Below are 85,927 nucleotides of genomic sequence, written 5' to 3' on the forward strand. Positions count from 1 at the left end.
GTCCTCGGGGTGGTCGACGTCGGCGCCTACTACCCGCACCGGGTCACCTACCACCCGACCTGCCACTCGCTGCGCCTGCTGCGGGTCGGCGACCGGCCGCTGCAGCTGCTGCGCGCCGTCCGCGGCCTGGACCTCGTCGAGCTGCCGGGCGCGGAGTCCTGCTGCGGCTTCGGCGGCACCTTCGCGGTCAAGAACGCCGACACCTCGACGGCGATGCTCACCGACAAGATGGCCAACGTGCTCTCCACGCACGCCGAGGTGTGCACCGCCGGCGACTCCTCCTGCCTGATGCACATCGGCGGCGGGCTGTCGCGGCTGCGCTCGGGCACGCGCACGGTCCACCTGGCCGAGATCCTCGCCTCGACGGAGGAGCACATGTCCCCCACCCAGACCACCGCCCCCGCGGTCCCGGCCTGAGGCGGCAGATATGGCCATTTCTGCCGCTTCCTCCGACCCGACGCCGCTGGCTCCGGGCGCGCCACGCTCCGGGACGACGTTCCTCGGCCTGCCGACCGCACCCCGGGGCGTGGGCCACCTGCGCGGCACGCAGTCCTTCCCCGACGCCGCCCGCACCGCGCTGCGCGACGGCCAGCTGCGCGCCAACCTCGGCCGCGCCACGACGACGATCCGCGGCAAGCGCGCCGCCGTCGTGGCCGAGGTGCCGCACTGGGAGCAGCTGCGCCAGGCCGGGAAGGCGCTCAAGGCCGCGACCATGGCCCGCCTCGACGAGCACCTCGAGGAGCTCGAGCGGCAGGTCACCGCGCGCGGCGGCACCGTGCACTGGGCGCGCGACGCCACCGAGGCCAACCGCATCGTCACCGGGCTGGTCCGGGCCACCGGCAGCGACGAGGTGGTCAAGGTCAAGTCGATGGCCACCCAGGAGATCGGCCTCAACGAGGCGCTCGAGGCGGCCGGCATCGAGGCGATCGAGACCGACCTCGCCGAGCTGATCGTCCAGCTGGGCGAGGACTCCCCCAGCCACATCCTCGTGCCGGCCATCCACAAGAACCGCTCGGAGATCCGCGAGATCTTCAGCCGCACGATTCCCGGCGTCGACCCGGGGCTCACCGACGAGCCGCGCCAGCTGGCGATGGCCGCCCGCACCCACCTGCGGGAGCGGTTCCTGTGCGCGCGGGTCGCCGTCAGCGGGGCCAACTTCGCCGTCGCCGAGACCGGCACGCTCGCCGTGGTCGAGAGCGAGGGCAACGGCCGGATGTGCCTGACGCTGCCCCAGACGCTCATCACGGTCATGGGCATCGAGAAGGTCGTGCCGCGCTGGGAGGACCTCGGCGTCTTCCTGCAGCTGCTCCCCCGCTCCTCCACCGGCGAGCGGATGAACCCCTACACCTCGCTGTGGGCCGGCGTGACCCCCGGCGACGGGCCGCAGGACTTCCACCTGGTGCTGCTCGACAACGGCCGGACGGCGGTGCTCGCCGACGAGGTGGGCCGCGAGGCGCTGCACTGCATCCGCTGCTCGGCCTGCCTCAACGTCTGCCCGGTGTACGAGCGCGCCGGCGGGCACGCCTACGGCTCGGTCTACCCCGGCCCGATCGGCGCGGTGCTGTCCCCGCAGCTCACCGGCGTCGAGGACAACGCCTCGCTGCCGTACGCGTCGTCGCTGTGCGGGGCCTGCTACGACGTCTGCCCGGTGGCCATCGACATCCCCTCGATCCTCGTGCACCTGCGCGCCGAGCACGTGGAGGCGCAGACGCGGCCCACCGCCGAGGCGGTCGCCTTCCGCGGACTGTCGCGGGTGATGAGCAACCCGCGGCTGTGGCACCTCGCCCAGCGCGCGGCCGGGCTCGGCCGGTTCCTCGCCCGCGGCAGGCCGACGCTCCCCGCCGCGCTGCCGCCGCCGGCCAGCGCCTGGACCCGCACCCGCGACCTGCCCACCCCGCCCGGGAGGTCGTTCGTGCAGCAGTGGACGGAGGAGCACCGGTCGTGAGTGCACGCGAGGAGGTGCTCGGCCGCATCCGCACGGCGCTCGGTGAGCACCGTCCGGTCGTGGACGTCCCGCCGGTCCCGGGGCCGCGCTCGCTCGCCCCCGCCGAGCTGCTCGACCTGCTCGCCGAGCGCGTCGAGGACTACCGCGCCACGGTGCTGCGCTGCGCGCCCGACGAGGTGCCCGCGAGCGTCGTCCGCGGCCTGGACCTGGCGCTGGGTGAGGGCTGGGCGCCCGCCGACGTCGTCGTCGCCCCCGGGGTGCCGGCCGCCTGGCGGCCGTCGGGGTCTCCGGAGGACGACGGCCGTCCCGCGGTGGAGCTCGCCGCCTTCGCCGCGACCCTGACCGGCGTGGCGACGGCGATCGCCGAGACCGGCACCCTCGTCCTCGACGGCTCGCCGCTGTCGGGCCGCCGGGCGCTGTCGCTGCTGCCGGACGTGCTGGTGTGCGTGGTCGAGGCCGCGCAGGTGGTCCCCGACGTGCCCGACGCGCTGGGCCGGCTCGACCCGGTCGCGCCGCTCACGATGGTCAGCGGCCCGTCGGCGACGTCGGACATCGAGCTGCAGCGCGTCGAGGGCGTGCACGGACCGCGGACCCTGGTCGTCGTCCTCGCCGGCTGACCGCCCGCCTCCTGTCGACCTGCGGTCGTCTCAGGTGCTCCGGAGACCGCCGCAGGTCGACACCCGGCGGCGGGTCACAGCGGCTCGGGGTACTGGGCGACCACCGCGGCCATGTCGAGCGCGCGGACGGTGGCGACCAGCAGGTCGACGGAGTCCTCCGGCAACCAGCCGGGCTCGGCGAACACCAGCACGCCGTCGCGGTAGACCATCAGCGTCGGCGTCGAGCGCACCCCGAGCTCGGCGGCCAGCGCCTGCTCCGCCTCGGCGTCGACGGCGGCGAACACCAGGTCCGGGTGCCGCGCCGCGACGGCGTCGAGCACCGCGCTGAACGCCCGGCTCGAGCCCGACAGCGAGGAGCGGACGTCGACCAGCACGATCCCCGGGACCGACACCGTCGCCCGGAAGCCGGCCGCGTCGAGCGTCCGCATGCGCACCTCCCCGTCCGCCGACCAGTGTGGCGCGGATGGGGGCGCACCGCGGGCCCCGGCCGGGTCGGCCGGGGCCCGCGGTGGGTGCTGCCCGTCAGGCGCGGGTGAGCGACTCCTCGCGCGCCGGCGGCACGGCCGCCTCCCCGAGCCGCGCCAGCGGCACGTGCGCGGTCTCGCGCGCGGTGAGGGCGCACAGCCCCGCCACGGTGGCCGCGCCGGCCGTCAGGATCGCGACCGGCACCCAGCCGCCGCTGCCGTCACCGGCGATCGCCGTGGCGATGGCCGGCGAGAAGCCGCCCAGCGCGAAGCCGACCTGCGTGCCGATGGCCATGCCCGAGTAGCGCACCCGCGTGCTGAACATCTCGCCGTAGAAGGACGGCCAGATGCCGTTGGCCGCCGAGTACACGATGCCGAACAGCACGATGCCGAAGACGACGACCAGCGGGCCGTTCCCCTGCTGCAGCGCCCAGAGGAACGGGAAGGCCAGCACGGCCGAGCCCAGCGCGCCGAACGCGAACACCGGACGGCGACCGATCCGGTCGGACAGCCGTGCCCAGAGCGGCAGCGCGCCGAGCGCGACGACGTTGGCGAGGATGACCATCCACAGCAGGGTCGAGCGCTCCATGCCGACCTCCTGCGTGCCGTGCGCCAGCGCCCAGGTGCTGACGATCGTGCTGATCACCGAGACCAGCGCGCACAGCACGACGCGGACCACCGCGGCCCAGTGGTCGCGGAACAGGACGGCCACCGGCAGCTTCGCGACGTCGTCGTGCTGCTCGACCCGCTCGAACTCCTCGGCCTCGGGCAGCGAGCGGCGCACCCAGTAGCCGACGGCGACGACGATCGCGGACAGGAAGAACGGGATCCGCCAGCCCCAGCTGAGCAACTGGTCCTCCGGCAGCAGCGCCACCAGCAGGAAGACGACGTTGGCGAGGATCAGGCCGGCCTGCGTGCCCGACAGCGTGAAGCTGGTGAAGAAGCCGCGCCGGCCCTCGGGGGCGTGCTCGAGCGTGAGGGAGTTGGCGCCGCTCTGCTCGCCGGCGGCCGACAGGCCCTGCAGCACGCGCAGCACCACCAGCAGGATCGGCGCGGCGACGCCGATCGAGGCGTAGGACGGCAGCGCGCCGATGAGGAACGTCGAGACGCCCATCAGCAGCAGGGTGAGCACCAGCATCTTCTTGCGCCCGACCCGGTCGCCGAAGTGGCCGATGACCACCGCGCCGATCGGACGGGCCACGTAGGCGACACCGAAGGTGGCCAGGGAGAGCAGCGTGCCGGTGGCGGCCTCGGTGTCGGGGAAGAAGACGTCCGGGAAGACGAGCCCGGCGGCCGCGCCGTAGATGAAGAAGTCGTAGTACTCGAGCATGCTCCCGACGAAGCTGGCCAGGGCGGCCTTGCGGGGCACGGGCTCGGTCGAGGGGCCACCGTGGGCGGTGGTCGTGGACATCGGCGTCTCCAGGGTGCGGGCGGCAGGGACCTCGTCGTGCCGGGGCTCGGCTGGGCGTCCCGACGGCGACCAGCGGCTTATGTACCAACTGGTTACGTACCAGATGGTGAGGTGATCGCCGTCACGCTGTCAAGCCGAGGGGTCAGGTGGGCGGGCGCCGCGTCAGTGCGCGGTGAGGAAGTCGACGACGAGGTCGCCGAGCAGCCGCCGCTGGTGGTCGCGGCGGGCGGGGTCGAGCATGTCGCGGCCGAAGATCGCGCCGAAGGTGTGCCGGTTGGCGGTGCGGAAGACGCAGAACGCGCTGATCACCTGGTGCACGTCGAGGGCGTCGACGTCCTCGCGGAACACCCCGGCGTCCCAGCCGCGCTCGAGGATCCGGCCCAGGACGTCCAGTGCCGGGTTGGCCAGCCGGGTCAGCACCTCGGAGCGGGCGATGTGCTCGGCCCGGTGGATGTTCTCGATGCTCACCAGCCGGATGAAGTCCGGGTGCGCCTCGTGGTGGTCGAAGGTCAGGCCCGCGAGCTCGCGGATGGCCTCGACGGGGTCGAGGTGCTCGACGTCGACCTGCTGCTCCAGGCCCCGGATGCGGCTGTAGGCCTGTTCCAGGACGGCGACGTAGAGCTGCTCCTTGCCGCCGAAGTAGTAGTAGATCATCCGCTTGGTGGTGCTCAGCTTGTCGGCGATCTCGTTGATCCGGGCGCCGGCGTAGCCGCGGTCGGCGAACTCCGCGGTGGCCACGCTGAGGATCTCGGCGCGCGTCCGGTCGGCGTCCCGCGTCCGTTCCGTCCCCCCGCCCACCGGGCCCCCCTCGCTCACCCCGGCAGCCTAGGTCGCCGCGCCGCACGGGGCCGCGGACGTGCACTCCGCGGTGGCGGCGGCGCGGTGTCCCGGCTCACCCTGAGGGCTGGCGGCCGGTCGCCGGATGTGGTCCCCTGAGGACAACTCACCGGTTGGTACATAGTTGGGGGCAGTCCATGGCGTCCGCCGAGCGGAGCTTCCTCGTCGGCCTGGTCGGCACGGGCATCGGCCCGTCGCTCACCCCGCCGATGCACGAACGGGAGGCCGGCGCCCTCGGCCTGCGCTACCTCTACCGCCGCCTCGACCTCGACCGGATGCACCGCCCGGCGACGGCGATCGGCGAGGTGCTGGCGGCGACCCGCCTGGCCGGGTTCGACGGGCTCAACGTCACGCACCCGTGCAAGCAGCTGGTCATCCCGCACCTCGACGAGCTCTCCCCCGACGCCGAGGCGCTCGGCGCCGTCAACACCGTCGTGCTGCGCGACGGCCGCGCGGTCGGGCACAACACCGACTGGTCCGGCTTCGCGCGGGCGTTCGACCGCGGCCTGCCCGAGGCCGGGCTCGACGACGTCGTCCTGCTGGGTGCCGGCGGTGCCGGCGCCGCCGTCGCGCACGCGCTGCTCACCCTCGGCGCCCGCCGGCTGACCGTCCTCGACGTCGACGGGCAGCGCGCGGCGGGGCTGGCGGGCGCGCTGCACGGGCGCTTCGGCGGCGACCGCGTCACCGGCGGCGGGCTGCCCGGGCTCGAGCAGGCGCTCGCAGGGGCCGACGGTCTGGTGCACGCCACCCCCACCGGCATGGCCGCCCACCCGGGGCTCCCCCTGCCGGCCGAGCTGCTGCGGCCGGAGCTGTGGGTGGCCGACATCGTCTACCGCCCGCTGGACACCGAACTGGTCCGCACCGCCCGCGCGCTGGGGTGCCGGGTCCTCGACGGCGGCGGCATGGCCGTGTTCCAGGCCGTCGACGCGTTCCGGCTGTTCACCGGCGTGGAGCCCGACGCCGAGCGGATGCTGGCCCACTTCGCCGAGCTCGTCGCCGACCCGGGGCCCGACGTCCGTGTCCGCTGAGCCGTTCCGACGGTCGGTCGCCACCGTCTGCCTGTCCGGGACGCTCGAGGACAAGCTGGCCGCCGCCTCGGCAGCCGGCTTCCACGGCATCGAGGTCTTCGAGCCCGACCTCGTCGCCTCGCCGTGGTCGCCGGCCGAGCTGGCCGCCCGTTGCGCCGACCTCGGCCTGTCGATCGACCTCTACCAGCCCTTCCGCGACCTCGACTCGACCGACCCCGCCCGGTTCGCCCGCAACCTGCGCCGCGCCGAGGCCAAGTTCGACGTCATGGCGGCACTCGGCACCGACACCGTCCTGGTCTGCTCGTCGGTCGCGCCCGACGCCGTCGACGACCCCGACCTGCTGGCCGAGCAGCTGGCCACCGCCGCGGCCCGCGCCGGCGAGCGCGGCCTGCGCATCGCCTACGAGGCGCTCGCCTGGGGCCGGCACGTCTCCACCTGGGAGGCGTCCTGGGACGCCGTCCGCCGCGCCGGCTCCCCCGCCCTGGGCCTGTGCCTCGACAGCTTCCACGTGCTCTCCCGCGGCGGGGACCCGGCGGGGTTTGCCGCCGTCCCCGGCGAGAAGCTGTTCTTCCTGCAGCTGGCCGACGCCCCGCGGCTGGAGATGGACGTCCTGCAGTGGAGCCGCCACCACCGGCTCTTCCCCGGCCAGGGCGCGTTCGACCTGCCGCGCTTCGTGGCCTGCGTGCTCGCCGCCGGCTACACCGGGCCGCTGTCGCTGGAGGTCTTCAACGACGTCTACCGGCAGGCCGACCCGGCGCGGACGGCGGTCGACGCCATGCGGTCGCTGCAGTGGCTCGAGGAGGCCCTCGCGCTGCGCCGCCCCGATGCCGGTCTCCCGCTGCCCCCGGCGGCGCCCGCACTGACCGGCTGGTCGTTCACCGAGCTCGCCGTCGACGGCGTCTCCGGACCCGTCCTGGGCGGCGTGCTGGACGCGCTCGGCTTCACACACACCGGCCAGCACCGGTCCAAGCCCGTGCAGCTGTGGGAACAGGGCCGCGCGCGGGTGCTGCTCAACGCGTCGGTGGTCCGGCCGACGGGACCGGGTGTGGCGTCGGTGGCCGCGCTCGGCCTGGAGAGCAGCGACCCGCCGGGCTCGGCCGCACGTGCCGAGGCGATGAGCGCGCCGGTCCTCCCCCGCACCCGCGGCACGGCCGAGGCGGAGCTGTCCGCCGTCGCCGCGCCCGACGGCACGCAGGTCTTCTTCACCCGCACCGGTCCCGACGGCTGGCCGGCCGACTTCCTCCCCACCGGCCGGACGGCCGGCCCCGGCGCCGGCATCACCGGCATCGACCACGTCGGACTCACCCAGCCCTTCGACGCCTTCGACGAGGCCGGGCTGTTCTACCGGGCGGTGCTCGGGCTCGACCCGCAGGAGGTGACCGAGCTGGCCGCGCCCTTCGGCCTCGTGCGCACCCGCGCGGTGACCGGGCCGGACCGCGCGGTGCGGCTGACGCTGTCGGTGTCGGCGCTGCGCCGCGGCGGGTGGGCGCCCGGCGTCCCCGAGCCGCAGTACGTGGCGCTGGCCACCGACCACCTGGTGGCCACCGCCCGCGCGCTGCGGGCGGCGGGGGCACCCCTGCTGCCGATCCCGGCCAACTACGCCGACGACCTCGAGGCCCGCCACGACCTGCCCGCCGACCTGCTGGCCGCGATCCGCGAGCACGGGCTCATGTACGAGGAGGACGCACGCGGCGGGTACCTGCACCTGGCCACCGACGTCCTCGGCGACCGCGTCTTCTTCGAGGTGGTGCAGCGCCTCGGCGGCAACGACGGTTACGGCACCACCGACGCGCCGGTGCGGATGGCCGCGCACCGACGCCGCCGCCAGGCACTCCCGGCCGCGGAGGGATGAGCGTGCACGCACCCAACCGGCTCGCGGTGCACCAGTCGCTGGTGCACCCGCGCGACGTCCTCGAGTTGACGGAGGCCCTGCCCGGGACGGGGTGGCACTCGGTCGGGCTGCACGTGGGCGGTGCCCAGGAGGTCGAGCCCTGGTGGCACGGCGGCGCCGGGGAGCGCAACCTCGCCCGGCTGGTGGCACTCCTGCTGGAGACCCGCGTGACCGTGCTCGACGTCGGGCGGGTGCACCTGGGCAGCGCCCTGCCGCGCGACGACGTCCACGCCGACCACGGGCGCGTGCTCGACCTGGGCGCGCGTTTCGGTGCCCGGTACGTGACCGCACGGCTGACCGCGTCCTCCCCCGCCGAGCGGGCCGACGTCTTCGGGCAGCTGGCCGAGCAGGCCCGCCCGTACCGGGTCCTGCCGCTGCTCGCGCCGGTCCCCGCCGACCGCCCCGACCTCGTCGACGACGCCGTCGCGGTGGTCGCGCCCAGCGGCGGGGGCGTCGTCCTCGACGTGCCGGTCGGGTCGTGCACGCCCGCCGGGGTCGAGGCGGTCGTCGACGCGCTCGGCGAGTTCCTCGGCTACGTCCGGCTCAGCGCCCGTCAGGTGGCCGCCGCCGGCGACGACGCCGCGGGCCTGCTCGCCACGCTGCCGCCACACGTCCCGGTGGCGCTCGGCGGGGACGACTCGGCCGGCTTCGTGACCGGTGACGTGCACGCCCGCCTGGGCGACCTGCACGGCCGCGTCGACGCGCTCCTCGAGCACCGCGGGCCCGCGCCCGGCGGCTGGCAGCCGGATGAGGCCGTTGGTGCACCCATCGTTGGGGCACCACGGATCTAGCATCGGGGCATGCAGTCCGTCGACGCCGCCCCGGCCCCTCTCGACCCGGACCCGCTCGCCCTCGAGCGCCAGGTGTGCTTCGCCCTGTCGGTCGCCGCGCGCAACGTGGTCGCCGTCTACCGGCGGTTCCTGGAGCCGATGGGGCTGACCCATCCCCAATACCTCGTGATGCTGGCGCTGTGGCAGTCCGGTCCGCTGGCGGTGAAGGACCTCTCCCGCCTGCTGCAGCTCGACCCCGGCACCCTCTCCCCGCTGGTCAAGCGGCTGGAGGCCGCCGGCCTGGTCCGCCGCGACCGGGACCCGCGGGACGAGCGGGCGCTGGCCATCGCGCTGACCGACCGCGGGCGCGCGCTGCGGGCGCGGGCCGAGGCGATCCCCTCCGGGATCGTGGCGGACCTCGGGATGCCGCTGGAGGAGCTGCAGGCGCTGCACGGCTCCCTGACGCGCGTGATCGCGGCCTCCCAGCGTGCCCTGGAGACCGATCCCACACCGTGATTGGTACACCAACCATTGGTGCACACAGCATCTGAGGCGTAGACAGGAGTCATGGAGCCGGACCAGGAAACTCCCCCGCGCGTGCGCCCCGGTCCGCTGTGGTGGCTCGCCTACGCGATGGGCACCGGGCTGCCCGAGCGGCACCGCACCTGGGTCCTGTACGACACGACGACGCGCACCTGGGTGTGGCGGCACGTGGCGCGCACGCTGGTCCAGCTGGCCGTGCCGATCGCGCTGGTCCTGCTGCTGGTGCCGGGCGCCTTCTGGATCCGCGGGCTGTCGGCCCTCGGTGGGCTGATCCTCGGGATGGCCTTCTCCCTCGCCTACATGACCGAGGCGGTGGAGAACCGGGTGAAGAAGGCCGGCTACGCCCCCGGGTCGGCGCAGGCCGTCCGCGACCGGGCCGGCCGGGTGCGGGACGCCCGGGACTCCGAACGACGGCGCGCCGCGGCCGCGAAGCGGGCCGCCCGCTACCGGGACCGCCGCGCCCGCTGACCCCCGCCGAGCCGCCGGTCGGCGGGTGAGCGCTGCCGTACGCTCCGTACCCGGCGCCCTGAGCGAGGGAGCCGGGACGGAGCCGGAGTGAGTCGACCCACGGGGGACGGGGCCGTCGACGTCGAGCGTGACCGCTACCGCTACCTCGCCGAGGTCACCGAGTCCCTGACGCAGAGCCTCGACACCGGTACCGCCGCCGACCAGCTCGCCCGCCTGGTGGTCCCGCGCCTGGCCGACTGGGCGACCGTCACCGTCCTCGCCGGCGACGGCGCACCGGGCGGCTCCGCCCGCGCCCACCGCGACCCCGAGCGCCTGGTCGACGTCGACACCTACCTCGCCGGCCGGATCACCGCGCCGCGCGACACCGAGGCCGTCGCGATGGTCCTGCACTCCGGCGAGCCGGTGCACCTGCGCGACGTCGAGCCGGACCTGGGGCCGGAGTCGCTGCCGGCGGGCCCGGTGCGCGGCGCGTGGGAGCGGCTGGACCCCCGGTCGAGCCTGTTCGTGCCGCTGCAGGCCCGCGGCACCGCCTTCGGCGTGCTGTCGCTGGTGCGCTGCGGGGACCGCCCGCCGGCCGGGCCGGACGACGTCGCGCTCGCCGTCGAGGTCGCCCGCCGCGGCGCGCTGGCCCTGGACAACGCCCGGCTCTACGGCCGCCAGCTGCGCGTCGCCGAGACGCTGCAGCACAGCCTGCTCACCCCGCCGTCGCAGCCCCCGGGCCTCGAGGTCGCCGTCCGCTACCGGCCCGCGGTCTCGCAGGACCTCGTCGGCGGCGACTGGTACGACGCCTTCGACCGACCCGACGGCGCGACCGTCCTGGTCATCGGGGACGTCGCCGGGCACGGGGTCGAGGCCGCCGCGGCGATGGCGCAGCTCCGCAGCGCCGTCCGCACGCTGGCCTACGACTCCCCCGACGGCCCGGCCGGGACGCTCGACCGGGTCGACCGGGTGCTCGCCGGCCTGCACGTGGGCACGCTGGCCACCGCGCTGGTCGCGCACCTGCTGCCCCGGGCCGACGGCGCACCGGGACACCGACTGCGCTGGTCGTCGGCCGGCCACCTGCCGCCGCTGGTGCTCGGCGCCGACGACCGGGTGCGGCTGCTGGAGACCCGCCCCGAGCGGCTCCTGGGCGCCGACGAGTTCGCGGTGCGCAGCGACCACGAGACGGTGCTCTGCCCCGGCGAGACGCTGGTGCTGGTCACCGACGGGCTGGTCGAGATCGGCCGCCGGGGCATCGACGAGGGCCTCGCGGCCGCCGCCGACGCGCTGTCCGGGCTCGCCGGGCTGTCCCCCGACGCGCTGTGCGACCGGCTCCTGACCCGGGTGCTCCCCGACCGCACCGACGACGACGTCGCGGTGCTCGCCGTCCGCGTCCTCGGCGGCTGAGGCCCGAACCGACGCCGGGTGTCGACCTGCGGCTGCCTCGGCGAGTGCGAGACGACCGCAGGTCGACAACGGGCGACTGGGCTCAGCCCCAGAACGCGCGGATCTCCTCCGCCACCCGCTCGCCCTGAGCGCGGCCGGCGCGGGCGCAGGGCTCGCGGGTGGCGGGGTCGAGCGGGTTGGTGCCGAAGGCCTGCACCGCGGTCTCGTCGGCGAGCACGAGGTGCGCCTTCCCGTCGCGGCCCAGCGTCGCCATCTCGTCGTCCAGCGAGGGCCCGAGCGGGCTGCCGGCGATCCCGGCCATCGGCGCGACGACGAGGACGGTCTCGCAGCCCGCAGCGAGGTCGGCGTTCGTGGCCGAGCGCATGCCGCCGTCCATGAACCGGCGCTCGCCGATGGTGATGGGCGGGTAGACGCCGGGCACCGCGCACGAGGCGGCGACGGCGTCGAGCAGCGGGAAGCCGGTGTCGCGGTCGACGGCGAGGAACTCCCCGTCGGCGGTGTCGACGACGGTCACCACGAGACGCCGGTCGGGCCACTCCGGCGTCCCGATCCGCCCACCGATGACCGCGCGCCGCTCCGACTCCGGCATGGTCTGCGCCCGCAGCGCCAGCGCGCCGATGCGGGCACGCGCCTCCTGCTGCTCCGTGGCGCCGGCCAGCGCCGCGGCGAAGGAGGCGAAGAACGCGGCGCCGTCGAACTGCACGGCCCGCTCGGTGGCCGGCACCGGACCGAGCTGCGCGGCGTAGAGCTCCTCGAGGTCGGCGCCGGTGCGCAGGAGCGTGCCCACGATCGAGCCGGCCGACGTGCCCACCACCAGGTCGGCGTCGCGGACGTCGACGCCGGAGGAAGCCAGCCCCGACAGCAGGCCGATCTCCCACGCGATCCCGGCGATGCCGCCGCCGCCGAGGACGAGTGCCCTGCTCCGGTCGGGAGAGCTCATCTCAGAACTCCGAGACGCCGGCGTCGACGGCCATCTCGTGCGCGGTGACGTAGCGGGACTCGTCGGAGGCGAGGAACAGGACGACGTCGGCGACGTCCTCGGGCTGGGTGACCTGGACGGGCAGCAGGTTGCTGAACATGGGCGCCAGTCTCGGGTCACCGGCCATGGCCGCGCCGAGGGTGGCCTGCATGTCGCCCTCGCCCATCGGCGTCGCGACGCCGGTCGGGTGCAGGCTGTTGACCCGGATCGAGTGCCTGGCCAGCTCGGTGGCGAAGGCCTTGGCCATCCCGCGCACGGCCCACTTGCTGGTCGTGTAGTGGACCATGAACGGCTGCACCTTCAGCCCGGCCGCGGAGCTGACCAGCACGATCGAGCCGCCGCCGGCGGAGGCCAGGTGCGGCGCGGTGGCCATGACGGTGTTCCACACGCCGGTCACGTTGATGTCCAGGGTGTTGGCGAAGACCTCGGGGGCGACCTGGTCCCAGGGGCGCGGGCTGCAGATGCCGGCGTTGGCCACGACGACGTCGAGCCGGCCGAGCTCGGCCACCCCCCGGTCGGCGGCCTCCCGCAGCCCGGCGAGGTCGCGGACGTCGACGACGGCCTTCACCGCGCGGCGGTCCTGCGCCTCGACCTGCCGCACCGTCTCGTCGAGGTCCTCCTCCGTCGCGGAGGGATAGGTGACGTCGGGCAACTGCCCGCAGACGTCGACCACCACGACGTCGGCGCCCTCGGCCGCCAGCCGGACGGCGTGCGCCCTCCCCTGGCCCCGCGCCGCGCCCGTGACCAGCGCGACCTTGCCCTCGACCCGTCCTGCCACCGCTGCCTCCGTCCCGGCCCCGTCCCGGGTCCCGCCGCGAGCGTGCGAGTGGCGGGGAGGACGGGGTCCTTACAGTGCCGCGCGTCACGCTAGGAGTGATTTGCACTCAGTGCAAGGCCCTAGGGTCCACGCCGTGGAGCAGGTGGCGCGGCAGTCCTCCCGGCTGGCCACGTGGCACGCGTTGCGCGAGGCGACGCTGCGCCTCGTGGCCGAGCGCGGGTTCGCGGCGGTGACCGTCGACGACGTCGCCGCGGCGGCCGGCACCTCGCGCCGGACGTTCTTCAACTACTTCCCGACCAAGGCCGCGGCGCTCTTCGACCCGGAGCCGGAGCTGGCCGGCCGGCTGCAGCGGCTGACCGAGGAGGCCCCGGTCACCGACGACGCCTGGGCGGACCTGTGCTGGATCTGCGCGTCGTTCGTCCGGTGGGGCCCGCCGGACACGCTGCACGTCTACCGGCAGGTGGCCGAGTCCGGCGAGCTCAGCGACTACCCGGTGCAGATCCACCGGCACCTGGAGGAGGCGCTGGAGGCCTGGGCGGCCCGGCGCTTCCCCGGCGACCCGCTGCACGCGCGGCAGCTGGCCGCGACGGCCGGTGCCGCCCTGGTCGCGGCGTTCCGCACGTGGGACCCGGCCACGCCGGCCGGGGAGTTCGTGCGCCTGGCCGACCGGGCACTGGCCGCGGTGACCGTGCGCCGCGCGGGGACGGAGGAGACGTGACGGGGATGCCACCCGGGATGGCCGACGAGGCGGCCGCCGCGCTCGGGGAGGACGAGGCCGACGCCTTCCTCGCACGGGCCGGCCTCGTCCTGCCCGACGTCGTCGCGGCGGTGGAGCGGCTCTACGGCGACCGGGCCGGCGACCTGCTCGGCCGGGCGCTGCGCACCTCCCTGCGGGCGGCCGCCGAGCGGCCCGCGGAGCTGCGCCGGCTCGACCGCCGCCGCGAGATCGACCCGGCCTGGTTCCAGTCGCCGCGGGTGCAGGGCTACGTCTGCTACGTCGACCGCTTCTGCGGCACGCTGCGCGAGCTGCCCGGGAAGCTCGACCACCTCGAGGCGCTGGGCACCACCTACCTGCACCTCATGCCGCTGCTGCGCCCGCGTGCGGGCGAGAACGACGGCGGCTACGCGGTGGCCGACTACCGCGAGGTCGACCCCCGGCTGGGCACGATGGCCGACCTCGAGGCGGTGGCCGCGGCGCTGCACGGACGCGGCATGAGCCTGTGCATCGACCTGGTGCTCAACCACACCGCCCGCGAGCACGCGTGGGCCCGGGGCTGGCTGGCCGGCGACCCGGCGTACGCGGGCTTCTACACGGCCTTCCCCGATCGCGAGCTGCCCGACGCCTACGACGCCACCATCCCCGAGGTCTTCCCCGACCGCGCGCCGGGCTCGTTCAGCTGGGTGCCCGAGGCGCTCGGCGGCGCCGGCGGCTGGGTGTGGACGACGTTCTGGCCGTACCAGTGGGACCTCGACTACACCAACCCCGAGGTGACGCTGGCCGTGCTCGGCGAGATCACCTGGCTGGCCAACCGCGGCGTCGACGTCTTCCGCATGGACGCCGTCCCGTTCATGTGGAAGCGGATCGGCACCAGCGGCCAGAACCTGCCCGAGGCGCACGTCCTGCTGCAGCTGCTGCACGCGCTGACCCGGCTGGCCGCTCCCGGGGTGGTGTTCAAGGCCGAGGCGATCGTCGCCCCGGACGACCTCGTGCAGTACCTGGGCGCCCACGAGCGCTACCGGCCCGAGTGCGAGCTGGCCTACCACAACCAGCTCATGGTGCTGCTGTGGAGCAGCCTGGCCACCGGCGACGCCCGCCTGGCCCGCCAGGCGCTGGGCCGGATGCGGCCGATCCCGCCCACGACCACCTGGTGCACCTACGTGCGCGGGCACGACGACATCGGCTGGGCGGTGACCGACACCGACGCCGCCGCCCTCGGCCTCGACGGGTTCGCCCACCGCCGGTTCCTCAACGACTTCTACTCCGGCCGCTTCCCCGGCTCCTCCGCCCGCGGCGCGCTGTTCCAGGAGAACGAGGCCACCGGCGACGCGCGGATCTCGGGGACGACGGCGTCGCTGTGCGGCATCGAGGACGCCCTCGACCGCGGCGACGAGGCGGCACTGGAGACGGGCCTGCGCCGGTTCGGGCTGCTGTACGCGGTGGCCTACGGCTTCGGCGGGATCCCGCTGCTCTACTCCGGCGACGAGCTGGCCCAGCGCAACGACGCCGGGTACCGCGCCGACCCCGCACTGGCCCCCGACAACCGGTGGATGCACCGCCCGCCGCTGGACTGGGCCGCCACCGAGCGCGCCGTCGACCCGCGGAGCCTCGAGGGCCGGGTGACGGCGCTGCTGCGCGGGCTGTCGGAGGCGCGGCGGGGGCAGCCCGCGCTCGCCGGCGGCACGGAGTCCGAGGTGGTCGACGCCGGCAGCGACGCCGTCCTGGTGTGGCGCCGCCGGCACCCCCGCAGCGGCACGTTCGTCGGGCTGGCCAACGTGAGCGCCCGGCCGCAGACCGTGGACGCCGACACCGTCACCGGCTTCGGCACCTACCCCTGCGTCGCCGGCAGCGACGGCCCCCTGCCGGTCGAGGACGGCCGGCTCCTCGTCCCCGGGCTCGGCTGGGCCTGGTACGCCGAACCCTGAATCCCTGAACCCCGGACACAGGAGGACACGTGGCACGGATGGACCTGCGGGTGCGGGCGCTCGGCCGGCTGCTCGGCCGGATGTCGATCTCGTCGATGGACGACGAGCGGCTGCGGAAGGCCCAGTCGCAGTCGGTCCCGCACAACCCCGCGACCGACCTGCTGCTCGGTGGCGTGGCCCGCGACGTGCGGCTCAGCGACGGGACGGCCCGCGGCGAGGTCGGCGACGTCCCGGTGCGCACCTACCGGCCCGACGGCGCGGGCGGACCGCTGCCGCTGGTCGTCAACTTCCACGGCGGCGGGTGGACGCTGGGCAACCTCGACTCCGCCGACTGGCTGTGCAGCAACGTGGCGGCCACCGTCGGCGCCGTCGTCGTGTCGGTCGACTACCGGCTGGCGCCGGGGCACCGCTGGCCGGCCGCGGCCGAGGACTGCTACGCCGCGCTGGTCGACGTCGTCGCCCGGGCGGAGGAGTTCGGCGCCGACGGCGGCCGGGTCGCGGTGATGGGCGACAGCGCCGGGGGCAACCTGGCCGCCGTCGTCTGCCTGCTGGCCCGCGACCGCTCCGGCCCGCGGATCGCGCACCAGGGGCTGGTCTACCCGTCGGTGGACCTGACGATGAGCAGCCCGTCGATCGACGAGAACGCCTCCGCGCCGATCCTCACGAAGGCCGACTGCCTCGCCTTCCGCGACCACTACCTCGGCGGCCAGGACCCGCACCACCCGCACGCCTCGCCGCTGTTCGCCGGCGACCACTCCGGCCTGCCCCCGGCGCTGGTGCAGGTGGCCGAGCACGACCCGATCCGCGACGACGGCGTCCGCTACGCCGGGGTCCTGCGCGAGGCCGGCGTGCCGGTGCGCTTCACCGAGTACGTCGGCATGCCGCACGGGTTCCTGGCCTTCCCGCGGCTGTGCCGGTCGGCGCCGCAGGCCCTCGCCGAGCTGTGCGCGCAGCAGACGGAGGCGCTCGCCGCCATCCGGTGAGGCGCCCTCTCCCCCCGACGGGTCATGTCCCCGGAGCCCCCGCGCGCCGATGGGGAACGGGACACCCCCGTCGGCGAGAGGAGCGCGACATGGCCCGGCCCCCTGCCGCGTCCACCCTGGGCGCGCTGCTCGTCGCCGCGTGCACGGTCGGGATGCTGGCCACCGCCGTCCTCCCGGCCGGCGCCGCGGCGCTGGTCTCCGACGTCACCCAGGCCCTGGCCGCCGGAGCCGCCGCCGCGGCCACCGCCCGGCACGCGGCGCGCTGCAGCGGCCGGCGGATGCGCGCGGCCTGGGCGCTGCTGTCGGCGGCGTGCGCCTCCTGGTTCGCCGGGCAGGCGTACTGGGCCGTCCTCTCCGTCCGCGGCGAGGCGCCCTTCCCGTCGCTGGCCGACCTCGGCTTCCTCGGGTTCTCCGTCCTCTCCGTGCTCGCCCTCGTCGTGCACCCGGCCGGCGGCGGGCGCACCGGCCGATGGCAGCGCTGCCTCGACGCGGTGATGACCGCCGGCGCCGTCGGCCTGGTCAGCTGGCAGACGGCGCTGGGCGCGGTGCTCCGCGAGGACACCGGTCACGACGTCGCCGTCCGCCTGCTCCTGGCCGCCTACCCGGTCGCCGACGTCGCCCTCGTGGTGCTCGCCGTCCTGCTCGTCACCCGCACCCCCGGCGACCGCCGGCCGCTCAACCTCGTCGCCGCCGGCGTCACCGCGATGGCGGTCGCCGACAGCGCCTTCACCTACCTCGCCGCCACCAGCGCCTACGACGGCGGCACCGTCGACGCCGGCTGGGCGCTCGCCTTCGTGCTGCTCGCCGCCGCGGGCCTGTGCCGTCCCGCCGACGCCACCGGCGCCGGCGCCACGAGCAGCGGCGCCCCGGTCCGGCGGACCAGCGCGGCGGCCTCCCTGCTGCCCTACGCGCCGGTCACCCTCGCCCTCGGCGTGGCCCTGGCCCGAACCCTCACCGGCGCGACCCTCGGCCGGGGCGAGGAGCTCGTCGTCGCCGTCGTCATCGCGGCGCTGCTGGCCCGCCAGTACGGGACGGTGCGCGAGAACGTCCGGCTCGCCGACGACCTCGCCGCCCGCGAGGCCCAGCTGCGGCACCTGGCCTTCTCCGACCCGCTCACGGGCCTGGCCAACCGGTCGCTGTTCCTCGACCGGCTCGAGCACGCCCTCGCGCTGCACGCCCGCGACATGCGGCCGGTGGCCGTCGTCTTCCTCGACCTCGACGACTTCAAGTCGGTCAACGACACCCTCGGCCACGCCGCGGGCGACGAGCTGCTGCTGCGGGTGGCCGAGCGGCTGACCGGGGCGCTGCGCGGCGGCGACACGGTGGCCCGGCTCGGCGGCGACGAGTTCGCCGCGCTGCTCGAGGACGGCGGGGACCCCGTCGAGGCCGCCGCCCGCATCACCGCCGCGATGGACGTGCCGTTCAGCGTCGCCGGCCGCAGCCGCGCGGTGGGCGCGAGCACCGGCGTGGTCGCCCTCACCGCCGGCGACGCCGCGGTGGGCGCCGACGAGCTCATGGCCCGCGCCGACGCGGCCATGTACAGCGCCAAGCGCGCCGGCAAGGGCCGCGTCGTCCACCACGGCGCCTCCGTCTGATCCCTCGCCGTCCTGGAGGGCGGGCGGGCCCGGTCGGTGCGAGGCTGGACCGGTGACCGACGTCGTGCGCCGGGACGGGCGTCGCACCCCCGCAGTCCGCAGCTACCAGGGGCACGGCATCCACGCCGCCCCGGGCGTGCACGAGTACGCCGCGGACCTGGCCCGGTCGGTGCTGCCCGACGGCGGCCGGGTGCTCGAGGTGGGCTCCGGCTGCGGCGCGCTGGCGCTGCGGCTGCGCGACGCCGGCCTCGACGTCGTCCCCACCGACCTCGACCCGCCGCACGAGTGGATCTCCCGCCTCGACCTCGACGACCCCGAGTGGACCGACGACACCCGCGGCCCGTTCGACCTCGTGGTGTGCGTGGAGACGCTCGAGCACGTGGAGAACCCGCGGCAGGTGCTGCGCTCGATCCGCGCGCTGCTGCGTCCCGGCGGCCGACTGCTGGTGAGCACGCCCAACGTCACGCACCCGCACTCGCGGCTGCTCACGCTGCTGCGCGGCGCGCCGTACGTGTTCGGCCCGCGGCTCTACCACTCCCCCGGCCACATCACGCTGCTGCCGGACTGGATGCTCACCGAGCACGTGCGGCTGGCCGGGTTCGACGACGTCGAGGTCACCACCGCCGGCGACACGTTCTACAGCGGGCCGATGCGGGCTGCCTACCGGGCGGAGATGGCCGCGCTGTGGCTGCTCGGCATCCGCCAGCGGGCCACCTCCGGCGACGGCGTCTGCACCTTCCTCACCGCCACCGCCGTCTGAGGCGGCCGACGGTGTGCGCCGAGGCGGGGTTCCGGCGTGGGGAACCCGGCGCCGGCGCACACCGTCGGCGCCGCGGTCAGATGGGGAACTCGACGCCCTGCGCGAGGGGCAGCTCGCCGGAGAAGTTGATCGTGTTGGTGGCCCGGCGCATGTAGCCCTTCCACGCGTCGGAGCCGGACTCCCGGCCGCCGCCGGTGTGCTTCTCGCCGCCGAACGCGCCGCCGATCTCCGCACCCGAGGTGCCGATGTTGACGTTGGCGATGCCGCAGTCGGAGCCGTCGGCGGCGAGGAACCGCTCGGCCTCGGCCTGGTCGGAGGTGAAGATGCTCGACGACAGCCCCTGGGGGACGTCGTTGTTGAGCGCCACGGCCTCCTCCAACGTGCGGTACGGCAGCACGTAGAGGATGGGCGCGAAGGTCTCCTGCCGGACGATGTCGGTCTGCCCCGGCATCCGGACCAGCGCCGGCTCGACGTACCAGGCGTCCGGCGCCTCCTCGGCCAGCCGCCGCCCACCGCCGGCGAGCACCTCGCCGCCCTGCTGGCGCGCCGCCTCGAGGGCGTCCTGCATCGCCTTGTACGCGGCGTCGTGGACCAGCGGGCCGACCAGCGTGCCGGCGTCCAGCGGCGAGCCGATCGGCAGCCGGCGGTAGGCGGCGGCGACCCGCTCGGTCACGGCGTCGACGACGTCGACGTGCGCGATGAGCCGGCGCATCGTGGTGCACCGCTGCCCGGCGGTGCCGGCGGCCGAGAACACGATGCCGCGGGTGGCCAGGTCGAGGTCGGCCGACGGCGTGACGATCGCGGCGTTGTTGCCGCCCAGTTCCAGCAGCGAGCGGCCGAAGCGGTCGGCGACCCGCGGCCCGACCAGCCGGCCCATGCGCGTGGAGCCGGTCGCGCTGAGCAGGGCCACGCCGGGCGAGGCGACCAGCGCCTCGCCCACGTCGGCGCCGCCGAGCACGACCTGGCTGAGCCCCTCGGGTGCGCCGGTCTCGCGGATCGCCCGGTCCAGCAGCGCGGCGGACGCCAGCGCCGACAGCGGCGCGAGCTCCGAGGGCTTCCAGATCACCGGGTCGCCGCAGACGAGGGCCAGCGCCGTGTTCCACGACCACACGGCGACCGGGAAGTTGAACGCGCTGATGACGCCGACGACGCCCAGCGGGTGCCAGGTCTCCATCAGCCGGTGCCCGGGCCGTTCGGAGCTGATCGTCCGGCCGTAGAGCTGACGCGAGAGCCCGACGGCGAACTCGCAGATGTCGATCATCTCCTGGACCTCGCCGGCCGCCTCGGAGGTGATCTTGCCGACCTCGATGCTCACCAGGGTGGCGAGGTCGGCCTTGTGCTCGCGCAGCAGCTCGCCGAGGCGGCGGACCAGCGCGCCGCGCACCGGCGCCGGGACCGTGCGCCAGGTCCGGAACGCCTCGCCGGCCCGCGCGACGGCGGCCTCGACGTCGGCCGCGGTGTCCCGGCGCACGGAGGCGACCCGGGCGCCGTTCACCGGCGAGGTCACCTGGTCGTCGCCCGCGACGGCGTCGAGGTCGACGCCGCAGCGGGTCGCGGCCTCCGCCGCCAGGCGGGCGAGGTCCTCGGCGGTGGGCAGGGTGGTCACAGACGGACTCCTCAGAGGTCGGATCAGACGACGTTGAGCTCGGGGCGTACTCCCGCACCCGAGAACCTACGGACGTCGAAGACGGACACGTCGACGAACGGCTCCACCCCGAGGTACAGGTCGCGCACGACCTCGCCGACGGCCGGTCCCATGAGGAACCCGTGGCCGGAGAAGCCGGTGGCGTAGAGGAAGCCCTCGACGTCGGCGGCGCGGCCGATGAGCGCGTTGTGGTCGGGCGTCATCTCGTAGAGCCCCGCCCAGCCGCTGGCCACGCCGACGCCGGCCAGCGCGGGGGCGCGCCGCTCGATCGCCGCGGCCAGACGGGGCAGCCACGCGTCGGAGCGGGTCAGCCGGAAGCCGGGCGTCTCGTCGGGGTCGGACATGCCCATGAGCAGGCCCCGCCCCTCGCGGTGGAAGTAGAACGAGGTGTCGAAGTCGATGGTGAACGGCGTGTGCGGGTCCAGGTCCGGGACCGGCTCGGTGACCAGCACCTGGCGGCGCAGCGGGCTCACCGGCAGGTCCACCCCGGCCCAGGCGCCGACCTCGGCCGACCAGGCGCCGGCGGCGCAGACCACCGTGTCGGTGCGGATCGTCCCGGCCGCCGTGTGCACCGCGGTGACCCGCCCGCTGTCGACGTCGATGCCGGTGGCCGCGCACTGCGGCAGCAGCGTGGCCCCGGCCCGCCGGGCGGCCGACGCGTAGCCGAGCACCACCGACTCCGGCGTGCAGTGCCCGTCGGTCGGCGAGAACGCGGCGGCGAGCAGCCCGTCGGCGTCGACCAGCGGGGAGAGCCGCAGTGCCTCGGCGACGTCGACCATCCGGCTGGGCACGCCGAGGGAGTTCTGCACCGCGACGGCGGCCTCGAAGTCGGCCACCGCCTGCGGCGTCGACAGCAGGAACAGGTAGCCCACCGGCGCGAAGTCGATCTCCTGCCCGAAGCGGGCGGGGAAGTCGCGGAAGCTCTCCAGGCTGCGCGCGCCCAGGGCGACGTTCACCGGGTCGGAGAACATCGCCCGCACCCCGCCGGCCGCCTTGCAGGTCGAGCCGGCGCCGAACGCGTCCCGGTCGAGCAGGACGACGTCGGGCACGCCGGCCCGCGCCAGTTCGTACGCGGTGGCCAGCCCCATCACCCCGCCGCCGATCACGACGACGGACGCCGAGGCGGGCACCTGGCGCGACGGTCCGGTCACCGGGACCTCCTGCACGGACGGGGACGGGCTCCCCATCCTGGGCCCTGCGGGGCCCGCGGCACCACGTCCGCGGGCCCACGCCACCGGATCAGGCCGGCTCGACGCCGAAGGTCTGCGCCAGGCGCTCGATCTTGCGGGCCCGGCCCAGCCGCGGCTTGTCGCTGCCGTCGCGGATGACCTGGCCGCGGGCCTCGAAGTCGGCGAGGAACGCCCGCGCCCACGCGACGTCGGACGGCGCGGGGCTGATCACCTCGTTGATGACCGGCGCCTGGTCGGGGTCGAGGCAGAGCTTGCCGGTGAGCCCGAGGGAGACGGTGACCGCCGACTGCTCACGCAGCACCGGGTGGCTGGTGCTTACCGTCGGGCCGTCGATCGGGCCGGGCAGGCCGCCGATCCGGCTGGCCACGACCAGGCGCGAGCGTGGGTAGGCCATCGCCAGGTCGTCGGCGCTGGTGCCGGTGTCGCGGCGGTAGTCGCCGCTGCCGAAGGCGAGCCGGAACGCGCCGCGCGCCCGGGCGACGTTGACCGCCTCCTCGATGCCGAGCGCCGACTCGACCAGCGCCAGCACCGGGGTCGACCCGCCGAGCCGGTCGAAGGTCTCGGTCACGTGCTCGCCGGCCTCGGTCTTGGCCAGCATCACGCCGGCGAGCCCGGGCAGGCCCGCGAGCGCGGCGACGTCGTCCTCCCACCACGTCGTCGAGCGGTCGTTGATCCGCACCCAGGCCGGGCGGTCGGCGTCCTTGAGCCAGGGAACGACGCCGTCGCGGGCCTCGTCCTTGTGCGCCGGGTCGACGGCGTCCTCGATGTCGAGGACCACCTGGTCGGCGCGCGAGGCGTACCGCTCGTCGAACAGGTCCGTGCGTGCACCGTTCACCAGCAGCCAGGAGCGCGCGTCCGCCGGCCCGACCCTGCGTCGTGTCGTCATGACGTCATCCTCGCCCGAGCCCGCCTGCGGCCCGCGGTCCGACTCCCGGCCAGCGGCATCTGTGAGCGATGGCACGCCGACCAGATCGGATGGTCTGCCGACCGGATCGGTCGGTCCGCCGTACCCTGGGCCCGTGGCGCGACCGTTCCGGCAGCAGATCGACGAGGGCATCCTCGACCGCGCCGCCGCCCTGTTCGCCCGCCGCGGCTTCGCCAAGACGTCGGTGCAGGACGTGGCCGACGCCGTCGGGCTGTCCAAGGCCGGCCTGCTGCACCACTACCCCAGCAAGGACGCCCTGCACGAGGCGGTGCTCGCCCAGGCGGAGACGCTCGGCAAGCGGGTCCTCGAGCAGGTCGAGCACCTGCCGCTGGGCGCGGCGCGCGACCGCCGGGCCGTCGAGGTCCTGGTCGACGTCGCCCTCGCCCACCCCGGCGTCGTCGCGCTGCTGCTGGCCCCGGCCACCCAGGGCGAGCCCGGTGCCGACGCCTCGCTGACCGACGGGGCCGGCGCCATGGCGCTGGCCGCCTTCGGCGTCGACCCGGAGACCACCGACCCCGAACGCTGCGTCCGGGTGGTCGGCGCCCTCGGCGCGCTCGCCGTCCTCACCCTCGCCGCCCGCCAGGCGGACCTGACCCTCGCGTGGCGGCCGTTCGTCGTCGGCACGTGCTTCGACGCGCTCGGCCACCGCCGTCCGCGCGCACCCCATCCCTCCCCCACCCAGTCAGAGGCCTGAAGAGTCCATGGCAGTCCTGTTGTCCCGTCTCGGGACGTTCTCCGCGCGGCACCGGTTCGCCGTCCTCGCCGCGTGGCTCCTGGTCCTCGTGGCCGGTGGCGCCGGCGCGGTGACGCTCTCCGGTGAGACGTCGACCAGCTTCTCCATCCCCGGCCAGGAGTCCACGACCGCGCTCGAGCGGATCGGCGAGGAGTTCGGCGAGGTCGCCGGCGGCGTGAGCGCGCGGGTCGTCGTCGCCGCGCCCGAGGGCGGCACGCTGACCACCCCGGAGAACGCGGCCGCGGTGACCGGGCTGGCCGGCACGCTGGCCGAGCTCCCCGGCGTCGTCTCGGCCACCGACCCCCTGGACCCGGCCGCGCCGTCGGTCAACCAGGACCTCACCACCGGCTACAGCACGGTCACCTACGACGCCGAGGCCGGCGGGGTGACGCCCGAGCAGCAGGACGCGCTGCTCGACGCCGTCGACGAGGCCCGCGACAGCGGCCTGACCGTCGAGGTCACCGGCCAGGCGATCGAGGAGGTGCCGGCCGTCGGCGGCCCGGCGGAGGCGATCGGCGTCGTCGTGGCGCTGGTCGTCCTGGCCGTCACCTACGGCGCCCTCGTCGTGGCCGGCATGAACCTGCTGACCGCGCTCGTCGGCGTGGGCGTCGGCGTCCTCGGCATCACCATCGCCACCGGCTTCACCGACCTGTCCTCGACGACGCCGATCCTCGCCGCGATGCTCGGCCTGGCCGTCGGCATCGACTACACGCTGTTCATCGTCACGCGGCACCGGCAGGAGCTGGCGCGCGGCGCCGAGGTCCGCCGGTCGATCGGGCTGGCCGTGGGCACCGCCGGGTCGGCCGTGGTCACCGCGGGCCTCACCGTCGTCATCGCGCTCGCCGGCCTGTTCGTCGCCGGCATCCCGTTCCTGACCCAGATGGGGCTGGCCGCGGCGGCCACGATCGTCGTCGCCGTCCTGGTCGCGCTCACGCTGGTCCCGGCGGTGCTCGCGCTGCTCGGGCACCGCGTCCTGCCCCGCAAGCGCCGCGCCGCGGCCGTCGCCGCCACCGCGGACGCTCCCGCACCGGCCCGCGGCCGGGGCTTCCTCGCCGGCTGGGCGACCACCGTCAGCCGGCACCGGGTGGTGTCGCTGCTGCTGGCGATCGTCGCCCTCGGCGTCGTGTCCATCCCGGTGGCCTCCATGCAGACGACGCTGATCCAGACGCCGGGCGAGGGCACCACGCAGGCCCGCGCCGACGCGCTGCTGGCCGAGGGCTTCGGCGAGGGCTTCAACGGCCCGATCACCGTGCTGTTCGAGGGCGACGGGGCCGTCGACGCCGCCGCGCAGGCCGCGGGCACCGTCAGCGGGCTCGACGACGTCGCGCTGGTGGCCCCGCCCACCCCGAACGCCGACGGCACCGCCGCGCTGCTCAACGTCATCCCGGAGTCGGGCCCGACCACCGAGGCCACCGAGCAGCTCGTCGCCGACCTGCGCGCGCAGCTGGGCGACCTCGACGGCGTCGAGGCCTCGGTGACCGGCCAGACGGCGGTGAGCGTCGACGTCGCGCAGAGCCTGGACGCGGCGCTGCCGGTCTACCTGCTGCTCGTCGTCGGCCTGGCGCTGGTCCTGCTGGTGCTGGTCTTCCGGTCGCTGCTGGTGCCGCTGGTCGGCGTCCTGGGCTTCCTGCTGACCATCGGCGCCTCGCTCGGCGCCACGGTGGCGGTGTTCCAGTGGGGCTGGCTGGCCGACGTCGTCAACCTCGACACCACCGGCCCGCTGCTGAGCCTCACGCCGATCCTGGTGATCGGCATCCTGTTCGGCCTGGCGATGGACTACCAGGTGTTCCTGGTGTCGCGGATGCACGAGGCGCACACCCACGGCGCCTCGCCGCTGGACTCGATCCGCACCGGGTTCCGGCAGGCCGCACCGGTCGTCGTCGCGGCCGCGCTGATCATGTTCTCGGTGTTCGCCGGGTTCGTGCCGGCCGGTGAGCCGACGATCAAGTCGATCGCCTTCGCGCTGGCCATCGGCATCCTGTTCGACGCCTTCGTCGTCCGGATGGTGCTCGTGCCCGCGGCGCTGGCGCTGCTCGGCGAGCGGGCCTGGTGGCTGCCGCGCTGGCTGCGCTGGCTCCCGGCGGTCGACGTCGAGGGCGCGGCGCTGGAGAAGGACCACGGCGCGGTCCGCGAGCCGGAGCTGGTCGGCGACCCGCGCTGACGTCCCGCACCGCCCACGGCCCGTCTCCCCTCCCGGGGAGGCGGGCCGTGGTGTCTCATGACGGGTCGGTGGAGGTCCCACACGGAGGAGGAACGGTGTCCGGTCCCGAGGTCCTGCGGTACGTCGCGTTCAGCGGCGACCCGTCCGGCGGCAACCCCGCCGGCGTCGTCCTGGACGCGACCGGCCTCACCGACGACGAGATGCTCGCCATCGCCGCCGACGTCGGGTTCTCCGAGACGGCCTTCCTCCTCCCCCGCCCCGACGGCCTGGACGCGCGCTACTTCAGCCCGCTGGCCGAGGTCAGCTTCTGCGGCCACGCCACGATCGCCACCGCCGTCGCGCACGCCGAGCGCTCCGGCGCAGGCACGCTGCACCTGCGCACCCGGGCCGGCGAGGTGCCGGTGCGCACCGAGCGGTCCGCCGACGGCGCGTGGACGGCGACCCTCACCAGCGTCCCGCCGCGGACGGTGCCGCTCGACGACGGCGACCTGCGCGAGCTCCTGGCGCTGCTGCGGCTCTCCCCGGACGACCTCGACCCCGCGCTGCCGCCCCGCGTCGCCTACGCCGGCGCCTGGCACCCGGTGCTGGCGCTGGCCTCGCGGGAGCGGCTGGCCGTCCTCGACTACGACATGGCCGGCCTCGGGCGGCTGATGGCCGACCGCGACTGGACGACCGTCGCCCTGGTCCACCGCGAGGACGCGACCACCTTCTCCGCCCGCAACCCGTTCCCTCCCGGCGGCGTGGTGGAGGACCCCGCCACCGGCGCCGCGGCGGCCGCGTTCGGCGGTTACCTGCGCGAGGGCGGGCACGTCGAGGTGCCGGCCCTGCTCACCGTGCTGCAGGGTGCCGACATGGCCGGCCGAGCACGCTGACGGTGTCGGTCCCGGCCGGCACCGGCGGCATCGAGGTCAGCGGCACCGCCGTCGCCGTCCCGGCCTGACCCCACCCACTCAGGAGGCGACGTGCGCGCGGTGCAGATCGACCGGACCGGCGGACCCGAGGTGCTCACCCTCCGGGACCTGCCCGACCCCGGGCCCGGCGACGGGCAGGTGCTGGTCGACGTCGAGGCCGCGGGCGTCAACTTCCGCGACGTCTACGAGCGCGAGGGCCGCCCGCCCTACGGCCCGTCGCTGCCGGCCGTGGTCGGCGCCGAGGGCGCGGGCCGCGTCGTCGGCACCGGCGAGCGGGTCGCGTGGGTGGACGCCCCCGGCAGCTACGCCACCCGGGTGGCGGTGTCGCGGGAGAAGCTGGTGCCGGTGCCCGACGGCGTGCCCACGGAGGTGGCCGCGGCGGTGATGCTGCAGGGCTGCACCGCGCACTACCTCACGGCCGAGTCCCACCCGGTGGCCGAGGGCGACTGGGTGGTGGTGCACAGCGCCGCCGGCGGGGTGGGCCTGCTGCTGACCCAGCTGGTGCGGATGCGCGGCGGGCACGTGCTGGCGACGACGTCCACGGAGGACAAGGCCGAGCTGGCCCGGGCCGCCGGTGCCGACGAGGTGGTCGTCGGCTACGACGGCTTCGCCGAGCGGGTGCGCGCCCTGTCCGGGACCGGCGCGGCCGCGGTCTACGACGGCGTGGGCCGGGCGACGTTCGACGAGGGGCTGACCGCGCTGCGGCCGACCGGGCGGATGGTCCTCTACGGCGCCTCCAGCGGGCAGCCGGAGCCGCTGCAGCTGCAGCGGCTGGCCTCGCACGGGTCGCTGTACGTGCAACGGCCCACGCTGGGCACCTACACGCGGACGCCGGAGCTGCTGCGCTCCCTGGCCGGCGCGGTGCTGGGCCTGGTGGCCGCGGGCCGCCTCGACGTCCGGATCGGCGGCCGGTACCCGCTGGCCCAGGCCGCACGCGCCCACGAGGACCTTGAGGGCCGGCGCACCACCGGCAAGCTGCTCCTGCTGCCCTGACCCGTTGCGCGACGCCCCCCGGCCGCGCGCGGAGGCGGCCCCGCCGCCCGCTGTCTGGAGCGACGAGGCCTGACCGCCGGGAGTCCCCCGGGAGACTCCGGCGGCTGCTCAGGAGTGTCGCGGCGGGTCCGACCCCGGGCGACCGGACGGCGGCCCCGGCCGGGGGTACCGGTTGTTCCGGCGGGGCGCGCCGACGGGCAGGGAGCCGGTGCGCACCAGTTCCTCGGCGATGTCACGGACCTTGCGGTTGGTGTGCATCGACGCCTGGGCCAGCATCTCGAACGCCTCGTCGGGGCGGAGCCGGTAGCGCTCGATCAGCACGCCCTTCGCCTGGTCGATCACCGCCCGGTTCTCCAGCGCTGCCTGCAGGTTGTCGGCCATCTCGCGGGCGCTGCGGTAGGCGTGCAGGTTGCCCACGGCGATCGACGCGTACGGCCCGAAGCGGGTGGCCGCCGCCCGGCTGTCGTCGTCGAAGGCGGAGGCCAGGCGGGCGTAGACGTTCAGCGCGCCGGCGACCTGCTCGTCGTCGATGGCCAGCGGGACCGACAGCGAGCTGAGCGCCCCGGCCTCCACCGCCCGGCTCGTGTAGTCCGGCCAGCGCCGGTCGGTGCGGGCGTCGGCGATCTCGGTCAGCTCGCCGGTGCGGGCGGCGTGCAGGCAGGGTCCGTGGCCGCGTTCGTACTGCCGCTCGTCGAGGTCGACGGCGAGCTGCCCCGTGGAGGCCGCGGTGGTGGGGGCGTCCCTGACCAGCAGGGAGACCGACGCCTCGGGGTCGCCGGGCATGACCGCCTTGGCGAGGTCTGCCACCGTCTGCAGCAGGCTCTCCATCGACAGGTCGCGCACCGACAGCCGCCCCAGACGCTCGAGCGCCTCGGCGGCCCTGCTGGGTCCCGGGTGCTGCGTGTCGGCCATGGGGCAGCCTCCGGTCTGGGGATGCACCGGGGGTGGGTGACCTCGGCCGCGGACGCCCGATCTGGGGTCCGTGCTGGCGCGGTGCGCCGCTGGTGGACGCACGGTGGGCGTCCGGTCGTCTCGGACACCCATCGCGAGCCTACGCGGGTCGACCGTCCACCGGGCCGCATCGCGGCTCTGCGCGTAGCGTTCTCGGGAGGTGGCCCGACGGGCCCCGGCGAGAACACGAGGGCCCGAGTCCAACATCCGGCTCGGACCGTGGAGGTCGGCCGATGACCGCGTCGTGGGCGCACCGAGCACCGCCGGTCAGGGACACGCAGTCCGCCCGCGTGGGGCGCTGGACCCCCGGGACGCTGGCCGAGCTGACCGTCTCCCGTCACGCGCTCAGCGCCGCCCTCCACGACGGCGCCCGGCCGGCCGCCGCCGCCGAGGGAGCGGTGCAGCGGCTGCTGCTGGCGTTCGAGGAGCTGACCTCCAACGCGCTGCGGCACGGCCGCCTCCCCGTCGAGGTGACGGTCACCCGGACCGGCCGGTCCTGGCTGCTCGAGGTCAGCGACGCCGCCGGCGACGACGCGCCGGCCCCGGCGGCCGACCGCGACCCCGCGCTCGGTGGCCTGGGCCTGCCCCTCGTCGCCCGGATCTCCGCCGCGCACGGCTGGACGGTGACCGCGGGCCGCAAGGTGGTGTGGGCCAGCGTGGACTTCACCCGTCCCGAGGCCTCCGACGCACCGCGGGACCCGCGACCCCGGGGCGGGCGCGGGCCGACGCGCTGACGGTCCGTTTCCCCTCGTGCGGCGCGGGTAGCCCCAGGGCTCAGTCCCTGACTCGGTGGCCCCGGACCCGGCGACCTCGGCGTCTCGTCCCGGAAGTGGGCCCATGCTCGGCGAACCCGTACCCGACACCGTCCCCGACGGCCCGGTGTCCGGCTGCCCCGTGCTGACCGGACGGCGATGGGAGTGGCGGTTCCCCAGCCTCCCGGGCTCGGTCCGCGGGATGCGACGGGACCTGCACGGCGTCCTCGACGACACGGCGCTGTCCGCCGACGTGGTCGACGACCTGGTCCTCGCCGCCAGCGAGGCGGCCAACAACGCCGTCGAGCACGCGCAGCGCCCCACACAGCCGTACTTCGACGTCTGCACCGAGCTCGACGACGAGGCGGTCACCGTCGTCGTCCGGGACCACGGGACGTGGCGGGCGCCCCGCCTCCCCTCGGTCCGGGGACGCGGCCTGGCGATGATGCACGCCCTGGGCGAGACCACCGTCCGGTCGGGCCTCGGCGGGACGACGGTGACCATCCGCTGCCGGCACGCCGGCCTCGAGGTGCGGCCGAAGCCCCGCTGAGCCGGATCCGGGGGCGTCCTATCCCACCCGTGCCGCGATCCCGTCGAGGACCCGGCGCAGTCCCCAGAGGTACTGGTCGGTCGAGATGAAACGGGCCATCGTCGGCGCCGCCGCCGAGCTGCGCGGGAACGCGTCGGCCGGTGTCGCCGCGAACGCGCGGTCCCGGGCGGCAACCCGCTCGGTCTCCGGGGGCAGCGGACCCGCCTCGTGCACGTCGGCGACCTCGAGGGCGATGGACCCGAACACGTAGACGATGAGCAGGTAGGAGGCCCGCGCGGCCTCGGTCGGCCCGAGGCCGGCATCGGCCAGCAGGTGCAGCAGGTGCTCGTTGAGCGCGAGCGCGTGGGGCCCGTCCATGGGACCACCGACCACCAGGCCGACCGCGCCGGGATGGGCCGACAGCCTCGAGCGCAGCTCCAGCGCCAGCGCCTCGACCCGTTCCCGCCAGGGCCGGCCGCGGTCGGTGAAGACGTCGTGGTCCACCTCGCCGAGCAGGCGCTCGACCAGCGCCCTGACCACGGCGGCCTTGTCGGGGAAGTAGGTGTAGACGGCGTTCGGGGCGACGCCGACCCGCGCGGCGATGCCCCGGACCGACGCCGCGTCCTGGCCGCCCTCGTCGAGCAGCCCCAGCGCGGCGTCGAGGATCTCGTCCTCCGTGAGGGCGCGCCGGGGACCGCGACGCCGTTCGGTCGGGACGGACATCGATGCGCTCTCCCCCTTGACGGGCCTCACCGTGCGGGAGGACCTTACCTGTACACCGTACAGAGTATGTACGCCGTACAGGAGGCCGCCATGCCATCCGAGCCCGCGAGCCCCGCGATCCGTCGGACGACCGGCGCACTGTTCCTCGTCGGCGCGCTCGCCTTCGCCGGTGCCGCGACGGCGCTGTCCTCGACGTTCGACTGGCCGGACGTCCTGCGCGAACCCGCGGACGTGGTGCTGCCGGCCTTCGCCGCCGGCGGGACGGGCCTGGTGTGGACGTGGTTCGCCACCGCGTGGACGTACGCGATCCTGCTCGTCCCCGTCCTGCTGCTCCCCGCGGCGCTCGGACGGCGCGGCGACCCGGTGCTCCGGGTGGCCACCTCCGTGGGCGTCATCTCGGTGCTGCTGTCGCTGGTCGGGTTCCTCCGCTGGGTGTTCGTCGTCCCGCCGCTGGCCGGCTCCCACGTCACCGGCGACGCCACCACCCGCGCCGCCGTGGAGGCGGCGTGGACCGCGCAGCACCAGTTCGGCGGGGCACTGCTCGGCGAGCACCTGGGCCAGCTGCTCGCCATCGGCTGGTCGGTCGCCGTCAGCGTGGTGGTCCTGCGCAGCCGGGTCCTGCCCCGCTGGCTGGGCGTCACCGGGCTCGTCGTCAGCGGCCTGTACCTGCTCAACCAGGGGGACGTGCTGGCCACCGCCGTCCCCGGCTTCCCCGTGTGGGAGCCGGCCGGCCTGCTCGGGAGCACCGGCTGGGGGCTGTGGGTCGCCGCCCTGGGCGTCGTCCTCCTCGCGCGCTCCGGCCACCCCCGCGAGACAGCACCGTCCGCCCCGCCGTCCGGCACCGTCCCCTCCCCGCGCGTGCCGGCCGACGCCGGCGTCAGGAGCTGAGCGCCATGACCACCTCCCCCGTGAGGACCCGGGCCGCCGGCTCCTCCGCCCTGCGGACCTGGGCGATCTGGACGCTCGGCTTCCTCGCCTTCCCCCTGGCCGGGCTGGCCGGCACCGCGGTGGTCGGTCGGGTCGACTCCCCGCTCGCCGCCCTCGTCGGCGGAACCGTCGCCGGCCTCGGCATCGGCCTCGGACAGGTGCTGGCGAGCCGGGGACGCCTCGACGTCCGCAGGTGGGTCCCGGCCACCGCCGCCGGGATGGGCCTGGGCCTGCTGCTCGGTGCGGCCGTCGTCGGCTACGGGACGTCGCTGCCGGACCTGGCCCTGATGGGGGCGCTCACCGGCCTCGTCCTCGGGCCCGCGCAGGCCCGGGCACTGCCGCGCGAGGCACGAGCACGGTGGGCGTGGGCTGCCGCCCTGCCCGCGCTCTGGGCGCTCGGCTGGACGACGACCACCCTCGGTGGGATCGCCGTCGACGAGCAGTTCACCGTGTTCGGCGCCTACGGCGCGATCACCTTCTCCGCCCTGTCCGGGCTCCTGCTGCAGGTCCTGCTGCCCGTCCCGGCAGCGACGGGCGCGGACTCCCCCCGCCCCTCGGCCGGGGCGAGGGTGTGACCGGCCGTGGCTGACCCCGACGTCGTCTGGCCCGTGGGCACGTCCGACCGGGACCCCGCCCTCGCCGACCGGCCGATGGTCTTCGACGCCACGGGCTTCCTCGTGGCCGTCCTCCCGGACGCGGACGAGGCCCGACGCGCAGCGGCGGCGCTGCGCACCGCCGGGTTCGCCGACCGCGAGCTGAGGGTCTTCACGGCCGAGGAGATCCTCGAGGACCGCGTCCGCTACACCGCGGCGCGGAACCTGCCCCGCCGCGTGGTCGCCGCCCTCACCGAGGACGAGGAGACGATCGCGCTCTACTACGGCCACGCCCGCGACGGCCGGGCCGCCCTGTGGGTCCACACCCCTGACGACGACGTGGCCGAGCGCGCCATCCGCGCGCTCTCGGGCTCCCCCACGCTGCACGTCCGGCACTTCGGCCACGACCGGCAGAGCGACTTCGTGCTGCAGCACCCCAGCTCCGACCGGCCGGAGGACAGGAAGGGGAGGTCCCGATGAGCACGGCGAGGCGCGGCACCCGAGGGGCGCCGCCGGCCGCGGACGCCGGCCGGCCGACGATGACCGCGATCGTCCAGGACCGCTACGGCTCCGCACCCGAGGACGTCCTGCGGCTCGACCGCATCGAGCGGCCTGCCGTTCCCGACGCCGGGGTGCTCGTCCGGGTGCACGCCTCCAGCGTCGACCGGGGCACCTGGCACGTCATGGCCGGCCTCCCGCTGGCCATCCGCCTCGCCGGCTTCGGAGTGCGCCGGCCGAGGTACGCCAACCCCGGCCGGACCCTCGCCGGGACGGTCGAGGCCGTCGGCGCGGACGTGCGCGGCTTCGCCCCGGGCGACGAGGTGTACGGGACGTCGACCAGCACGTTCGCCGAGTACGCGACCGCGCGACCGGCCCGGCTGGCGCGCAAGCCGGCCGGTCTCTCGTTCGAGCAGGCGGCCGCCGTCCCGGTCTCCGGCGGCACCGCCCTGCAGGCCGTCCGCGACCACGGACACGTCCGCGCCGGGGAGCAGGTGCTCGTCATCGGTGCCGCCGGCGGCGTGGGCAGCTTCGCGGTCCAGATCGCGAAGGCAGCGGGAGCCGTGGTCACCGGCGTGTGCAGCACCGGCGCGGTCGACCTCGTCCGCACCCTGGGCGCCGACGTCGTCGTCGACCGCACCCGCGAGGACCCCACCGCCGGCGGCCGCCGCTACGACCTGGTGGTCGACACCGGCGGCAACACCCCGCTGTCCCGCCTGCGCCGTGTCCTCACCGCTCGGGGACGCCTGGTCATCGTGGGCGGGGAGACCGGCGGCCGCCTGCTCGGCGGGGCCGACCGCGGGCTCCGGGCGACGCTACTGTCGCTGGTCGTCGGTCAGCGGATGGGCACCTTCGTGGCGTCGGAGCGGGCCGCCGACCTGCTCGCCCTGGCGGAGCTGGCCGAGTCCGGACGGCTCACCCCCGCGATCGACCGCACCTTCCCCCTCGGCGAGGCCGCCGCGGCCGTCCGCCACCTGCTCGACGGGCCGACCCGGGGCAAGACCGTCGTCTCCGTCCCGTAGGGCTCCGCACACCCACGGACCCGGCCCCGAGCTCCCGCCCCGGCTAGGCGCCCGCGTCCAGCGCGGCGGCGAGGTCGGCCCAGAGGTCCTCGACGTGCTCGCAGCCGACGCTGAGCCGGACCAGGCCCGCCGGGACGTGCTCCTGACCGGGGAGCTTCGCCCGCCGCTCGATGGTCGACTCCACTCCCCCGACGCTGGTGGCCGAGGCGATGACCCGCACGCCCGCGCAGACGGCGTCGGCGGTGGCGGCGTCCGCGACCTCGAAGGCGAGCACCGCCCCGGGCCCGCGCATCTGCCGGGCGGCGAGGGCGGCGTGCGGGTCGCCGGGCAGCCCGGGGTAGCGCACGCGGCCGACCGCCGGGTGCGCCGCCAGCCGGCGGGCGAGCTCGCCGGCCGACTCCTGGGCCTGGCGCAGCCGCACGGCGAGGGTGCGGGCGCCGCGCAGCGCGAGGAACGCCTCGAGCGCACCGGGCGTGGCACCGGCGACCTCGCGGCGGCGGACCAGCCGCGCACGGTCCTCGGGCCGGCGGCACACGACCACCCCGAGGAGCAGGTCGGAGTGCCCGCCGATGAACTTCGTCGCGCTGTGCACGGCGAAATCCGCGCCGAGCGCGAGCGGGTTCTGCAGCAGCGGGGTGGCGAAGGTGTTGTCCACGGCGACGAGCGCGCCGGCCGCGGCGGCGACCGCCGCGACGTCGACGACGTCGAGCAGCGGGTTGCTCGGCGTCTCCAGCCACACCAGGTCGGCGTCGGCGACGGCGGCGAGCGCCCCGGCGTCCGTCACGTCGACCGTGGTGACCGCCCAGCGACCCCCGGCCGCCGCACCGTCGGCGAGCAGCGCGCGCAGGCCGGTGTAGCTGTCCCGGGGCACGACCACGCGGGCGCCGACGGGCAGCAGCTCGAGGACCGCGGCGATCGCGGCCATGCCCGAGGAGAAGCACACCGCGGAGCCGCCCTCGAGGTCACCGACCAGCTCCTCGAGCGCCTCCCAGCCGGGCGTGCCGTCGTCGCGGGAGTACTCCCGCCCGGCCGTTCCGCCCGGAGCGGCCCGGAAGTTCGACGCCGGGACGATCGGGACGTTGAGCGGCTGCCCCGGACCGGTCGGACGGCCCAGCACCGCCAGCCGGGTCTCCACCCGCAGTCCTGTCGCGTCCGCCATGACCAGCCCTCCTCGATGCAGTATGTTGCACTTCGAAGAGCAGCGTACGGGGAGGAGGAGTGATGGCGGAGGCGCCCGCGGTCAACGAGCTGATCGGGACGCGTGTCCGGCAGCACCGGACCGCCCGCGGCTGGACCCTCGACGAGCTGGCCGACCGCTCCGGGGTCAGCCGCCGGATGCTGATCACGATCGAGCACGGCGAGGGCAACCCGAGCATCGCCACCCTGCTGCGGATCAGCGACGCCCTCGGCGTCGGGCTGCCGGTCCTGGTCGACGTCGAGCGTCCGCGGGCGGTCACCGTGACCCCGGCCGGTCAGGCCCCGGTGCTGTGGCGCGGCCCGCGCGGCGGGCAGGCGCTGCTGGTCGCGGGCACCGAGCCACCCGACGTCGTGGAGCTGTGGCACTGGACGCTGCAGCCCGGCGAGGCGCACACCAGCGAGGCGCACAGCGCCGGCACCCGTGAGCTGCTGCTGGTCCTGGAGGGCGCCGTGGACCTCCGCGTCGGTGACCGCACCGACCGGCTGCAGACCGGCGACTCTGCGGCGTTCACCGGCGACGTCGCCCACGGCTACGCCACCCCGGCCGACGCGGCCACACCCGCCCGCTTCGCCCTCACCGTGTTCCAGCCCCACCTCACCGGAGGCCGTCCGTGACCGATCCCCAGGCCTGGCTGTCCGCCGCCACCGTCGACGACGCCGTCCTCGCGCTGCGGCCGGACTACCGGGCCCTGCTGCTGACGGCCGACGGCCTGACCGGCGGCGAGAGCGACGAGGTGAGCGAGCGGGTCCTCGCCGCCGCCGAGGCCACCGCGCGGGAACGCCTCGACGGGCAGAAGCCGGAGGACCTGCCGCACCTCGCCTCCTGGCGGGAGGCCTACCGGGCCTTCGGCGCCAAGCCGCAGCGCACCCGCCCCAGCGTCGAGGCGCTGCTGCGGCGCCTCGAGCCGGACGGGCTGCCGCGCATCGACCGGATCACCGACGTCTACAACGCCGTCTCCATCGCGCACCTGCTGCCGCTGGGCGGGGAGGACCGCGCCGCCTACGCCGGGCCGGCGCGGCTGGTCCGCGCCGAGGGCACCGAGGCGTTCGACACCACCGCGGGCGGCGAGCCGGTCGTCGAGCACCCCGAGCCCGGCGAGGTCGTCTGGCGCGACGGGGACGGCGTCACCTGCCGCCGCTGGAACTGGCGCCAGGGCGTCCGCACCCGCATCACCACCGCCACCACCAGCGCGCTGTTCGTCCTCGACGTGCTGGACCCGATGACCGACGACGACGCGCACGCCGCGGCCGACGCGCTCACCGAGGGCCTGCTCGCGCTCGCCCCCGGCGCCGTCGTCCACCGGCGGCTGCTCGGCGGCCGGCGGGACTGAGCCTCAGGCGTCGACGGCCGCGTACAGCCCGGCGGACGCGCTCGCGCCGCCGACGACGAGGTCGGCCACCACACGGGAGGCGACCCAGGCCTGCACGTGGCCCGTGCCGTTGTAGCCGCCGAGCGCGAGCACCCGCCCGCCGGTGCCCGGCACCGGTCCGCACCGGGGCAGTGGGTCCTCGGCGAAGCCCACGACGCCCGCCCACCGGTGCGTCACCGGCGCGTCGACGCCGAGCTCGTCGGCCAGCCACCGGTCGAGGCGCGCCTGGACCGGCGCGGAGACCGCGGCGCGGTCGGTCCAGCTCGCGTCGCCGTCGAGGTCGGAGAAGCCGCCGAGGGCGATCCGGCCGTCCGCCGTCTGGTGCGCGTACTCGTACCCGTAGCGCGCGTAGACGGGGACCGGGAGGACCGTCTGGCGCAGCGGTGCCGTGGCCAGCATGTTGAGGCGCCGCGGGCGCACCGACCGCGCCGAGGGCACCAGCGCCGCGAGGTCGCCGTCGACCGCCACCACCGCCCGGTCGCAGCGCACCGCCCCGGCGTCGGTCCGCACGCGGACGCCGTCCCCCTCCACCACCGGCGGCCCGACCACCCGCGAGTGCTCGAACACCCGGGCCCCGCGCGCCTCCAGGGAGCCGGCGAGCGCCCGGAGCCAGCGGACCGGGTGCACCGACCCGTCGTGCGGGAAGAGCAGCCCGGCCCGGTCCGCGCCGGCGAGCGGGCCCGGCAGGTCGTCCCCGGCGACCAGGTGCCCCGGGAAGCCGTCCTCGGCCAGCGCCGCGGCGTTGGCCCGGACGTCGTCGGCCTCGGCCGCGTCGACGGCGAGCCGCAGGAGCCCGTCGACGCGGAAGTGCCGGCGGGCGCCGACGCCCTCGGCCACCTCCAGCATCTCCCGCTGGGCGGCCAGCGTCGCCGCGTGCACGGCCGCGGCCCGCTCGCGCCCCCAGAGGGCACGCGTCTCGTGGTACATCGGCGCGGCGCCGGCGATGAAGAAGCCGCCGTTGCGGCCGCTCGCGCCGGAGGCCACCTCGGCCCGGTCCAGCACGACCACCGAGAGGCCGGCGCCGAGCAGGCGCCGGGCGGTCGCCAGCCCGCCCACACCGGCGCCGACGACGCACACGTCCGCGCGCACCTCACCGTCCAGCGCCGGCCGCGGCCGGTACGGCTCGTCCTGCCACAGCGGGACCGGTGCGCTGGTCACGTGCGTCTCCCTCCTCCGTGGACTCCGGCGCCCACCGTGGCACGGCGGGGGCGCCGGAGCGGGAAACCCGGTTGCCCCGGGCGGGCCGATGCGGGCCACTGGGCGCATGGCCGACGTCCGGGGCTCCTACGACGAACTGTTCACCGCGGTGCCCACGGCGCTGGCCGGACTGCTGGACGACGGGGACGCCGGCGGCTCGGTCGCGGTCCTCGTGGACGGCGAGCCGGTGGTGGACGTCTGGGGCGGGTGGGCCGACGCGGACCGCACGACCCCGTGGCAACGGGACACGATCACCAACGTCTGGTCGGTCACCAAGACGATGACGGCGCTGTGCGCGCTGGTCCTCGCCGACCGCGGCGACCTCGACCTGGAGGCACCGGTCGGCCGGTACTGGCCCGCGTTCACCGCGCGCGGCAAGGAGGGAGTGCTGGTGCGGCACCTGCTCGCCCACACCGCGGGCCTCCCCGACTGGGACGGACCGGTCGAGGAGCTCTACGACTGGCCGGCGGCCACGGCCCGCCTGGCCGCGCAGGCGCCGCAGTGGGAGCCGGGCAGCGCCGCTGGCTACCACTCGCTCACCCAGGGGTTCCTCGTGGGCGAGGTGCTGCGCCGGATCACCGGCCGGAGCCCGGGCGAGTTCTTCGCCGAGGAGGTGGCTGGCCCGCTGGGTGCCGACTTCGCCATCGGACTGGCCGCCGAGCACGACGCCCGGGTGGCACCCACCGTCCCACCGCCGTCGCTGGACGAGGACGTCGTCGCGAGCGCGCCCGGCGGCAGCACACCCGCCGCGGGGACCCCCGTGCGGCTCCGCGACGGCAACAGCGTGGCCTGGCGGCGGGCGCAGATCCCGGCGGCGAGCGGGTTCGGCAACGCCCGCTCGGTCGCCCTCGTGCAGTCGGTGCCGGCCTGCGGCGGTGCGGTCCGCGGGGTGCGGCTGCTGTCGCAGGCCGGCTGCGACCGCGCCCGGGAGGAGCAGTTCAGCGGCGAGGACCGCGTCCTCGGCATGCCGGTCCGCTACGGGCTGGGCTACGGCCTGTTCGGGGACACCCTCGGGTGGGGCGGCTGGGGCGGCTCCCTCGTCGTGGTCGACCCCGGCAACCGGATGGCGGTCGCCTACGTGACCAACCAGATGCGCGGACCGGCGGAGGACACCCGGGGGCTGGAGCTCGTGATGGCCGCCTACGACGGTCTGCGATCGTGAGCCGCGGCACGGGTCGCCGACCCGACCGGGAGGACCGCCGATGACCACGGACCCGACGCTCGTCCGGATCGGCGAGGCGGTGCAGGCCAACCACCGGGGCGAGCGGGAGGCCGCCCGTGCGCTGTTCGCCGGCATCTGGGACGAGATCGGCGGCGAGCGCGGCGATCCCCTGTACGTCTGCACGCTCGCGCACTCGATGGCCGACGCCCAGGACGACGTCGGGCAGGAGCTGGTGTGGGACGAGCGGGCACTGGCGGCCGCCGGCTCCCTGACCGACGCACGGCTGGCGGAGGCCGGGGTGGCGATGCCCGTGGCCGCCCTGTACCCGTCGCTGCACCTGAACCTGAGCGAGTGCCACCGCAGGCTGGGCGACCTCGACCGCGCCCGCGAGCACCTCCGGGAGGCGGAGGCCACGATCGGCGCGCTGGGCGACGACCAGTACGGGGAGGTGATCCGGAAGGGCCTGCGGCAGGTGGCCGAGCGGGTGGGCCGACCTTCCGCTGAGGGTCCCTCGTCGCAGGCGTTGAGTTAGGGCAGGCTAACCTCGCCCGGTGTCGAAGAACGCGGGCCTGCTGCGCCCCTCCCGTCTCGCCGTCCCGCTCGCCGTCCTCGCCCTGTCCGGAGGGCTGACCGCGTGCGGCGGCTCGGAGGACGAGGGGTCCGCGTCCGCCGCGGAGACGTCGTCCTCGTCGTCGGGTTTCCCGGTGAGCATCGAGAACAGGTTCGGCACCACCGAGATCCCCGAGGAGCCGCAGCGCGTCGTCACCGTCGGGTTCAACGACCAGGACTTCGTGCTCGCCCTGGGCGTGACCCCGGTCGGTGAGCGCGAGCTCCTGGGCGACTACGACGCCACGACCCGGCCCTGGGCGCAGGAGCTGCTCCCGGCGGAGGACATCCCGACCGTCGGCGGCGAGGAGATCGACCTCGAGGCCGTCGCCGCCCTGGAGCCCGACCTGATCGTCGGCGTCTACTCGTTCATGGACGAGACGGTGTACGAGCAGCTGTCCGGCATCGCGCCGACGCTCGCGCAGACCGACGAGTACGCCGACGGCGCCACCCCGTGGCAGGAGCAGACCCTGCTCATCGGCCAGGCGCTCGGCCGCGAGGACGAGGCGCAGGAGCTCGTCGACGACGTCGAGGGGCGGTTCCATCAGGCCGTCGAGGACAACCCCGGGTTCGCCGACACCTCGATCGCCGTGGACCTGACCGGCGTCGGCTCGGGCCACTACCTGCTCGGCACGGACGACCTGCGCACCCAGTTCTTCAGCGACCTCGGCTTCGCCGTCCCCGAGACCAGCACCGACGTCAGCCAGGAGCGGCTGGACCTGCTGGACGCCGACGTGCTGGCGGTCAACGGTTACGACCAGGCGGCCGCCGACGCCGACACGCTGTTCTCCAGCCTCGACGTGGTGACCCAGGGTCGCACGGTCCTGCTCGGCACCTACTCCGGCGACGTGTCCGCCGCGCTCGGCTTCGGCAGCCCGCTGTCGCTGCCGTTCCTGCTGGACGAGGTCGTGCCGGCCCTGGCCGCCGCCGCCGACGGCGACCCGGCCACCGCCGTCCCCGCCCTGGGCTGAACTCCCGGTCGTACACGATCTCGCGGACCTCCAGGGCGCACCGGCAGCTGCGCGCGATCCGAACGGCCCGGTCCAGCGCCTCCGCCCGCGACGACACCTCGAGGATCGCGACCCCCGATGACGGCCTTCGTCTCGGGGACCGGGCCGTCGGTGACCGTCCCGTCGGTCCCCACGACGGCCGCCTGCTGCCGCGCGACGCCGCCGCCGAAGACCCAGACCCCGGCGTCCTCGGCCTCCTGGACCACCGCGTGCGTGCTCTCGTCCACCGCGGGCAGGTCCTCGTCCGGGATGTGGCCCATCGGGCCGTCGTCGAACGAGACGAGGTACCGCGGCATCGGGGAATCCTCCGTCCAGGGCGCCTGCACTGCCCGGCAGGCCGCGGCCAGGCCAGGTCCTGCACCCTCGCCACCGGACCGGGTCCCCGCAGTGGGTCATGGTCGTTGCAGGCGAGCCCGGTTCCGCATGGAGCGCCTCCGGGGATGGGCACCGGATCGTTGGACGGGTTCGGACTCAGTTGCTCACGGCTGGTGGAAAGGCCCAGGCGAGCAGGTCGGCGATCCGGTCCCGATCACCAGCGGCGAGCATGCCGGGGAGCGTGCTGAGCTGGCCCACGGTGTCCGGAGTGGTGAGCAGGACGCCCCCGGCGAACCCCAGGCCAGGCGGGCGCGCGGTGCCCACGAGGCAGAGCACTGCCCGTACAGGTGCGGTGATGCCGAACCGGCTCAGGGCCGCCCCGACCTCATCGGCCTGACGGCGCACCCCCTCGAGTAGCGCGGTGCGGTCGCGCCCGCCGATGCGCAGCTGATCACCGACGGTCGTCAGGGACCCTGCGAGGTTCTTGGCGTCGACGACGTAGACGGCGTCAGCAGCGACGACCAGGTGGTCGATGTTGGCGCGGGAGCCCTTCCGCAGGCGCCTGTCGTGCAGCACCGGCAGTCCGGTGCCGTCCAGCACGGCACCGACGACATGCTCGCCGCGCACGCCCTTGATCCAGCTGTCCTCGGCTCCGGCAACGCGGGTACGCCGACCTGCCATGGTCGGACGTCGCGGAGCTGGATCACTGCTGACGATGTCTCGCAGGTCTGCCTGCGACGGGGTCCGTGACGAGCTCCGTCGGAACACCCAACTGCGTGCCGCGGTGACCAGCAGGCCGATCACCGAGACCCAGAACAGCACGGCCGCGGGACCCCCGATCAGTACCGCCAGCATCTGCCCGGTGGGGCCGGCCGCCGACAGCGGGGAGGAGACGAGGACCACGACCAGACTCAGGACCAGCCGCCGGCCCCAACGCTGGGAGTCGGTGCCCACCGACACCGGTGGGCGAGGGCCAGCCGGGGGTGGGTGTCGCGGCCTCGTCAGGCGGGGCTCACCGGTCGGGTGGTCCGACAGCCGGCCTCCGTCGAGGACGGGCTCCTGGCGCATGCGGCGCATCGCCTCGAGTTCCGCCGACCGTCCGGGCCGACCGGTGACGAGCCGGCGCCCGCATGGCAGGCACGACCAGCGTTGGCCGTCCTCTGCGGCGGCGCCTTCCCACACGGGGTCGCCGGCGGCGAGCGGTGTCCGGCAGCGCTGACAAACGGAGGCGGCAGTCAGAGCCGTCGGCGTCAATGCGTCGTTCACGGTGACGTGCCGATACGACTGGGGTGTCAAGAACCCTGGAGCACCGGGACACTCTCCGACTCGGCAGCCCCGAGGGATGCGGCGGTCTGCTCGTCACCGCGACGCGGGGACGTGAAGGCGTGGAGCGCCACTCCCAGGACCAGCAAGCCGGCCAGAGCGGGAAGTCGCTCGTCGCCGGCCACGTCGTTCTGCTGCTCAGCGATGATGGTGAGGAGGTCCTTGGCGACCCATCCGTTGACGACCTGCTGCTGCGGAGCGCCCTGCGTGCGGGCCTCGTTGAGTGAGTACTCGGCCAACGCCTGGCTGATGTCACCGCTCCGGTCCTCGGGAGCCATGACGAACCACACGACGATCGTGGCGAGGGCGAGGACGACGGCTCCGACTCGGCGAGCGAGGATCACGCGGGCTCCTGGATGAGGGGGGCGCATCCCAGCGATACGCGACCGTTTGGGTCATCGGCAGAGCCGTAGCAGCCTCGCGTCGAGCCGCACCCCGTCCGGAGCGCCGGCGCGGTCGCCAGCCCGCGACTCGGCCCGACTCGCCAGGCTCCAGGCGCGCCCACTTCGGGACACCTTCGCTGTCAGCGAGACGATGTCCCGCGGGTCAGTCGACTCGACCTCGACCAGCCGGCCCGCCTCGAGCGGGTGGACCAACTGCTCCGCCGCTGGGCCGCGGGCAGCCGAGGGGACGCAAGCCCTCGACCGTGGCCTCAACCGCCCGAGCCCCACCCAGGACGTCTACCTGGGCCGCGGGGTGGCCAGCCCCGAGGCGGCCGCGGCGCTGCAGCGCCTGCGCTGGGCACCGGAACACACGCCTTTCGACCGCGGCTCGACACGGCCCTCGACGGGATCCGGAACTCCTGAGTTGTGCGTCGTATCTGCGTTGCAGCGACGCCCGCGGCGGACCTCAACGGCGCCTGACCTGCGGTTGTGCTCCCCCGCTTGGACTCGAACCCATGACCCTGCGAGTTGATCCTGTGCGGGTCGGCAGCTGATGGTCGGCGACGAACAAGCAGGTCAGCGACGGTTCACGTCATCGGCTCACATCGGTCATCATCGGGCGTCGAGGGTGGTCTATAGGTCGTGAGTTGGTCGCATCGCGCCGCAGCGGAGGCCGGCGTACACCGCCCACTGGCCTGGTGCCGGCCCGGCGCCGGGCGTACATGCGGGCCGCCCATCCCCGGACACCGTGCTTGCTCTGGAGAGGCCAGGTCGCATCCCCGCCCGGCGGGACGACCGAGTACGACCTGGGACTCACCCGCCGGATCGACGCGCTGCTCCTCGAGCGGCTCCGTGCCGGGTCGTTCGCCCCTGTCTGCGGCCGGTCGCACTTCGGCCGTGAACGGCCGGGCGGCGGGGGGGATCAGCGGCTCGACCAGCGCCCACAGCTCGTCACAGATCAGCCGCTGCGGGCGGGGATGGCGTCGGCGACGACATGAGCCGCAGCCTGGGCTGATCTCTCCATAGCCGGAAGGGGCCCGACGACCCACTTCCGCAACGTCTTCGACGGGGCAGAACGCACCTCGCCTTCGCTTCTGAGTGGCCGCCACAGCCGGAACGGCAGGGACGGTGCCCAGAGGCGATGGCGGCGGCGTCAACAGCCCGAAGCTCGGCACCCAGAGAAGTGGTCAGCAACGGTGGCGCAGCGGCGGAAGCCCTTATCGGCGGGCCTCACCCGGTGACGTTCCGGTGATGCCGTCGGCCGACGATGCTGATGCACCTCAGTCAAAGGGATGGCCTGCACATGGTGGTCAAGGTGGGCACGTTCAACGTCCTCAACCTCGCCCGGCCCGGCGAGCCCTACTACCCCGACGAGAAGCCCTACAGCGCCGCCGAGTACGAGAAGAAGGCGGCATGGATCGCCGGCCAGCTGGGCCGCATGAACGCCGACCTCGTCGGCTTCCAGGAGGTCTTCCACGAGGACGCGCTGCGCGACGTCTGCGCCCGATCGGAGGAGTTCGGCGACGGCACCGTCGTGGCGCCGGGCGCGGACGGGGACAGTGGTCCGCGGCTCGGGCTGGCCAGCCGGTTGCCCGTCGACGGACAGGTCACGACCGTCACCGACTTCCCGGCCGGACTGGACGTCGCCGTCGACGGGATCGCCCTGCCGGTCGGCACGTTCAGCCGCCCGGTCCTGCGTGCGCGCGTGGTCCTCGACCCGGAGTCCGGAACGACCGCGACGGTTTTCGTCGCCCACCTGAAGTCCAAGCGCCTCATCCGCGCTCCGCAGGCTCCCGAGCACGACCCGCGCGAGGAGGCTCTCGGCAAGGCCCGGGCGCTCATCCGCCGCGCCGCCGAGGCAGCCGCCCTGCGCTTCCTGGTGCTCGAGGAGGTCGTCGGCACCGCGCAGCCGACCATGGTCCTCGGAGATCTCAACGACGCCGCCCGCGCCGTCACCACCGACATCATCACGGGCGACTCCCCCTCGCGGTTCTGGCCGGGAGAGCCCGACGTCCGCAGGGCCTACTGGGATCGGCTGCTCTACTCGGCACACGAGCTCACCGCCCGCCGCACCGGGCGGGACGTCAGCTACACGCACATCTTCAACGGGCACTACGAGAACCTCGACCACGTCCTCGTGAGCCAGGAGTTCTACGAGCGCAACCCGCAACGCATCGGGGAGGTGCAGATCCTGCGGTACTTCAACGACCACCTCGTCGACAGCCAGCTCAGCGACGACCGTCGCGACCGGATCGTCTCCGACCACGCGCAACTGGTCGCCGAGATCCGCCTCCGGTGACCAGCGGCAGCGGGTCGTACCGGCGTTCCACGAGGGCGGCACGCGGCAGCGCGACCCGGCGGTTTTGATCTCACCTGACACCCGAGGGCCGCAGATGCCGACGAACGTCACCATCCACTACGACAACTCCCAGGCCTTCGCCGATCCGCACCTCTGGGTCTGGTACGACGGCTCCGACGTGTCCGACGACTTCGCGAAGACCGGCCAGGACGCGTCCGGCCCGGTGTTCACCGTCCAGGTCCGGCGACCGGAGTTCCGCTTCATGTTCAAGGACGGCCCCGGCGGCTTCCCGGCCGTCTGGGAGGACGAGGCCCTCCGTCGGCGCCACCGGACCACACCGGGGCGCGAGATCTGGTGTCGGGCGGACAAGGCGTTCGTCTACGACGTGCCGCCGCGCCGGCCCGAGCCCCGTTCCGCGGCCGAACGACTCGCGACGATCACTCCCGCCAAGGGCTGCCATCATCTACCCGACACCGACGGTCCGTCCGGGCTCGGCGCAACCGTGCTCGCCAACGGCGGCACACTCTTCGGCCTCTACCAGCCGAACGCCGCGCGGGTGTACGTCGTCGGCACCTTCAACGACTGGCAGCAGCCGGGTCACCCGGCTCCGGACCCGGACCGGTTCCACGAACTCGCGCTCCACCGCGGCTACTCCGGCATCCCCAACCTCTGGCTCGGCGAGGTCCTGGACGCGGCTCCCGGCCACGAGTACAAGTACTTCGTCCAGGGCGGGGTGCCGAGGGACGGCTCGGGCCGCTCCGCCCGGTGGTGCACCGACCCCTTCGCCCGCCAGCTCGGTCCCGACGTCGGCCGTGCCAACGCGGTGATCGTCGATCCGACCGCCTACGGGTGGAGAGACCGGGCCTTCCGGACGCCCGACAGAGCCGGACTGGTCCTCTACGAGCTCAGCGTCTACGGCTTCACCGAGGACGACGGCGACATCGTGCGACCAGGGACGTTCGCCGGCGTCACGCAGCGAATCCGAGAGGGCTACTTCGACGACCTCGGGGTCACCGCGCTCTCCCTGATGCCGCTCGCCGAGTTCTCCGGGGTGCAGGGGCCGACAGCGCTGGGCTACAGCACGTCCGTCTTCCCGGCGGTCGAGCGGGACTTCGGCGCCCCCGACGACCTGCGCGCGCTGGTGGACGCGGCACACCAGCGGGACCTGACCGTCCTGCTGGACCAGGTCTTCAACCACACCAGCAACAGCGAGAACCCGCTCTGGCAGGCGATCCTGGAGAGCCCCCCGGAGGAGGGCTCGAGCGGCGGGGGGCTCTACTTCAGCGGCAGCACCCCGTGGGGCAACCGCGTCGCGACCGAGAAGCGCGACGTGCAGAACCTCCTGATCGACACGTGCAAGATGTTCCTCACCGAGTACCACGTGGACGGTTTCCGCTTCGACGCCACGCACACCTCGTACATGGACCACGGCTTCCTGCTCCGGCTGGCCGACGAGCTCACCCGGTTCAGACCCGACGTGATCCTGGTGGCCGAGAACCTCCCCAACCAGGCCGACCTCAACCGCTCCGGCTACGACGGCTTCTCCCAGTGGGCGGACCCGTTCCACGACAAGATGAAGGCCATGCTGCGCGAGGGCGTCTTCGCGGACAGCCACTCCTTCAGCACGGACCGGCTAGGCGACGTCTGCTACTTCTCGCGCTCGGCCTACGCAGCGCACACCAACAACGCGGTCAACTACGTCGAGAGCCACGACGAGACCAGCGTGGCCTTCGAGGTCGGTACGAACCCGACGACGGACCACCCCGCCACCAAGGACCGCAAGGGGCGTCTGGGCCTGTTCGCCAGCATCGTCGCGCTCGGCCTCCCCATGATCTACATGGGCCAGGAGTTCAACGTCGAGCGGGATCGCAACATCGTCAGCTTCACCTGGCCACCGGACGGCCCGGACAGCAACGGCTTCTACCGCTGGGCCAGCCGACTCATCCGCCTGCGCCGGCGCTATCCCGCGCTGCGCATCGCCGGGAACGACCCGGCTCAGGACGGCCGCTTCACCTGGATCCTCGGACCCTGGCTCGACCCGGCGCACGGCGCGGAGCGCAAGGTCCTCGGCTGGCGGCTGCGCCCCGACGAGCTCGCCCACGAGGCGATGGTCGTACTGCTCAACTTCGAGCCCTTCCCGGTCGGCGTCGACCTCGAGCTCGGCCTCGCCGGCAGCTGGGTGAAGCTCGCCGATCTCGACGCCGTCGATGACATCCCGCCCCACGGCACCAACACGGCGACCGCTCCGACCGCCCTGCGCAGTGACGACGGCCGCTACAGCGGTTTCGAGCTGCCGAGTTCCAGCGGCTTCCTCTACAAGTGGGAGCTGATCCCAAGAAGCGCTTCACCACCGCTGAACCGACGCCTTGCCGTCCTGCACCGAGACCCAGCGCGCATTGATCGACGGGAACCCGACGTCGAAGCTCACAGCCGGCGAGCTGACCCGATGGATCCTCAACGGCGACAGCAGGTGGGACAGTTGCTGACCAGTGAAGGCAGTCGCACCCGCCGCCAGCACGTCGGTACGGGCAACGGCTGCGGGATACGCACAACACCAGCACCGACCTGCGCCGGGCCCTCGACCGCGCCGGCTTCGCCTGGGTCACCTCACACGTCTTCCGCACGACAGTGGCCACCCGGCTCGACGAGGCCGGGCTGTCTGCCCGGCAGATCGCCGACCACCTCGGCCACACCCGCCCGAGCCTCACCCAGGACGTCTACCTGGGGCACGGAGTGGCCAGCCCCGAGGCGGCCGCGGCGCTGCAGCGCCTGCGCTGACCACCGCGCCACGCGTCGTCCGATGACGGCTCGACACGGCCCTCGACGGGCCTGGTGCTGCTGAGTTTGTGCGTCGTATCTGCGTCGCAGCGACGCCCGCGGCGGACCTTACAGGCGCCTGACCTGCGGTTTTGCTCCCCCGATTGGACTCGAACCAATAACCCTGCGATTGGCCGGTCGCACCTCACCGCTACTGCCTCCCTTGGGCCGATACAACCCCTTGAGCAGGCACTTTGCTGGGTTGATCACGCCGTTGCAGACCCGTCCACACCCCTGTTCGCTCTTGATTGATGGGGGAAAAATGGGGCTAAGGTGGGGCGCCATGGGACGTCCGCCGCTGGGCCTGGGCACCGCCGGCGCCATCCGTTACTACAAGACTGCCACCGGCTACCGCGCCCGCGTGCTCGTCCGGGACTACGACGGCCACGTCCGGGCGCTGGAGCGGCGCGCGTTGAGCAAGACCGCCGCCGAGCGGGCACTCAAGCTGGCCCTGCGCGACCGCACCCCCGCCCAGGCCCGCGGCGAGCTCACCGCCGACAGCCGGGTAACGGTGCTGGCTGAGACCTGGTACGCCGGGCTCGACGGCCTGTCCCCCATCACGATGCAGGCCTACCGCGACCGCCTCGACCGCCAGCTCCTCCCCCGCCTCGGCCAGGTCCGGATCCGGGAGCTGAGCGTGGGCACCCTGGACCGGCACCTGCGCGCCATCACCGACACCCACGGCGTCGCCACCGCCCGGATGTGCCGCTCGGTGCTCTCGGGCATGTGCACGCTGGCCGCCCGCCACGACGTTCTGGCCCAGAACCCGGTCCGCGCTCTGGGCCCGGTCACCGGGCGAGCCAAGAAGGCGCCGCGCGCACTCACCGTGCCCCAGCTGCGCCAACTGCGCGCCGCCCTGTCCTACGACGAGCAGGCCATCGCCCGGGATGTGCCCGACCTGGTCGCCTTCCTGATGGCCACCGGGATGCGCATCGGCGAGGCCTGCGGCCTGACGTGGGACGCCGTGAATCTCGAGGCGGGCACGATCGAGGTGCGGGCCGCCGCGGTGCGGGTCCGCGGGCGGGGCCTGGTCGTCAAGGCCACCAAGACCGATACCGGCGCTCGCACCCTGATGCTCCCACGCTGGTGCGTGGCGATGCTGCGCGACCGAGCCGAACGCCTCGACCTGCCGGCGGCCAGCTGCAGTAGCCGGCCGGTGTTCCCCGCTCCCCTGGGCGGCTGGCGCGATCCCTCCAACACCCAGGCCGACCTGCGGGAGGCCTTCGTCGCCGCCGGCTTCGACTGGGTCACCTCCCACGTCTTCCGCAAGACCGTGGCAACCCTCATGGACCACGCCGGCCTGTCCTCGCGGGCCGCGGCCGACCAACTCGGCCATGCCAACACGTCCATGACCACCGATGTGTACTTCGGCCGCAAGGTCGCCGCCACCGGCGCCGCCGCCGTCCTGGAGACCCTCGCAACTTGAGACCTCGGCGTCCGCCTCATCCGGGGCGACCCGCCCACCACACCATGACCGCCGGCATTGCGCTTCTCGCCGCCGGCGTCCTGATCATCGGGTTGGGCGCGTACTGACGGGTGCCGCGTCCCAGGCCGGCCGCCCCGGCTGTGGCCTGCTGGAGTGCCGAACGGTGGGGCGCCCTACGCCCGGCACCCGGCACCCGGCACCCGGCACCCGGCACCCGGCACCCGGCACCCGGCACCCGGCACCCGGCACCCGGCATGGCGGATTGGAGCCCGCCGGCTGGTCGGACTACAGGTCGAAGCGGGCGAGAACGGGGCGGTGGTCCGACGGCGGCTCACCGGCCGCCCGCGGTGCCAGCTGGGGAGCCACGCCGACGCTGGGCACGTCGAGAGGTATCGCGGCGGCCTCGAGCACCCGCGGGGTCATCGTGTGGGAGATGAGGATGTGGTCGATCAGCTCCGGTCGGCCCTGGTTGATGCGCGACCAGTTGTCCGGCGGGGACATCCAGTAGCCGGTGGCCCACAGCCGCTGGCCGTCACCGCGGTCGGGGCGGTCGAATCCGCCGGTGCCGAACTGCGACCCGGGCGGGCCGAGGAGCAGCTGAGTGGTGGCGGCGTCCAGGGTGTCGTTCAGATCGCCGCAGATCAGCACCGGGCGGTCGGCCTCCTCACCGGCCAGCGTGCCGGTCGCCCACTCCCGCAGGGCGGCGGCCTCGGCCGCGCGCCGGTTGAGGGCGTAGACGCCGTAGCGGGCCCGCTCCCCCTCGTCGGTGGTGTCGAACCGGCCGCCGGGGAAACTGAGCAGCTTGGACTTCAGGTGCGCGGTCACCGCGCGGACCTCGGCGCCGGTCTCGGTGCTGCAGGTGACGGCCAGCCCGCCCCGGCCCAGCTGGGTGATCGCGGTGCCGTCGTCATCGACGGTTACCGGTGACAGCCGCACCGGCAGGTCGACCACCTCAGCCACATCGGTCAGCGGCCGCGGGGACAGCCAGGCCACGCGGATCGGGTGCCGGGCCTCGAAGTGGTTCGACACGACGCTGCTCCAGTCCGCGCCGAGACGGGTCCGCAGCGCCTCCAGAGCGGCGTCGTCGCCGACCTCCTGCAGGGCGACCGCATCCGGGTGCGCGGCGGCGATGACCGCGGCCAGCGCGTCGAGCTTGGCGCTGAAATCCGCCTGTCCGGCCGGGCCGGGCGTGAACAGGTTCTCCACATTCCAACTCAGCACGGTGAACATGGCGGCCCCTCCCGCGGTCAGGCCAACAACCGGGCCCACCGCCGTGCCCCGAGAGTAGGTGAGGCGGGGCGGCACTCGGCTCGGCCGACCGGCCGCAGTTCGCCGCCGGTCGGCCGCCGGTGTCATCTCGGTGAGCCCTGCGCCACTGCTTCCGTCGTGTGCTCGCAGCTCCAGGCGCGCGGGGGCGCTCCATGGCGTCGCGGACCTGCGGTGTCCGCGCGACCGCCGGTCCCGCGCGGGAGGTCCTGACCAGCGGTCAGGCGGTGACGGTGTCAGTTGCCGGCGGCTCGGTACTGCTCGACGACGCCGGCCTTGATCCGGCCGTGCGGGGAAACCTCGATGCCCCGCCCGGCAGCCCACGCGCGGACAGCGGCCGGGTCATAACCCGAATAGGCGGGCTTCGCCGGCTGAACGGAGCGACGACCTCGGCTCGGCGGAACCTTCCGGGCGGCCTTGACGTAGCGGGACAGCTCCTCGCGCATCGCCGCGGCGTTCTCGTCAGTCAGGTCGATCTCGTACTCTGCGTCTTCGAGAGCAAACTTCACGGTCGCGCTGGCTGGCGTCTCGCCATCCAGGTCATCAACCAGTAGGACCTCGGTTCTAGTAGCCACGAACCCCGAGGATTCAGAGCTGTTATTAAGAAGTCAAGACGAGCGGCCACATTCAGTGAGCCGTCGGCTCGAATACGGAAACGATGAATGACCGCACGCGGTGAGTATGAAGCGGAGCATAGGACGCCTGTGGCGCCGCGCTCCCCAGTCATAAGCTGCAGGTCTGTCGCCGGACGCTGATTTGCCGTTTGCGCACGTGAATGACCCGCGTTGTCCGCCGCCGTCCGCCTCGGTGCGCCGCAAACCGGAGCGCGTCGCTGTACCGGTTGCTGTAGTCCTCCCCTGCGCGTGGGCGTGTCATCAAGCACCTCGCGTGTCCGGGTCTGGCTCTCACATGCCGGCGGATGCTCACGCGCGTTCGCTTCGAGGCACCATGGTCCGTCGCACGGGTCGTGCACATAGACCTGACGTCGCGGCCGGGTCACGGGCGGAAGACTCCTGCGACGATCCGCCGGGTGACTGACCGGGGAAGCCGCGACATCGTCGCGGTCATCACCCGGTTCAGACCGCCGGGCAGGTGCACCACCCGACCCTTGCGCCAAGCCCGCAGTCCGGCCGCCGCGACCTGATCGGGAGTCATGAGGCCCGGAGCGCCGTCGAGCAGGCCCTCCATGCCCGCGACCTGACCGAACTCCGACGACGTCGGCCCAGGACACAGAGCCAACGCCCGCACACCGGTACCCCGCAGCTCAGTTGCCAGCGCCTCGGTGAACGACAGCAGGAACGCCTTCGTGCCGCCGTAGACCGCGAGGTTGGGGGTCGAGTAGTGCGCTCCGGCGGAGGTGACGACGATCAGGCCGCCTCGCCGCCTGGCGAGCATGGTGGGGAGCAGACGGTGGATCAGGTCCACCGGGAACGTGACGTTGAGTTGGATGACGTCTCGCGCATCCTGGCCGTCCAGTTCTCCGAACGGGCCGAAGACCCCTCGACCTGCGTTGCTGATGAGCAGATCCGCTCCGCCGAGGTCGTCGGCACGCTGCGCCACGACCCGGGCCGCATCCGGCTGTCGAAGGTCTTGCTGCAGCCCGATGACGCGACCCTGGGTTCTGACTTCGAGGGCCGTCAGCCGGTCGATGCGCCGTGCGACGGCGAGCACGCGGAATCCCTGGTGGCTCAACTGGTGGCTGAAGGCCTCACCGATCCCCGATGAAGCCCCCGTCACCACAGCCAGCGGAGCGGCCATACACCGCCTCCTTCGGGGGAACAAGCCGACCGCCCTGCTCGGGGACCGGCGCCGGTCAGGCTTACCGACCGAAGGTGCGCTCGTCGAGCGCGCCGCTCACGAGGCATGCGTTGCACGGAGACGAGTCACCCCGCGGCATTCCGACACTGCGGACCGTGAGATCGGCTCGTCGTCCGGCCTGGAGCTCGGTGCAAGGAGGGTGAACCCCAACCGCCGCCGCACGCGCACGGCCAGCCTGGCAGGCGCCAGCCTGCTCGTCTCGCCGTCGACGACTCGCGGGGCCGGCCGCGGACACCGACCGACCGCCAGTCGCGACGCCGCCGAAAACCCCCCGTCACATTCGGGACGTTCGCCCCAGTTCGCCGCCGCCCTGTTTCCGCAGGTCCGCGGCTTGCGACGTCCGCGGGCGGCCGCCCAGCTTCGCCTTCGTTCCAGGCGCGTTGCTGTACCGGTTGCTGTAGGACGGCCCCGCGGTCGGGCGTGTCGTCGGTATGGACGCTGAAGAGGCTTAGAAGCAGAGTTACCACCCGGAGTCGCCGCCGTCCCTGAAGTCCCGTTGGCCCCTGCCGGGGAGCGCCGTTCCGGGCCGAAAATGGTGTGCGGTCACCCGTTGACGTCGTAGTCGCCTGGTCGTCGAGGCCGTTCTGAAGTCGGGCGCCGGGAGCTGTGCTGTGAGCCGTTTCGTGTGCTTCGAGCACGAGGATCAGATTTGCCGTTCCCTGCAGCTCCTACGGGTGGCCGCCCCAGGTTCCGTCTGACGTGTGCGGAGGCGAGGGCGATGCAGGTCGACAAGGACGAGCCCGAGGTCATCGAGCGAGTCGCTGCATTGGATATCGGCAAGGCCGAGGTGGTGTGCTGCGCGCGGGTGCCCGGCCCGGGTGCGCAGCGGATGCAGGAGGTCCGCACCACTTCCACGATGACGTCCGCGCTGCTGGCGCTGGGCGACTGGCTGGCCGAGCTCGGGGTGACCCGGGTGGTGATGGAGGCGACCAGCGACTACTGGCGGGCGCCGTTCTATCTGCTGGAGGACCGCTTCGAGACGTGGCTGGTCAACGCCCACGACGTCAAGCACCTGCCCGGCCGGCCCAAGACCGACCGGCTGGATGCGGTATGGCTGTGCAAGGTCGCCGAACGACAGATGCTGCGCCCGTCCTTCGTGCCGCCGCCGGCGATTCGGGAGCTGCGAGATCTGACCCGCTACCGAGTGGATCTGCTCGCGGTGCGCACCGCTCAAAAGCAGCGGGTGGAGAAGCTGCTCGAGGACGCGCTGATCAAGCTCACGGCCGTGGTCAGCGACCCGTTCGGCGTCTCCGGTCGGGCGATGATGGCCGCGTTGATCGCCGGCGAACGCGATCCGGTGGTGCTTGCTGAGCTGGCCCGCGGCAGCCTGCGCTCGAAGACCGCCCGGCTCACCGAGGCCTTGACCGGCCGGTTCAGCGAGCACCACGCCTTCCTGCTCATGCAGATGCTGCAGCGAGTCGATGCGGCCACCGCCGACATCGCCGCCGTGCAGGCGCGAATCGACGCCCGGATCGGTGAGCTGGCGCCGGCGGTCGCTCGCCTGGATGCCATTCCTGGGATCGGTCCGGTGGCCGCGCAGATGATCCTCGCCGAGATCGGCACCGACATGAGCCGGTTCCCCACACCGGCGCACCTGACCTCCTGGGCGCGCTTCGCGCCCGGGGTGAGCGAGTCCGCCGGCCGCCCGAAGGGCAACGCCCGCACCGGCAAGGGCAATCGCTACCTCGCACGAGTGGTCGGCGAGGCCGCCGTCAGCGCCGCCCGCACCGACACCTTCCTCGGCGAGCGCTACCGACGCATCGCCCGCCGCCGCGGCAAGAAGCGCGCGATCGTCGCGGTCGGCCGCTCCATCCTCGTCATCATCTGGGCGCTGCTCTCCGATGACGAGGCGCTTTTCGTTGATCTTGGTCCCGACTACTACGCCTCCCGCAGCAACCCCGAACGCAAAGTGCGCCAGCACCTCCGCGAACTACAGGCCCTCGGCTACACCGTCACCCTCAACCCCGCGGCCTGACCGAGGGGCACGGGATTTTCGGATCAGGCGGCTTCAGGGACAGGCCCCAGGAGCGTCGAGCGCCTCACCCGTCATGACCACGGTGCCGGCGACGACCACGTGATCCGCAACTTCCGCGGGTAGCCGTGGTTGCCGTCGCGGCGCCCATCACCCCATCGGCCGAGTAGCGGGTAGTCCGAACCCGGGAACGTGCCGAGGTCCAACCTCCCAGCGATCACGTCGTCGACAACCTCCCGGACCACGTCGAGAAATGGCCGCGGAGGACCAGTGTTCACATCGATCGGCGTTGTCAGCTCGATCGGTGGGCTACCGCCGACGAAGATGTCGACCCGGCCGGACAGCTCGTAGACGTGGAACACAAGATCGGCTGCCCCTGCGACGCGGGGAACGATTCGCACCTCGCGGTGCTCGGGCAGTCTCGGGTGCGGCTGCCCCTGCACGAGTGCCTCAGTGATCTCCGCTGCGCCGGCGGGCATCGCCGCCAGCGCCTCCCTGATCAAGGTCCTGATGCCCTCCACGTCCACGGGTCCGTCCGTCGAAGGTGCCGCTCGCCAGCCTTCCCCGCGTCGCCACCGACGGCGGAACATCCACCCCTCGCTATCAGCAGGCAACGGCCACTGAGCGCGCTGCGTCTGCGAAGTGTCCCTGAGTGGGCCGCTCAGGGCGAGTGTCAGCGCCCGTCCCGGCTGGCCGGCACGACAGGAGCATCGCTGTTCAGCAGCTAGTGAGCAGGCTGCCCAGCGCGCCCTCTGCTCACGACGGCTTCCGGAGGGGACGCGGGCAGACGCAGGCTCATCCGGAGCGAACGAGCGGAGTGCGCCACCCTGCGCGCGTCCTCCCGCCGCGCGGGGAGCGCAGTACTAGCTTGCCTAGTCGAGAGGCGGCTCGGGTCGAGTCGGCACGGGACGCGTGGGAGCCACATGAGGGTCATAGAGCGCAACACCTGGCCGCGGACGGGCAGGCGTCGTTGATGGACGGGCTCACCGGCGTCCGCTCACGCATCGCCGAGATCGAGACACGGCTTCTCGCGTTCCAGCGCCCGGCGACCACCACCACCACCACGACGGCGACGACCACCACGACGGCGTGGGCCACCGCCGCGGCGGCCGCCGGACTGGCGTCGGCGGGCACCCCGGCCCCGGCGGCACCGTCGGGCGCACCCAGCGTGGCCGCACCGCTCGGCACGACGGCCGTCCAGGCCACCTCGCGGACCGCCTCCGCATCCGCGAGCGCGGTCGTCGCACAGGCACGCGAGTACCTCGGCGTGCCCTACCTGTGGGGCGGGACCGACCCGAGCCGCGGCCTGGACTGCTCCGGCTTCACCCAGCGCGTCTTCGCCGGCCAGGGCATCGACCTGCCGCGCGTCTCCTCGCAGCAGGCGACCGCCGGGAGGCCAGTCGCGTCACTGTCCGAGGCACAGCCGGGTGACCTGCTGTTCTTCGACTACTCCCCGTCCCGGCCGGGCATCGACCACGTCGGCATCTACATCGGCGACGGGCAGATGATCGCCGCCCCGCAGCCCGGAGACGTCGTGAAGGTCCAGTCGGCCGGTCAGCCGACGGTCATCCGCCGCGTGCTGCCCCAGGACGCCACCTGACCCGACCCGGTCGCCCGTCGCCGCCGGACCGCGCCCCGCCGCCGGACGCAGCCGCCCGGGTGGGCCTCAGCTCGCCAGCGCGGCGGCCAGCCACCCCTCGGCCGCCACGTCCAGCCCGGGCCCGGGGCCGGGGCGGGCGCCAGGGCCACGGCCGCAGGGACGTGCAGCACCGCGAGGGACGCGCGGCTCCACGGCCCGGCGACGTGGCCGCCACCGCTCCTCCGGCCACCGCTCCCGGACCGGCTCCTGCCCGGACGGCGGAGCTCAGGGCGCCGGCTCGAAGAGCGCGCGTCCCCACCAGTCGTCGTCGTCCGCGACCCCGGGCGGACATGCGAAGACCGCTGAGGAGGTGTGCTCGGTGAACCGGTTGAGTGCGTCGCCCGCCAGGTTGCGCTGCACCTGGGTGAACCCGGACTCCGGACTCCGCTGGTAGGCGATGAAGAACAGCCCGGCGGCCAGGCGACCGTCGCGGTCGGTCCCGTCCACGAAGCTGTAGCCGCGCCGGAGCATGGCCGTGCCGGCGTTGCTGGGGTGGGACAGGAAGACGTGCGAGTTCCGCGGGATGGCCGGCCGGCCGTCCCGGGCCGCGGTGAAGTCGGTGGGGTCGAACTCCGCGCGCTGGCCGAGCGGAGCTCCCGTGTCCTTGGCCCGTCCGATGACGGCTTCCTGCTCCCCCCTCGGGACGCCGTCCCACTCCTCGAGCAGCATCCGGATCCGGCGGGTGACGAGATAGGAGCCACCCACCAGCCAGTCGGCGTCGTCCTGGCCGACCCAGACGAAACGGTCTAGGGCTCGCCCGTTCTCCGCCTTCAGGTTCGCGGTGCCGTCCTTGAAGCCGAGGAGGTTGCGCGGCGTCGCCTGCGCCGAGCTCGTCGACGACGTCCGGCCGAAGCCCTGCTGCGTCCACCGCACCCGCACGACGCCGGAGCCGAGGCGGACGAGGTTGCGGACGGCGTGCACCAGGACCTGCGGGTCGTTGGCGCACGCCTGGATGCACAGGTCTCCGCCGCTGAGGGCGGGGTCGAGCCGGTCGCCGGGAAACGCGGGCAGCTCGGCCAGCGGGCCCGGTCGGCGCGCGGCCAGCCCGAAGCGGTCCCGGCCGTCGGCTGCGGTGAACAGCGTCGGGCCGAAGCCGACCGTGAGGGTCAGCCCGGACGCGGGCAGGCCGGCGGCCTCGCCGGTGTCATCCGGCCCCGTCGCCTCTCCGGCGGTCAGCCGCCGCGCGGCCGCCGTCCAGGCATGGAGCAGACCGACGAGCTCGTCCCGGCTGTCGGTGACCACGTCGAAGGCGACGAAGTGCAGCCGGTCCTGGGCCGGTGTGACGATGCCCGCCTGATGGGCGCCGGTGAACCCGACGGCCGCGGTGGGGTCCGGCGCCGGGGTCGGCGGAACCGCCGGCGCCGAAGCGTCGGCCGTCGCCCGGCCGACCGCTCCCCCGACGGCTCCGGACGCGAGGACGCCGGCCACGCCGAGCCCCGACCACCTCAGCAACCGCCGCCGCGACAGGCCCGGCTCGGCGCCCTCGCGGGACGGACGCTCGGCCTGCCGGTCGTCAGCCACCACGGCTCTCGTCCTGGGATGTCCGCTGCCGTTCCTGCCGCACCGAGACCAGACTACTAGCCGCCATAGGACGGTGACGCGCGGTCAGTACTCGACCGCGCCTGCGCGCGCCGTCAGCGCCGACGGCTGGCCCGGACGAGGTCGTGGAGGGTGGCGTACTTCACCGACGGCCGGCCGGAGGCCCGGCCGCGGGCCCGTTCGGCGCGCAGGATGCGGTCCAGGCCGGCGGCGTCGACCACGTCCGGATGGGACCGGCGGACGGCGCGCCGGAAGGTGCGCGCGGTGCCGGCCGGGCTCGGCAGCCGGCCGGCAACCGCGTCGTCGAACAGCGTGCGGACGGTCTCGGCGGCGTCGACACGGTTGTGGCCGATCCCCCCGGTGGAGCCCCGCTTGCACCAGCCGACGGCGTACGCCCCGGGGACGCCGTCGATGCGACCCGCCTCGTTGGGCACCGTGCCGGTCACGGGGTCGGAGGGCAGGCCGGGGATCGCCGTCCCGACATAGCCGATGGCACTGATGAGGGGCGCGGCGAGCACGTCGGTCCCGTCGAGGAGTCGGACGCCGCGGACCGCGTCCTCCCCGAGGACCCGGTCCACCGTGCTGTGGAACCGCAGGACGATGCGCCGGCCAGGCCCCGGCGCGGCGGTGTAGTCCAGGACGGCCCGGCGGACGCCGCGCAGCAGGGCGGCGTGCTCGCCTGCCGGCGCGTCGTCGATGGCCGCTCCCGCCCGGCCGTCGGGGTCGTCGACCACCAACTCGACGCCGTCGAGGGCGCGCAGGCCGAGCAGCTCCGGGGCGGAGTAGGCGGCCTGCGCCGGGCCGCGGCGGCCGAGCAGGACGACCTCGCGCAGCGGCGAGCGCTGCAGGGTGGCGAGCGCGTGGTCGGCGATGTCGGTGCCGGCCAGCTGGGCGGGGTCCCCGGCGAGGATCCGGGCGATGTCCAGGGCGACGTTGCCGGTGCCGACGACGACCGCCCGCTCGGAGGGCAGCCGGACCGCCCCGACCGGCTGGTCGGGATGCGCGTTGTACCAGCCCACGAACTCGGGCGCGGTGTGGTTGCCGGGCAGCGCGTCGCCGGGCACGCCCAGCGTCCTCCCGGACGAGGCGCCCACGGCGTAGACGATGGCGTCGAAGGATCGGGTCAGCTCCTCCACCGCCACGTCGGTACCGACGTCGACACCGAGCAGCAGGCGCACGCGCGGATGCGAGTACAGCCGGCCGAAGGCGTGCCCGATGCGCTTGGTGCCGGGATGGTCGGGCGCGACGCCGTGCCGGATGAGTCCCCCGGCCACGGGCAGCCGGTCGATCAGGGTCACCGTCGACCGGCTGTGCAGCAGGAGCAGCTCGGCCGCGTAGAGGCCGGCCGGGCCGGTGCCCACGACGGCCACGTCGAGCCCGGCGAAGTGGCTGGGCAGCGACCAGTCGAAGACGGGCGGTTCACAGCTGCGGAACAGTGGACCCGCAGTCCCGGTCTGACCCGACGTCGTCTCCGGCTGCGCGGGGGCGTGGTGCTGCGTCGGGGTGTAGTGCTGGGCGTTCACGTCGACGTAGACGCGCTCGACGCCGCTGAGCGTGTCGGCGGGAACGGCGGCGCCGACCGGGCAGGCGTCGGCGCAGGCGCCGCAGCTGATGCAGACGCCCGGATCGATGTAGAGCATCGGCGCGGCGGCGAAGCCTGCCTCCGTCGGCGCGGGGTGGATGCAGTTGACCGGGCACACCGACACGCACGACGCGTCCTTGCAGCAGTTCTGCGTGATGACGTAGGTCATGCGGTGGCCCGCCGTCCTCGCCCCGACCGCGACCTGCGGTCGTCCCCCGGCCCGCGACCGTGGCCGGTCACAGCAGGTTGGCGCGCGTGTAGATGGCCACGGCCGGCGGGGTCAGTAACCCCGCGTGGTGCAGGAAGTCCATGAGCCCCCGGCAGCTGGACCGCAGCAACGCCTTGTAGTGCTCGTTGCCGGCCGCTTCCCGCTTGGCCCGGGCGACGTCCAGACCCGCCTCGGCGTAGACCCGCCCGCTGACCATGCTGGTGACGATCATGTGGGCGGCGGATGCCACCAGCACGGCGCTGGCGTGCCGGCGCACCGGCCCGACCACCGCCATGCGCTGCAGGACCTCGTCGCGCGCGAACTTCATGTGCCGCGACTCCTCCACGACGTGGATGTTGTTGATCGTGCGGACGAAGGGTGCGACCCGGTCGTCGCGCATCCAGTCGCGCTGCATGACGTCGAGGACCTCCTCGGCCACGAGGATCGCGGCGTAGGCCGCCTCGCCCCACGCCACCGTCTTGAACAGCCGCCCGAGTTCCAGCACGTGCCGGGCGGGCAGGTACGCCGGCGCGTTGAGCTTCGCCGCGCCCCGGGCGAACATGATCGAGTGCCGGCACTCGTCGGCGATCTCGGTGAGCGCCCACTGGAACTCCGCCGACGTCCGGTCCCGGGCGTAGATGTCGCGCAGCACCATCTGCTGCAGGATCAGCTCGAACCAGATGCCGGTGCACGCCACCGACGCCGACTCCTGTCGTGTCAGCTCCGCCCGCTGGCGCTCGTCGAGCTCGTTCCAGTAGGGCGTTCCGTACAGCGTCGACCACTCGGGACTGGCCCCGTGGTGACCGGGGTCGAGGGGCGCATCCCAGTCGACCTCCGTGCGGGGGTCGTAGGAGAGCTGCTCACTCGACGCCAGCAGGCGCCGGGCCACCGAGTCGTGGTCTTCGGCCGGAGCGGTGCGGGGATCAGACGTCGCGCTACCGACGACAGCGGTCATCAGGGACGTCCCTCCTTGCCTGGGTGTCGGATGGGTCCGAAGGCCTGGCCTGGGCAGACAGGCCAGCCATGACCATGACATCAGACAACGAGACATCAGGCAATGTCACGTCGGAGGGGATCGGGGGCGCGACTGGCCGGGGGCGGCCGGGGCCCCCGCGCCGGCCACGCGCACGCGCCCGCCTGACGGACGCCGTCCGCGCAGCGTCCGCGGTGGTGGAGCAGGCCCTCCGCTCCCCCACTCACCCAGCTCACCCGGCCCGCTCACCCGGCCCGGCTCACCCAGCCCCGCTCATCTCGTGCCGCTCGCCCGGCGCTCGAGCATCCGCGCAGCGCCGCGCGCACGCGGCCCTGACACACGCGGCCCTGACAGAGGGCGGCCCACTCCCCGCGGTCGGCGGTGCCCCTGACAGCGGGGGCACCGCCTACCGGCGGAGGGGCCCACGGGTGCGGCCCACCCGAGGACCGCCCACGGATCACCGACCGGTGTGCGAACTCCTCCGCCGGAGGAACCACAGGCCTCCGGCGAGCGCCGCCGCGGCCACGGCCGCCAGCGCGACGACGGCGCCGGTCGAGAGCCCGCCGTCGTCCGCGGCAGCCGCCTCCGGCGCCGCGGACCGGCTCGGGGAGGACTCGGTGGCCGCGGTCGACGGGGCGGCGGACTCCGTCGCGGGAGCCGGGGTCGTCACCGGGGCGGCCGCGGGAGCGACCGCGATGCTCGGTGCGGGGTTCTCCGGCTCGGGATTGCCCTCGAACGGAACCTCGATCCAGGCGTCCTCCACGCCGTCGGAGTAGCGCAGCAGCGTCTTGAACGGGAGCTCGGCGGGCGCCTCCTGCGGCAGCCGGTCGATGACCACGCTGTACTCGAGGTCGACGCCTGCACCGATGTCGGGTCCGGCCACCTCGTAGCCGTCGGCGGTGGGCGTCATGGCCCAGCCGGCCGGCGCGCTCGCCAGCGTCGCCGACGCGGGGGGCAGCCCCTCCGGCAGCTGCACCTGGGCGCCCACGATGCCCGCGGTCGACGACTCCGCCTCGGCGAGGAAGGACACTGTCAGCGGCCCGGCACCGGCCTGGGCACCCTCGGCACTGGCCTCGACGTGCGCGCCGGCCGGCCCGGCACCGACCACCACCACCCCGAGGGAGAGGACGAGCACGGAGGCGGAACGGCGGACACGGCGGCAGAGGGAACTCATCACGCCGTCTTGGTCGTCCGGATCCCGCGGATGGTTCCCGTGTGCATCGATCTGCGCCCGGGTCGGGGCGGACGTCACCCGCAGGCCCCGCCCAGGGTGATGCCCCGGGCGGCCAGCCAGGGAGCGGGGTCGACACGGTTGGCGTAGAGACCGCCGGTGTGCGTCTCGATGTGCAGGTGCGGTCCGGTGGACTGCCCGCGGTTGCCGACCTCGGCGATCCGCTGCCCGGCGCTGACCCGCTGCCCCGCGGTGACGAAGAACTGGTTGATGTGGCCGTAGACGGTGATCGTGCCGTCGGCGTGCTGGATGTAGACGGCGAGCCCGAAACCGCTGGCGGGGCCGGCCTGCAGGACGACGCCGTCGGCCGGGACGTAGATCGGTGTCCGCATCGTGGCCGCGATGTCGATGCCGTTGTGCTGGGTGCCGCCTCTGCTGCCGTAGCAGGACGTCACCCTCCCGGCCACGAGTGCGGCCGTCTCCGCGCGCTCCTGCGCGACCTCTGACCGCATTTGTGCGTCGTAGGCGTCGGCGGCCTCCTGCACCCCCCGGGCCGCGAGCAGCGCGATCTCCGCGTCGCGCAGCTGCCCCTGCAGAACCGCCTGCTGCTCGGCCACGGTGTCGTAGGACTGCTGCGCGGCGGCCAGCTGCGCCTGGGCGGCGGCGTCGGCCTGCGCCGCGGCGGCCGCCGCCTGCTCCTGCGCGGCCACCGCGGCGCGGGCGTCGCGGTCGGCGGCCTCCTGCCGGTCCCGCAGCTCCGCGAAGGCGGCGAGGCGGGCGGCCCGGTCGTCGCCCAGCAGGTCCATGGTGGCCGCGCGCTGCAGGAACTGGTCGGGCCCCGCGGCGTCGAGCAGGGCCGCGGCCTCCCCGATGGGGGCCGAGCCCATGAACGCCTCCCGGGCCAGGGCGGTCACGTTGCCCTGCGCCTGGGCCACCGCGGACCGGGCCGCCTCCAGCTCGGCGGCGGCGGCCGCTGCCGCCGACTGCGCGGCGGTGAGCCCGTCCTGGGCGGCGCGGGCCGCGTCGGCGGCGGCCTCGGCCTCCACGGTGAGCCGCTGCAGTTCCTGCTCGGCCGCCTCGACGAGGCCCGTGATGCGTTCCACCTCGGCGGTCAGTGCGTCGAAGGTGGACTGCGCGGTCGTTCCGGCGCCGTCGTCGCCGGGCGCGGCCGTGGCCGGGGGAAGGCCCGCGCCCAGGACGGCGGCCACCGCCGCGAGCACGAGAACGGCGCGGCGCGGCCGCGTGTGGGCGCCGTGGCGGGACGGGTGGGCCTCGCCGGTGGTCTCGACGGTGCGGACGCGGTTACTGCCTCGGCGCAGGACACCGAGCCGGTGGTGCAGGGTCGCCACGACGGCGGCTCTCCGTTCCTCCTGAGCGCCTACCGGGTTAGCTGACGGGTTCGGGCGGGGAGGCGCCCTACCTGGCGCGCGCAGCAGCGCGCGCAGGATTCACCCCGGTGTTGGTGGGTCCCCGGTCCATCCGCGCCGGAGGGCGCGGGTCGGTTCGGCGGGTCGGCGCGAGGCCCTCGGATCGAGGAACACGGCTCGGCCGGGCCGGGTCCAGAGAGTAGTACGAACCTCCTTAGTTTGTCACGGTCCGATCACGGAAGCTGACACTGGGTGCGCATCCCGTCGACGGGCCGCCGCTGCGCGGATCCGTCGCGAGGAGCGCCTGCCGGCCGCGACGGTGGCCGATCCTCGCGCTGCTCACGCGGTCGTCGGGGCTCCGCTCCTCCGCCATGACGCGCACCGGCCCCTCCTCGGACCTGCCGGGTCGCGCGGGCCGACCCTGCACGCTCCGTCCGGATCAGGTCGTGGACGCACCGGCCGACACCGCAGCAGAGACTCGGTCCCCATCGCCACGGAGGCCACGGCGCGGCGGAAGGCCCGACCGCCGAGGCGGCCGCCGATAACGATCCGTCGCCGGTCCGGACGTCATCGCCGGCCCGGACGCCCCGTCCGGACCGGTCCGGCACCTCGACGCCGGCGCTGCCGCGGGCCGGCGTCGTCGGTCACCGCGGCACAGGCCGATGTCCCCGGCCGCGCGCAGCCGGCGGCGACACCCGGTCGGGCGGCCCTGTCCCGGCCCCGGAGGAGTGCCGGGCACTCTCCGGACGACGGGGTGATCGTCACACCGGCGGCGGCTGAATCGGCTGTGGCGAATCGGCTGCGGCCGATGGACCGCGGAGCAGGCCGCTGCTCCAAGGCGGCTCTACGAATGTCAATAGTTGTGGCGCGTGTTGCCGGTGGTGCCGGCCGCCTCGGTGCGACGCTGCCCCTGCTCAAGACGACACCCCTCTCCCCAGGGAGTCCCCTCATGCCGAGCCGTTCCGGCCCGCGTCGTGCGACCTCGCTGCTCCTCCTGCGCGCGAGCGCGGTCGAACGCAGCTCGCCGGCGACCCGGCGGCGCCCGGGCCTGCGGGTCATGGTGGCCGGCGTGCTGACCGGCGCACTGCTGCTCGGCGGTACGGCTCCCGCGTCGGCTGCCCCACCTCCTCCACCGAACCCCAGCGACGCCGAGATCGGCGCCGCGCAGTCGGCGCAGGACGCCGCCGCCGCCGAGGTCGGCCGGATCGCGGCCCTGGTGGCCACCGCCGAGGCCGAACTCGAGCGCGCCAGCGTCCAGGCCGAGGCGGCAGGCATCGCCTACCTCGCCGCCGAGGAGGCACTGCAGGCCGCCCAGGCCACTGCCGCGGAGACCGCGTCCCGGCTGCAGGCGGCGACGGAGGCGATCGACGCGGCGACCTCGCGCCTGGGCACGTTCGCGCGCAACAACTACATGACCGGGAGCACGCTCGCCACGGCCGCGGCCCTGCTGGACTCCGCCGGCCCCGGAGAGCTGATCCAGCGCGCCGCGACGCTGGACTACGTCGGGGATCTGCAGGTCGACGCGCTCGCCGAGCTGCGGGTCGCTCGCGTGCAGCAGGCCAACGCCGACTCCGAGGCGCGCGCCGCTCGCGATGCGATGGCCGCCGCCGAGGCCGAGGCCGAGACCGCCCGCGCTGCCGCCGACGCCCAGCTGGCCACCCAGGAGGCCACCTACGCGCAGGTCTCGGCCCAGAAGGCCGACTACGAGCAGCAGCTGCAGTCCGCCGAGATCCAGCTGCTGGAGCTGCAGGGCGCCCGGGACGCCTACCAGCAGTGGCAGCAGCAGAAGGCAGCCGAGGAGGCGGCGGCCGCTGCGGCGGCCGCCCGCGCCGCAGAGGAAGCGGCCGCCGCGGCGGCGGCTGCGCGCGCCGCGGCCAGCAGCAGCCGCGCCGGCAGCACCGCGACGGCGCCCTCCGGCGGCGGCTCGGCCGGGTCGTCGGGCTACGTCAAGCCGACGTCGGGCCGGGTCACCAGCTGCTTCGGGCCCCGCTGGGGGACGATGACCTACGGCGTGGACATCGCCGCCCCCATCGGCACACCGATCTACGCGGCCACCTCCGGCGTGGTCAAGCGCGCCGGCTCCGCGACGGGCTTCGGGCTGGCCGTCTACATCCTCGGCGACGACGGTGCGGTGACCGTCTACGGCCACATCAACCGCTACTTCGTCCAGGCCGGGGACCGCGTGATCGCCGGGGAGCAGATCGCCGAGGTCGGCAACAAGGGCCAGTCCACCGGGCCGCACCTGCACTTCGAGGTGCACCCGAACGGTGCCATGTACAGCGGGGCCGTCGACCCGGTGCCGTGGCTGCGCGCCCGGGGGGTCGACATCAGCGGCTGCTGATCCTCTCGGTGGCGCACCCGCGGAACACCGCCGGCCCGGGACCGCCCGACGCCGACCCCCGGATCCCGGACGCGGGACGGGGACTCCCGCCCGCATCCGGGCGACGAGCACGCGCCCGCCGCCTCGCCGCGCCGGGGCACACGAGGCCCCGCGCATCGGCCGTGGGCCGCCGAGGCCGGTGACGAGAGCGGCTCACCGGCGGCCGGTGGATTCCCGGCCCCGGCGTCGGGGCCCGCGCCCCGTGGGGGGTCAGCAGCCGAGGTCGACACCCCGGGCGGCCAGCCAGGGCGCCGGGTCGACGCGGTTGGCGTAGAGACCGCCGGTGTGCGTCTCGATGTGCAGGTGCGGGCCGGTCGACTGCCCGCGGTTGCCGACCTCGGCGATCTGCTGACCCGCGGTCACCGTCTGACCGGCGCTGACGAAGAACTGGTTGATGTGGCCGTAGACGGTGATCGTGCCGTCCGGGTGCTGCAGGTAGACGGCCAGGCCGAACCCGTTGGCCGGACCCGCCTGCAGCACCACACCTCCCTCCGGGGCGAAGATCGGCGTGCCGATGGGCGCGGCGATGTCGATGCCGTTGTGGTTGGTGCCCCACCGGCTGCCGTAGCAGGAGGTGACCTGTCCGGTCACCAGCGCACCGGAACCGGCGCCGGTCACGGCCAGCTCGGCGCTCTGCTGCTGCTCCCAGGCGGCAGCCGGATCGGTGGCGCCGCGGGCGGCCAGCAGCTGCGTCTCGGCGTCGCGCAGCTGCTGCTCGAGGTCGGCCTTCTGCGCGGCGGCCGCGTCGTAGGACTGCTGGGACGCCGCGAGCTGCGCCTGCGCCGCCGCGTCGGCCTCGGCCGCGGCCCGTGCCGCGGCGTCGCGCTCGGCCACCGCGTCCCGCGCCGCGCGGTCGGCCTGCTCCTGGCGCTGCCGGACGTCCTCGAAGGCCTCCAGCCGCGCGGCGCGGTCCTCTCCGAGCAGGTCCATGGTCGCGGCGCGCTGCAGCACCTCCTCCGGGCCCGCGGCGTCGAGCAGCGCGGTGGCGCCGCCGAGGGGGTCGGCGCCCATGAACGCCTCCCGTCCGAGCGCGGCGACGTCGTCTCGCGCCGCGTCCACGGCGGCTCGGGCGGCCTCCAGCTCGGCGGCCGCGGCCGCCGCCTGGGACTGCGCCACGGCGAGCGCGGCCTGCGCGGCGCGGGAGGCGTCGGCGGCGGCCTCCGCCTCGACGGTCGCCCGCTGCAGCTGCTCCTCGGCCGCGGCCAGGTCTTGGTCGAGGCGCGCGATCTCGGCGGCGAGGTCGTCGGAGGCCGACTGCCCCTGCGCGGTCGGGAGCGGCGCGGCGAGCGCCGTCGGGGCGACTGCCCCGGCCAGCAGGCCCGAGACGAGCCCGACGGGCACGAGGAGGCGGTGCAGCCGCCGACCCGGGCCGCGACGCGGCCGGGTCGGCGCCGAAGCGGAGGGGAGACGTGGGCGGGCGGCGCGGTGGTGCAGGGTCGCCACGACGGCGGCTCTCCGTTCTTCCTGACCGCCTACCGGGTTAGCTGACGGGTTCGGGCGGGAAGGCGCCCTACCTGGCGCGCGCAGCAGCGCGCGCAGGACTCACCCCAGGTGTTCGGTGGGTTCCCGGTCCCCCCGGCCGGTCGGCACGGGCGGTTCGGCGGGGTCGGCGCGAGGTCCTCGGATCGAGGAGCACGGCTCGGCCGGACCGGAGGGGACTGTAGTACGAAGCTGCTTAGTTGTCACGGTCGGGTAACGACTCGTCCCATCGGCGCGTGTCCCGCGCGCCTGTCAGGCACAGATGGTGCACGCGCCGAGGAGGACCGACGCCCGGCGGTGTCCCCGCGTCCGGTGCCGGGATCCCCGTCGGCGCCCCGTCCCCGGGCCTCAGTGACGCGGGAACGGCGCCGGACAGGCCGCCGCTGACGCCGTCCGGGTTCCGCTGCGCCGAGGGCGGCGCGGCCCGTCCCCTCGAGGGCGCGGACGCCTCAGGAGACGCCGCCGTAGGAGTGCAGGCCGGTCGAGACCAGGTTCACGAACAGGAGGTTGAACACCAGGCTGGCGAAGGCCACCAGGTTGATCCAGGCCGCCGGCCGGCCGCGCCAGCCCGCGGTGCTGCGCGCGTGCAGGTAGGCCGCGTACAGGGCCCAGGAGATGAAGGCCCAGGTCTCCTTCGGGTCCCATCCCCAGAACCGCCCCCAGGCACTCTCCGCCCAGATCGCGCCGGCGATGACCGCGAAGGTCCAGATCGGGAACCCGAAGACGGCCGTGCGGTGGGCGACCCGGTCCAGCGCCTCGATCGACGGCAGACCGCTCCAGACACCTCCGGAGCGCACCGCTCCGCCCGCGCCGAGCCGTCCCCGGCGCGCGGCGACGAGGTACAGCGCGCTGGCCACGGCGCTGACGATGAAGATGCCGAAGGAGAGGATGGCCGCCGAGACGTGCACGGCCAGCCAGTTGGAGCGCAGCGCGGCGACCAGCGGCCCGGACTCGGCGTAGAGGTACAGCCCGATGAGCACCAGGCCGAGCACCACCGGGCCGAGTACGAACAGGCCCAGGCCGCGCAGCACGGGCACGCGCACCGCGAACACGAGGAAGGCGAGCACGCCGGCCAGCACGGCGGCCGTGCCGAACTCGTACATGTTGCCCCACGGGACCCGCCCGGTCGCCAGGCTGCGGGTGAGGAGGACCCCGGCCTGGGCGAGCGCACCCGCCGCGGTCAGGGCCAGGCCCACCAGTCCCCAGCGACGCCCCGGGGTCCCCTCCCCGGCGGCGTCGGCACGGGAGGGCGGCTCGGCACCGGCCCCGCCGGCTCCCACGCCGCCGGCTCCGACCGCGACGGCCCGCGGCGCCGGGCGCCGCCCGAAGGCGAGGTCGGCGGCGAACGCGACCACCGCGACGGCGTAGATCACCACCGTGACGGTGAAGAGACTGTCGGAGAGCGCCGAGAGCCGGTCGGGGGTCATCGAGAGCCTTCCACGGGGGGACGGGGTTCGGTGCGGCGACGGAACGAGCGGACGGGGCCGGAGCGCCGGGCGAGGACGGCGCCCAGGACGGCGGCCAGTCCGACGCCGGCCAGGGCCCACTCGGGGACGGCGCCGAGCCGGGTGGCCACGGTGATCCCCTGGCGCTGGGCGATCGGTTCGACGAAGACGTCCGGCGTGAACAGCTCCGACCGCTCGACCACGGTGCCGTCGGGGGCCACCACGGCCGAGATCCCGCTGGTCGCGGCGACGAGGACGCTGCGGCCGTGCTCGATGGCCCGCAGCCGGCTCATGGCCAGCTGCTGCTCGCTCTCGGCGGTGTACCCGAACGTCGCGTTGTTCGTCTGCACCACCAGCACGGACGCGCCGCCCTCGACGACGTCGGAGACCAGGCCGTCGTAGGCGACCTCGAAGCAGATGACGTCGCCGATCCGCACCCCACCGATGTCGAGGACGCCCGGCCGCTGGCCGGCGACGAAGTCGCGGCGCAGCAGGTCCACCTGGTCGCTGAAGAACCGGAAGAACGAGCGCAGCGGCATGTACTCCCCGAAGGGCACCGGATGCCGCTTGGCGTACCGGGCGCCGGGCCCGCTTTCGGGATCCCAGACGATGCCCGCGTTCGTGAGGTTCTCCCCCGGCCCGTCCAGGACGGCGCCGACCAGGATGGGGACGGCGATCGCCCGCGCGGCGGTGTCGATGGCCGCCGCGGCGTCCGCGTTTCGATACGGGTCGATGTCGGAGGAGTTCTCCGGCCAGACCACCAGGTCCGGCCGGGGGCTGGCGCCCGTCGCCACCCGCCCGGCCAGCGCGACCGTCTGCCGCGCGTGGTTGTCGAGCACCGCCCGGCGCCGCTCGTTGAAGCCCAGGCCCGCGGCGGGGACGTCACCCTGGATCACCGCGATCGTGGCCGGACGCCCACCGGCGGTCAGGCTGTCGCCGGGCAGCGGGAGCCAGAGCACCGTCCCGGCGGCCGGGACGAGCAGCGCCGCCACGACGGGCGGCGCGCCGGCCCGCAGCTGCAGCCGCACCGGTGCGCCGCGCCGGCGGGCCGCCCGGGCGATCCCCGCGGCCAGCAGCGTGCCGGTCAGGGCGACGGCGAAGGTCACCGACGCGACGCCGCCGTAGGCGGCCAGGGAGGCGAGGGGCCCGTCCGCCTGGCTGAAGCCGATCCGTCCCCACGGGAACCCGCCGAAGGGCACCCGGGACCGGGCTGCCTCCATCGCGACCCACAGCGCCGCGGCCCACAGCGGCGACCACCGCAGCCTGCTCGTCAGCGCCGTCGCCGCGCCCAGGACCGCGCAGAACCCCGCCTGCAGGACCGACAGCGCCAGCCACGGGAGGTCCCCGACGAAGGTGCCCGTCCACTGCAGCAGCGGAACCATGAACGCCAGGCCCAGGAGCAGGCCCAGCACGGCTCCCCGACCTGCGCTGCGGCCGCGGGTGGCGAGCGCGAGCGCCAGCGGACCTCCCGCGGCCAGGGCCCACACCCCGTACGGCGGGAACGCCAGCCACAGGCACAGCCCGCCGGCGACGCTCACCACGGCGGCGACCAGCGCGGAGCCCACCGCCCCGCCTGCGGCGGGCGCGCCCGCCGCAGGCGGGGCGGGCGAGGACGCCGCGGGCGGGTCTGCGGCGGCGAGGCAGTCCGGCGTGGTGACCACGGGGGTCAGCGGGCGGGGACCGGGGCCACCGGCCGCCTCCACCGCGAGGTCCGGCCGGAAGCCGGCCGACCACCGGGCCCGACCTCGCTGATGCCCACGGCCACGCTCCCGATCCCCCGTGGCGGTCGCGGACGACCACCGGCTCCTATCGACGATCGTAGAGGGCGCGCTCCGGGCCCGGGAGCCGACCGGACCGCCGGGCCCCCGCCGGCGTGTCGATCCGGTGTCCCCGACGCCTCGACCACCGCGGCCGCGGGGGCCGATCCGTGATCAGCCGCGGGAACCGGTTCCAGCGCTCGCGGCTCCACCGCCCGCCGGGCGTCCTCGGCGGCGGCGCGGGAGCCGGGTTCCGCCCCGGCCGTCGGACGACCCGACCCGGGGCACGGGACCCTCGGGAGCTGCGGTCGCCCGTGACCACCACACAGGTGGCGCTCGGCCGCCTCGGGGCGCCCCTCTTGTAGCCTTCTCCTAAGCCGTGTCGTAGCCGCAGGTGGCCCCTGCGCCGGAGGTCGCTGCGCCGGAGGTCGCCGCGCCGGAGGTTCCTGCGTCCGTCGCGCCGCCTCGGCAGTGCCGCCCGCCGGCCGACCGACGCACCAGGGAGAAGCGCGTGAGCACCAACCTGAAGATCTCGGCCGCCCTCGTGGCCGTGTTCGTCGTGGGCATCGCCGTGCTCCTCGGCGTCACCAGCGGTGGAGCGAGCGAGCCCGGCGGCACGTCCGGTGCCACCGTGGTCCGTGACGACAGCCACCGGCTGTCGACCGCCGAGGACGGGCGGGTGACCCTGGTGGAGTTCCTCGACTTCGAGTGCGAGAGCTGCCGGGCGGCCTATCCCTTCATCGAGCAGCTCCGCGAGGACTACGACGGGCGGGTCACCTTCGTCGCCCGCTACTTCCCAATGCCCGGTCACGCCAACGCCGAGAACGCCGCCGTAACCGTCGAGGCAGCGGCCCAGCAGGGCCGCTTCGAGGACATGTACCACCGGATGTACGAGACCCAGCCGGAGTGGGGTGAGGGCCAGGACTCCCAGGCCGCCCTGTTCCGGTCCTTCGCCGTGGACATGGGCCTGGACATGGCCGCCTACGACGCCGCGGTCGCCGACCCGGCCACGCTCGAGCGCGTCCTGCGCGACCGCGAGGACGGACTGGCCCTGGGCGTCGAGGGGACCCCGACCTTCTTGCTCAACGGGGAGAAGCTCGAGGTCAGCTCCACCGACGAGTTCATCGAGCGCATCGATGCCGCCCTCGCCGGCTGACACGGGGATCGCCCCCGGGCCGCGCACCGACCCCACGCTCCCCCCGCGCCGGGACGTCCGGGAGCGGCGCGCCCCGACCGACCGGGCGACGGGCTGGCTGCTGCTCGCCGGCGGCCTGCTCGGGCTCGCGGCGTCCTTCGTGCTCGCCGTGGAGAAGTACGCCCTGCTCGCCGACCCGGCCTACGTGCCGACCTGCAGCCTCAATCCCGTGCTCAGCTGCGGGTCGGTGATGACCAGCGCGCAGGCGGAGGTGTTCGGCTTCCCCAATCCGCTGCTGGGCGTCGCCAGCTTCCCGGTCCTCGTCGTGACCGGCGCGCTGCTGCTGGCCGGGGTGCGGCTCCCGGGCTGGTTCTGGGCGGGCCTGCAGCTCGGCGTCACCGCGGCCGTCGTGTTCGTGCACTGGCTGATCCTCAGCAGCCTCTACCGCATCGGCGCCCTGTGCCCGTACTGCATGCTCGTGTGGGCGGTGACGATTCCCGCCTTCTGGTACGTGACCGTGCGCAACCTCGCGGCCGTGCAGTCGCGGCTGCCCGCCCGGCTGGGTCGGCTGGCCGCCGCGCTCCGTGCCGGTCACGGGATCGTGCTGACCGCCTGGTTCCTGCTGATCACCGCCGCCATCGCCCAGCGATTCTGGCTGTACTGGAGCACCCTCGTTGCCTGACCTCGTGCGCCGTTCCTCCTCGATGCTGTGCGCGATCACCGCCGCGCTGCTCCTGCTGGGCTGCTCACCGGGCGGCGATCGCGGCGGCAGCGGCGGCACGGCGGACACCGGGACCTTCGACTTCGCCGGCAACACCCCGCTGGGACAGCTCGTCCCCGTCGACGCCCGCCAGTCCGCGCCTGCCTTCGCCGGCGAGCTCCTCGACGGCACGGCGTTCGAGTCCACCTCCCTGGCCGGGGACATCACCGTCGTCAACTTCTGGGGCTCGTGGTGCGCCCCCTGCCGCGTCGAGACCCCGGAGTTTCAGGCCGTGTACGCCGACGTGCGCGACCTCGGGGTCCGCTTCCTGGGTGTCGACGTGAAGGACCAGCGACAGCTGGCGCAGGCCTTCGTCGACGCCAACGGCGTGGGCTATCCCTCGCTGTTCGACCCCCGCGGCGAGGTGGCACTGGCCTTCCGGGGATTCCCGGCCAACGTGGTCCCCAGCACCATCCTGCTCGACCGCGCCGGGCGGGTCGCGGCCGTCTACGTCGCCGTGGTCCCCGAGGCGGACCTGCGGCGCGCGCTCGACCAGCTCCTGGCCGAGACCGCCGAGGACATCCCGCGGTGAGCGGTCTCGGGGAGTCCTTCGCCGCGGTCGTGAGCGACGGCTCGCTCCTGCTCGCCGGTGGCGTCGCCGCCCTGGTGGGGTTGATCAGCTTCGCCTCGCCCTGCGTGCTGCCGCTGGTCCCGGGCTACCTCGCCTACGTCGCCGGGCTGACCGGGGCGCAGGCCACGGCACCCACCGGGTCGGCACCCACCGGCCCGGCGCCCGGGGACGGCGCCGGACCGGGCAGCCGAACCTCAGCGACGGTCGCGACGGCGGCCCCGCCGCGACGCCGGGTGGTCGCCGGAGCGCTGCTGTTCGTGCTCGGCTTCACCGCCGTCTTCGTCTCCTTCGGCGCGCTCTTCGGCGGACTGGGACGCCTCATGCTCGAGTGGGCGCCGCTGCTGACCCGCCTGATGGGGATCGTCACGATCCTCATGGGCCTGACCTTCCTCGGCGGCCTGCACTGGCTGCAGCGGGAGCGCCGGATCACCCGGCGCCCGCCCGCCGGCCTCGCCGGCGCTCCGCTGCTGGGCGTCGTCTTCGGCCTCGGCTGGACCCCGTGCCTCGGGCCGACGCTGTCCGCGGTCAACACCCTGGCGTACTCCGAGGCCTCGGCGGCCCGGGGGGCCGCCCTGGGGCTGGCCTACTGCCTGGGCTTGGGCGTTCCTTTCCTCCTGGTGGCCCTGGGCGCGCGCCGGGCGCTGACCTTCTCCGCGTTCGCCCGGCGGCACGCCCGGACGGTGATGCGGGTCGGCGGCGTCCTGCTGGTCGTGCTCGGCGTCCTGCTGGTCACCGGCTGGTGGGACCAGGTGATGCTCTGGCTGCGTGCCTGGCTGGCCAGCAGCGGGCTCGGCTCCTCGGTCGTCTGACCCGTCGACACGCCCACTACTAAGCGCCTTAGGTATCGAGACGGTCACGGTGTGCTGTCATGGGTCGAACCCACGGGGCAACGGTGAGGACGGCAGTGACAGCACGGCAGGACCGGCCGGCCAGGTCCCGGATGCGCAGGCCCCCGCTGCTGCGCCAGCGGCCGCGCCTGCTGCTCAGCGCCGTCGTCGTGGGCGGCATGGCCAGCAGCCTGTGGGAGGGCAGCCTGGGCATGGGCTCCCCGATCGCGCACGCCCACGAGACGCCCGCGCAGTCGGTGTACCTGGGCTACGGGACCGAGGACGTCCTGGCCGAGCCCGATGCGCGCCCGCAGATCGCCGAGGCCGAACTCGCCACGCGCCTCGGTGAGCTCGCCGCCTCCCGTGCCGCGCGCGAGGAGGCGGCGCGCCCGGATGCGGTGATGCCGGTGGACGGTCGCATCACCAGCGGCTACGGCGCCCGCTGGGGCACCACCCACTACGGCCTGGACATCGCCGCACCCATGCTCACGCCGGAGTACGCGGCGGCCGACGGCGTGGTGCTGCGCGCCGGCGCGGCCAGCGGCTTCGGACTGGCGGTCTACATCCTGCACGACAACGGCGACGTGACCGTCTACGGCCACATGGAGGAGATCACCGTCGAGGCCGGCCAGCAGGTCCGCGCCGGGGACACCATCGCGCTGCTGGGCAACCGGGGACAGTCCACCGGCCCGCACCTGCACTTCGAGGTCTTCGCAGGCGGCCTCGACGGTCGCCGGATCGACCCGGCCGGCTGGCTGCGAGAGCGCGGCGTCGACATCTGAGCGACCCGGCCGGACGACACGGCCGGAAGACCCGGCCGAACGACCCGGCCGTCAGACACGGCCGACTGACGCGGCCGTCAGCCCCGCTGCTGGAGCACCGTCTCGTTCAGCTCGGCCAGATAGGCGTTGTAGGCCGCGAGCTCGGGGTCCCCGGAGGTGTCGATGCGCGGCCGCTGGTACAGCACGAGGGAGGAACTCGGCTCGTCCTCGTCGGGATGACGCTCGATCTCGATGCGCAGCATCCTCCAGTAGAAGAACAGCCCCATGACCCCGAACGTCGGCCACTGCAGGGCGTACGAGACGTGCTGCACGTTCCAGCCGCTCAACTCGGCACGTTCCCACTGCCACCCGGCGAACCGCAGACAGAGCAGGAACAGCGCCAGGACGACGACGTGCCCCACCAGCAGGCCCGGCCGCAGGAGCCGTGACCACAGGACCACCGGCACCGCCGTCGGGCCCGCTGTCTCTTCGGCGCCTGCACTCATCCCGTCATCCTCTCCTCGACCGCGCGCGGACTCCGCCCGCCCACCGGCGCCCCGCGCCGGCGCCCTAGACTACTAACGTGCTTAGTCGGACCCTCCTCGGGCGATCGCTGCCCGCGCTCACACTCCTGGCGATCGCCATCTCCCTGACGGGCTGCGGCGGCACGGACGACAGCGGGCACGGCGAGCACGGGGCCGAGGTCTCCGGCTCGGCCGCCGCGGAGGTCTCCAGCTCCGCCGGCGAGGGACCGTTCGCCGGCCGCGAACTGCCCGATCCCCGACCGCGGCCGGAGTTCGTGCTGACCTCCCAGGACGGAGCCGTCTTCGACTTCGCCGCGCAGACCGCCGGGCAGCCGACGCTGCTGTTCTTCGGCTACGCCAACTGCCCGGACGTCTGCCCGACGACGATGGCCGACGTGGCCATCGCGCTGCGCTCGGTCCCCGAAGACCTGGCGGCCCGCACCCGCGTCGTCTTCGTCACCACCGACCCCGCACGCGACACCCCGGAGTTCCTCGGCGAGTACCTGGCGCGCTTCGACGGGGACCTGCCCACCCGCTTCGTCGGGCTGACCGGGAGCCAGGCCGACGTGGAGGCGGCACAGACCGCGGCGGAGGTCCCGCTCGCGGAGGGCGAGGGCACCATGCACGCCACCAGCCTGCTGCTCTACGGGGCCGATGACACCGCGCAGGTGATGTTCTCGGCCGGGGGCACCGCGCAGGAGATCGCCGAGGACCTGCAGGTCGTCGCCCGGAGCTGACCACTCCCCGACCCCCCGCCACCCGAACGAGCGCCGAGGCGACGTCATGATGTGGATGCCGGAGCAGCCACCGACCCTGCTCCGCCTGCTCACCCCCCAGCTGGACGCGACGTCGGTGTTCCCGGCCGTCGCGCTGCTCACCCTCGCGGCCTACCTGGCGGGCGTGCGGTCCCTGCACGCCCGGCGCAGGCAATGGCCGTGGTACCGGACCGCGAGCTTCGTCACCGGCATCGCGACCGTGCTCCTGGTGACCGCCACCCAGGTGATGGGCTACGGGATGATGCTCTTCTCGGTGCACATGCTGCAGAAGCTGGTCCTGAGCGTCCTCTCGGCGATGCTGATCATGCTGGGCGCGCCGATCAGCCTGGCGGTGCGCACCCTGCCGCGCCGGGGCCTCGGCGCCGCCTGCCGGCGGCTGCTGCTGGGCCTGCTGCGCAGTCGCACCGCGAAGGTGGTGGCCCATCCGGCCGTCACGACGACGATCTTCATCGGCAGCCTCTACGGCATCTACTTCACCCCGCTGTTCGACGTGCTCATGCGCAGTGCCGCGGGGAACGTGGCGATGCTGACGCTGTTCCTGGGCACCGGCCTGCTGGCCTTCGGCGGCGCGCTCGGCGTCGGCCCGTGGCCGCACCGGGCCTCTCCCCCGGTCCGGCTCATCGAGCTGATGGCCCCCGGCCCGCTGCACGCCTTCTTCGCCGTCGCGGTGATGATGGCCAGCAGGCCCCTGGTGCAGACCTTCACGCACGCCCCGCAGGGCTGGGGCGTCGACGTCATGACCGACCAGCTGGCGGCCGGCAACATCGTCTGGGGATTCGGCGAGGTGCCGACCGTCGCCGCCGCGGTGATCATCTACGCCCAGTGGGTCAGCGCCACCCGGCGGACGGCCGGCGTGACCGACGCACGCGCGGACGCCGAGCTCGACGCCTACAACGCCCACCTCGAACGGCTGGCCGCCCAGGCCACGAACCGCCGGTGACCGGAGCGGCCACCGGACGGCGGCGACGGTCCCGGCATCCCCCCGCGACTCCTCCCGTTAGTACAGCTTGCGCTGAATTCAGCGCATGCTGTACAAAGGCGTCGTGATGCCCGTCGTCCACGCCGAGGTCCTGGCCCGCTTCGGTCACGCCCTGTCCGACCCCACCCGCTCGCGGCTGCTGCTGGCACTGCGGGAGGGGCCGGGCTATCCGGGTGAGCTCGCCGCACTGCTGGGGGTCACCCGGCAGAACCTCTCCAACCACCTGTCCTGCCTGCGCGGCTGCGGCCTGGTCGTCGCGGTGCCCGAGGGCCGCCGCTCGCGCTACGAGCTGGCCGATCCCCGTCTGGCGCACGCCCTGGAGGACCTGCTCGGCGTCGTGCTGACCGTCGACCCCGGCACCTGCGCCACCGCGACCGACGAGGAGTCCTGCAGATGAGCAGCCGCACCGTCCGCTCGACCGGGAGCGTGGGGTCATGACCGTCCTCGCCGCGCTCCTCTACCTGGTCGGCCTGGCCGTCATCTTCGGCGTGCGCACCTGGCTGCAGATCCGGCGGACCGGGAGCTCGGGCTTCCACGGCATCTCCGGGCGCCCCGGATCGCTGCGGTGGACGGCCGGCGTCCTCTTCGTGTTCGCGCTGGTCCTCGGGGCGGCAGCCGTGGTGCTGGCCGCCGTCGGCGCCGTTGCTCCGCCCTCCGGCGGCGGCGCCTCCGTGCTCGCCGGGGCCGGAGTGGCGGTCGCCGTCCTCGGCTTCGCCGGGGTCCTGGCGGCGCAGACCGCGATGGGCAGCTCGTGGCGGATCGGCGTCGACGAGTCCGAGCGCACCGCGCTGGTGACCGGGGGCGTCTTCGCCCTCGTGCGCAATCCCATCTTCACGGCCATAGTCACCGCCCAGGTCGGGGTGACGCTGATGGTCCCCACCTGGCTGTCGGCGACGGCGCTGGTGTGCCTGGTCGTCGCCGTGGAGCTGCAGGTCCGCCTCATCGAGGAGCCCTACCTGTTGCAGACACACGGACCGGCCTACGCCGATTACGCCGCAGCGACGGGCCGGTTCCTGCCCGGGATCGGCCGGTCCCGGGACGCGGGCCTGGTGGCGGCGCCGTGAGCGGGGACCACGCGCACGGACACGGACCGTCCAGCGCCGATCCGGGCCAGCACCGACGCCGGCTCGCGATCGTCCTGGCCCTCACCGCGACGGTCCTGCTCGTCGAGGTGGTCGGCGCCCTGATCTCCGGGAGCCTGGCGCTCCTGGCCGACGCGGGACACATGCTGACCGACTCGGCCGGGCTGGCGATCGCCCTGATCGCGGCGACCCTGGCGATGCGGCCGGCGACCGACCGGCGCACCTGGGGCTACCGCCGCGCCGAGGTCCTCGGCGCGACCCTGCAGGCGGCCGCGCTCCTGGCCGTCGGGGTCTACATCCTCATCGAGGGCATCCGTCGGCTGTTCGAACCGCCGGAGATCGCGTCGACGGCCGTCCTCGTCTTCGGCGTCGTGGGCCTGGTCGCCAACGCGATCGGGATCCTGATCCTGGTGCGCGGCGGGCGGAGCAGCAACGTCAACATGCGCGCCGCCTTCCTCGAGGTCCTCAACGACACCCTCGGCTCGGTCGCCGTCCTCGTCGCCGCGGCGGTCATCGCGCTCACCGGCTGGCAGCAGGCCGACGCCGTGGCATCGCTGTTCATCGCGGTCCTCATCGTCCCGCGCACGCTGAAACTGCTGCGGGAGACCGTCTCGGTCCTCCTGGAGAGCACCCCTCCCGGGCTCGACCTCGACGACGTCCGCCGGCACCTGCTCGCCCTGCCGCACGTGCGGGAGGTGCACGACCTGCACGCCTCGCAGATCACCAGCGAATTGCCGGTGCTGTCGGCGCACGTGGTGGTCGAGGACTCGTGCTTCTTCGACGGTCACGCGCCCCAGGTCCTCGACCAGCTGCAGGCATGCCTGGCCGAGCACTTCACCGTGAGCGTCGAGCACTCGACGTTCCAACTGGAGAGCCCGGCGCACACCTCGCACGAGCTCACCGCACACGACTAGGGCGTGTCCTGCGGATCTTGTGCGCCGCCATCCCTGTCCCTGCAGGCGGCCCAAGGGCGCCTTCCGGTTCACGTCCTTGCGGCTCCCCCGCATCCCATCAGGCGAGCGTGATGTCCTCGAGCTTCCAGGAGCGGTCGAAGTAGGGCTCAAGAGGACCGTATAACCGGAAGTAGGAGAACCAGTGTCGGCCCGGGACGGTCTGCACCCAGTTGGACTCCTTGCCCATCGGCGCGGTCGGCCCGAACCAGAGGTCGATCGAGCCGTCGTCGTTGTGGACCAGGTCGGCGTCGCGGGAGCCGCGGTCGCCGCGCTGCTGCTCGTTGTCGACGAGGCAGCGGGTCGAGGCGTCATAGACCGTCATCGACCAGAAGAGCTTCGCGGGCGGGTCGGCCGGGACGTGCAACGTGTACGTCCCCCCGCCATCGAGCCAGTCGCCGTTTGCGTCGGCGTAGGCGCCGAGGTATGCCTGGCCGGCGCCGGGAGTGTGGCTTCTCATCGCCTCCGAGAAGCTCACCGCCTCGTAGAACCAGGACGCCCGCTCGAGGAGCTCGTCGTGGTGCTCGCCGCGCTGTGCGGAGTTGTCGAGCACGATCGCACGGTCCCACTGCCGGTCCGGCCAGTAGCGTGATTCCGCGAAGCGCTTGGCGAAGGTGTTGGCCTGCGCCATCAGCTCGCCGGTTGCGCTGGCCGCGGTGAGGATCTCCGCGAGCCGTTCGTCGGGGTCGAATGGCTTTCCCTTCTCGATGCCGAGCTGTTTGAGCATGGCCAGGTAGAACCGGTCCCGCTCGTCGACGACCTCGCGCTGTTAGATGTCGTGCAGTCGCACCCAGTAGTCGAGTCCGTGCGGCTGATCGCCGGTCCAGGATCGTCCGTCTGGAGAGACGATCCTGGTCGGCTCGGGGTGGTCACGTTCGGCGTACGGGTAGATCCGCACGGCGTCCACGAGCAGCTGGGCGCGCTCCTGGTTCGGGTCGAGTGTGCGGAAACCGAACATGATGTTCAGGACGGTGGCGTGCTGGACATACCAACCGTCTCCCACCTCGGGTGCGGCCTCTCCCGGAGGCACGACGACGTGCTTGCCTCCTCGGCCGGCGTCCGGGCCCATCTCGCCGAGGACGGCGAACTCACGCTGCCAGAAGTCGGACATCCCGCCGGCCGTCGGGCCGGGTGGGAGTTCCACGACCAGCGGCCCGGTCTCGCTGAGGTCGAAGAAGTTGAGGATGTACGGCGTGGTCGCGTTCGCAGTGATCAGCCCGAGCCGGTCCTGATAGCTGAGGTAGTGCACCAGGTCGGAGCCGGTCGCCCCGAAGACGTCGTAGTGCTGGGTCTTCCATTGCGCGTAGGACACCAGTGGCAGCGCCCAGAGATAGGCCTGGCAGGCGAGCTGGTAATCCAGTTCGTCGAAGATCAGCGGCAGGTCCTCGCGTCGGGGGAGCTCACCGTCCATCCGTACGTTTTCGAGCCGTCTCGGGAAGGCGCCATCGACCATGACGGCAGCCTCGTCCAGCACTGCGGCCGACGACTCACCCGGAACGGGCGACTGCACTGGGCGCCGGAGACGAGGGGGGAGGCGGCCGCGAACCCCAACGGGGGTGGCCTCACGTCCGTGTCCCATAGTGAGCCGCTCAGGGACACCGGCAGCAGTCGCGCCGTACATGATCCGCAGAACTGGCCCGAGCGGCGACCACCCCGGACCCCAGCCGGGCCGGGCGGGACCCGGGAGTGCACGGGGCGGGCGCCGGTCACCGACACGACCGGCGGGAGAGCCGCACGGCCCGGGCGCCGGGTCAGGACTCCCGGACGGTCATCGTGCCGATCTGGCCGAGGGCGACGTGGAAGGAGCACTCGTACTGGTAGTCACCGGGCTGGTCCACCGCGAACTCGATGGTCTCGCTCCCCCCGGGGCCGAGGATCGGGATCTCCTCCTCGATCGTGGCGGGGCCCGCGCCCGGCGTGAACCGGATGTTGTGGGTCAGGGACTCGGCCTCGCTGGTCAGGGTCAGCCGGACCCGTCCCGTTCCGACCTCGAACGCGTCGGGGAGGAAGATGTAGTCGTCACGGACCAGCAGCGTGACCTCCTGGACGCCGTCCGCGCCCGTGGTCACCGTTCCCGCCGACTCCGCCGCATCCGAGCTCCCCGCGGAGTCGGACTCGCCGCCGCACGCCGACAGGGCCATCGCCCCGAGGCCGGCCAGGCCGCCGAGGAGGACCGCGCGCCGCGAGATCCCGGTGCCCTCGTCGGAGGCGCCGACGGGACGAGCAGTCACGCGCACTCCTCTCAGATGTTGCACAGGTCGCTGAGGGCGGCGCTCAGGGCCGGATAGCCCGCGAGGAACAGCGGTGCCGCCACGATCGCCAGCGCCGCGACGGCGCCGAGCCGATGCCGCCAGGCGGTCATCGGCGGTTCCGGCGCGAGCAGGCGGGTGACCCGCAGCGCCGCTCCGCCCTGCGCCATGGCGAGCGCGGCGGCCGGTGCCCGCATCTCGGCCAGGCTGACGATCGCCGAGGCGAGGCTGACCCGGTCGACCGCCTCGAGGGCGGCATCGTCGGCGAGCAGCTCGATCAGCTCGCGGGTCTGCACCGCGGCCACCGCGAACAGCGGGACCCGCGGAAAGGCCCGCAGCAGGATCTCCGACAGCGCCACGGCGAGGTTGTGCCGTCCGTTCAGGTGCGCCGCCTCGTGCGCCAGGACCCCGTCGAGCTCCCGTCGCGACAGGCGGTTCAGGGCCCCGCGCGAGACCACGATGTGGCTGGTGCGGCCGGGCACGCAGAACGCCGCCGGGGCAGCGGCCTCGAGGACCACCAGCCCGCCGCTGTCGGCACCGGGCTCGGCGACCAGGTCCAGCGAGCGGTGCAGGGCACGCCGGGCGCGCCAGCCACCGATCAGTACCCGGGCGGCGCAGACCAGCAGCCACACCGGCACCACACCGGCCAGCACGGTGCCCAGCAACCGGCCGGGCAGGAACTCCGGCGCGGCGTAGGCCGTGGCGATGCTGACCGCGCAGGCGTGCAGGATGGCACCCAGGTCGTCGGCCACCGCCGTGATGGGGATGAGCAGGGTGACGCCGGCCAGGACCACCGCGGCCACCGCGGCCACCGTCAGCGCCTGCCAGGTGAGGATCGCCAACCACGGCGCCTGCCGCGTCCACCGCGCGCCGGCCAGCCGCGGACCGACCACCACCAGGGCCAGCCCGATGGCGAGCAGGGCGAGGCTGGCGATCATCCGGCGTCACCGGGGGCGGAGTCGCCCTGCCGCCGCGCCGCCTCCACCGCGGACCTCAGCTGCGCCACGCTGGCGGAGTCGAGGTCGGCGACGAAGTGCATGAGGACCTCCTGCCGGTCGCCCGCCTCGTCCAGGACGTTCTGCAACAGCGCGGCCGCGTGCTCGGCCCTGCTCCGTACCGGTCGGTAGAGCCAGGCCCGGCCGCTCATCTCCCGGTCGAGCTGACCCTTGCGGTGCAGGTTGTCCATCACCGTCATCACGGTGGTGTAGGCCAACGTCCTCGACGTGCTCAGCGACGCGAGGACGTCCCGGACCGTCGCCGGCTCACCCCGGCTCCACAGCTCTTTCATGATGGCTGCTTCGAGCTCCCCGAACGGTCGCATGGACCCACCTCTCCCGCCGGCCGATACACGATCCCGCGACGACGAGCATCGCATCCGCCGATTCCCACGGCGGCGACCCGGGACGTTCGCCACCCTCACTACTACCCAGCCTAGAAGGTGGCCGCTCGGAACACCGAACCCCACACCGGCCGGCGTCTGCGCGGCTCCGGGACGGTGGGGCTCCCCGCCGGGCCCCGACCACCCCGCAATTCTTGATAACGGAGATCCGCTGCGGGACAGGACTCCGGCACCACACGGGCGGGCTCCCGGCTCGGCGCCGGCGAGTGACATACCGTGGACCGATGCCCACGCCACGGAGCGGGTACGTGACCGCCCGCCGCCTGTCGGCGGTGCTCCTGGCCGCCGTCGTCGTCGTGTTGACCAGTGCCACGCCGGCGGCTGCCCACACCGACCGGGGCGTCGCCGGCAGCGACTACGACGGCCGGGTGCTCGGCACCTCGGTGTCCATGCCCGGCGTGACCGTGCGCGTCACCGAGTTCGGCGACAGCCTGGAACTGCTCAACGGCTCCGCGTCCACGGTGACCGTCTACGGCTACTCCGACGAGGAGTACCTGCGCATCGGGCCCGACGGGGTCTGGCGCAACGCCAACAGCCCGGCCACCTACATCAACATCCGCCGCGACGGCGCCGTCAGCCTCCCGGCCCGGGCCGACGCCCGCGCGACCCCCGCGTGGGAGCAGGTCTCCACCCAGCCGGAGTACTCCTGGCACGACCACCGCACCCACTGGATGTCACCGAACCCGCCGCCGCAGGTGACCGCGGCACCGGAAGCGGAGCACACCATCTTCACGTGGGAGGTGCCGCTGGCCCTCGACGGCGCCCCCGTGCTGGTCACCGGCGAGCTGACGTGGTCCCCTCCGCCCCGGGGAGCCGTGTGGTGGCCGCTCTACGCGCTCATCGTGCTCGCCGGAGCGCTCGCCGGCTTCCGCGCCCGGACCCTCCGACCGCTGGCCGCCCTGCTCACCCTGTCCACGACGGCCGCGGTGTGGCACCTGGTCGCGACGCCGCAGTCCGGCCTGACGGCGCTCGACCGCGGACTCGCCCTGGGTCAGGCCTCCCTGCCGACGCTCCTGATCGCCGCGGTGACCGTCCTCGCGGTACGGGCGGCCTGGCGTGGCAACGGACTCCTGGCCGGGATCCTGGCGGCGCTGATCGGGTTCACGCACCTCGTGCAGGGCCTGCCGGACATGGACGTCCTGTGGAGCGCCAACGTGATCACCGGTGGGCCGACCGTGCTGGCGCGGCTCTCGGTCGCGCTGCTCATCCTCGGTGGGCTCGGCCTGATGGCCGGGGCGGCGGGAGCGGTACGCCGCTTCCCCCCGCAGCCGGAGGACGCCGTGGCGCCGGGCGATCGGCCGTCGACGGTCGCGGGGTAGCCCAACGACCCGGGCCGCGCCCCGGTGCGCGGGGACGTGCGGTCACCGACGCACCGGGCGGCATCCGGCGCGCACGAGCCGACCGGGCACGCTAGGACGCGGCACCGCCGGGTGAGGGCAGGTCATCGGCGTGCCGCTCCCGGTGGAAGGCGTCCCGCAGACCCACCACGCCCAGCATCTCGTCGAAGTAGGGGTTCTCCCCGCGGACCACGGCGGGTCGGTCGTCCCGTGAGACCGCCCGCGCCCAGCGCAGCAGCCCCCGGAACGCCGTCGCCTCGATGAAGGTCACCTGCGCCACGTCGACCGCGACGACTCCCAGCTCCGCGAGGTCTCCCGCGCGCTCGATCCGTCGGACCACCTCGGTGGTGACCTCGCCCCGCAGGTGCAGGACCGGGCCGTCCGGTCCGTCGTCGATCGCACTCGGCAGGAGGGGGTCCTCGTTGACCTGGCGGACGTGGTCGGGCAGCTTGGCCAACTCCGCATCGACGGTCCGCCACAGCATCTTCTCCAGCGACCTGCGCAGGAGGGCACGCACCAGCCTGCTGCCGCCGGTGGGTTCGTGGGTCACCGTCACCGCGACGTCGGTGGCGTCCCGGCCGGAGTCGGTCAGCTCGAAGACGGTGTGCCAGGTCTCGTGCGGACGCTCCAGCCGGGTGCCGATGCGGCGTCGGGCCTGGTAGTCGACGACCTGGCCCCGCACCGCACCGGGCGGCGGCGGAGCACCCTCGAGCCGACCGCCGACGCACACGAACCGCGTGCCCCGGCCGATGCGCTCGGCTCCGTCCTCCTCCACCGTCTCGGAGAAGACGTAGGAGACGTCGCACACCGGGCAGTAGGCCAGCGGCGCCGTCAGGGCCCGCCAGACCTCCTGCCGAGGGAACGGGATTCGTCGCGTACCCGAGGCGGTGGTCATCCTGTTCCTTGCGCTCGACGGTCCCGGGTGGACACACCCGCGTACTAGCGAGGCTAGTAGCTCCTCGTGCTGCTCCGTGCGCCGGTCACTCCCCCGGCCGCCCGGGACCCCGGGTGCCCTCGGGCGGCGGGTCCGGCCCCGACGGACCTCGTGGTCGGCCCGTGGTCGCACCTGCCGCGCTCCCCGCCGGGCAGGCACCTCCCGAGGACCCCGGGGAGGCGACCGGAGCGGGCTCCGCGGGCGGGCGAGGACACGCCGCGCCGACGCGCCACCCCCCGACGAGGGCCAGCCGGGATCCCCGCCCGGCGCGACGGGACCCCCTGGCGTCACCCGCGGGACGAGTCGCGCAGTGGCTGCGGTGGCTCCCGGCGCCGCACTCAGCCGCCGGCGCGGCTGGCCTCGCCGGCCACGAGGGGGGTACCGATGAACGTCGGGTTCTCGCAGGTCGCCCCGGGTTCGGGGGTGTTCTCCGGATTGAAGGTGAGGAAGTCGGCGGCCTGCCGCAGCCGCGGATCGGTGGCCGAGTCCACCGTCAGCTGGGTGTTCCACGACTGCAGGCTGATCGGGGCACCCAGCCCCGGGCGGGGGGAGAGCATCAGCCCGGACCGGCCGTCGACGAGGGTGCTCAGCGTGGCGATGTCGTCCTCCCTCACCCGCTCCGGGTCGTAGGTGATCCACACCCCGCCGTGCTCCAGGGAGTGGACGGCGTTCTCGTTGCGGATGTCGACGGAGTAGACGGTGCCGGTGCAGTCGGCCCACTCGGCGTCGTGGTCACCGCCCACCGGTGGCGACTCCTCGTACTCGACCGGGGTCGCCACGTGCCCCTGGCCGTTCGGGTAGTCATAGACCCGGGCTCCGGCGATCTGGTCCGTCGAGGTGACCTTGTCCGCGTTGGCCCTGTTGACCTGGACGACGGCATATCCGATCGCGGCGGTCGCGAAGACCACCACCGCGACGGCGGCCGCGATGAGCCCCCACGGCCGCTGCCGGGTGACGACCTGCGTCGGCGGCCGGATCCGCCGACCGTTGGTACCGCCCCTCCGCCCGGCCGGCCGCGGTCCCGCCGTGCTCGCGGGAGCCCGGCTCGGCCCGCGACGGGCTGCGCGGTCGTCGTCGGTCCTGGGATGGTCGGCCACGGATCTCCTCGATGGTGCGCGCGGATGTCGCTCGGGCGGGGACAACCGCCCTACTAAGCGCCGTAGTGTAGTTCCGCGACGTGCGCCGGCCCGGTTGCCGCGGCACGTCGACCCGCCCCGCGGGAGGGACGAACCCCGGTCGGGAGGCGCAGCACCGTGCGGCTGCCGCCGACGTGCGGACCGGGCAGCGACCCGCCGCCCCGCACCGTCAGCGGGCATTCGCCTGCCCGGCGGCCCGCCGGAGGTCAACGCCGGGTCGGCAGCGTGCCGGCCCGGCGCGCTGCGCAGGCCCCACGGGACCCCGCGGCGCTCTCCCCCGGCTCCGCCGGGGCGTCCGCGACCGCCGCACGACGACCCCGCCCGGCTTCTACTACGGCGCCTCGTACTCTCCTCAGGTGGCCACCGGCGCAGGGCGCCCACGTGAAGGAGTCGCCGTGAGCACGTCCTCGACGGTCCGGCCGTGTCCGGCCGTACCGGCCGCCGCCGCGTGGGCGCGGGGCGTGTCGTGACCGACGTGCGGGAACGCCCGGCCCCGCCGCCGGTCAGGCCGTCGCACCGTCCTCCGGTGCACCGGGCAGGACGGTGGCTGCTGCGCCGCTGGCGGTGGTTGACGAGCATGCGGACGGCGGTGGTGCTGCTCTTCCTGCTGGCCGTGGCGGCCATCCCCGGCTCGCTGTTCCCGCAGCGGTCGCTGACCCCCAGCGCGGTGACGCGGTACTTCCGGGAGAACCCCGAGCTCGCCCCCGTCCTCGACCGGCTCGGGATGTTCGACGTCTTCGCCAGCCCGTGGTTCTCGGCCGTCTACCTGCTGCTGTTCCTCTCCCTGATCGGCTGCCTGGTGCCGCGCTGCATCGAGCACCTCCGGGCCCTGCGCGCCGATCCGCCGCCCGTTCCCCGTCATCTGCACCGGCTCCCGGTCCACACCACCGCCGAGGTGCCGCTGCCCGCCGATGCGCTGGCCGCCCGGGTCGAGGCCGACCTGCGGTCCGCGCGGTTCCGGGTGTCCCGGCGCAGCACCGCAGCCGGCGTGGAGCTCTCCGCCGAGCGGGGCCGGGTGAAGGAGACCGGCAACCTCGTCTTCCACCTCTCGCTCCTGGCGCTGCTGGCCGCGCTGGCCGGCGGCAAGCTGTGGGGCTACGAGGGCAGCATCCTGGTCACCGAGGGGGACGGGTTCTGCAACTCCTTCCAGCAGTA

81 protein-coding genes and 2 riboswitches (1 of these 83 cut by a window edge) are annotated in these 85,927 nt (G+C 74.4%); of the genes, 47 read left to right on the forward strand and 34 right to left on the reverse strand.

The annotated features are described in order from the left end of the window. The 3 genes in view from FN207_RS19835 to FN207_RS19845 are tightly spaced (at most 10 nt apart) and all read left to right on the forward strand, a layout consistent with a single transcriptional unit that may run on beyond the window. Positions 1 to 417, forward strand: the 3' portion of a protein-coding gene (locus FN207_RS19835; protein WP_142460178.1) for a (Fe-S)-binding protein. The gene continues 357 nt to the left of window position 1, outside the view; only the last 417 of its 774 coding nucleotides appear in the window; its start codon lies beyond the left edge, outside the window; it ends in the stop codon at positions 415 to 417. 10 nt (positions 418 to 427) lie between these two features. After that, positions 428 to 1,945: a LutB/LldF family L-lactate oxidation iron-sulfur protein gene (locus FN207_RS19840; RefSeq protein WP_142460179.1), complete on the forward strand. Its 1,518-nt coding sequence runs from the start codon at positions 428 to 430 to the stop codon at positions 1,943 to 1,945. Further along, on the forward strand, positions 1,942 to 2,562 hold the full coding sequence (locus FN207_RS19845; protein ID WP_142460180.1) for a LutC/YkgG family protein: 621 nt from the start codon (positions 1,942 to 1,944) through the stop codon (positions 2,560 to 2,562). The genes FN207_RS19840 and FN207_RS19845 overlap by 4 nt, the downstream gene beginning before the upstream one ends. A 74-nt stretch (positions 2,563 to 2,636) precedes the next feature. On the opposite strand, the gene FN207_RS19850 is transcribed toward FN207_RS19845, so the two are convergent. From FN207_RS19850 to FN207_RS19860, 3 genes are all read right to left on the reverse strand, one after another. Then, entirely contained in the window at positions 2,637 to 2,990 is a 354-nt protein-coding gene (locus tag FN207_RS19850; RefSeq protein WP_142460181.1) for a thioredoxin family protein, read from the reverse strand. A 94-nt stretch (positions 2,991 to 3,084) separates the two neighbouring features. After that, positions 3,085 to 4,437: an MFS transporter gene (locus tag FN207_RS19855; RefSeq protein WP_142460182.1), complete on the reverse strand. Its 1,353-nt coding sequence runs from the start codon at positions 4,435 to 4,437 to the stop codon at positions 3,085 to 3,087. Between the two features lie 162 nt (positions 4,438 to 4,599). Further along, entirely contained in the window at positions 4,600 to 5,253 is a 654-nt protein-coding gene (locus FN207_RS19860; RefSeq protein WP_221888302.1) for a TetR/AcrR family transcriptional regulator, read from the reverse strand. A 158-nt stretch (positions 5,254 to 5,411) separates the two neighbouring features. Between FN207_RS19860 and FN207_RS19865 the strand changes: the two genes are divergently transcribed. The 6 genes from FN207_RS19865 (at position 5,412) to FN207_RS19890 (ending at position 11,360) form a co-directional block, all read left to right on the forward strand. After that, positions 5,412 to 6,302 (forward strand): shikimate dehydrogenase, encoded by an 891-nt coding sequence (locus tag FN207_RS19865; protein ID WP_142460183.1) that lies wholly within the window; start codon positions 5,412 to 5,414, stop codon positions 6,300 to 6,302. Beyond that, positions 6,292 to 8,154 (forward strand): bifunctional sugar phosphate isomerase/epimerase/4-hydroxyphenylpyruvate dioxygenase family protein, encoded by a 1,863-nt coding sequence (locus FN207_RS19870; RefSeq protein ID WP_142460184.1) that lies wholly within the window; start codon positions 6,292 to 6,294, stop codon positions 8,152 to 8,154. The genes FN207_RS19865 and FN207_RS19870 overlap by 11 nt, the downstream gene beginning before the upstream one ends. A 2-nt stretch (positions 8,155 to 8,156) precedes the next feature. After that, entirely contained in the window at positions 8,157 to 8,984 is an 828-nt protein-coding gene (locus FN207_RS19875; protein ID WP_142460185.1) for a hypothetical protein, read from the forward strand. A gap of 9 nt (positions 8,985 to 8,993) precedes the next feature. Beyond that, positions 8,994 to 9,479 carry a MarR family winged helix-turn-helix transcriptional regulator gene (locus tag FN207_RS19880; protein WP_142460186.1) on the forward strand — a complete coding sequence of 162 codons (486 nt, stop codon included), beginning with the start codon at positions 8,994 to 8,996 and terminating at the stop codon, positions 9,477 to 9,479. Between the two features lie 51 nt (positions 9,480 to 9,530). Beyond that, positions 9,531 to 9,974, forward strand: coding sequence for a DUF5313 family protein (locus FN207_RS19885; RefSeq protein WP_142460187.1), 444 nt, complete (start codon positions 9,531 to 9,533; stop codon positions 9,972 to 9,974). A gap of 87 nt (positions 9,975 to 10,061) precedes the next feature. Then, positions 10,062 to 11,360, forward strand: coding sequence for a PP2C family protein-serine/threonine phosphatase (locus tag FN207_RS19890; RefSeq protein WP_142460188.1), 1,299 nt, complete (start codon positions 10,062 to 10,064; stop codon positions 11,358 to 11,360). Between the two features lie 82 nt (positions 11,361 to 11,442). On the opposite strand, the gene FN207_RS19895 is transcribed toward FN207_RS19890, so the two are convergent. Both FN207_RS19895 and FN207_RS19900 read right to left on the reverse strand, forming a co-directional pair. Then, positions 11,443 to 12,300 carry a patatin-like phospholipase family protein gene (locus FN207_RS19895; protein ID WP_142460189.1) on the reverse strand — a complete coding sequence of 286 codons (858 nt, stop codon included), beginning with the start codon at positions 12,298 to 12,300 and terminating at the stop codon, positions 11,443 to 11,445. A gap of 1 nt (position 12,301) precedes the next feature. Then, positions 12,302 to 13,117: a mycofactocin-coupled SDR family oxidoreductase gene (locus FN207_RS19900; protein ID WP_142460190.1), complete on the reverse strand. Its 816-nt coding sequence runs from the start codon at positions 13,115 to 13,117 to the stop codon at positions 12,302 to 12,304. Positions 13,118 to 13,250: 133 nt separating this feature from the next. Between FN207_RS19900 and FN207_RS26725 the strand changes: the two genes are divergently transcribed. From FN207_RS26725 to FN207_RS19925, 5 genes are all read left to right on the forward strand, one after another. Further along, a complete protein-coding gene (locus tag FN207_RS26725; RefSeq protein ID WP_246066197.1) occupies positions 13,251 to 13,835 on the forward strand; it encodes a TetR family transcriptional regulator in 585 nt (194 codons plus the stop codon). Positions 13,836 to 13,840: 5 nt separating this feature from the next. Beyond that, positions 13,841 to 15,760: an alpha-amylase family protein gene (locus tag FN207_RS19910; RefSeq protein ID WP_142460191.1), complete on the forward strand. Its 1,920-nt coding sequence runs from the start codon at positions 13,841 to 13,843 to the stop codon at positions 15,758 to 15,760. Positions 15,761 to 15,798: 38 nt separating this feature from the next. Further along, positions 15,799 to 16,743 carry an alpha/beta hydrolase gene (locus tag FN207_RS19915; protein ID WP_246066215.1) on the forward strand — a complete coding sequence of 315 codons (945 nt, stop codon included), beginning with the start codon at positions 15,799 to 15,801 and terminating at the stop codon, positions 16,741 to 16,743. An 89-nt stretch (positions 16,744 to 16,832) separates the two neighbouring features. Further along, positions 16,833 to 18,338 (forward strand): GGDEF domain-containing protein, encoded by a 1,506-nt coding sequence (locus FN207_RS19920; RefSeq protein WP_142460193.1) that lies wholly within the window; start codon positions 16,833 to 16,835, stop codon positions 18,336 to 18,338. Positions 18,339 to 18,390: 52 nt separating this feature from the next. Beyond that, positions 18,391 to 19,098, forward strand: a complete 708-nt coding sequence (locus FN207_RS19925) for a class I SAM-dependent methyltransferase (RefSeq protein WP_142460194.1) — start codon at positions 18,391 to 18,393, stop codon at positions 19,096 to 19,098. A gap of 76 nt (positions 19,099 to 19,174) precedes the next feature. Here FN207_RS19925 and amaB read toward each other — a convergent pair whose 3' ends face one another. From amaB to FN207_RS19940, 3 genes are all read right to left on the reverse strand, one after another. Next, the gene (amaB, locus tag FN207_RS19930; RefSeq protein WP_142460195.1) at positions 19,175 to 20,704 is read right to left on the reverse strand and encodes an L-piperidine-6-carboxylate dehydrogenase; all 1,530 of its coding nucleotides are present in this window, start codon (positions 20,702 to 20,704) and stop codon (positions 19,175 to 19,177) included. A gap of 23 nt (positions 20,705 to 20,727) precedes the next feature. Beyond that, the gene (locus FN207_RS19935) at positions 20,728 to 21,894 is read right to left on the reverse strand and encodes an NAD(P)/FAD-dependent oxidoreductase (protein ID WP_221888303.1); all 1,167 of its coding nucleotides are present in this window, start codon (positions 21,892 to 21,894) and stop codon (positions 20,728 to 20,730) included. A gap of 88 nt (positions 21,895 to 21,982) precedes the next feature. Then, positions 21,983 to 22,819 (reverse strand): HpcH/HpaI aldolase/citrate lyase family protein, encoded by an 837-nt coding sequence (locus tag FN207_RS19940; protein WP_142460196.1) that lies wholly within the window; start codon positions 22,817 to 22,819, stop codon positions 21,983 to 21,985. A gap of 133 nt (positions 22,820 to 22,952) precedes the next feature. Here FN207_RS19940 and FN207_RS19945 point away from each other — a divergent pair, with 133 nt between their 5' ends. The 4 genes from FN207_RS19945 to FN207_RS19960 all read left to right on the forward strand — a co-directional run bounded on the left by FN207_RS19945 (position 22,953) and on the right by FN207_RS19960 (position 27,656). Further along, positions 22,953 to 23,552 carry a TetR/AcrR family transcriptional regulator gene (locus tag FN207_RS19945; protein WP_142460197.1) on the forward strand — a complete coding sequence of 200 codons (600 nt, stop codon included), beginning with the start codon at positions 22,953 to 22,955 and terminating at the stop codon, positions 23,550 to 23,552. 7 nt (positions 23,553 to 23,559) lie between these two features. Next, a complete protein-coding gene (locus FN207_RS19950) occupies positions 23,560 to 25,752 on the forward strand; it encodes an MMPL family transporter (RefSeq protein ID WP_142460198.1) in 2,193 nt (730 codons plus the stop codon). Between the two features lie 95 nt (positions 25,753 to 25,847). Next, positions 25,848 to 26,624 (forward strand): PhzF family phenazine biosynthesis protein, encoded by a 777-nt coding sequence (locus FN207_RS19955; protein ID WP_221888304.1) that lies wholly within the window; start codon positions 25,848 to 25,850, stop codon positions 26,622 to 26,624. A 90-nt stretch (positions 26,625 to 26,714) separates the two neighbouring features. Continuing rightward, complete coding sequence (locus FN207_RS19960) at positions 26,715 to 27,656, forward strand: quinone oxidoreductase family protein (protein WP_142460199.1); 942 nt, start codon at positions 26,715 to 26,717, stop codon at positions 27,654 to 27,656. Positions 27,657 to 27,764: 108 nt separating this feature from the next. On the opposite strand, the gene FN207_RS19965 is transcribed toward FN207_RS19960, so the two are convergent. Then, positions 27,765 to 28,568 carry a GAF and ANTAR domain-containing protein gene (locus tag FN207_RS19965; protein ID WP_142460200.1) on the reverse strand — a complete coding sequence of 268 codons (804 nt, stop codon included), beginning with the start codon at positions 28,566 to 28,568 and terminating at the stop codon, positions 27,765 to 27,767. Positions 28,569 to 28,840: 272 nt separating this feature from the next. On the opposite strand from FN207_RS19965, the gene FN207_RS19970 reads away from it, so the two are divergent. Both FN207_RS19970 and FN207_RS19975 read left to right on the forward strand, forming a co-directional pair. Then, on the forward strand, positions 28,841 to 29,341 hold the full coding sequence (locus FN207_RS19970; protein ID WP_142460201.1) for an ATP-binding protein: 501 nt from the start codon (positions 28,841 to 28,843) through the stop codon (positions 29,339 to 29,341). A 103-nt stretch (positions 29,342 to 29,444) separates the two neighbouring features. After that, positions 29,445 to 29,909 (forward strand): ATP-binding protein, encoded by a 465-nt coding sequence (locus FN207_RS19975; protein WP_142460202.1) that lies wholly within the window; start codon positions 29,445 to 29,447, stop codon positions 29,907 to 29,909. Positions 29,910 to 29,927: 18 nt separating this feature from the next. Here the strand turns inward: FN207_RS19975 and FN207_RS19980 are convergent, their stop codons facing one another. Further along, the gene (locus tag FN207_RS19980) at positions 29,928 to 30,611 is read right to left on the reverse strand and encodes a TetR/AcrR family transcriptional regulator (RefSeq protein WP_142460203.1); all 684 of its coding nucleotides are present in this window, start codon (positions 30,609 to 30,611) and stop codon (positions 29,928 to 29,930) included. A gap of 90 nt (positions 30,612 to 30,701) precedes the next feature. On the opposite strand from FN207_RS19980, the gene FN207_RS19985 reads away from it, so the two are divergent. Genes FN207_RS19985 through FN207_RS20000 form a run of 4 tightly spaced genes read left to right on the forward strand, consistent with a single transcriptional unit; the run spans position 30,702 to position 33,651 of the window. Then, complete coding sequence (locus tag FN207_RS19985; RefSeq protein WP_142460204.1) at positions 30,702 to 31,499, forward strand: DUF4386 domain-containing protein; 798 nt, start codon at positions 30,702 to 30,704, stop codon at positions 31,497 to 31,499. A 5-nt stretch (positions 31,500 to 31,504) separates the two neighbouring features. Continuing rightward, positions 31,505 to 32,113: a hypothetical protein gene (locus FN207_RS19990; RefSeq protein ID WP_142460205.1), complete on the forward strand. Its 609-nt coding sequence runs from the start codon at positions 31,505 to 31,507 to the stop codon at positions 32,111 to 32,113. Between the two features lie 6 nt (positions 32,114 to 32,119). Next, positions 32,120 to 32,611, forward strand: a complete 492-nt coding sequence (locus FN207_RS19995) for a hypothetical protein (RefSeq protein ID WP_142460206.1) — start codon at positions 32,120 to 32,122, stop codon at positions 32,609 to 32,611. Next, positions 32,608 to 33,651, forward strand: coding sequence for an NAD(P)-dependent alcohol dehydrogenase (locus FN207_RS20000; protein ID WP_246066198.1), 1,044 nt, complete (start codon positions 32,608 to 32,610; stop codon positions 33,649 to 33,651). Before FN207_RS19995 ends, FN207_RS20000 begins: the two co-directional genes overlap by 4 nt. Positions 33,652 to 33,694: 43 nt before the next feature. Here the strand turns inward: FN207_RS20000 and FN207_RS20005 are convergent, their stop codons facing one another. Continuing rightward, positions 33,695 to 34,810 carry a trans-sulfuration enzyme family protein gene (locus FN207_RS20005; RefSeq protein ID WP_142460207.1) on the reverse strand — a complete coding sequence of 372 codons (1,116 nt, stop codon included), beginning with the start codon at positions 34,808 to 34,810 and terminating at the stop codon, positions 33,695 to 33,697. 62 nt (positions 34,811 to 34,872) lie between these two features. On the opposite strand from FN207_RS20005, the gene FN207_RS20010 reads away from it, so the two are divergent. Continuing rightward, positions 34,873 to 35,463: a helix-turn-helix domain-containing protein gene (locus FN207_RS20010; protein WP_142460208.1), complete on the forward strand. Its 591-nt coding sequence runs from the start codon at positions 34,873 to 34,875 to the stop codon at positions 35,461 to 35,463. Next, positions 35,460 to 36,179: a B3/B4 domain-containing protein gene (locus tag FN207_RS20015; protein ID WP_142460209.1), complete on the forward strand. Its 720-nt coding sequence runs from the start codon at positions 35,460 to 35,462 to the stop codon at positions 36,177 to 36,179. Before FN207_RS20010 ends, FN207_RS20015 begins: the two co-directional genes overlap by 4 nt. Before the next feature lie 3 nt (positions 36,180 to 36,182). Here FN207_RS20015 and FN207_RS20020 read toward each other — a convergent pair whose 3' ends face one another. Next, positions 36,183 to 37,376: an NAD(P)/FAD-dependent oxidoreductase gene (locus FN207_RS20020; RefSeq protein ID WP_185938444.1), complete on the reverse strand. Its 1,194-nt coding sequence runs from the start codon at positions 37,374 to 37,376 to the stop codon at positions 36,183 to 36,185. Positions 37,377 to 37,482: 106 nt separating this feature from the next. On the opposite strand from FN207_RS20020, the gene FN207_RS20025 reads away from it, so the two are divergent. Genes FN207_RS20025 through FN207_RS20035 form a run of 3 tightly spaced genes read left to right on the forward strand, consistent with a single transcriptional unit; the run spans position 37,483 to position 40,154 of the window. Next, positions 37,483 to 38,577 carry a serine hydrolase domain-containing protein gene (locus FN207_RS20025; protein ID WP_142460211.1) on the forward strand — a complete coding sequence of 365 codons (1,095 nt, stop codon included), beginning with the start codon at positions 37,483 to 37,485 and terminating at the stop codon, positions 38,575 to 38,577. 40 nt (positions 38,578 to 38,617) lie between these two features. Further along, positions 38,618 to 39,109 (forward strand): hypothetical protein, encoded by a 492-nt coding sequence (locus FN207_RS20030; protein ID WP_142460212.1) that lies wholly within the window; start codon positions 38,618 to 38,620, stop codon positions 39,107 to 39,109. A 19-nt stretch (positions 39,110 to 39,128) separates the two neighbouring features. Beyond that, positions 39,129 to 40,154 carry an ABC transporter substrate-binding protein gene (locus FN207_RS20035; protein WP_221888305.1) on the forward strand — a complete coding sequence of 342 codons (1,026 nt, stop codon included), beginning with the start codon at positions 39,129 to 39,131 and terminating at the stop codon, positions 40,152 to 40,154. 510 nt (positions 40,155 to 40,664) lie between these two features. On the opposite strand, the gene FN207_RS20045 is transcribed toward FN207_RS20035, so the two are convergent. Beyond that, on the reverse strand, positions 40,665 to 41,462 hold the full coding sequence (locus tag FN207_RS20045) for an NERD domain-containing protein (protein WP_185938445.1): 798 nt from the start codon (positions 41,460 to 41,462) through the stop codon (positions 40,665 to 40,667). Positions 41,463 to 41,800: 338 nt separating this feature from the next. Continuing rightward, positions 41,801 to 42,175, reverse strand: coding sequence for a hypothetical protein (locus tag FN207_RS20050; protein WP_142460214.1), 375 nt, complete (start codon positions 42,173 to 42,175; stop codon positions 41,801 to 41,803). Between the two features lie 1,306 nt (positions 42,176 to 43,481). On the opposite strand from FN207_RS20050, the gene FN207_RS20060 reads away from it, so the two are divergent. The 3 genes from FN207_RS20060 to FN207_RS20070 all read left to right on the forward strand — a co-directional run bounded on the left by FN207_RS20060 (position 43,482) and on the right by FN207_RS20070 (position 48,756). Then, complete coding sequence (locus tag FN207_RS20060) at positions 43,482 to 44,513, forward strand: endonuclease/exonuclease/phosphatase family protein (protein WP_142460216.1); 1,032 nt, start codon at positions 43,482 to 43,484, stop codon at positions 44,511 to 44,513. Positions 44,514 to 44,607: 94 nt separating this feature from the next. Beyond that, positions 44,608 to 47,355, forward strand: coding sequence for an alpha-amylase family glycosyl hydrolase (locus tag FN207_RS27560; RefSeq protein WP_142460217.1), 2,748 nt, complete (start codon positions 44,608 to 44,610; stop codon positions 47,353 to 47,355). A 258-nt stretch (positions 47,356 to 47,613) separates the two neighbouring features. Then, entirely contained in the window at positions 47,614 to 48,756 is a 1,143-nt protein-coding gene (locus FN207_RS20070) for a tyrosine-type recombinase/integrase (protein ID WP_142460218.1), read from the forward strand. A gap of 285 nt (positions 48,757 to 49,041) precedes the next feature. Here FN207_RS20070 and FN207_RS20080 read toward each other — a convergent pair whose 3' ends face one another. From FN207_RS20080 to FN207_RS20090, 3 genes are all read right to left on the reverse strand, one after another. Further along, positions 49,042 to 49,986, reverse strand: a complete 945-nt coding sequence (locus FN207_RS20080) for an endonuclease/exonuclease/phosphatase family protein (protein ID WP_142460220.1) — start codon at positions 49,984 to 49,986, stop codon at positions 49,042 to 49,044. A 272-nt stretch (positions 49,987 to 50,258) separates the two neighbouring features. Next, positions 50,259 to 50,597 carry a histone-like nucleoid-structuring protein Lsr2 gene (locus tag FN207_RS20085; RefSeq protein ID WP_142460221.1) on the reverse strand — a complete coding sequence of 113 codons (339 nt, stop codon included), beginning with the start codon at positions 50,595 to 50,597 and terminating at the stop codon, positions 50,259 to 50,261. A gap of 421 nt (positions 50,598 to 51,018) precedes the next feature. Then, positions 51,019 to 51,780 carry an SDR family NAD(P)-dependent oxidoreductase gene (locus tag FN207_RS20090; RefSeq protein ID WP_142460222.1) on the reverse strand — a complete coding sequence of 254 codons (762 nt, stop codon included), beginning with the start codon at positions 51,778 to 51,780 and terminating at the stop codon, positions 51,019 to 51,021. 778 nt (positions 51,781 to 52,558) lie between these two features. On the opposite strand from FN207_RS20090, the gene FN207_RS20095 reads away from it, so the two are divergent. Then, the gene (locus tag FN207_RS20095; protein ID WP_142460223.1) at positions 52,559 to 53,815 is read left to right on the forward strand and encodes an IS110 family RNA-guided transposase; all 1,257 of its coding nucleotides are present in this window, start codon (positions 52,559 to 52,561) and stop codon (positions 53,813 to 53,815) included. Positions 53,816 to 53,886: 71 nt separating this feature from the next. On the opposite strand, the gene FN207_RS20100 is transcribed toward FN207_RS20095, so the two are convergent. Next, positions 53,887 to 54,339 carry a hypothetical protein gene (locus tag FN207_RS20100; protein WP_142460224.1) on the reverse strand — a complete coding sequence of 151 codons (453 nt, stop codon included), beginning with the start codon at positions 54,337 to 54,339 and terminating at the stop codon, positions 53,887 to 53,889. Between the two features lie 446 nt (positions 54,340 to 54,785). Between FN207_RS20100 and FN207_RS20105 the strand changes: the two genes are divergently transcribed. Continuing rightward, a complete protein-coding gene (locus tag FN207_RS20105; RefSeq protein WP_142460225.1) occupies positions 54,786 to 55,412 on the forward strand; it encodes a C40 family peptidase in 627 nt (208 codons plus the stop codon). Between the two features lie 264 nt (positions 55,413 to 55,676). Here the strand turns inward: FN207_RS20105 and efeB are convergent, their stop codons facing one another. The 5 genes from efeB to FN207_RS20130 form a co-directional block, all read right to left on the reverse strand. Then, positions 55,677 to 56,975: an iron uptake transporter deferrochelatase/peroxidase subunit gene (gene efeB, locus FN207_RS20110; protein ID WP_246066199.1), complete on the reverse strand. Its 1,299-nt coding sequence runs from the start codon at positions 56,973 to 56,975 to the stop codon at positions 55,677 to 55,679. Positions 56,976 to 57,085: 110 nt separating this feature from the next. Then, a complete protein-coding gene (locus FN207_RS20115; protein ID WP_142460226.1) occupies positions 57,086 to 58,741 on the reverse strand; it encodes an FAD-dependent oxidoreductase in 1,656 nt (551 codons plus the stop codon). Positions 58,742 to 58,808: 67 nt separating this feature from the next. Beyond that, positions 58,809 to 59,735, reverse strand: coding sequence for an AurF N-oxygenase family protein (locus FN207_RS20120; RefSeq protein ID WP_142460227.1), 927 nt, complete (start codon positions 59,733 to 59,735; stop codon positions 58,809 to 58,811). A 475-nt stretch (positions 59,736 to 60,210) separates the two neighbouring features. Further along, positions 60,211 to 60,888, reverse strand: coding sequence for a DUF1775 domain-containing protein (locus tag FN207_RS20125; protein WP_142460228.1), 678 nt, complete (start codon positions 60,886 to 60,888; stop codon positions 60,211 to 60,213). 113 nt (positions 60,889 to 61,001) lie between these two features. Beyond that, on the reverse strand, positions 61,002 to 62,273 hold the full coding sequence (locus FN207_RS20130; RefSeq protein WP_246066200.1) for a peptidoglycan DD-metalloendopeptidase family protein: 1,272 nt from the start codon (positions 62,271 to 62,273) through the stop codon (positions 61,002 to 61,004). 11 nt (positions 62,274 to 62,284) lie between these two features. Beyond that, a riboswitch (cyclic di-AMP (ydaO/yuaA leader) is annotated at positions 62,285 to 62,428 on the reverse strand. An 812-nt stretch (positions 62,429 to 63,240) separates the two neighbouring features. Here FN207_RS20130 and FN207_RS20135 point away from each other — a divergent pair. Continuing rightward, complete coding sequence (locus tag FN207_RS20135) at positions 63,241 to 64,632, forward strand: M23 family metallopeptidase (RefSeq protein WP_142460229.1); 1,392 nt, start codon at positions 63,241 to 63,243, stop codon at positions 64,630 to 64,632. Between the two features lie 249 nt (positions 64,633 to 64,881). On the opposite strand, the gene FN207_RS20140 is transcribed toward FN207_RS20135, so the two are convergent. From FN207_RS20140 to lnt, 3 genes are all read right to left on the reverse strand, one after another. After that, positions 64,882 to 66,012, reverse strand: coding sequence for a M23 family metallopeptidase (locus tag FN207_RS20140; RefSeq protein WP_246066201.1), 1,131 nt, complete (start codon positions 66,010 to 66,012; stop codon positions 64,882 to 64,884). Between the two features lie 113 nt (positions 66,013 to 66,125). After that, a riboswitch (cyclic di-AMP (ydaO/yuaA leader) is annotated at positions 66,126 to 66,270 on the reverse strand. Between the two features lie 329 nt (positions 66,271 to 66,599). Beyond that, positions 66,600 to 67,577 carry a c-type cytochrome biogenesis protein CcsB gene (gene ccsB, locus FN207_RS20145; RefSeq protein ID WP_142460230.1) on the reverse strand — a complete coding sequence of 326 codons (978 nt, stop codon included), beginning with the start codon at positions 67,575 to 67,577 and terminating at the stop codon, positions 66,600 to 66,602. Continuing rightward, positions 67,574 to 69,160, reverse strand: coding sequence for an apolipoprotein N-acyltransferase (lnt, locus tag FN207_RS20150; protein ID WP_142460231.1), 1,587 nt, complete (start codon positions 69,158 to 69,160; stop codon positions 67,574 to 67,576). Before lnt ends, ccsB begins: the two co-directional genes overlap by 4 nt. A 703-nt stretch (positions 69,161 to 69,863) precedes the next feature. On the opposite strand from lnt, the gene FN207_RS20155 reads away from it, so the two are divergent. The 5 genes from FN207_RS20155 to FN207_RS20175 all read left to right on the forward strand — a co-directional run bounded on the left by FN207_RS20155 (position 69,864) and on the right by FN207_RS20175 (position 73,427). Next, the gene (locus FN207_RS20155; RefSeq protein ID WP_142460232.1) at positions 69,864 to 70,508 is read left to right on the forward strand and encodes a DsbA family protein; all 645 of its coding nucleotides are present in this window, start codon (positions 69,864 to 69,866) and stop codon (positions 70,506 to 70,508) included. After that, positions 70,489 to 71,169 carry a vitamin K epoxide reductase family protein gene (locus FN207_RS20160; protein ID WP_142460233.1) on the forward strand — a complete coding sequence of 227 codons (681 nt, stop codon included), beginning with the start codon at positions 70,489 to 70,491 and terminating at the stop codon, positions 71,167 to 71,169. The genes FN207_RS20155 and FN207_RS20160 overlap by 20 nt, the downstream gene beginning before the upstream one ends. A gap of 4 nt (positions 71,170 to 71,173) precedes the next feature. Then, on the forward strand, positions 71,174 to 71,779 hold the full coding sequence (locus tag FN207_RS20165) for a TlpA family protein disulfide reductase (protein WP_246066202.1): 606 nt from the start codon (positions 71,174 to 71,176) through the stop codon (positions 71,777 to 71,779). Next, positions 71,776 to 72,627 carry a cytochrome c biogenesis CcdA family protein gene (locus tag FN207_RS20170; protein ID WP_142460234.1) on the forward strand — a complete coding sequence of 284 codons (852 nt, stop codon included), beginning with the start codon at positions 71,776 to 71,778 and terminating at the stop codon, positions 72,625 to 72,627. Before FN207_RS20165 ends, FN207_RS20170 begins: the two co-directional genes overlap by 4 nt. 131 nt (positions 72,628 to 72,758) lie before the next feature. After that, positions 72,759 to 73,427 (forward strand): M23 family metallopeptidase, encoded by a 669-nt coding sequence (locus FN207_RS20175; protein WP_246066203.1) that lies wholly within the window; start codon positions 72,759 to 72,761, stop codon positions 73,425 to 73,427. 77 nt (positions 73,428 to 73,504) lie between these two features. Here the strand turns inward: FN207_RS20175 and FN207_RS20180 are convergent, their stop codons facing one another. Then, on the reverse strand, positions 73,505 to 73,912 hold the full coding sequence (locus tag FN207_RS20180; RefSeq protein ID WP_246066205.1) for a metalloprotease: 408 nt from the start codon (positions 73,910 to 73,912) through the stop codon (positions 73,505 to 73,507). Positions 73,913 to 73,989: 77 nt separating this feature from the next. Here FN207_RS20180 and FN207_RS20185 point away from each other — a divergent pair, with 77 nt between their 5' ends. The 5 genes from FN207_RS20185 to FN207_RS20205 all read left to right on the forward strand — a co-directional run bounded on the left by FN207_RS20185 (position 73,990) and on the right by FN207_RS20205 (position 77,681). Further along, positions 73,990 to 74,667, forward strand: a complete 678-nt coding sequence (locus FN207_RS20185) for an SCO family protein (RefSeq protein ID WP_246066206.1) — start codon at positions 73,990 to 73,992, stop codon at positions 74,665 to 74,667. Between the two features lie 46 nt (positions 74,668 to 74,713). Next, a complete protein-coding gene (locus FN207_RS20190; RefSeq protein ID WP_142460236.1) occupies positions 74,714 to 75,646 on the forward strand; it encodes a cytochrome c oxidase assembly protein in 933 nt (310 codons plus the stop codon). A 106-nt stretch (positions 75,647 to 75,752) separates the two neighbouring features. Beyond that, positions 75,753 to 76,082: an ArsR/SmtB family transcription factor gene (locus FN207_RS20195; protein ID WP_142460263.1), complete on the forward strand. Its 330-nt coding sequence runs from the start codon at positions 75,753 to 75,755 to the stop codon at positions 76,080 to 76,082. A gap of 37 nt (positions 76,083 to 76,119) precedes the next feature. Continuing rightward, positions 76,120 to 76,749, forward strand: a complete 630-nt coding sequence (locus tag FN207_RS20200; RefSeq protein WP_142460237.1) for a methyltransferase family protein — start codon at positions 76,120 to 76,122, stop codon at positions 76,747 to 76,749. Beyond that, positions 76,746 to 77,681, forward strand: coding sequence for a cation diffusion facilitator family transporter (locus FN207_RS20205; RefSeq protein ID WP_142460238.1), 936 nt, complete (start codon positions 76,746 to 76,748; stop codon positions 77,679 to 77,681). Before FN207_RS20200 ends, FN207_RS20205 begins: the two co-directional genes overlap by 4 nt. Before the next feature lie 97 nt (positions 77,682 to 77,778). Here the strand turns inward: FN207_RS20205 and FN207_RS26730 are convergent, their stop codons facing one another. From FN207_RS26730 to FN207_RS20225, 5 genes are all read right to left on the reverse strand, one after another. Continuing rightward, positions 77,779 to 78,444: a DUF1214 domain-containing protein gene (locus FN207_RS26730; protein ID WP_221888307.1), complete on the reverse strand. Its 666-nt coding sequence runs from the start codon at positions 78,442 to 78,444 to the stop codon at positions 77,779 to 77,781. A gap of 42 nt (positions 78,445 to 78,486) precedes the next feature. Then, positions 78,487 to 79,170: a DUF1254 domain-containing protein gene (locus FN207_RS26735; protein WP_221888308.1), complete on the reverse strand. Its 684-nt coding sequence runs from the start codon at positions 79,168 to 79,170 to the stop codon at positions 78,487 to 78,489. Between the two features lie 298 nt (positions 79,171 to 79,468). Continuing rightward, positions 79,469 to 79,948 carry a plastocyanin/azurin family copper-binding protein gene (locus FN207_RS20215; protein WP_246066208.1) on the reverse strand — a complete coding sequence of 160 codons (480 nt, stop codon included), beginning with the start codon at positions 79,946 to 79,948 and terminating at the stop codon, positions 79,469 to 79,471. 11 nt (positions 79,949 to 79,959) lie between these two features. Then, complete coding sequence (locus FN207_RS20220) at positions 79,960 to 80,904, reverse strand: M56 family metallopeptidase (RefSeq protein WP_142460239.1); 945 nt, start codon at positions 80,902 to 80,904, stop codon at positions 79,960 to 79,962. Then, positions 80,901 to 81,287: a BlaI/MecI/CopY family transcriptional regulator gene (locus FN207_RS20225; protein WP_142460240.1), complete on the reverse strand. Its 387-nt coding sequence runs from the start codon at positions 81,285 to 81,287 to the stop codon at positions 80,901 to 80,903. The genes FN207_RS20220 and FN207_RS20225 overlap by 4 nt, the downstream gene beginning before the upstream one ends. Before the next feature lie 302 nt (positions 81,288 to 81,589). Here FN207_RS20225 and FN207_RS20230 point away from each other — a divergent pair, with 302 nt between their 5' ends. Continuing rightward, positions 81,590 to 82,684, forward strand: coding sequence for a hypothetical protein (locus tag FN207_RS20230; protein WP_142460241.1), 1,095 nt, complete (start codon positions 81,590 to 81,592; stop codon positions 82,682 to 82,684). A 91-nt stretch (positions 82,685 to 82,775) separates the two neighbouring features. Here FN207_RS20230 and FN207_RS20235 read toward each other — a convergent pair whose 3' ends face one another. Continuing rightward, positions 82,776 to 83,597, reverse strand: coding sequence for an STAS domain-containing protein (locus tag FN207_RS20235; RefSeq protein ID WP_142460242.1), 822 nt, complete (start codon positions 83,595 to 83,597; stop codon positions 82,776 to 82,778). A gap of 377 nt (positions 83,598 to 83,974) precedes the next feature. Further along, the gene (locus FN207_RS20240) at positions 83,975 to 84,544 is read right to left on the reverse strand and encodes a thioredoxin-like domain-containing protein (protein ID WP_246066210.1); all 570 of its coding nucleotides are present in this window, start codon (positions 84,542 to 84,544) and stop codon (positions 83,975 to 83,977) included. A gap of 754 nt (positions 84,545 to 85,298) precedes the next feature. On the opposite strand from FN207_RS20240, the gene FN207_RS20245 reads away from it, so the two are divergent. Next, positions 85,299 to 85,927, forward strand: a 629-nt coding sequence (locus tag FN207_RS20245) for a cytochrome c biogenesis ResB family protein (protein WP_246066212.1), incomplete at its 3' end; no start/stop codon positions are given.

This window comes from Geodermatophilus aquaeductus (assembly GCF_900182545.1).
GTDB lineage: Bacteria > Actinomycetota > Actinomycetes > Mycobacteriales > Geodermatophilaceae > Geodermatophilus > Geodermatophilus aquaeductus.

Coding starts and splice junctions, on each gene's coding strand:
- FN207_RS19840 (WP_142460179.1), top strand. CDS start 428: ATGGCCATTTCTGCCGCTTCCTCCGACCCGACGCCGCTGGCTCCGGGC.
- FN207_RS19850 (WP_142460181.1), bottom strand. CDS start 2,990: ATGCGGACGCTCGACGCGGCCGGCTTCCGGGCGACGGTGTCGGTCCCG.
- FN207_RS19855 (WP_142460182.1), bottom strand. CDS start 4,437: ATGTCCACGACCACCGCCCACGGTGGCCCCTCGACCGAGCCCGTGCCC.
- FN207_RS19865 (WP_142460183.1), top strand. CDS start 5,412: ATGGCGTCCGCCGAGCGGAGCTTCCTCGTCGGCCTGGTCGGCACGGGC.
- FN207_RS19880 (WP_142460186.1), top strand. CDS start 8,994: ATGCAGTCCGTCGACGCCGCCCCGGCCCCTCTCGACCCGGACCCGCTC.
- FN207_RS19885 (WP_142460187.1), top strand. CDS start 9,531: ATGGAGCCGGACCAGGAAACTCCCCCGCGCGTGCGCCCCGGTCCGCTG.
- FN207_RS19895 (WP_142460189.1), bottom strand. CDS start 12,300: ATGAGCTCTCCCGACCGGAGCAGGGCACTCGTCCTCGGCGGCGGCGGC.
- FN207_RS19910 (WP_142460191.1), top strand. CDS start 13,841: ATGCCACCCGGGATGGCCGACGAGGCGGCCGCCGCGCTCGGGGAGGAC.
- FN207_RS19915 (WP_246066215.1), top strand. CDS start 15,799: ATGGACCTGCGGGTGCGGGCGCTCGGCCGGCTGCTCGGCCGGATGTCG.
- FN207_RS19920 (WP_142460193.1), top strand. CDS start 16,833: ATGGCCCGGCCCCCTGCCGCGTCCACCCTGGGCGCGCTGCTCGTCGCC.
- FN207_RS19940 (WP_142460196.1), bottom strand. CDS start 22,819: ATGACGACACGACGCAGGGTCGGGCCGGCGGACGCGCGCTCCTGGCTG.
- FN207_RS19950 (WP_142460198.1), top strand. CDS start 23,560: ATGGCAGTCCTGTTGTCCCGTCTCGGGACGTTCTCCGCGCGGCACCGG.
- FN207_RS19965 (WP_142460200.1), bottom strand. CDS start 28,568: ATGGCCGACACGCAGCACCCGGGACCCAGCAGGGCCGCCGAGGCGCTC.
- FN207_RS19970 (WP_142460201.1), top strand. CDS start 28,841: ATGACCGCGTCGTGGGCGCACCGAGCACCGCCGGTCAGGGACACGCAG.
- FN207_RS19975 (WP_142460202.1), top strand. CDS start 29,445: ATGCTCGGCGAACCCGTACCCGACACCGTCCCCGACGGCCCGGTGTCC.
- FN207_RS19980 (WP_142460203.1), bottom strand. CDS start 30,611: ATGTCCGTCCCGACCGAACGGCGTCGCGGTCCCCGGCGCGCCCTCACG.
- FN207_RS19985 (WP_142460204.1), top strand. CDS start 30,702: ATGCCATCCGAGCCCGCGAGCCCCGCGATCCGTCGGACGACCGGCGCA.
- FN207_RS19990 (WP_142460205.1), top strand. CDS start 31,505: ATGACCACCTCCCCCGTGAGGACCCGGGCCGCCGGCTCCTCCGCCCTG.
- FN207_RS20000 (WP_246066198.1), top strand. CDS start 32,608: ATGAGCACGGCGAGGCGCGGCACCCGAGGGGCGCCGCCGGCCGCGGAC.
- FN207_RS20005 (WP_142460207.1), bottom strand. CDS start 34,810: ATGGCGGACGCGACAGGACTGCGGGTGGAGACCCGGCTGGCGGTGCTG.
- FN207_RS20010 (WP_142460208.1), top strand. CDS start 34,873: ATGGCGGAGGCGCCCGCGGTCAACGAGCTGATCGGGACGCGTGTCCGG.
- FN207_RS20025 (WP_142460211.1), top strand. CDS start 37,483: ATGGCCGACGTCCGGGGCTCCTACGACGAACTGTTCACCGCGGTGCCC.
- FN207_RS20030 (WP_142460212.1), top strand. CDS start 38,618: ATGACCACGGACCCGACGCTCGTCCGGATCGGCGAGGCGGTGCAGGCC.
- FN207_RS20060 (WP_142460216.1), top strand. CDS start 43,482: ATGCTGATGCACCTCAGTCAAAGGGATGGCCTGCACATGGTGGTCAAG.
- FN207_RS27560 (WP_142460217.1), top strand. CDS start 44,608: ATGCCGACGAACGTCACCATCCACTACGACAACTCCCAGGCCTTCGCC.
- FN207_RS20070 (WP_142460218.1), top strand. CDS start 47,614: ATGGGACGTCCGCCGCTGGGCCTGGGCACCGCCGGCGCCATCCGTTAC.
- FN207_RS20080 (WP_142460220.1), bottom strand. CDS start 49,986: ATGTTCACCGTGCTGAGTTGGAATGTGGAGAACCTGTTCACGCCCGGC.
- FN207_RS20090 (WP_142460222.1), bottom strand. CDS start 51,780: ATGGCCGCTCCGCTGGCTGTGGTGACGGGGGCTTCATCGGGGATCGGT.
- FN207_RS20095 (WP_142460223.1), top strand. CDS start 52,559: ATGCAGGTCGACAAGGACGAGCCCGAGGTCATCGAGCGAGTCGCTGCA.
- FN207_RS20105 (WP_142460225.1), top strand. CDS start 54,786: ATGGACGGGCTCACCGGCGTCCGCTCACGCATCGCCGAGATCGAGACA.
- FN207_RS20115 (WP_142460226.1), bottom strand. CDS start 58,741: ATGACCTACGTCATCACGCAGAACTGCTGCAAGGACGCGTCGTGCGTG.
- FN207_RS20120 (WP_142460227.1), bottom strand. CDS start 59,735: ATGACCGCTGTCGTCGGTAGCGCGACGTCTGATCCCCGCACCGCTCCG.
- FN207_RS20135 (WP_142460229.1), top strand. CDS start 63,241: ATGCCGAGCCGTTCCGGCCCGCGTCGTGCGACCTCGCTGCTCCTCCTG.
- ccsB (WP_142460230.1), bottom strand. CDS start 67,577: ATGACCCCCGACCGGCTCTCGGCGCTCTCCGACAGTCTCTTCACCGTC.
- FN207_RS20160 (WP_142460233.1), top strand. CDS start 70,489: ATGCCGCCCTCGCCGGCTGACACGGGGATCGCCCCCGGGCCGCGCACC.
- FN207_RS20175 (WP_246066203.1), top strand. CDS start 72,759: ATGCGCAGGCCCCCGCTGCTGCGCCAGCGGCCGCGCCTGCTGCTCAGC.
- FN207_RS20180 (WP_246066205.1), bottom strand. CDS start 73,912: ATGAGTGCAGGCGCCGAAGAGACAGCGGGCCCGACGGCGGTGCCGGTG.
- FN207_RS20190 (WP_142460236.1), top strand. CDS start 74,714: ATGATGTGGATGCCGGAGCAGCCACCGACCCTGCTCCGCCTGCTCACC.
- FN207_RS20195 (WP_142460263.1), top strand. CDS start 75,753: ATGCCCGTCGTCCACGCCGAGGTCCTGGCCCGCTTCGGTCACGCCCTG.
- FN207_RS20200 (WP_142460237.1), top strand. CDS start 76,120: ATGACCGTCCTCGCCGCGCTCCTCTACCTGGTCGGCCTGGCCGTCATC.
- FN207_RS26730 (WP_221888307.1), bottom strand. CDS start 78,444: ATGCTCAAACAGCTCGGCATCGAGAAGGGAAAGCCATTCGACCCCGAC.
- FN207_RS26735 (WP_221888308.1), bottom strand. CDS start 79,170: ATGGTCGATGGCGCCTTCCCGAGACGGCTCGAAAACGTACGGATGGAC.
- FN207_RS20220 (WP_142460239.1), bottom strand. CDS start 80,904: ATGATCGCCAGCCTCGCCCTGCTCGCCATCGGGCTGGCCCTGGTGGTG.
- FN207_RS20225 (WP_142460240.1), bottom strand. CDS start 81,287: ATGCGACCGTTCGGGGAGCTCGAAGCAGCCATCATGAAAGAGCTGTGG.
- FN207_RS20230 (WP_142460241.1), top strand. CDS start 81,590: ATGCCCACGCCACGGAGCGGGTACGTGACCGCCCGCCGCCTGTCGGCG.
- FN207_RS20235 (WP_142460242.1), bottom strand. CDS start 83,597: ATGACCACCGCCTCGGGTACGCGACGAATCCCGTTCCCTCGGCAGGAG.